The 112,183-nt window shown below is 74.9% G+C and carries 103 protein-coding genes and 2 pseudogenes; 49 read left to right on the top strand and 56 right to left on the bottom strand.

Annotated features, from left to right (window positions below; genetic code table 11):
* Positions 1-24: 24 nt before the first annotated feature.
* The 7 genes from EDD39_RS38060 to EDD39_RS38030 all read right to left on the bottom strand — a co-directional run bounded on the left by EDD39_RS38060 (position 25) and on the right by EDD39_RS38030 (position 10,188).
* Entirely contained in the window at positions 25-1,884 is a 1,860-nt protein-coding gene (locus tag EDD39_RS38060; protein WP_162870358.1) for an amino acid adenylation domain-containing protein, read from the bottom strand.
* Positions 1,878-2,630 (bottom strand): thioesterase II family protein, encoded by a 753-nt coding sequence (locus tag EDD39_RS38055; RefSeq protein WP_123564193.1) that lies wholly within the window; start codon positions 2,628-2,630, stop codon positions 1,878-1,880. Before EDD39_RS38055 ends, EDD39_RS38060 begins: the two co-directional genes overlap by 7 nt.
* Positions 2,623-3,897: an ATP-grasp domain-containing protein gene (locus EDD39_RS38050; RefSeq protein ID WP_148089609.1), complete on the bottom strand. Its 1,275-nt coding sequence runs from the start codon at positions 3,895-3,897 to the stop codon at positions 2,623-2,625. Before EDD39_RS38050 ends, EDD39_RS38055 begins: the two co-directional genes overlap by 8 nt.
* Before the next feature lie 29 nt (positions 3,898-3,926).
* Entirely contained in the window at positions 3,927-8,552 is a 4,626-nt protein-coding gene (locus tag EDD39_RS38045; protein WP_162870357.1) for a non-ribosomal peptide synthetase, read from the bottom strand.
* 112 nt (positions 8,553-8,664) lie between these two features.
* A complete protein-coding gene (locus EDD39_RS38040) occupies positions 8,665-8,949 on the bottom strand; it encodes an acyl carrier protein (RefSeq protein WP_123564190.1) in 285 nt (94 codons plus the stop codon).
* The gene (locus tag EDD39_RS38035; RefSeq protein ID WP_162870356.1) at positions 8,942-9,964 is read right to left on the bottom strand and encodes a ketopantoate reductase family protein; all 1,023 of its coding nucleotides are present in this window, start codon (positions 9,962-9,964) and stop codon (positions 8,942-8,944) included. Before EDD39_RS38035 ends, EDD39_RS38040 begins: the two co-directional genes overlap by 8 nt.
* Positions 9,961-10,188: an MbtH family NRPS accessory protein gene (locus EDD39_RS38030; RefSeq protein WP_123564188.1), complete on the bottom strand. Its 228-nt coding sequence runs from the start codon at positions 10,186-10,188 to the stop codon at positions 9,961-9,963. The genes EDD39_RS38035 and EDD39_RS38030 overlap by 4 nt, the downstream gene beginning before the upstream one ends.
* A gap of 232 nt (positions 10,189-10,420) precedes the next feature.
* On the opposite strand from EDD39_RS38030, the gene EDD39_RS38025 reads away from it, so the two are divergent.
* The 10 genes from EDD39_RS38025 to EDD39_RS37980 all read left to right on the top strand — a co-directional run bounded on the left by EDD39_RS38025 (position 10,421) and on the right by EDD39_RS37980 (position 21,785).
* The gene (locus tag EDD39_RS38025) at positions 10,421-11,284 is read left to right on the top strand and encodes a hypothetical protein (protein WP_123564187.1); all 864 of its coding nucleotides are present in this window, start codon (positions 10,421-10,423) and stop codon (positions 11,282-11,284) included.
* Complete coding sequence (locus tag EDD39_RS38020; protein WP_123564186.1) at positions 11,281-12,606, top strand: MFS transporter; 1,326 nt, start codon at positions 11,281-11,283, stop codon at positions 12,604-12,606. The genes EDD39_RS38025 and EDD39_RS38020 overlap by 4 nt, the downstream gene beginning before the upstream one ends.
* Before the next feature lie 60 nt (positions 12,607-12,666).
* Positions 12,667-13,920 (top strand): beta-ketoacyl [acyl carrier protein] synthase domain-containing protein, encoded by a 1,254-nt coding sequence (locus EDD39_RS38015; RefSeq protein ID WP_123564185.1) that lies wholly within the window; start codon positions 12,667-12,669, stop codon positions 13,918-13,920.
* A gap of 56 nt (positions 13,921-13,976) precedes the next feature.
* Positions 13,977-15,356, top strand: a complete 1,380-nt coding sequence (locus EDD39_RS38010; protein WP_162870355.1) for a beta-ketoacyl synthase N-terminal-like domain-containing protein — start codon at positions 13,977-13,979, stop codon at positions 15,354-15,356.
* Positions 15,353-15,931 carry a hypothetical protein gene (locus tag EDD39_RS38005; protein ID WP_123821710.1) on the top strand — a complete coding sequence of 193 codons (579 nt, stop codon included), beginning with the start codon at positions 15,353-15,355 and terminating at the stop codon, positions 15,929-15,931. The genes EDD39_RS38010 and EDD39_RS38005 overlap by 4 nt, the downstream gene beginning before the upstream one ends.
* Positions 15,928-17,382 (top strand): class I adenylate-forming enzyme family protein, encoded by a 1,455-nt coding sequence (locus EDD39_RS38000; RefSeq protein ID WP_244257531.1) that lies wholly within the window; start codon positions 15,928-15,930, stop codon positions 17,380-17,382. Before EDD39_RS38005 ends, EDD39_RS38000 begins: the two co-directional genes overlap by 4 nt.
* 169 nt (positions 17,383-17,551) lie before the next feature.
* Entirely contained in the window at positions 17,552-18,256 is a 705-nt protein-coding gene (locus EDD39_RS37995; RefSeq protein ID WP_030459996.1) for a 2OG-Fe(II) oxygenase, read from the top strand.
* Positions 18,257-18,275: 19 nt separating this feature from the next.
* On the top strand, positions 18,276-19,265 hold the full coding sequence (locus EDD39_RS37990) for an ornithine cyclodeaminase family protein (protein ID WP_123564182.1): 990 nt from the start codon (positions 18,276-18,278) through the stop codon (positions 19,263-19,265).
* A 54-nt stretch (positions 19,266-19,319) separates the two neighbouring features.
* A complete protein-coding gene (locus EDD39_RS37985; RefSeq protein WP_123564181.1) occupies positions 19,320-20,204 on the top strand; it encodes a GNAT family N-acetyltransferase in 885 nt (294 codons plus the stop codon).
* A 120-nt stretch (positions 20,205-20,324) separates the two neighbouring features.
* Entirely contained in the window at positions 20,325-21,785 is a 1,461-nt protein-coding gene (locus tag EDD39_RS37980) for a multicopper oxidase family protein (RefSeq protein WP_162870354.1), read from the top strand.
* Positions 21,786-21,834: 49 nt separating this feature from the next.
* Here the strand turns inward: EDD39_RS37980 and EDD39_RS37975 are convergent, their stop codons facing one another.
* Positions 21,835-22,710: a sigma-70 family RNA polymerase sigma factor gene (locus EDD39_RS37975; protein WP_123564180.1), complete on the bottom strand. Its 876-nt coding sequence runs from the start codon at positions 22,708-22,710 to the stop codon at positions 21,835-21,837.
* Positions 22,711-22,988: 278 nt separating this feature from the next.
* Here EDD39_RS37975 and EDD39_RS37970 point away from each other — a divergent pair, with 278 nt between their 5' ends.
* The 21 genes from EDD39_RS37970 (at position 22,989) to EDD39_RS37870 (ending at position 46,980) form a co-directional block, all read left to right on the top strand.
* Entirely contained in the window at positions 22,989-23,792 is an 804-nt protein-coding gene (locus tag EDD39_RS37970; protein ID WP_123564179.1) for a sigma-70 family RNA polymerase sigma factor family protein, read from the top strand.
* 141 nt (positions 23,793-23,933) lie between these two features.
* Positions 23,934-25,004 carry a ScyD/ScyE family protein gene (locus tag EDD39_RS37965; RefSeq protein ID WP_162870353.1) on the top strand — a complete coding sequence of 357 codons (1,071 nt, stop codon included), beginning with the start codon at positions 23,934-23,936 and terminating at the stop codon, positions 25,002-25,004.
* 182 nt (positions 25,005-25,186) lie between these two features.
* A complete protein-coding gene (locus EDD39_RS37960) occupies positions 25,187-26,323 on the top strand; it encodes an inositol-3-phosphate synthase (RefSeq protein WP_123564177.1) in 1,137 nt (378 codons plus the stop codon).
* On the top strand, positions 26,320-27,210 hold the full coding sequence (locus EDD39_RS37955; protein ID WP_123564176.1) for an SCO3242 family prenyltransferase: 891 nt from the start codon (positions 26,320-26,322) through the stop codon (positions 27,208-27,210). The genes EDD39_RS37960 and EDD39_RS37955 overlap by 4 nt, the downstream gene beginning before the upstream one ends.
* Positions 27,207-28,049 (top strand): sugar phosphate isomerase/epimerase family protein, encoded by an 843-nt coding sequence (locus EDD39_RS37950; RefSeq protein WP_123564175.1) that lies wholly within the window; start codon positions 27,207-27,209, stop codon positions 28,047-28,049. The genes EDD39_RS37955 and EDD39_RS37950 overlap by 4 nt, the downstream gene beginning before the upstream one ends.
* Positions 28,046-28,642: an EboA domain-containing protein gene (locus EDD39_RS37945; protein ID WP_208765784.1), complete on the top strand. Its 597-nt coding sequence runs from the start codon at positions 28,046-28,048 to the stop codon at positions 28,640-28,642. Before EDD39_RS37950 ends, EDD39_RS37945 begins: the two co-directional genes overlap by 4 nt.
* A gap of 11 nt (positions 28,643-28,653) precedes the next feature.
* On the top strand, positions 28,654-29,505 hold the full coding sequence (locus tag EDD39_RS37940; protein ID WP_123564174.1) for a TatD family hydrolase: 852 nt from the start codon (positions 28,654-28,656) through the stop codon (positions 29,503-29,505).
* 3 nt (positions 29,506-29,508) lie between these two features.
* The gene (gene eboE, locus EDD39_RS37935) at positions 29,509-30,675 is read left to right on the top strand and encodes a metabolite traffic protein EboE (RefSeq protein WP_123564173.1); all 1,167 of its coding nucleotides are present in this window, start codon (positions 29,509-29,511) and stop codon (positions 30,673-30,675) included.
* Entirely contained in the window at positions 30,672-32,051 is a 1,380-nt protein-coding gene (locus EDD39_RS37930; protein ID WP_123564172.1) for an alkaline phosphatase family protein, read from the top strand. Before eboE ends, EDD39_RS37930 begins: the two co-directional genes overlap by 4 nt.
* A gap of 62 nt (positions 32,052-32,113) precedes the next feature.
* Entirely contained in the window at positions 32,114-33,292 is a 1,179-nt protein-coding gene (locus EDD39_RS37925) for an FAD-dependent monooxygenase (RefSeq protein ID WP_123564171.1), read from the top strand.
* Between the two features lie 189 nt (positions 33,293-33,481).
* A complete protein-coding gene (locus EDD39_RS37920) occupies positions 33,482-33,811 on the top strand; it encodes a 4Fe-4S dicluster domain-containing protein (RefSeq protein ID WP_244257529.1) in 330 nt (109 codons plus the stop codon).
* Positions 33,808-35,742, top strand: a complete 1,935-nt coding sequence (locus EDD39_RS37915) for a hypothetical protein (RefSeq protein ID WP_123564169.1) — start codon at positions 33,808-33,810, stop codon at positions 35,740-35,742. The genes EDD39_RS37920 and EDD39_RS37915 overlap by 4 nt, the downstream gene beginning before the upstream one ends.
* A 46-nt stretch (positions 35,743-35,788) precedes the next feature.
* Positions 35,789-37,297, top strand: a complete 1,509-nt coding sequence (locus EDD39_RS37910; protein ID WP_123564168.1) for a type I glutamate--ammonia ligase — start codon at positions 35,789-35,791, stop codon at positions 37,295-37,297.
* 36 nt (positions 37,298-37,333) lie between these two features.
* Complete coding sequence (gene purB, locus EDD39_RS37905; RefSeq protein WP_035955144.1) at positions 37,334-38,620, top strand: adenylosuccinate lyase; 1,287 nt, start codon at positions 37,334-37,336, stop codon at positions 38,618-38,620.
* A gap of 72 nt (positions 38,621-38,692) precedes the next feature.
* On the top strand, positions 38,693-39,298 hold the full coding sequence (locus EDD39_RS37900) for a GNAT family N-acetyltransferase (RefSeq protein ID WP_030460015.1): 606 nt from the start codon (positions 38,693-38,695) through the stop codon (positions 39,296-39,298).
* The gene (locus EDD39_RS37895) at positions 39,295-40,338 is read left to right on the top strand and encodes a C45 family autoproteolytic acyltransferase/hydrolase (RefSeq protein WP_123564167.1); all 1,044 of its coding nucleotides are present in this window, start codon (positions 39,295-39,297) and stop codon (positions 40,336-40,338) included. The genes EDD39_RS37900 and EDD39_RS37895 overlap by 4 nt, the downstream gene beginning before the upstream one ends.
* 88 nt (positions 40,339-40,426) lie before the next feature.
* Positions 40,427-41,179 carry a response regulator transcription factor gene (locus tag EDD39_RS37890; protein ID WP_123564166.1) on the top strand — a complete coding sequence of 251 codons (753 nt, stop codon included), beginning with the start codon at positions 40,427-40,429 and terminating at the stop codon, positions 41,177-41,179.
* A gap of 188 nt (positions 41,180-41,367) precedes the next feature.
* Complete coding sequence (locus EDD39_RS37885) at positions 41,368-43,341, top strand: FAD/NAD(P)-binding protein (RefSeq protein WP_123564165.1); 1,974 nt, start codon at positions 41,368-41,370, stop codon at positions 43,339-43,341.
* Positions 43,338-44,774, top strand: a complete 1,437-nt coding sequence (locus EDD39_RS37880) for a nitrosuccinate lyase (protein ID WP_123564164.1) — start codon at positions 43,338-43,340, stop codon at positions 44,772-44,774. Before EDD39_RS37885 ends, EDD39_RS37880 begins: the two co-directional genes overlap by 4 nt.
* Positions 44,771-46,234: an MFS transporter gene (locus EDD39_RS37875; protein ID WP_123564163.1), complete on the top strand. Its 1,464-nt coding sequence runs from the start codon at positions 44,771-44,773 to the stop codon at positions 46,232-46,234. The genes EDD39_RS37880 and EDD39_RS37875 overlap by 4 nt, the downstream gene beginning before the upstream one ends.
* A 35-nt stretch (positions 46,235-46,269) precedes the next feature.
* Entirely contained in the window at positions 46,270-46,980 is a 711-nt protein-coding gene (locus EDD39_RS37870) for a gamma-glutamyl-gamma-aminobutyrate hydrolase family protein (protein ID WP_162870352.1), read from the top strand.
* A gap of 78 nt (positions 46,981-47,058) precedes the next feature.
* On the opposite strand, the gene EDD39_RS37865 is transcribed toward EDD39_RS37870, so the two are convergent.
* The 5 genes from EDD39_RS37865 to EDD39_RS37845 all read right to left on the bottom strand — a co-directional run bounded on the left by EDD39_RS37865 (position 47,059) and on the right by EDD39_RS37845 (position 52,717).
* Positions 47,059-47,694 (bottom strand): hemerythrin domain-containing protein, encoded by a 636-nt coding sequence (locus tag EDD39_RS37865; RefSeq protein WP_123564162.1) that lies wholly within the window; start codon positions 47,692-47,694, stop codon positions 47,059-47,061.
* A gap of 163 nt (positions 47,695-47,857) precedes the next feature.
* Positions 47,858-49,330, bottom strand: coding sequence for an FAD-dependent monooxygenase (locus EDD39_RS37860; RefSeq protein ID WP_123564161.1), 1,473 nt, complete (start codon positions 49,328-49,330; stop codon positions 47,858-47,860).
* 28 nt (positions 49,331-49,358) lie between these two features.
* Positions 49,359-50,258 carry an alpha/beta fold hydrolase gene (locus tag EDD39_RS37855; protein ID WP_123564160.1) on the bottom strand — a complete coding sequence of 300 codons (900 nt, stop codon included), beginning with the start codon at positions 50,256-50,258 and terminating at the stop codon, positions 49,359-49,361.
* Positions 50,259-50,298: 40 nt separating this feature from the next.
* A complete protein-coding gene (locus EDD39_RS37850) occupies positions 50,299-51,135 on the bottom strand; it encodes an SDR family oxidoreductase (RefSeq protein WP_123564159.1) in 837 nt (278 codons plus the stop codon).
* A 103-nt stretch (positions 51,136-51,238) separates the two neighbouring features.
* Positions 51,239-52,717, bottom strand: coding sequence for an FAD-dependent monooxygenase (locus EDD39_RS37845; RefSeq protein ID WP_123564158.1), 1,479 nt, complete (start codon positions 52,715-52,717; stop codon positions 51,239-51,241).
* Between the two features lie 278 nt (positions 52,718-52,995).
* On the opposite strand from EDD39_RS37845, the gene EDD39_RS37840 reads away from it, so the two are divergent.
* Complete coding sequence (locus tag EDD39_RS37840; protein WP_123564157.1) at positions 52,996-54,081, top strand: methyltransferase; 1,086 nt, start codon at positions 52,996-52,998, stop codon at positions 54,079-54,081.
* A gap of 214 nt (positions 54,082-54,295) precedes the next feature.
* Here the strand turns inward: EDD39_RS37840 and EDD39_RS37835 are convergent, their stop codons facing one another.
* The 11 genes and pseudogenes from EDD39_RS37835 to EDD39_RS37790 all read right to left on the bottom strand — a co-directional run bounded on the left by EDD39_RS37835 (position 54,296) and on the right by EDD39_RS37790 (position 64,817).
* Positions 54,296-55,822: an FAD-dependent monooxygenase gene (locus tag EDD39_RS37835; RefSeq protein ID WP_123564156.1), complete on the bottom strand. Its 1,527-nt coding sequence runs from the start codon at positions 55,820-55,822 to the stop codon at positions 54,296-54,298.
* Positions 55,823-55,974: 152 nt separating this feature from the next.
* Positions 55,975-56,163: an aromatic-ring hydroxylase C-terminal domain-containing protein gene (locus tag EDD39_RS42620; protein ID WP_341869374.1), complete on the bottom strand. Its 189-nt coding sequence runs from the start codon at positions 56,161-56,163 to the stop codon at positions 55,975-55,977.
* 332 nt (positions 56,164-56,495) lie between these two features.
* A pseudogene (locus EDD39_RS42615) lies at positions 56,496-57,377 on the bottom strand (FAD-dependent monooxygenase); the annotation flags it as partial.
* A gap of 63 nt (positions 57,378-57,440) precedes the next feature.
* Positions 57,441-58,385 carry an aromatase/cyclase gene (locus EDD39_RS37825; RefSeq protein WP_030916226.1) on the bottom strand — a complete coding sequence of 315 codons (945 nt, stop codon included), beginning with the start codon at positions 58,383-58,385 and terminating at the stop codon, positions 57,441-57,443.
* Positions 58,386-58,424: 39 nt separating this feature from the next.
* Positions 58,425-59,207, bottom strand: a complete 783-nt coding sequence (fabG, locus tag EDD39_RS37820; RefSeq protein ID WP_123564155.1) for a 3-oxoacyl-ACP reductase FabG — start codon at positions 59,205-59,207, stop codon at positions 58,425-58,427.
* Between the two features lie 12 nt (positions 59,208-59,219).
* A complete protein-coding gene (locus tag EDD39_RS37815) occupies positions 59,220-59,486 on the bottom strand; it encodes an acyl carrier protein (protein WP_030460036.1) in 267 nt (88 codons plus the stop codon).
* Positions 59,487-59,532: 46 nt separating this feature from the next.
* On the bottom strand, positions 59,533-60,747 hold the full coding sequence (locus tag EDD39_RS37810) for a ketosynthase chain-length factor (RefSeq protein ID WP_030460037.1): 1,215 nt from the start codon (positions 60,745-60,747) through the stop codon (positions 59,533-59,535).
* Positions 60,744-62,015 carry a beta-ketoacyl-[acyl-carrier-protein] synthase family protein gene (locus tag EDD39_RS37805; RefSeq protein ID WP_030460038.1) on the bottom strand — a complete coding sequence of 424 codons (1,272 nt, stop codon included), beginning with the start codon at positions 62,013-62,015 and terminating at the stop codon, positions 60,744-60,746. The genes EDD39_RS37810 and EDD39_RS37805 overlap by 4 nt, the downstream gene beginning before the upstream one ends.
* On the bottom strand, positions 62,012-62,341 hold the full coding sequence (locus EDD39_RS37800; protein ID WP_030460039.1) for a TcmI family type II polyketide cyclase: 330 nt from the start codon (positions 62,339-62,341) through the stop codon (positions 62,012-62,014). Before EDD39_RS37800 ends, EDD39_RS37805 begins: the two co-directional genes overlap by 4 nt.
* 248 nt (positions 62,342-62,589) lie before the next feature.
* Positions 62,590-63,288, bottom strand: coding sequence for an antibiotic biosynthesis monooxygenase family protein (locus EDD39_RS37795; RefSeq protein ID WP_123564154.1), 699 nt, complete (start codon positions 63,286-63,288; stop codon positions 62,590-62,592).
* A 56-nt stretch (positions 63,289-63,344) separates the two neighbouring features.
* Positions 63,345-64,817, bottom strand: a complete 1,473-nt coding sequence (locus tag EDD39_RS37790) for an FAD-dependent monooxygenase (protein WP_123564153.1) — start codon at positions 64,815-64,817, stop codon at positions 63,345-63,347.
* A 167-nt stretch (positions 64,818-64,984) separates the two neighbouring features.
* Between EDD39_RS37790 and EDD39_RS37785 the strand changes: the two genes are divergently transcribed.
* Positions 64,985-65,437 carry a nuclear transport factor 2 family protein gene (locus tag EDD39_RS37785; protein WP_123564152.1) on the top strand — a complete coding sequence of 151 codons (453 nt, stop codon included), beginning with the start codon at positions 64,985-64,987 and terminating at the stop codon, positions 65,435-65,437.
* Positions 65,438-65,520: 83 nt separating this feature from the next.
* Here EDD39_RS37785 and EDD39_RS37780 read toward each other — a convergent pair whose 3' ends face one another.
* The 8 genes from EDD39_RS37780 to EDD39_RS37750 form a co-directional block, all read right to left on the bottom strand.
* Complete coding sequence (locus EDD39_RS37780) at positions 65,521-65,943, bottom strand: pyridoxamine 5'-phosphate oxidase family protein (protein ID WP_425269816.1); 423 nt, start codon at positions 65,941-65,943, stop codon at positions 65,521-65,523.
* Between the two features lie 4 nt (positions 65,944-65,947).
* On the bottom strand, positions 65,948-67,468 hold the full coding sequence (locus tag EDD39_RS37775) for an MFS transporter (RefSeq protein WP_244257527.1): 1,521 nt from the start codon (positions 67,466-67,468) through the stop codon (positions 65,948-65,950).
* Between the two features lie 140 nt (positions 67,469-67,608).
* Positions 67,609-67,809, bottom strand: a complete 201-nt coding sequence (locus EDD39_RS37770) for a hypothetical protein (RefSeq protein WP_123564151.1) — start codon at positions 67,807-67,809, stop codon at positions 67,609-67,611.
* Between the two features lie 3 nt (positions 67,810-67,812).
* On the bottom strand, positions 67,813-67,956 hold the full coding sequence (locus EDD39_RS40095; RefSeq protein ID WP_157852322.1) for a hypothetical protein: 144 nt from the start codon (positions 67,954-67,956) through the stop codon (positions 67,813-67,815).
* Between the two features lie 37 nt (positions 67,957-67,993).
* On the bottom strand, positions 67,994-69,448 hold the full coding sequence (locus EDD39_RS37765; RefSeq protein ID WP_123564150.1) for a condensation domain-containing protein: 1,455 nt from the start codon (positions 69,446-69,448) through the stop codon (positions 67,994-67,996).
* Positions 69,449-69,635: 187 nt separating this feature from the next.
* On the bottom strand, positions 69,636-70,448 hold the full coding sequence (locus EDD39_RS37760; protein ID WP_123564149.1) for a 4'-phosphopantetheinyl transferase family protein: 813 nt from the start codon (positions 70,446-70,448) through the stop codon (positions 69,636-69,638).
* A gap of 35 nt (positions 70,449-70,483) precedes the next feature.
* The gene (locus EDD39_RS37755; RefSeq protein WP_208765783.1) at positions 70,484-72,295 is read right to left on the bottom strand and encodes an acyl-CoA dehydrogenase family protein; all 1,812 of its coding nucleotides are present in this window, start codon (positions 72,293-72,295) and stop codon (positions 70,484-70,486) included.
* Positions 72,292-73,248, bottom strand: a complete 957-nt coding sequence (locus EDD39_RS37750; protein ID WP_123564148.1) for an aromatase/cyclase — start codon at positions 73,246-73,248, stop codon at positions 72,292-72,294. The genes EDD39_RS37755 and EDD39_RS37750 overlap by 4 nt, the downstream gene beginning before the upstream one ends.
* A 701-nt stretch (positions 73,249-73,949) precedes the next feature.
* Between EDD39_RS37750 and EDD39_RS37745 the strand changes: the two genes are divergently transcribed.
* Entirely contained in the window at positions 73,950-74,219 is a 270-nt protein-coding gene (locus EDD39_RS37745) for a DUF6059 family protein (RefSeq protein ID WP_123564147.1), read from the top strand.
* Between the two features lie 513 nt (positions 74,220-74,732).
* On the opposite strand, the gene EDD39_RS37740 is transcribed toward EDD39_RS37745, so the two are convergent.
* From EDD39_RS37740 to EDD39_RS37725, 4 genes are all read right to left on the bottom strand, one after another.
* Entirely contained in the window at positions 74,733-75,965 is a 1,233-nt protein-coding gene (locus EDD39_RS37740; protein WP_123564146.1) for a beta-ketoacyl synthase N-terminal-like domain-containing protein, read from the bottom strand.
* A complete protein-coding gene (locus EDD39_RS37735) occupies positions 75,962-77,233 on the bottom strand; it encodes a beta-ketoacyl-[acyl-carrier-protein] synthase family protein (protein ID WP_123564145.1) in 1,272 nt (423 codons plus the stop codon). The genes EDD39_RS37740 and EDD39_RS37735 overlap by 4 nt, the downstream gene beginning before the upstream one ends.
* On the bottom strand, positions 77,230-78,003 hold the full coding sequence (locus EDD39_RS37730) for a thioesterase II family protein (RefSeq protein ID WP_123564144.1): 774 nt from the start codon (positions 78,001-78,003) through the stop codon (positions 77,230-77,232). The genes EDD39_RS37735 and EDD39_RS37730 overlap by 4 nt, the downstream gene beginning before the upstream one ends.
* 155 nt (positions 78,004-78,158) lie before the next feature.
* Positions 78,159-78,980, bottom strand: a complete 822-nt coding sequence (locus EDD39_RS37725; RefSeq protein WP_030461726.1) for an AfsR/SARP family transcriptional regulator — start codon at positions 78,978-78,980, stop codon at positions 78,159-78,161.
* Positions 78,981-79,478: 498 nt separating this feature from the next.
* Here EDD39_RS37725 and EDD39_RS37720 point away from each other — a divergent pair, with 498 nt between their 5' ends.
* On the top strand, positions 79,479-80,468 hold the full coding sequence (locus tag EDD39_RS37720; protein ID WP_123564143.1) for an AfsR/SARP family transcriptional regulator: 990 nt from the start codon (positions 79,479-79,481) through the stop codon (positions 80,466-80,468).
* A 91-nt stretch (positions 80,469-80,559) separates the two neighbouring features.
* Here EDD39_RS37720 and EDD39_RS37715 read toward each other — a convergent pair whose 3' ends face one another.
* The 6 genes from EDD39_RS37715 to EDD39_RS37690 form a co-directional block, all read right to left on the bottom strand.
* Complete coding sequence (locus EDD39_RS37715; protein WP_123564142.1) at positions 80,560-81,192, bottom strand: ScbR family autoregulator-binding transcription factor; 633 nt, start codon at positions 81,190-81,192, stop codon at positions 80,560-80,562.
* An 11-nt stretch (positions 81,193-81,203) separates the two neighbouring features.
* Positions 81,204-82,799 carry an acyl-CoA carboxylase subunit beta gene (locus EDD39_RS37710; protein WP_425269817.1) on the bottom strand — a complete coding sequence of 532 codons (1,596 nt, stop codon included), beginning with the start codon at positions 82,797-82,799 and terminating at the stop codon, positions 81,204-81,206.
* A 130-nt stretch (positions 82,800-82,929) separates the two neighbouring features.
* Positions 82,930-83,136, bottom strand: a complete 207-nt coding sequence (locus tag EDD39_RS37705; RefSeq protein WP_107067300.1) for an acyl-CoA carboxylase subunit epsilon — start codon at positions 83,134-83,136, stop codon at positions 82,930-82,932.
* 249 nt (positions 83,137-83,385) lie between these two features.
* The gene (locus tag EDD39_RS37700) at positions 83,386-83,856 is read right to left on the bottom strand and encodes a carboxymuconolactone decarboxylase family protein (RefSeq protein ID WP_030461731.1); all 471 of its coding nucleotides are present in this window, start codon (positions 83,854-83,856) and stop codon (positions 83,386-83,388) included.
* A 130-nt stretch (positions 83,857-83,986) separates the two neighbouring features.
* Positions 83,987-84,619 carry a ScbR family autoregulator-binding transcription factor gene (locus EDD39_RS37695; protein WP_123564140.1) on the bottom strand — a complete coding sequence of 211 codons (633 nt, stop codon included), beginning with the start codon at positions 84,617-84,619 and terminating at the stop codon, positions 83,987-83,989.
* 104 nt (positions 84,620-84,723) lie between these two features.
* Complete coding sequence (locus tag EDD39_RS37690) at positions 84,724-85,545, bottom strand: AfsR/SARP family transcriptional regulator (protein WP_030461733.1); 822 nt, start codon at positions 85,543-85,545, stop codon at positions 84,724-84,726.
* Between the two features lie 648 nt (positions 85,546-86,193).
* On the opposite strand from EDD39_RS37690, the gene EDD39_RS37685 reads away from it, so the two are divergent.
* The gene (locus EDD39_RS37685; protein ID WP_244257526.1) at positions 86,194-87,144 is read left to right on the top strand and encodes a ScbA/BarX family gamma-butyrolactone biosynthesis protein; all 951 of its coding nucleotides are present in this window, start codon (positions 86,194-86,196) and stop codon (positions 87,142-87,144) included.
* A gap of 238 nt (positions 87,145-87,382) precedes the next feature.
* Positions 87,383-88,033, top strand: a complete 651-nt coding sequence (locus tag EDD39_RS37680; RefSeq protein WP_123564138.1) for a ScbR family autoregulator-binding transcription factor — start codon at positions 87,383-87,385, stop codon at positions 88,031-88,033.
* A gap of 114 nt (positions 88,034-88,147) precedes the next feature.
* Here the strand turns inward: EDD39_RS37680 and EDD39_RS37675 are convergent.
* The 4 genes and pseudogenes from EDD39_RS37675 to EDD39_RS37660 form a co-directional block, all read right to left on the bottom strand.
* Positions 88,148-89,596 (bottom strand): annotated as a pseudogene (locus tag EDD39_RS37675) (FAD-dependent monooxygenase); the annotation flags it as partial.
* Between the two features lie 115 nt (positions 89,597-89,711).
* On the bottom strand, positions 89,712-90,113 hold the full coding sequence (locus tag EDD39_RS37670) for a DUF6009 family protein (RefSeq protein WP_123564137.1): 402 nt from the start codon (positions 90,111-90,113) through the stop codon (positions 89,712-89,714).
* Positions 90,110-91,633 carry a DNA primase family protein gene (locus tag EDD39_RS37665; RefSeq protein ID WP_123564136.1) on the bottom strand — a complete coding sequence of 508 codons (1,524 nt, stop codon included), beginning with the start codon at positions 91,631-91,633 and terminating at the stop codon, positions 90,110-90,112. Before EDD39_RS37665 ends, EDD39_RS37670 begins: the two co-directional genes overlap by 4 nt.
* Entirely contained in the window at positions 91,630-92,760 is a 1,131-nt protein-coding gene (locus EDD39_RS37660; RefSeq protein WP_123564135.1) for a bifunctional DNA primase/polymerase, read from the bottom strand. Before EDD39_RS37660 ends, EDD39_RS37665 begins: the two co-directional genes overlap by 4 nt.
* A gap of 1,266 nt (positions 92,761-94,026) precedes the next feature.
* On the opposite strand from EDD39_RS37660, the gene EDD39_RS37650 reads away from it, so the two are divergent.
* Both EDD39_RS37650 and EDD39_RS37645 read left to right on the top strand, forming a co-directional pair.
* The gene (locus EDD39_RS37650; protein ID WP_123564133.1) at positions 94,027-94,572 is read left to right on the top strand and encodes a MarR family transcriptional regulator; all 546 of its coding nucleotides are present in this window, start codon (positions 94,027-94,029) and stop codon (positions 94,570-94,572) included.
* Positions 94,569-95,009, top strand: a complete 441-nt coding sequence (locus tag EDD39_RS37645; RefSeq protein ID WP_123564132.1) for a helix-turn-helix domain-containing protein — start codon at positions 94,569-94,571, stop codon at positions 95,007-95,009. Before EDD39_RS37650 ends, EDD39_RS37645 begins: the two co-directional genes overlap by 4 nt.
* A gap of 103 nt (positions 95,010-95,112) precedes the next feature.
* Here EDD39_RS37645 and EDD39_RS37640 read toward each other — a convergent pair whose 3' ends face one another.
* Positions 95,113-95,772, bottom strand: coding sequence for a ScbR family autoregulator-binding transcription factor (locus EDD39_RS37640; protein WP_123564131.1), 660 nt, complete (start codon positions 95,770-95,772; stop codon positions 95,113-95,115).
* Between the two features lie 147 nt (positions 95,773-95,919).
* On the opposite strand from EDD39_RS37640, the gene EDD39_RS37635 reads away from it, so the two are divergent.
* Positions 95,920-97,074, top strand: a complete 1,155-nt coding sequence (locus EDD39_RS37635) for a ScbA/BarX family gamma-butyrolactone biosynthesis protein (RefSeq protein WP_279638475.1) — start codon at positions 95,920-95,922, stop codon at positions 97,072-97,074.
* On the opposite strand, the gene EDD39_RS37630 is transcribed toward EDD39_RS37635, so the two are convergent.
* Positions 97,009-97,593, bottom strand: coding sequence for a TetR/AcrR family transcriptional regulator (locus EDD39_RS37630; RefSeq protein ID WP_123564130.1), 585 nt, complete (start codon positions 97,591-97,593; stop codon positions 97,009-97,011). The genes EDD39_RS37635 and EDD39_RS37630 overlap by 66 nt on opposite strands.
* A 70-nt stretch (positions 97,594-97,663) precedes the next feature.
* Between EDD39_RS37630 and EDD39_RS37625 the strand changes: the two genes are divergently transcribed.
* Positions 97,664-98,836, top strand: a complete 1,173-nt coding sequence (locus tag EDD39_RS37625; RefSeq protein ID WP_123564129.1) for an acyl-CoA dehydrogenase family protein — start codon at positions 97,664-97,666, stop codon at positions 98,834-98,836.
* Between the two features lie 115 nt (positions 98,837-98,951).
* Here the strand turns inward: EDD39_RS37625 and EDD39_RS37620 are convergent, their stop codons facing one another.
* From EDD39_RS37620 to EDD39_RS37595, 6 genes are all read right to left on the bottom strand, one after another.
* Complete coding sequence (locus EDD39_RS37620; protein ID WP_123564128.1) at positions 98,952-99,383, bottom strand: MerR family transcriptional regulator; 432 nt, start codon at positions 99,381-99,383, stop codon at positions 98,952-98,954.
* A gap of 118 nt (positions 99,384-99,501) precedes the next feature.
* Positions 99,502-99,690, bottom strand: a complete 189-nt coding sequence (locus EDD39_RS37615) for a hypothetical protein (protein WP_030461745.1) — start codon at positions 99,688-99,690, stop codon at positions 99,502-99,504.
* Positions 99,691-99,898: 208 nt separating this feature from the next.
* On the bottom strand, positions 99,899-101,323 hold the full coding sequence (locus EDD39_RS37610) for an MFS transporter (RefSeq protein WP_123564127.1): 1,425 nt from the start codon (positions 101,321-101,323) through the stop codon (positions 99,899-99,901).
* Between the two features lie 46 nt (positions 101,324-101,369).
* Entirely contained in the window at positions 101,370-101,615 is a 246-nt protein-coding gene (locus tag EDD39_RS37605) for a tautomerase family protein (protein WP_123564126.1), read from the bottom strand.
* Between the two features lie 70 nt (positions 101,616-101,685).
* The gene (locus tag EDD39_RS37600; RefSeq protein ID WP_030461747.1) at positions 101,686-102,489 is read right to left on the bottom strand and encodes an SDR family oxidoreductase; all 804 of its coding nucleotides are present in this window, start codon (positions 102,487-102,489) and stop codon (positions 101,686-101,688) included.
* A 245-nt stretch (positions 102,490-102,734) separates the two neighbouring features.
* A complete protein-coding gene (locus EDD39_RS37595) occupies positions 102,735-103,340 on the bottom strand; it encodes a TetR/AcrR family transcriptional regulator (protein ID WP_030461748.1) in 606 nt (201 codons plus the stop codon).
* 263 nt (positions 103,341-103,603) lie between these two features.
* Between EDD39_RS37595 and EDD39_RS37590 the strand changes: the two genes are divergently transcribed.
* The 4 genes from EDD39_RS37590 (at position 103,604) to EDD39_RS37575 (ending at position 107,265) form a co-directional block, all read left to right on the top strand.
* Positions 103,604-104,377, top strand: coding sequence for an AfsA-related hotdog domain-containing protein (locus tag EDD39_RS37590; protein ID WP_123564125.1), 774 nt, complete (start codon positions 103,604-103,606; stop codon positions 104,375-104,377).
* A gap of 61 nt (positions 104,378-104,438) precedes the next feature.
* The gene (locus EDD39_RS37585; RefSeq protein ID WP_030461750.1) at positions 104,439-105,062 is read left to right on the top strand and encodes a hypothetical protein; all 624 of its coding nucleotides are present in this window, start codon (positions 104,439-104,441) and stop codon (positions 105,060-105,062) included.
* A gap of 134 nt (positions 105,063-105,196) precedes the next feature.
* A complete protein-coding gene (locus EDD39_RS37580; protein ID WP_123564124.1) occupies positions 105,197-106,078 on the top strand; it encodes a hypothetical protein in 882 nt (293 codons plus the stop codon).
* Positions 106,079-106,203: 125 nt separating this feature from the next.
* Positions 106,204-107,265, top strand: coding sequence for a 3-oxoacyl-ACP synthase III family protein (locus EDD39_RS37575; RefSeq protein WP_123564123.1), 1,062 nt, complete (start codon positions 106,204-106,206; stop codon positions 107,263-107,265).
* 164 nt (positions 107,266-107,429) lie between these two features.
* Here EDD39_RS37575 and EDD39_RS37570 read toward each other — a convergent pair whose 3' ends face one another.
* Positions 107,430-108,173 (bottom strand): HAD family hydrolase, encoded by a 744-nt coding sequence (locus tag EDD39_RS37570; RefSeq protein WP_425269815.1) that lies wholly within the window; start codon positions 108,171-108,173, stop codon positions 107,430-107,432.
* Between the two features lie 255 nt (positions 108,174-108,428).
* Between EDD39_RS37570 and EDD39_RS37565 the strand changes: the two genes are divergently transcribed.
* The 3 genes from EDD39_RS37565 to EDD39_RS37555 are packed head-to-tail and all read left to right on the top strand — an operon-like array spanning position 108,429 to position 110,880.
* Positions 108,429-110,045: an acyl-CoA carboxylase subunit beta gene (locus EDD39_RS37565; RefSeq protein WP_123564121.1), complete on the top strand. Its 1,617-nt coding sequence runs from the start codon at positions 108,429-108,431 to the stop codon at positions 110,043-110,045.
* On the top strand, positions 110,042-110,371 hold the full coding sequence (locus EDD39_RS42855; RefSeq protein WP_123564120.1) for an acyl-CoA carboxylase epsilon subunit: 330 nt from the start codon (positions 110,042-110,044) through the stop codon (positions 110,369-110,371). Before EDD39_RS37565 ends, EDD39_RS42855 begins: the two co-directional genes overlap by 4 nt.
* Positions 110,311-110,880: a Uma2 family endonuclease gene (locus EDD39_RS37555; protein ID WP_123564119.1), complete on the top strand. Its 570-nt coding sequence runs from the start codon at positions 110,311-110,313 to the stop codon at positions 110,878-110,880. Before EDD39_RS42855 ends, EDD39_RS37555 begins: the two co-directional genes overlap by 61 nt.
* 228 nt (positions 110,881-111,108) lie before the next feature.
* Here EDD39_RS37555 and EDD39_RS37550 read toward each other — a convergent pair whose 3' ends face one another.
* Positions 111,109-111,603 carry a DUF7373 family lipoprotein gene (locus tag EDD39_RS37550; protein WP_123564118.1) on the bottom strand — a complete coding sequence of 165 codons (495 nt, stop codon included), beginning with the start codon at positions 111,601-111,603 and terminating at the stop codon, positions 111,109-111,111.
* A 361-nt stretch (positions 111,604-111,964) separates the two neighbouring features.
* On the opposite strand from EDD39_RS37550, the gene EDD39_RS37545 reads away from it, so the two are divergent.
* A partial coding sequence (locus EDD39_RS37545; protein WP_208765782.1) for a transposase occupies positions 111,965-112,183 on the top strand: 219 nt, incomplete at its 3' end.

Here is a 112,183-nt window from a genome sequence, read left to right as displayed (position 1 = left end):
TTCCCCGATCGGATCCGGTGGTGTTCAGGCGGTGGTGGGGGTGAGGCGTCTGGTCAGGGCGGCGGGGGTCGGTGCGAGCAGGACGTCCTTGATCCGGGTGTGGGCCAGGCCGGCGGCGCGCAGGTGCGCGGCGAGCCGGGCGGCGAGCAGGGAGTTGCCGCCCGCGTCGAAGAAGTTCACGTCCGGGCCCGCCGGGGCGCCGAGGACCCGGGACCAGCTGTCGTGCACCAGGCGTGCGGTGCCGTCGGTCTCGGGGGCGGTGTTGTCCGCGGACAACACCGGGGGAGCGGCGGGGGTGGTGGCCGGTCGGGGCAGGGCGGTGGTGTCGAGCTTGCCGTTGGCGGTCAGCGGGAGGGCGGGCAGCAGGGTGACCGTGGCGGGGAGCATGTAGTCGGGCAGCAGGTCGGTCAGGCGGGCGCGGACGGTGCGGGCGGTCTCCTCGCGGCCGGGTTCGGCGACGACGTAGGCGTCGAGGCGGTCGAGCGCGCCGTCGCCGGGGACCGGGCGGTGCAGGACGACCGCGGCCGCGGCGATGCTGTCGTCGCCGAGCAGGGCGGAGCGGATGTCGCCGAGTTCGATCCGGAAGCCGCGCAGCTTCACCTGCTCGTCCAGCCGGCCCAGGTGTTCCAGTCGGCCGTCGGGCAGCAGTCGGCCCAGGTCGCCCGAGTAGTACCGGCGGCTGCCGGTCACCGGGCAGGGGGCGAAGCGTTCCGCGGTGAGGTCGGGGCGGTTCCAGTAGCCGGTGGCGAGGCCGGCGCCGCCGACCGCGATCTCGCCGCTCTCGCCCGGGGGCAGCGGGCGGCGGTCGCGGTCCACCACCTGGACGTTCCAGCCCGGCAGCGGGTGGCCGACCGACGGGGAGCCGTCCAGGGCCTCGGCGCGGCCGACCAGTTGCCAGGTGACGTGGACGGTGGTCTCGGTGATGCCGAACATGTTGACCAGTCGGCACGCGGGCGGGGGGAGCAGCTCCAGCCACGGCAGCAGTCCGCGGGTGTCCAGGCGTTCGCCGCCGAACACGACGGTGCGGACCGGCACGGTGTCGGCCGCGGCGAGCAGGGTGCCCATCAGGCCGGCGAACGCGGTCGGGGTCTGGGACAGCACGGTGACGCCCTCGGCGAGGATCAGCGTGGTGAAGTCGGCGGCGCAGGTGCGGGCCTCCTCGCCGACGACGACCAGGCGGCCGCCGGTGGTGAGGCAGCCCCAGATCTCCCAGACGGAGAAGTCGAAGGCCACCGAGTGGAACCAGCTCCAGACCTGGTCCGGGCCGAGGCCGAGGCCGGGGGCGGTGGCGCGCACGAGGGCCAGGACGTTGCGGTGCGGGACGACCACGCCCTTGGGGCGGCCGGTGGAGCCGGAGGTGTAGATGAGGTAGGCGGGGGCGTCGTCCGGGAGCGGGGGGAGGGCGGGAGGGGCGGGGGCGGGAGGGGCGGTGGGGTGGAGGGCGGTGGGGTGGAGGGTTCGGCTGGGTAGCTGTTCGTCGGCGGGGGGCCGGTCGGTGACGGTCAGGGCCGGGGCGCAGTCCTCGATCACCTGGCGGGCCCGGGCGGTGGGGGTGCTGTGGTCGATCGGCACGTAGGCGGCTCCGGCGGCCATGATGCCGAGCAGCAGGGCGATCAGGTCGGCGGAGCGGTGCATCCGGACCGCGACCCGGTCGCCGGGGCGGACTCCGCTGTGCTGCAGGCCGGTGGCGTAGGCGGTCGCGCGGTCGGCGAGCTGCCGGTAGGAGAGGCGTTCGCCGGCGTGGACCACGGCGGTGGCGTCCGGGGACGTCTGGGCCCGGTGGAGGAACGCGCCGTGGATCGTCCCGGCGTCCGGGGGGAGGGCGGGTTCTCCGAGGGGGCCGGCGGGTTCCCAGCCCGAGGGGCGGGGCGAGGAGGTCAGCACGGGTGCTCCACGGAGGCGGCGGTGGCGGGGACGGGGAAGAGGGAGTGCCAGGTGCGGGCGAGGGCGGGCAGCAGGGCGGGGCCGTGTTCGGGCAGGGACATGTGGTCGCCCGGGTACTCGGTCAGGCCGGCGAAGCTGCCCGCGGTCCGCTGCCAGGCGGCGGCCTCGGCCGCGGGCACCAGGCGGTCGGCGCGGGCGCGCCAGGCCAGCACCGGGAACGGGGTGCGGCCCGGCCAGTCGGGCCGGTAGGACTCGGCGGCCTCGACGTCCGCGCGCAGGGCGGGCAGCAGCAGTTCGCGCAGTTCCTCGTCCTGGAAGGCCGGGTGGACGAAGCCGGTGTTGTGCTCGACGGTCCGCAGGAACGCGTCGTCGGGCAGGCCGGTCGCGCGGCGGCCCAGTACGGTGCCGGGCGCGGCCGAGCCGCTGGCGCACAGCAGCAGGCGCGGGGGCTGCGGGGCCCGGGTGAGCAGCCGGGCCAGGTGGTAGGCCACCCAGGCGCCCAGGCAGTGGCCGAGCAGGACGCCCCCGCCGGGGCCGGCCAGGAGCGCGGAGACCTCGGGGTGCAGGTGCTCGGCGGCCGCGGGCACGCTGTGGACGGGGGGTTCGGCGAAGCGGCGTTCGCGGCCGGGCAGGTCGATCGCGGTGAGGGCGAAGCCGGCCCGTTCGGCGGCGTCGCCCCAGGGGGCGAAGAAGCTCGCCCCCGCGCCGGCCGGGGCGAGGCAGACCAGGGGGACGAGGTCAGCCACGGTGGGCCGCCGCGGCCGCCAGGTCGTTCTCGAAGACGTTGCCGCGGTCCGCCCAGGTGCGCAGGCGCCGGTAGGAGGTGAGCAGTCCGTCGGCGTCGGGGGCGGTGGCGAAGACGGTCTGCACCCGGCCGAGCAGTCCGGCCCGGGCGTCCACCGGGGCGCCGACGGTGTGGTGCACGTCGACCCGCCAGACCCCGTCGATCGTGCCGGCGGTGTCCGCGTCCGCGAGGGCGGCGACCCGGCGGGAGCCCGGCGGCATCTGGGTGAAGAAGGCGAAGGAGATGTCCCCGTCGGTGACCGGGTGGCGGTCGGCGCGGCCGGTGGCGGAGTCGAGGGCGAGGCGGACCAGGTCCAGGCCGTTCGCGGTGCGGGTGAGTTGCGGGAGCAGGCCGCCGATGCGGCCGTTGACCTCGATGATCCGGGGGCCGTCGGGGGTCAGTTTGATCTCGGTGTGGCTGACGCCGGTCTGCACGCCGAGGGCGGCCAGGGCGTGCCGGGTCACCTCGCAGACCTGGGCGCGGACGGGTTCGGGCAGCAGGGAGGGGGTGCAGGCGCCGCCCTCCAGCAGGGGCGGGTACATCGGCAGCCGGTCGGTCACCCCCAGGTGCCAGTACTGGTCGTCGCCCAGGGCGAGGGTCTCCACCGACACGTAGTCGGCCAGCCAGTCGGCGCCCGGGTGCCGGGTGCCCTGCATGCGTTCCTCGAGCAGCCAGCCGCTCTCCGCTCCGTGCGCGGTCTCCAGCGCGGTGTCGAGTCCGGCCGGGTCGGCGACGGTGAACACGTTGCGGCTGCCGCTGCCGGCGAGCGGTTTGAGCACGGCGGGGAAGCCCACCGCCCGGGCCGCCGCGGGGGCGTCGGCGGGGTCGGTGAAGGCGGCGAAGCGCGGCTGGGGGAGCCCGGCGCAGGCCAGGGCCTGGCGTTGCAGGTACTTGTCGGTCAGCCGCCGGGCGGTCTCGGGGCTGTGGTACGGCAGGCCCAGGCCCTCGGCGATCCCGGCGGTGCGGACCAGCAGTTCGTCGCGGAAGGCCACCACGCCGGCGACCCCGCGGGCGGCCAGGCCCGCGCGGGTCGCGGCGGCGTCCAGGCCGGCCGCGTCGAAATGCTCGACCAGCCCGTCGAGGGCCGCGACCTCGTGCGGCTCCCAGCGCTGCTCGCCGCCGTTCACGATCAGCAGCCGGTAGTCGGTGCCGGCGGCTTCGACCAGGTCCACCATCAGGTCGAAGGCGCCGCCCAGGCTCATGACCGCGACAACCGTACGCGTGTCCATCGCGCTCGCCATCCTCTTCGCTCCGTCCTTCATCCGGCTCGTTCGAACCGGTACACCGGCAGCCGTAGGCGGCGTCCGGGGGTGCCTTCGGTCAGTGCCACGGGGACGCCGTGGCACCACAGCCGGGCCACGGCCGTCAGGAGCCGGGTCCGTGGTGCGTCGTCGGCGTCGTTGCCGTCGCCGCTGCCGTCGTCGTCGGTGGTGCCTGCGGTCAGGGGGACCACGATGTTGTCCGCGGACAACATCGCGGGCCGGGCGCCGACGCCGGTGTCGACGACGACGGTGCGGGTGCCGGCCGCGGTGGCCGGGACGCGGGGGCGGCCGTCGGCCGACAGCAGGGCCGCGGCCAGCGCGGCCGGGTCGTCGACCGGGGCGGCCAGCGGGGTGCGGGCCGGGCCGGGGGAGAGCTTCCGCAGCAGGGCGGTGAGGCCGGCGGGGGTCGCGTCCGGGGCGGCCAGGGCCTCGGCCAGGCGCAGGCCGGCGGGGAAGTCGAGGGCGCCGGCGACGACCAGGGCCGTGACCAGTCCGGCGCCCGCGCCGGTCACCGCCGCCGAGGTCAGGCCCCGGTCGGTGAGTTCCTCGGCCAGGCCGAGCTGGGCGGCGAACAGTTCCACCGGGCCGGTCCGGCCGGGGGTGCCGGGCAGGCCCGCTTCCTGGGTCCGTCGGCGGGCGGAGGGCGAGTCGGCGAGGGCGCGGGCGGTGGTGGTGTCGGCCGTGGTGCCGCCGAAGGACCAGATCACCCGGGCCGGGGCCTTGGGGTCCGTCCGGCCTTCGACGCCGGGGGTGCCGGGCTGCGGGCTGCGCAGGGCCCGGGCGGCCCGGTCGAGGTCGGTGGCGACCACGGCGTACCGGTGGTCGAGGGCTTCGCGGCCCTGCTGGAGGGTGGTGGCCACGTCCGCGAGGCGCAGGCCCGGGGTCCGCTCCAGGTGGTCCGCGAGGGCGGAGCGGATGGCGGCCAGGGCGGCTTCGTCCCGGGCGGACAGGACGAGGATCCGGGGGGTGGGGCCGGGGTGCGTGGCCGGGGCGGCCTCCGTGTTGTCCGCGGACAACACGGGTGCGGCGGGTCCGGTGTTGTCCGCGGACAACACGGCGGGCGTGGGGGGAATGTTGTCCGCGGACAACATCTGGGTGGGGGAGGGGATGTTGTCCGCGGACAACATCGGGGGTGCGGGCGGGATGTTGTCCGCGGACAACACGGGCGGGGCGGTCGCGGGCGCGGGGGCGGGGGCGGTGGCGCTCAGGAGGGTGGCTTGGGCGCGGACGGTGGTGTGGCGGAGCAGGTCGGCGACGCTGGGGGCGGTGCCGAGGCGTTCGCGCAGGGCCTGGGCGAGGGCGACCAGGAGGAGGGAGTGGCCTCCGGCGTCGAAGAAGTTGTCGTCCGGGCCGAAGTCGTCGTGCTCGACCAGGGAGATCCAGGCGGCCCGGACGGCCTCGACCGTGCTGGGGGCGTCCGCGACGGCCGGGGCGGTGGCGGTGGCGGACGGAATGTTGTCCGCGGACAACACGGCGGGCGTGGGGGGAATGTTGTCCGCGGACAACATCTGGGTGGGGGAGGGGATGTTGTCCGCGGACAACATCGGGGGTGCGGGCGGGATGTTGTCCGCGGACAACACGGGTGGGGTGGTCGGGTCGGGCAGGCGCTTGCGGTCGACCTTGCCGTTCGGGGTGAGCGGCATCTCGTCCAGCGCGACCAGGTAGCGCGGGACCGCGAAGGAGGGGAGCACCGTCCGCAGGTGGGCGCGGACCTCCTCGGTGCGGCCGCCCGGTTCCAGCACCGCGAAGCCGGCCAGTTCCTTCTCGCCCCGGCGGTTGCGGACCACCGAGACCACGGCCGCCTGGACCTGGGGGTGGGCGGCGAGGGCGGAGGTGACCTCGCCCAGTTCGACGCGCTGGGAGCGGATCTTGACCTGGTTGTCGTCGCGGCCGATGAACTCCAGCAGCCCGTCGGGGGTCCAGCGGACCCGGTCGCCGGTGCGGTAGAGCCGCTGTCCGGGCAGGCCGGAGAAGCCGTCGGGGACGTAGCGGCGGGCGGTCGCGGCGGGGTCGCCGAGGTAGCCGCGGGCCAGGCCGGCGCCGCCGAGCCAGAGTTCGCCGGGGACGCCGCGGGGGGCGGCGCGCATGCCGACCGGGTCCATCACGACGACGGCGCGGGTGCCGGGCACCGGGGCGCCGATGGGCACGGTCCGGGCGCAGTCGTCGGTCCCGGTGACGGGCCACCAGGTGGAGGTGAAGGAGTTCTCGGTGGGGCCGTACCCGTGCAGGACGGTGCCGGGGGCGGCCCAGCGCAGCACCTTGGACATGTGCGGGACCGAGATCATCTCGCCGCCGCAGAAGACCCGGCGCAGCGTCTGGAAGACGTCCGGCACGTCCTCGATGAGGCGGTTCATCAGGGGGGTGCTGGCCAGCATCGTGGTGACGCCGTGCTCGAGGAAGACGGTGCGCAGCTCCTCGGGGGAGAGCACCAGTTCCTTGCCGACGACCACGACCTCGGCGCCGGCGGCGAGGGCGCCCCAGACCTCGTAGGTGGCGCCGTCGAAGTTCAGCGGGCACAGGTGCGCGACCACGTCGGTCTCGTCGAGGTCGAGGAAGTCGGGGCGGGACAGCAGCCGGGTGAAGCCCTCGTGGGAGAGGACGACGCCCTTGGGGCGGCCGGTGGAGCCGGAGGTGTAGAGGACGTTGAACACCCCGTCGGGGCCGACCCGGACGGGTGCCGGGGCGGGGGCGGTCGGGGACCGGTCCAGGGCGCCCCAGAGGGCCTCCTCGACGGTGAAGGCGCTCCCGGGCGGCAGGGTGACCCGGCCGAGCAGGCCGTCGGTGCCGATGGTGATCCGGGGCGCGGCGTCGTCGAGGACGGCCTGCAGCTGGGCGTCCGGGTAGACCGGGTCGAGCGGCAGGTAGCCGGCGCCGGCGATCAGGGTGGCCAGCCACAGCACGATCGAGGTGGTGCCGCGGGGGAGCAGCAGGGCGACCAGGTCGCCGTTGCGCACTCCCCGGGTGCGCAGCCAGGTGGACAGGGCCTGGGCGCGGTGGGCGAGTTCGCGGTAGGTGACGGTCTGCGGGCCGTGGCGGAGCGCGATCGCGTCGGGGGTGCGGGCGGCGCGGGCCAGGACCAGTTCGTGGACCGGGGTGCGTTCCAGCGGGAGGGTGTCGTCGACCGCGGAGAACGGGGTGAAGGTGTCGCTGCCGGCGACCAGGGCGCCGCAGGAGGCGGCCGGGTCGGCGGCGGCGGCCGCGGCCAGGGCGGTGAACTGGTCGAGGAAGACCCGGGCGGTGGCGCTGCGGTAGACCGCGGAGTCGAAGTCCACCCGGACCCGGGCGCCGTTCGCCTGCTCCAGCACCACGAGGGAGAAGTCGTACTTCGCGGCGGGGGTGTCGTGCTCGACCAGCCGGATCCGGGCGCCGGGGACCTCCCACTCGCCCTCGGGCTCGGGGAAGTGCATGAACACGCAGGGGTCGATCAGCGAGCGGTGCCCGGCTTCGCGGCGCAGGGTGCGCAGTTGCGCGGAGGGGACGGTGCAGTGGTCGAGGGAGTCCCAGACCTGGTCGCGCAGGGCGACGACCAGGTCGCGGAAGGCGGTGCCGGCGGAGACCTCGGAGACCACCGGCAGGACCCGGGCCTGGAGGTCGACCGAGCGCTCGTCGCCGTGCCGGGCGGCGAAGAGCATGCCGGAGGTGCCGGCCTCGGCGGCGCTCCAGGCGTGCAGCAGGGTCAGCCAGCAGGCGAGCAGGACGGTGGCGGGCGAGGCGAGTTCGGCGCGGGCCAGGTCGCGGATGCCGGTCATCGTCCGGGCGTCGAGCGCGGCGGTCTCCCAGGCGGGGGCGCCGGGGGTGGCGGAGGGGCGGTTGAGGTCGGGGAGCGGGGCCAGCGAGGGGAGTTCGTCCCCGAGCAGGCCCTGCCAGTAGGCGGTCGCGGCGTCGGGCGCGGGGGTGGTTGCGGGGGTGGTGTTGTCCGCGGACAACACCGGAGTGGGGGAGGGGATGTTGTCCGCGGACAACATCGGGGCGGTGGACGGGATGTTGTCCGCGGACAACACGGGGGCCGAGGGGGCGGTGGGCGCCGTGTTGTCCGCGGACAACACGGCAGCGGCAGGGGGAATGTTGTCCGCGGACAACACCGGGGGTGCGGGCGGGATGTTGTCCGCGGACAACACCGGGGGCCCGGGTTCGCCCGGGGTGGGCTGGAGGCGGGTGCGGTAGGCGGCGATCAGGTCGTCGAGGAGGACCTGTTGAGACCAGCCGTCGCACACCAGGTGGTGCACGACGAGCACCAGCAGGGCGCCGTCCGGGTGGTGGAGGACCTCGGCCCGGAGCAGGGGGGCGCGGGTGGTGTCGAAGGGGCGGGCGGAGAGGGCCGCGGCTTCGCGGGCGGCGGTGGCCGGGTCGTAGGGGGTGGTCGAGCGGCGCACCATCAGGGGGACCGGGGCGGTGGGGTGTTCGACGCGGAGGAGGTCGGGGCCTTCGGTGACGAACGCGCTGCGCAGCAGGGGGTGCCGGGACACGAGGTCCTGCAGGGCGCCGCGCAGGGCCGGGAGGTCGACGCCCGGGGTGAACTCGAGGTCGACCGGGATGTTGAAGCGGCCGGACTCGGGCTCACGTTGGACGGCCAGCCACACCTCCACCTGCTCCGGTGTGGCCTTGGACCGGGCTTCGTTCACGTCTCTCGTCATTCCTTCCGGTCGGTTCGGTGGTGCGCCGCGGACCGTGCGGGTGGCGGTGCGCGGGTGCTGCGGTGCGCGGGGTGGGGGCGGCTGGGTCGGGCGGGTGCGGTCAGGCGGCCGGGGCGGGGCGGCGGCCGAGGGAGTGGGCCAGCAGGGCGCTCAGGGTGTCCACCGAGTGGAAGTGCACGGGGTTGAAGTCCGTCTCGGCGATCGGCACGCCGAACCGGTTCTCGCACAGGCCCCGCAGTTCGGAGAGGTCCAGCGAGCCCAGGCCGAGGTCGTCGACCAGGTCGACGTCCGGCCGGATCGCCGCCGGGTCGAGCGGGAGGTAGAGGTCTTCGGTGAGCATCGTGCGGATGGTGGTGCCGATCTCGTCCAGGGACCACTCACGCATTGCCACTGCCCGCCTTCGTCGTCTGCCCGTGGGTCCGGGTCTTCGGGGTGTTCGGGTTGTTCGGGGCGGCCGGGTTCCGCGGCCGCAGCAGGGCCCGGGTCGCCGGGGCCGGTACGCCCGCGCGTTCGGCCGCGCGCAGGACCGAGCCGCCGATGGCGTCCAGTTCGGCGGGGTCGCGGCTGAGCGAGGGGGTGGTCCGGCCGGGCAGGGACTCGAGGGTGCGGATCAGGTGGTCCGGGTCCAGGTCCGGTACGCCGAGGGCGGTGGCCACCGCGCACAGCTCCCGGGCGCAGGCCAGCATCAGGGTGCCGGCCTCGGCCTCGGCCCGGACCTGTTCGAGCGGGCCGGAGACGGCCAGGGTCGCCAGGGCCAGCGGGGCGAGCAGGACGGCCTTGTGCCACAGCACCGTCTGGGCGTCGCGGCCGGGGACCGCGCGGATGCCGGCCGTCCGCAGGGCGGCGACGAGGGGGTCCAGGCCGTCCCGGGAGCCGTTGCGGCGGGCGAGTTCCAGCTGGGTGAACAGCGAGTCGCGGACCACTTCGCCGACCGCGGTGCGGTGGGCCTCGATCCGGATCGCCCCGGCCACCACCCGGTCGCCGAAGTCGCGTTCCAGCAGCGGCAGGTGGTCGATGCCGTTGAGCAGCGGCACCACCAGCGCGGGCGCGGCTGCGGCGGACACCGACTGCAGGGCGGCGGCGAGCCGGGGCTGCTTGACCGCGATCCACAGCACGTCGACGGGTTCGTCCAGCCGGGCCACCGCCGGGACCGGGACCCGGAAGTCGCCCTGTCCGGCGGAGCGCACCCGCACCGCGCCCCGGTAGTCGGCCAGCGAGGACGGGCGCATCACCAGGACGACCCGCTGTCCGGCGCGGGCCAGGTCCGCGGCCAGGGAGAGGCCCACGCCGCCCGCGCCGAGCACGGCGTGGCGCAGCCCGGCGGGCTGCTGCTCCGGCGCGGGTTGCCGGGAGGCGGGCTGCTGCTCCGGCGCGGGTGCCGCGGCCGGGGTGCCGCTCACGTCCGCTCCCCGGCGGTGGCGGGTGCCGGGACGCGGGCCGAGCGCGGGGTGATGTCGGGCCACAGCCGGGTGATGGCCTGCAGGCAGTGCTGCTCGTCGCCGCGGACGCCGGCCTCGTGCCAGCCCGGGGGCAGCGGCAGGGCCGCAGGCCACACCGAGTGCTGGTCCTCGTCGTTGACCACGACCGCGTACGGGGTGCGGCCTTCCGCATCCGAGGGATCCATGCTGTGCCTCCTTCGCACGGAAATCGACCGCCAGTGCCGAATGAATTTTCTACCGCCGGGGAACCCTTCGGACAAGGGCGGTCCAGGCCCGCTCGGCGCATATTCGAGTACGACTCTTAAATGCATCCTCAAGCGTATTTCGAGTGATTTTCCACCGTTGCTGTAGTCATTTCCGCTGTGCTTTTCACTGCGTGATCCCATCCGACCGTTCGACCGGGAGACTGCGGCCCTCGTGAAGACCCTCAACCCCCTGGAGCCCAACCCCCGGCTCCGCTACGACTACGACCGCGGCAGCGGCTACGAGAACGAGATCCGTCTCACCGAAGCCCTGTCCGCGCTGGTCCCGACGGATCTGCTGATCCACCCGGACCACCGGCTGTTCCAGGTGGTCCACCTGATCACCGAGTACGCCTGGGCCGGCATCCACCACACCCTGTGCGACGCGGTCGCGGCCCTGGACGACGGCGACCTGGTCGAGACCGGGCGGCTGCTGCGCCGGGCGACCGAGCTGGGCGCGGTGCCGGTGAGCTGCCTGCGGCTGCTGGTCGACTTCCTCCCGCAGAGCAGTTTCCTGAAGATGCGGGAATTGTTCCCCGACAATTCCACCGGGCTGGACTCCCCCGGCGTCCGCGGAATTCGCAAGGCCGCGCACGCGCTGTGGGAGAGTTTCGAGTCGGCGCTCTCCGCGCACGGAATGCGGGTCGCCGACCTGGGCCCCGCGGCCGAGCCCGGCTGGCGCGGCGAGACCGGGCAGGCGCTGCTGGCCGACGTCGGCCTGGCCCTGCACCGCTTCGACTCGCGCACCACGGAGTGGCGCCAGGTGCACCTGGCGATGGTCTGGCAGCTGCTCGGCGGGCGCCCGCTGGACGAGGAGCACGCGGAGGACCGCGGCCGGCCCACCAGCATGCGCGGCCGCCCGCTGTCCGACCTGGAGCGGCTGGCGGTGCGTCCGCTCTTCCCGAAGCTCTGGCTGGACAGCACCGCCCGCTACCGCGCCTTCACCGACGCGGGCGGCACGACCGGCGAGGCCCGCGGCGCGGAGTCGGCGGGCTGCCCGATGGGCGGCCGGGCCCGGATCGGGGTGCAGGCGGCATGAGCCTGTTGGCGAACTGGGGCCGGATCGGCCGGCTGCCGCGCACCGCGAAGCTGCTGCTCGCCACGAACGGGCTGAGCGCCTTCGGGGCGGGCATGGTGCTGCCGTTCCTGTGGATCTACCTGACCCGGATCCGGCACTTCGACGCCTGGGTCCCCGCCGCGGCGCTGGCCGTGCAGGCCGGCGCGGCGATCGTCGGCGGCCTGGTGTGGGGCGCGCTGCTGGACCGGCTGCCGTACCGCCGGGCCGTCCCGTACGCCAACATCGTGGCGGGCGTCGGCACCCTGGTCTACGGCTTCGCGTCCTCGCCGTGGATCGCCCTGGTCGCGGCGACCGTGTGGGGCTTCGGCATCAACGGGGTGGGCACCGCGGTGCGCGCCGCCTACGCCGCCTGCACCGAACCGGACCAGCGCACCACCGTCTACTCCGCGGACTACGGCCTGCTCAACCTGGGCATGGGCGCCGGCGTGGTGGTCGGCGGCGCGCTGGCCGCGGCCGACTTCGCCACGCCCGCCACCCGCTACGCGCTGCTGTACGGCATCGACGCGCTCACCTACCTGGTGATGGCGGCGGCGACCTGGGGCGCGCTGCCCGGCGGCATCCGCACCCGGCAGCAGAAGGACGGCGCCCGGGCGTCCCGGCCGAACTACCTGTCGGTGCTGCGCCGGCCCGGCATCGCGGTGGTCCTGGTGCTGCTGGCCATGAACGCCATGGTGACCTTCGGCCAGTTCCGGGCCGGACTGCCCGGCTACCTGCAGTCGCACTCGATCTCGCCCGGCGGCCTGTCCACCGTCTTCGCCCTGAACATCATCATGTGCGCGGTGGTGCAGTTCGTCGGCATGCCGCTGCTGGAACGGGTGCCCGCCCGGACGCTGCTGCTCGCGGCCGGCGCGTGCGCCACGGGCTGCTGGGCGCTGGTGCACCTCTCCGCGCTGCGCCACGGCGTGCAGGCGCTGCTGGTGGCCTGCGGCGCGGTGGTGCTGCTGTCGGTCGCCGAGTCGCTGGCCGGGCCGCTGCTGAGCACGCAGCTCAACGAGGCCGCCACCGACGAGGACCGGGGCCGCGCCAACGCCCTGTTCTCCACGACCGTGTCGGCCAGCGGCGTGATCGGCCCGATCCTCGCCGGGGCGCTGCTGCCCTGGCACGGGGGCGTCCTGCTGGTGGTGGTGATGGTCGTGCTGAGCGCGGCCTTCGTCCTGCCGGTGCTGCGGCTGTCCCCGCGCAGGGACGCGGCCGGGGACGGCGTCGCGGCCGGGGGCGGGGCCGGTGCCGGGCAGGTGCAGCAGTCGGAGCCGGCGGCCGGGGCCGTCGCAGCCGCGTCGTAGGACGACCCGTCCGCCGCGGGGCGGCGGACGGCACCGACGGAGGACCGAGGGAGCTTGAAGGTGGGCACGGACACCGCGGACGCGGTAGCGATCGTCGGGATGGGCTGCCGGTTCGCCGGCAGCGACGGACTGGAGGAGTTCTGGGACAACCTGCGCCGGGGCCGCGACTGCGCGACCCGCGGCCCGGCCCCCGACCCCGCCGGGGCCGGCCTGGCCGAGGACGAACAGCCCGTCGCGGCCTGGGGCCTGATGGCCGACCGGTACACCTTCGACGCCGGACGGGCCGGCTACCGGGGCACGCCGAAGGACGACCCGCAGCACGGCGTGCTGTACGAGACGCTGGTCGCCGCCGCCGAGGACGCCTCCGTCCGGCTCTCCGAGATCGGCGGGCGCACCGCCCTCTTCGCGGCCTGCACCCCCTACCAGCCGCTGACCGAGACCAGCTTCAACGGCGTCGCCGACACCGACACCCGCTTCGCCGCCAACCACTTCTCGTACTTCCACGGCCTGCACGGGGCCAGCGTCATGGTCGACGCCTCCTGCGCGACCGGGCTGACCGCCGTCCACCTGGCCTGCCAGAGCCTGCGGCTGGGCAGCTGCGACCACGCCCTGGTCGGCGCGGTCTCGATCATGCCGACCGAGGGCTGGTACCCCTACCGCCCCGGCGGAATCTACGCCGTCGACGGCGTCTGCCGGCCCTTCGACACCGGCTCCACCGGGGTCATCCCCGGCGACGGCGCCGCCGCCGTGCTGCTGCGCCGGCTGGACGACGCGCTGCGCGACGGCGACCCGATCCACGCGGTGATCCGCTCCACGGCGGTCGGCAACGACGGCCACGACAAGGCCGGGTTCGTCATCCCCGGCGTGCCCGGGAAGATCCGGGTGGTCCGGCAGGCACTGGCCGAGGCGGGCGTCGACGGCGCCGAGATCGGCTACGTCGAGGCGCACGGCGTGGGCATCCCGCTCAACGACGAGATCGAGGCCACCGCGCTGACCGAGGCCCTCGGACCGCAGGGCGTGCCGCTGGCGATCGGCTCGGTCAAGGCCGCCATCGGCCACACCAACCAGGCCGCCGGGCTCGCGGCCCTGATCAAGACCGCGCTGCAGCTCGAACACGGCTACCTGGCGGCGACACCGAACACCCGCGAGCCCATCGAGACCCTGGTCAAGGGCGGCGAGCGGTACTCGATCGTGCCGCAGGGCCGGACCTGGGAGGACGCGGGCGTCCCCCGGCTGGCCGGGGTGATGTCGGCGGGCATCGGCGGGACCAACGCCTTCGCGGTCCTCGAGCAGCCTCCGCTGGCGGCGGCATGAGCGGGGCCGGGGCAGGGGTCGGAGCTGTGGCCGGGGCAGGGGTCGGTCGGGCGCCGTTGCACGTCAGTGCCGCCGCCTGGGCGACCGCGCTGGGCACCGGGCTGGACGAGGTCTGGGAGCAGCTGCTGGCCGGACGCACCGGACAGGGCGAGGCGCCCTCGGCCGAGCCGCTGCGCAACCACCGGGTGGCGGCCCTGCCGCCGGGCACCGACGGGGACGAGGACCCGGACGCCGACACCGTCGCCCGCCACCTGGCCGTGGCCACCGCGACCGGAGCCCGGACGCTGGCCGGGGCCGGACTCGGGCCGGACGACGCCGGGGACGTGTTGGTGGTCATCGGCACCAGCCTCGGCCCGCACGCCGACCGGCCGGGCCCCTCGCTCTACGACTGGGTGGCCGAGGCCGCCCGGCGGCTCGGCAGCCGGCGCGAACCGGTGGCGCTCTCCACCGCGTGCAGCTCCGGCAGCGACGCGATCGCCGTCGCCGCCGACCTGCTCACCGCGGGCGTCGCCGAACGCTGCCTGGTCGGCGCGGTCGACCTGCTCACCCCGAACAAGCGGCGCGGCCACAGCCGGCTGCGCACCATGAGCCGCGGCGAACCGCGCAGCTTCGACCGGGACCGCGACGGGATGCTGCTCGGCGAGGCCGGCGGGTTCCTGCTGCTGGAGACCGCCGCCTCGGCCGACGCCCGGCGGGCCCCCTGCCTGGGGCTGCTCACCGGCTGGGGCGCCTCGAACAACGCCCTGGGCCCCACCGAGCCGGACGCCTCCGGCACCGCGGCGGCCCGCGCCGTGCGGGCCGCCCTCGACCTGGCCGGACGGGACCCCGCCGAAGTGGCCGTGATCTCCACGCACGGAACCGGCACCGTCCTCAACGACGCCGCCGAATCGGCGGGCCTGGCCCTGCTCTGGCCCCCGGCGGGGGCCGGGGCGGGCTCGGCGGCCGGGGCTGGGGCCGGTCCGGCGGCCGAGGCGGGAGCGGGTGGCGGAGCCGGTACGGGCTCTGCCGCCGAAGCCGGGTCCGGCCCGGGCGCCGAAGCCGCGCCGGAGCCGGTCGCCGGGGCCGGTCCGCGTTCCGTCGCGGGGGACCTGCCGGGTTCGGCCCACGACACTGCGTCGGGCCGCGCCGACGGGGCCGGGACGGGAGCGGGGCCGGTGGCCTTCGCCACGAAGGGGGCGCTCGGGCACAGCCTGGGGGCGACCGGGGTGGTGGAGGCGATCACGGTGCTGCTGGCGTTGCGGGACCGGCGGGTGCCGCCGGTGCCGCACCTGGAACGGGTGATGGACGGGTTTCCGTTGCGGCTGCCGGTCGGGCGGGCGCTGGGGATCGGGGGTGGGTGCGGGTTGAGCCAGACGTTGGGGTTCGGCGGGTTCAACACCTGTCTGCTGTTGGAGCCCGCGCCCGCGGGGCGCCCTGGTGAAGGGGGCGGGCGGTGACGGCGCCGGCCGGGTGCGTGGTCGCCGCGCGCGGGGCGACGGGGCCGGACGGTCCGGTGCGGGCCCGGACGGTGCGGACCGGGGCGATGGACCCGGCCTGCTGGGCGGTGCTGGACGCGGTCGGTGCCGCGCTGGAGGAACTGGCCGGCGGGGCGGGGCCGGCCGTCGCGGACGGCAGCCGGGTGGGGGTGATCGTGGTGAGCGAGGAGGCGACGGCGCAGACGCTGCACCGCCTGGTCGCCGAGACCGCCTCCGGGGGCTTCTCACCCCGGCAGTTCGTGGCGGCCAGCCCCGGCACCGTGGTGGGCACCAGTTGCAGTGCCTACGGCCTCGGCGGTCCCAGCCTGCTGCTGACCATGCCGCCCGGGCGGGGCCGTCCGGTCGCCGCCGAGCTCGCCCGCCAGTGGCTGGGCGGCCGCCGTCCGCGGGCCTCGGCGGTGGCCCTGGTGCTGTGCCGGCGGGCGCCCGAGGGGCACCACCTGGCCGAGTGCCTGTGGCTGGTGCCCGCCCCGCCGCCGCCCCCGCAGTCCACCCAGGACCCTGACCGGTCCGTCCACGGAGAGGAACGACCGTGAACGTCTCCACCCTCGAACCACCGCGGGTCGCCTGGCCCCCGAGCCTGCTGCCCCACCCCGGGCACCCGGCGGGCGGGACCGACCGGGCGGTGCTGCCCGACCTGGCCCGGGTGGAGGCGTTGCTGGCGCGCACCAGCGATGTCACCGGCGCCCCGGCCGGTCCCGAACTGACCGATGTGATGCGGGAGTTGGACGCGCTGTCGCTGCCGACCGGCTCGGTGGTGATGATCTCGCTGCCGAACGGGGTGCGGGTGCTGCGCTGGCTGTTCGCCGCGCTGCTGACCGGGCACGTGCCGGCGCTGGTGCCGCCGTCCACCGCGGCGGCCCGCTGGGACGAGGTGACCGCCCGGTTCCGGCCGGCCCTGGTGGTCGGCAGCCCGGCCCGGCTCGGCGGGATCACCGGGACGCCGCTGGAGGTCGCCGGGACGTGGGCGGTGCGGCCCGCCGCCGCCGTGCGGCTGCACGGGCCGGGGCAGCTGATCCTGCTGACCTCCGGGACGTCCGGGGCGGCCACCGGCTGCCTGCACGACGCGTCCGCGCTGCTGCACAACGCGGACCTGCACGCCGAGGCGCTGGGCGTCACCGGGGACGACACCCTGCTGGTGAGCCTGCCGGTGCACTACTCGTTCGCGCTGGTGGCGCAGGTGTTCGCGGCGCTGCGCACCGGCGCGGCGCTGGCGCTGTCCCGGCCGCCGTTCAGCGTCCCCGGGTACCTGGAGCAGCTGGCCGCGCACCGGGTCACCGTCTCCTCGCTGACCCCGACCCTGGTGAAGGACCTGGTGGCGGCCGGGGTCGGGACGCCGGACACCCTGCGGGTGCTGTCGGTGGGCGGGCAGGCGCTGGAACCGGCGCTGACCGCCGCGCTGCTGGCGGGCCGGCCGGGCGGCGAGCTGTACCTGACGTACGGGCTGACCGAGGCGGGCCCCCGGGTGGCGACGCTGGCCGCGCACCGGGAGCCGGCGCACCGGTACGCGTCGATCGGCCGCCCGCTGTCGGGGGTCGGCCTGTCGCTGCGCCCGGACCCCTCCGGGGGGCGGGAGCTGCTGGTGTCCTCGCCGACCGTGTACCGGGAGCGGATCGGGGCGGCCGCCCCGGGGTGCCGGCGCGGCGCGCTGGTCGCCCCCGGGGTGCTGGCCACCGGCGACCTGGCCGAGGCGGAGGACGGCTACCTGTTCGTGCGCGGCCGCACCACCGACTTCGCGGTGCTGCGCGGCGAGAAGGTGTCGCTGGCCTCGGTGCGGCGCACCGCGAAGTCGCTGGAGGGCGTGGTGCACGCGGCGACCCGGATCGACCCGGACGGCGACGCCTACCGGATCAGCCTGTTCGTCGACGGCGCCGCGCCGCCGGACGCCGCCGGGCTGCGGCGGCGGCTGAACACGCTGCTGTCCCCGCACGAGCGTCCCGCCGAGGTAGAGGTGCTGCCGGCTCCCGCCGACATGTTGCTCAAGTGAGCGCCGCCCCGAAGTCGTGGTGCGGCTGGCGGCCGCCGACCTGCTGCCCGGACGGGCGGCCCGGCGGCCCCGGCCACCGTCACCCGGCCCTCGCCTCCCCGTTCCCCGGCGGCCCGGCCGCCCGGCCCGCCGCCCCCTCCTCCCCTCAGGAAAGGCACAGGACGACACCGTGACCACGACTCCCGGCGGGTTCGCCGACGGCTGGACGCCGCCCGCGCTGGCCCCCTTCCACTGGCACACCTACGACGTCGGCTCGGTCCTGCCGGCCGGCTGGCGGGAGGAGCTGCTGTCGCTGGCCGCCGCCGAGTCGGTGCGCCACGACTTCCGGCCGACCATGAGCTCGGCCCGGGAGCGCACCGGCACGGTGATCCGGCTGGAGACCGTCAACGGCGAGACGCTGCAGCAGCGCGCGCCCTGGCTGGAGCGGCTGTACCTGGGCTGGTTCCGGGCGCTGGCCGAGCGCACCATCGGCGAGGCCCTGCACCCCACCAGCACCGCGAACCGCTCGCTGAGCCTGAACGTGCTGCGCGGCGACGGCGAGCGCTACCCCTGCCACGTGGACAGCAACCCCGCGCAGGGCCTGCTGTACCTGACCGACTGCACCGAGGAGACCGGCGGCGGCCTGGTGGTGGCCCGCGACCGCACCGCCCGCGACGTCGCGGAGGTGGACCGGGACGCCGGGGTGATCTACCCGCGGGCCGGGCAGCTGTACTTCTTCGACGCCCGCGCGCACGCGCACTACGTGCAGCCGATGCGCGACCCGGACGGCCTGCGGGCCGTGGTGACGATGAACTACTACTCGCAGTCCTGCCCCGAGTCGGTGCGCCCGGCCGGGCTGGACGACCAGCTGTTCGCCGCCGCCGCGGCGCGCTGAGCGGGCGGGGGAGGAGCACGTGTCCATCCGGGTGCTGTCCCACCGGGACGTCCACCGGCTGCTGCCGCCCGCGGAGTGCGCGGCGGCGATGCGGGAGGCGCTGACCGCGCTGGCGGCCGGGCGGATCCACCAGCCCGACCGCCGCCCGGTGCTGGACCCGCCCGGCGCGGCCGGCCTGCTCGGCCTGATGCCCGCCTACCTGGCGGGGGACGAGCCGGCCTACGGGCTGAAGGCGGTCACGCTCTTCCCCGGGAACACCGCCCGCGGCCTGGACAGCCACCAGGGCGCGGTGCTGCTCTTCGACGGCGCCACCGGGCGGGCCCGGGCCCTGCTGGACGCCTCCGCGGTGACCGAGGTGCGCAGCGCCGCGGTGACCGCGGTGGCCACCGACCTGCTGGCGCGCCGGGACGCCCGGGTGCTGGCGGTGGTGGGCACGGGTGTCCAGGGCCGGGCACACGTGCGGGCGCTGGCCGGGGTGCGCGGCTTCGAGCGGATCCGGGTCGCGGCCCGGGACGCGGCGAAGACCCGGCGGGTGTGCGCCGAACTGGCGGCGGAGCTGGGGCGGCCGGTCGAGCCCTGCTCGAGCGTGCGCGAGGCGGTGGCCGGCGCGGACGTGGTGGTGACCGCGACCGACGCGGCCGAGCCGGTGCTGCGCCGGGAGTGGCTCGCGCCGGGCTGCCACGTCAACGCGGTCGGCTCGGCGGTGGCGACCACCCGGGAGCTGGACGGGGCGACGATGGCGGCCTGCGACGTGTTCTGCGATTCCGTCGCCGCGGTGCGCGCCGAGGCCGGAGACTATCTGCTGGCGCTGCGCGAGGGCGCGGTCGGACCGGACCTGCTGCGGGCCTCGCTCGGGGAGGTGCTGACCGGGGCGGCCGCCGGGCGGAGCGGGCCGGAGCGGCTCACGCTCTTCGAGTCGGTCGGCCTGGCCGCCTGGGACCTGGTCGCGGCGCTGCACGCGGTGGCCCGGGCCGAACGGCTGGGCGCCGGGAGCGTCGTGCCGTACTGACCCACGAGGCCGGCGGCACGGACACACGAATCGACAACAGGAGAAAAGTCACCGATGACGGCACGTCAGCAGGACACCCTCGACCACGACGCCGCCTCCCCGCGCGGGTCGGACGGCGCGCGGGCGCTGGTGGAACGGGTGGACCGCTACTGCGACGCCGCGCCCCGACTGGGCGGGCGCGCCGAGGAGTTCGGTCCGTTCACGCTCTTCGTCCGGGAGGACGGCGGCGCCCCCTACTACGCCCGGCCCCGGCCGGGGGCCGGCGGGCAGCCGGCCGCCGCGGACGTGGCCGCGGTGCTGGAGCGGCAGCGCGAACTCGGGGTGCCGCAGGCCTTCGAGTGGATCGGGGAGCTGGCCCCGGGGCTGCGCGGGCTGCTGGAGCAGGCGGGCCTGACCGTCTCCGAGCACCCGCTGCTGGCGCTGTCCCTGACGGACCGTCCGGCGCCCGCCCCGTCCGGCTCCGGGTACCCGGTGCGGCTGGTGGACGCGGACGCGCCGGAGCTGGCCGAGGCGGTCGCGGCGCAGTACCTGGGCTTCGGCGCGCCCGGGACGGCGGTCGGCGACGCCGGGACCGGGGAACTGGCCGCGGAGGCCGGGGCCCGGGAGGCGGACGGCACGGTCGGCCGGGCCCGGGCCCGGCTGCGGTCGGGCGCGACGGTCTTCGCGGCGGCCCTGCACGAGGGGCGGCCGGTCGCGGCCGGCCAGCACAACCCGGTGGACGGCGCGAGCGAGATCGTCGGGGTGGCGACGCTGCCCGCGCACCGGCGCCGCGGGCTGGGCCTGGCGGTGACCGAGGCGCTGCTGGCCGACGCGGCCGCGCGCGGCGCCCGGACGGTGTTCCTGTCGGCGTCGGACGAGGACGTGGCGCGGATCTACGCCTCGGCCGGGTTCCGTCCGGTGGGAACGGCCCTGGTCGCGGAGCGGGAGGACGCGGGCTGAGCGGGGCGGTCCGCCGCCGGGGCCCGGCGGCGGACCGGGTCCGGGCGGACCCGAGCGGGAGTCGACGCGCACTGACCACAGTCGGACACGCATTCGACCACTGCGCATTCGGGGGAATCCGTGATCTCGCGTCGTACCGTCCTCAGAGCCGGCGTGGCAGCCGGCACCACGCTCGGCTCCGCCGGGCTGCTGCTCCCGGCCCTCACCGACGTCGCCCAGGCCGCCGACCTCGACGCGGCGAGCATCCCCCGGTTCACCCGGGCGATGCCCCTGTCGCCGGTGCTCCGGCCGAGCCTGCAGTCGAGCGGCGCGGCCTTCTACCGGATGACGATGCGGGAGACCACCGCGGAGATCGTGCCGGGCCTGCGCACCCGGGTCCGCACCTTCAACGGCAGCTTCCCCGGCCCGGTGGTCCGGGCCGTCTCGGGCCGGCCGGTGGTCATCGTCCAGACCAACGCGCTGGACGTCGACACCGCGATCCACCTGCACGGCGGGCACGTGCCGCCGGAGAGCGACGGCGCGCCGATGGACCTGGTCCCGGCGCGCGGCGGCAGCCGGGCGTACGTCTACCCGAACCAGCAGCCGCACGCGAACCTGTGGTTCCACGACCACGCCCACCACATGGAGTCGGAGAACGTCTTCCGCGGCCTGACCGCCCTCTACCTGATCACCGACGACATCGAGCGGGGCCTGAACCTGCCGTCCGGGGACCAGGACGTCCCGATCGCGCTGCGCGACGCCCGCTTCGACAGCGACGGCCAGTTCGTCTACGTGATGGGCGACTTCCAGCAGCGCAACGTCATCCTGGCCAACGGCAGCGCCTGGCCGTACTTCGAGGTCGAGGCCCGCACGTACCGCCTGCGCCTGTTCAACACCTCCAACCAGCGGTTCTTCAAGATCGGGCTCTCCGACGGCTCGGAGTTCACCCAGATCGGCTCGGACGGCGGGCTGCTGGCCGCGCCCTTCCCGACCACCTCGCTGCCGCTCTCGCCCGGCGAGCGCGCGGACGTCGTCGTCGACTTCTCCCGCTACCCGGTCGGCACCCGGCTGGTGCTGTCCAACGGGCAGGACGGCCCGGACGCGCTGACCGCGCAGCTGCTCCAGTTCCGGGTGGTCGCCGCCAAGGGCCCGGACACCAGCACCGTCCCGGACGTGCTGCGCACGCTGCCCGCGCTGCCGCCGGCCACCGCGTTCCGCGACGTCGCGCTCAGCATGGACGAGGGGCCGGTCGCCCCGGGCACCGAGCCGCAGGGCTACATCAACGGGCGGGTCTACGACCCGGACCGGGTCGACACCGTGATCCCCTACGGCTCGACCGAGGTGTGGACCGTCACCAACACCAACCGCTTCGTCCCGCACAACCTGCACATCCACCTGGTGCAGTTCCGGGTGCTGGAGCGCAACGGCCGGCCGGTGGTCTCGGGCCCGGAGAGCGGCCTGAAGGACACCGTCTCGCTGTTCCCCGGCGAGACGGTGAAGCTGCAGGCCACCTTCACCGGCTACCGCGGCCGGTACCTGTACCACTGCCACCTGATCGACCACGCGGCGATGGGCATGATGGCGACCATGCAGATCGTCTGACCCGCCCCCGGGCCGGGAACCGCGTGCGGCGGCCCCGGCCCGGGCCGGTTCAGTCCTCCAGCGGGACGATCTCCAGGCCGGCCAGCACCGCCGGGTCGGAGACCACCTCGATGGCGGTGATCCGGCCGCCGCCGATGGTGAAGCGCAGCGCGCCGCGGAGTATCCCCTCGGGCGCCCAGACCGCGTGGACGGCGCCGCCGACCAGCGCGGTGCGCGCGCCCTGGGCGCGGCCCAGGAACGCGCCCAGCACGCTCTCCCGGCCGCGCAGCTCCTCGACCGGCCCCAGCAGCGGGACGGCGCGGTCGGCGCGCACCACCACCTCGGGGTCGAGCACCTCCAGCAGGGCGTCGAAGTCGCCGCCGCGGGCGGCGGTCAGGAAGGCGTCGACCACCTCGCGGCGCCGCACCGGGTCGGGGGCCTCGGGGGGCGTGCGGCCCTGCACCCGGCGGCGGGCCCGGCTGGCCAGCTGGCGGGCGGAGGCCGGGGTGCGCTCCAGGATCAGCGCGATGTCGTCGAAGGGCACCGCGAACAGGTCGTGCAGGACGAAGGCCAGCCGCTCGGCGGGCGCCAGGGTGTCCAGCACGACCAGCAGCGCGAGGCCGACCGAGTCGGCGAGCAGGGCCTCGTCCTCGGGCCCGGCGGTGCCGTCGACGGCGGCGTTCCCGTCCCCGGGCCGCAGCTCGAAGGACTCCTCGCGGCGGGAGGTGCGCGAGCGCAGCAGGTCAAGGCAGACCCGGCCGACCACGGTGGTCAGCCAGCCCGCCAGGTTCTCCACCCCGCCGGTGTCGGAGCGCTCCAGCCGCAGCCACGCCTCCTGGACGGCGTCGTCCGCCTCGGCCGACGAGCCGAGCATCCGGTAGGCCACCGCTCTGAGGTGGTCCCGGTGCGTCTCGAAGCGGTCGGCCAGGAACTCTTTCTCGTCCATCCGTGCTCTCTCGTCGCGGGCCTGCCGGTGGCGCGGCGGAACACCTCGGTCCGCCCCGGCCGCCCGGCGGCCGGGGGTGCTCGCGGCGGTCGCCCGGCCCGCTTCCCCCGGCGCCGGGCACCGGTCACGATACGCGGGGCGCGGCGGCTCGGGGGAGGGTCGACCGGTACCCGAGGCGGGGATGCTGCACTGGGCAGCCCCGTCGTCCGCACCGGGCCGTCACACCGGCGCCCTCCCGTCCGTCATCCCCCCGCAGACCCGAGCAAGGATTGAGGCCGATGGACGGACAGGAGTTCCTCGCGGCGCGGTTCGACGGCCACCGCGACCGGCTGGCGGCGCTGGCCCGCCGGATGCTGGGCTCCGAGGAGGGGGCCGAGGCCGCGCTGCGGGAGGCCCGGCGCCGGCTGGCCGGACCGGTCGGCGAACAGCAGCTCGTGCACTGGCTGTCGATGCTGGTGGGGCGGGTGTGCGTGGACGCGCTGCGCGAGCGGCGCGGGGCCGGCGGCCGCCCGCCCCGCAGCGCGGGCGCGGGGGCCGGCGCGGTCGGGCCGGCCCTGCTGGTGGTGCTGGAGTCGCTGGAGCCCGCGCAGCGGCTGGCGCTGGTGCTGCGCGACCTGTACGCGGTGCCGTTCGATGAGATCGCCCGGCTGCTGGGGCACGGCCCGGAGGACGTCTGGCTGATGGTCGAGCTGGCGCACCGGCGGATCCGGGCCGGGGCCCCGCCGCGCGACCTCGACCCGGCGGCCCGGGGCCGGGTGGTCGAGGCGTTCCTGGCCGCGGCCCGGGAGGGCGACCCGGACGCCCTGCACGGGGTGCTGGCCCCGGACGTGGTGGCCCGCTCGGACGACGGCTCGGCGGTGGTGCGCGGCGCGGACGCGGTGGTGCCGGCCGCGGCCTCCTTCGCCCGCACGGCCCGGATCGCCCGGCCGGTGCTGGCCGAGGGCGGCGCGGACGTGGTGGCGGGGGAGGGCCGCCAGCGCCGGGTGATGGCGTTCGGGATCGTCAACGAGATGATCGTCGAGATCGAGGTGGTGACCGACCCCGCCCGGCTGGAGCGGATGGAGCTGGCCCCGCCCGGCTGAGCGCCGCTACCCGGGCCGGACCGCCGCGTCCAGCGGCCGCGACCGGTCGTCCGGCGCTCCTCGAGCAGGTCTGGAGGCGGGGCCTGGACAGTCGTACCGGAACCGGGGCTCCCCCCGGGGAACGACGACGAGGGGATGGACATGTCTGGCTCACGTACGCTCTGGCGGGCGGCCCTGCTGGCCGCGGTGGCCGTGGTCGGGGTGGCCGGCACCTCGATACCGGCGTCGGCCACGCCGAGCCTCCAGGTCATCGCGGACCACCTGAAGAACCCGCGCAAGATCACCGTGCAGTGGAACGGCACCATCCTGGTCGCCGAGGCCGGCGAGGGCCTGCCGGGCTGCGCCGCGGGCCAGACCTGCGCCGCGCCGACCGGCGCGGTCTACCGGGTCCAGGGCACCAGCCAGGGGCGCGTGGTGACCGGCCTGCCGTCGGCGGCCACCATCTCCACCACGCCGGGCTCGCCGGTCCAGGCCATGGGCCCGGTCCAGGTCTTCCCGGACTACTACAACGGCGGCTACACCGTCATCAACGGCTACGACGGCACCACCGGCACCCGGGCGGCGCTCGGTGCGGACGGCGCCAAGCTCGGCACCATCGAGCGGACCTCGGACGGCTCGGTCGTCGCCGACCTGACCGCCTACGAGACCCAGTTCTCGCCGGACGGCCGCGGCCCGGAGAGCAACCCGTACGGCTTCGCGCCCTCCGGCAGCGACTGGCTGGCGATCGACGCGGCCGGCAACGACGTGGTGAAGGTCTCCGGCTCGACCCTGAGCACCCGGGCCCTGCTGCCGGACAACCAGACCGCCAACGGCCCGGTCCAGTCCGTGCCGACCGCGATCGTCCCGGGCCAGAACGGCACCTACTACATCGCCGACATGGGCGGCATGCAGCCGGGCGCCTCGCGGATCTGGAAGCTCACCCCCGGCCAGCAGCCGCAGGTCCTCGCCAGCGGGCTGACCAACCTGATCGACCTGACCACCGACAACAGCGGCAACCTGGTCGCGCTGTCGCTGACCACCGGCTTCGGCGCCAACGGCCCGCTGCCCGGCGCGCTGTTCCGGGTCGACCCGTGCTCCGGCGCGGTCAACGAGATCCCCAGCGGCGGCCTGCTGAACATGCCCACCGGCGTGGCGGTCGGCCCGCAGGGCCAGATCTACATCTCCAACAACGGCAGCACCACCGACGGCCAGCTGGTGCGCCTGCGCTCCTGACCGGGGCGCGGCGGCGGCCGTGACCGCGCGAACGGAGAGCGGGGCCCCGTCCGGCCCCGCTCTCCGTTCGAGTGCCGTTCGAGCGCGACCCAGGCGGTGCTGCCGGAACCGGGGCTACGTTCCGGGAAGCGGTGGCCGGGAACGAGTCCGGCCCGCGTGCCGACCGTCCCGGGGAGAGCGCCATGACCGATCACGCCGCCACGTCCGTGTCCGAGCCCCGGACGGGGGTGTGGTTCATCGGCGCCCGGGGGTCCGTCGCCACCACGGCGGTCGCGGGCTGCGCGGCGGTGGCCGCCGGCCTCGAACCGCCGACCGGGCTGCTCACCCAGGCCCCGGAGTTCGCCGCGGCCGAGCTGCCCGCGCTGTCCTCGCTGGTCTTCGGCGGCCACGACCTGGACGGCTCCCCGCTGTTCAAGCGCGCCGAGGAACTGGCCGAGCAGGGCGTGCTGCCGCACCGGCTGCCCGCCGCGGTGGCGGGCGAGCTGGCCGCCGCCGACGCCCGGATCCGGCCCGGCGGCCCGCTGCCCGGCGACCCGCGCGGCGACGAGGAGCTGATCGAGGCGTTCCGCGCCGACCTCGCCGACTTCGTCCGCACCGAGCGGCTGGCCCGCGCGGTGGTGGTCAACGTCGCCTCCACCGAACCGGTGCCCGATCCCGACGCCCCCCGGCTGCCGGCCAGTTCGCTGTACGCGGCGGCGGCGCTGCGGGCCGGCTGCGGCTACCTCAACTTCACCCCGTCCGCGGGCCTGCACCACCCGGCGCTGCGGGCGGACGCCGAACGCTCCGGCCTGCCGCACGCCGGGCGGGACGGCAAGACCGGGCAGACGCTGCTGCGCGCCGCCCTGGCGCCGATGTTCCGCCAGCGGGCGCTGGACGTGCGGGCCTGGTCGGGCGCCAACCTGCTCGGCGGCGGCGACGGCGCCGCGCTCGCCGACCCGGCCGCCGCGGCGGCCAAGAACACCGGCAAGGCCCGGGTGCTGCGGGAGAACCTCGGCACCGTCCCGCAGGGGCAGGTCCGGATCGACGACGTGCCCGCCCTCGGCGACTGGAAGACCGCCTGGGACCACATCGCCTTCGACGGCTTCCTCGGCACCCGGATGGTGCTGCAGACCATCTGGCAGGGCTGCGACTCGGCGCTCGCCGCCCCGCTGGTGCTCGACCTGGCCCGGCTGGTGGCCCGCGCCCACCAGGCCGGCATCTCCGGCCCGCTGCCGCAGCTCGGCTTCTACTTCAAGGACCCCGACGGCGGCCCGGCGGCGCTGGCCGAGCAGTACGCGGCCCTGCTCGACTTCGCCGCCGCGCTCGGGGCGGCCCGGTGAGCCGGGCCCGCGCCTGGGCGGAACTGCTGCGGGTCTCGGCCCTGTGCACCGTCCCCGGCGACGCGCTGGCCGGCGCCGCCGCCGCCGGGGCCCGCCCCGGCCGGGGCACCGCGCTGGCGGTCGGCTCCTCGCTCTGCCTCTACCAGGCCGGCATGGCCCTCAACGACTGGGCGGACCGCGCCGAGGACGCCGCCGAGCGCCCCGCCCGGCCGATCCCCTCCGGCCGGATCGCCCCCGGCGCGGCGCTGGCCGCCGCCGCCGGGCTGACCGCGGCCGGCGTCGCCCTGGCCGGCTGCGCGGGCCGCGCCGCCGGGGCCACCGCCGCCGCGCTGGCCGCCACCGTCTGGGCGTACGACCTCGGGCTCAAGCACACCCCGGCCGGCCCGGCCGCGATGGCCGCGGCCCGCTCGCTGGACCTGCTGCTGGGCGCCGCGGCCACCCGCCCGGCCGGCCTGCGGGCCGCGCTCGGCCCGGCGGCCGTGCTCGGCGGGCACACCCTGGCGGTCACCGCGGTCTCCCGGCGGGAGACCACCGGCGGCTCGACGGCCGCGCCGCTGGCGGCGCTCGCCGCGACCGCCGTGGCCGGGGCGCTGGCCGGCCGGCCGGAGCGCCGGGCCGCAGCCGCGACCGGGGCCCGCCGGGCCCTGGCCCTGGTGCCGACCGGGTTCGCCGCCTCCTACGCGGCCACCGCGGCCCGGCCGCTGCTGCACGCCGCGCTCAACCCGTCGCCGCAGCTCACCCAGCGGGCGGTGGGCGGCGGCATCCGGGCGATGATCCCGCTGCAGGCCGCGCTCGCCGCCCGGGCCGGGGCCGCGGGCAGCGCGGCGGCGCTGGCCGCCGTGGTGCCGCTGGCCCGCGCCCTGGCCCGGAAGGTCAGCCCGACATGAGCCTGCTGCTGGGCTACGGCACCAACGGGCTGACCGACCTGCGCCTGGACGACGCGCTGGCGCTGCTCGCCGACCTGGGCTACGACGGCGTCGGACTGACCCTCGACCACATGCACCTCGACCCGCTGGCCCCCGACCTGGCCGCCCGCACCGGGCGGCTGGCCCGGCAGCTGGAGCGGCTCGGCCTGCGGGCCGCGGTGGAGACCGGCGCCCGCTACGTGCTCGACCCGCGGCGCAAGCACGGCCCGACCCTGCTGGACGCCGACCCGGCCGCCCGGGCCGCCCGCACCGCTCTGCTGGTCACCGCCGTGCGGGTGGCCGCCGAGCTCGGCGCGTCCGCCGTGCACTGCTTCAGCGGCGTCCTGCCGCCCGGCACCGACCCGGACACCGGGCGGCAGCGGCTGGCCGCGGCCCTCGAACCGGTGCTGGCGGCGGCCGGGCGGGCCGGCGTCCCGCTCGCCCTCGAACCGGAGCCGGGCCAGCTGGTGGAGACCCTCGCCGACTTCCACCGGCTGCGCACCGCGCTCGGCGACCCGCCGGAGCTCGGGCTGACCCTCGACGTCGGGCACTGCCAGTGCCTGGAGGAGGACTCCCCGGCCGACTGCGTCCGGGCGGCCGCCCCGTGGCTGCGGCACGTCCAGATCGAGGACATGCGCCGCGGGGTGCACGAGCACCTGCCGTTCGGGGAGGGCGAGATCGACTTCCCGCCGGTGCTGGCGGCGCTGGACGCCGTCGGCTACCGCGGGCTGACGGTCGTCGAACTGCCCCGGCACTCCCACGCCGGCCCGGACCTGGCGGCGCGCTCCCTGAGGTTCCTGCGAGACGGAGGCATCCGATGACCACCACCGCGACCGCACCGGACGGCCTGCGCGACACGCTGCCGCCGTCCGCGCTGGCCTGGTTCGACGAGGCGCTGGCCCGGGCGGCGTCCGCCGGGGCGGGCGGGCCCGCCGCCTGGGAGCCGCGCTTCGCCGAGGCCGGCCGCCGGTGCGGCCCGGCCGCCGCGGACGCCGTCCGGACCGCCCTGCTGCGCGCCGCCCGGCCCGGCCCGGCGGACACCGCCCGGCTCTACCGGCACGGGTCGGCGGCCGAGCGGCGGGCCGTCCTGCTCGCCCTGCCGGACCTGGGCCTCGCCCCGGCCGAGGGGCTCGCGCTGGTCGAGGACGCGCTGCGGGCCAACGACACCTCGCTGGTGGCCGCCGCCGTCGGCCCGTTCGCGGCCGCCCACCTGCCCGCGCACGCCTGGCGGCACGCCGTCCTGAAGTGCCTGTTCACCGGCGTCCCGGTGGCCGCCGTCGCGGGCCTCGCCGACCGCTCCCGGGGCGACGGCGAACTGGCCCGGATGCTCACCGACTACGCGGCCGAGCGGAGCGCCGCCGGACGGCCGGTGCCCGACGACGTCCGCCGCGTCCTGGCCCTGACCGAGGTGTGAGGAGAACACCCATGCGCATCTTCGACCCCCACATCCACATGACCTCCCGGACCACCGACGACTACGAGGCGATGCGCGCCGCCGGCGTGCTGGCCGTCGTCGAGCCCGCGTTCTGGCTGGGCCAGCCGCGGACCTCGCCCGCCAGCTTCTACGACTACTTCGACGCCCTGCTGGGCTGGGAGCCGTTCCGGGCCGCCCAGTTCGGCGTCGCGCACCACTGCGCGCTGGCGCTCAACCCGAAGGAGGCCAACGACCCGCGCTGCACGGAGGTCCTCGAGGAGCTGCCCCGCTACCTGGTGAAGGACTCCGTGGTCGCGGTCGGCGAGATCGGCTACGACTCGATGACGCCCGCCGAGGACCACGCGCTGGCCGCCCAGCTGCAGCTCGCCGCCGACCACGGCCTGCCCGCGCTGGTGCACACCCCGCACCGGGACAAGCTCACCGGCCTGCGCCGCACCGTCGACGTGGTCCGCGAGTCGGCCCTCGACCCCGAGCGGGTACTGCTCGACCACCTCAACGAGACCACCGTCGAGGCGGCCAAGGACGCCGGCTGCTGGCTCGGCTTCTCCGTCTACCCGGACACCAAGATGGACGAGCAGCGCATGGTGGCGATCCTCGCCGAGTACGGGCCCGAGCGGGTGCTGGTCAACTCGGCCGCCGACTGGGGCCGCAGCGACCCGCTGAAGACCGTGCGCACCGGCGAGGCGATGCTGCGCGCCGGGTTCTCCGACGACGACGTCGACCGGGTGCTGTGGCGCAACCCGGTGGAGTTCTACGGCCTCGGCGGCCGCCTGGACCTCGGCCCGGCCGCCGCCGCGGGCGCCCTGCACGAGGGCAACTCGGTGCTGCGCGGGGGCGAGTAGCCGATGCGCTTCGCCCACCCGGACGGCTCCACCGTCCACCTCGCCTACTGCACCAACGTGCACCGCGCCGAGACCTACGAGGGCGTGCTCGCCCAGCTGGGCGAGCACTGCGAACCGGTGCGGCGGCGGCTGGGCGCGGACCGGCTGGGCGTCGGGCTCTGGCTGGCCGCGGACGCCGCCCGCGCGCTCACCGCCGACCGGCGGCTGGTGGACGCGCTGCGCGCCGAACTCGACCGGCGCGGCCTGGAGGTCGTCACCCTCAACGGCTTCCCGTACCGCGGCTTCGGCGCCGAGGTGGTCAAGTACCGCGTCTACCGGCCCGACTGGACCCACCCGCAGCGCCTGGCCTACACCCTGGACCTGGCCCGGCTGCTGGCCGCGCTGCTGCCCGAGGACGTCACCGAGGGCACCGTCTCCACCCTGCCGCTGGCCTGGCGCGCGCCCTTCGGCGCCGTCGACGCCGAGACCGCCCGGGCCGCGCTGGCCGAGCTCGGCGACCGGCTGGACGAGCTCGCCGAGCGCACCGGCCGCTCGATCCGGGTCGGCCTCGAACCGGAACCGGGCTGCGCCGTCGAGACCACCGCGGACGCGGTCGGCCCGCTGCAGGCGGTCGGCTCGCCCCGGGTCGGGATCTGCGTGGACACCTGCCACCTCGCCACCTCCTTCGAGGACCCGGCCGCCGCCCTCGGCCGGCTGGCCGCGGCCGGCGTGCCGGTGGTCAAGGCGCAGCTGTCCGCCGCGCTGCACGCCGAGCACCCCGACCGGCCGGAGGTCCGCGCCGCGCTCGCCGAGTTCGCCGAGCCGCGCTTCCTGCACCAGACCCGCACCCGCGGGCCCGGCGGGCTGCTCGGCACCGACGACCTCGGCCAGGCCCTGGCCGGGCGGCTGCCGGGCGGCGCCCCGTGGCGGGTGCACGTGCACGTCCCGCTGCACGCCGAGCCGGACGGGCCGCTGGCCTCCACCCTGCCGGTGCTGCGCGGCGCGCTGGCCGGCCTGGTCGGCGGCGAGCGGGCGCTCACCCGGCACCTGGAGGTGGAGACCTACACCTGGCAGGCGCTGCCGCCCGGCCTGCGCCCGCGCACCGACGCCGAACTCGCCGACGGCATCGCCGCCGAACTCGCCCTCGCCCGCGACCTGCTGGTCGACCTGGGACTCAAGGAGTCGCCGTGACCGCCGCCCCGAACCCGCTGCTGGTGCTGGACGTGGTCGGCCTCACCCCGGGCCTGCTCGCGCACATGCCCGCCCTGAGCGCCTTCGCCCGCGCCGGCTCCACCGCCCCGCTGGACCCGGTGCTGCCCGCCGTGACCTGCACCGCCCAGGCCACCTTCCTGACCGGCGCCACCCCGGCCGGGCACGGCGTCGTCGGCAACGGCTGGTACTTCCGCGACCTCGGCGAGGTGCTGCTGTGGCGGCAGCACAACGCCCTGGTGCAGGGCGAGAAGCTGTGGGACGAGGCCCGGCGCGCCCACCCCGGCTACACCGTCGCCAACATCTGCTGGTGGTACGCGATGGGCGCCGACACCGACTTCACCGTCACCCCCCGGCCGGTCTACTACGCGGACGGCCGCAAGGAGCCCGACTGCTACACCCGGCCCGCCGAGCTGCACGACGAACTGGTCGGCCTGTTCGGCCCGTTCCCGCTGTTCCAGTACTGGGGGCCGGGCGCGGGCCTGGCCTCCAGCCGCTGGATCGCCGAGGCCACCGGGCACGTGCTGCGCACCCGCCGCCCCGACCTGACGCTCTGCTACCTGCCGCACCTCGACTACGACCTGCAGCGCTTCGGCCCCGACGACCCCCGCTCGCACCGGGCCGCCGCCGAGCTCGACGAGGTGGTGGCGCCGCTGCTGGAGGAGGCCCGCGCCCTGGGCCGCGGCGTGGTGGTGCTGTCCGAGTACGGCATCACCCGGGCCACCCGCCCGGTCGACGTCAACCGGGCGCTGCGCCGCGCCGGGCTGCTGGAGGTGCACACCCAGGACGGCATGGAGTACCTGGACCCGGCGGCCTCCCGGGCGTTCGCGGTGGCCGACCACCAGGTCGCGCACGTCTACGTCCGCCGCCCCGAGGACCTGGAGGCGGCCCGGGCCGCGCTCGCCGGCCTGCCCGGCGTCGACCTGCTGCTCGACGAGCGGGGCAAGAAGGAGCACGGCCTGGACCACCCGCGGGCGGGCGAGCTGGTGGCGGTCGCCGAACCGGACGCCTGGTTCACCTACTACTACTGGCTGGACGACGCCCGGGCCCCCGACTTCGCGCGGCTGGTCGAGATCCACCGCAAGCCCGGCTACGACCCGGCCGAGCTGTTCATGGACCCCGAGGACCCGTACGTGCGGGTGCGGGCCGCCGCGGCGCTGGCCCGCAAGAAGGCCGGCCTGCGCTACCGGATGGCGGTCGTCCCTCTCGACCCCGCCCCGGTGCGGGGCAGCCACGGGCGCCTGCCGGAGCGGGACGAGGACGGCCCGGTGGTGCTGTGCTCCGAACCCGGGGCGCTCGACGGGCGGGTGCACGCCACCGAGGTGAAGCGGCTGCTGCTGCGACTGGCCGGACTGTGAGCCGGGGGCCGCGGCCCCCGGTCCGGACGACACGACACACACGACGCACGAGGAGCGGACAGATGGACGGATCCACCCTGCGGGTGGCGGTGGCGGGGGCCGGCATCGGCGGCCTGGCGGCGGCGGCGGCGCTGCGGCGGGCCGGGTTCGACCCCCAGGTGTACGAGCAGGCGCCGGTGCTCTCCGAGGTCGGGGCGGGCCTGCACCTGGCCCCCAACGGGAGCCGGCTGCTGCACCGCCTCGGCCTGGCCGGGCGGCTGCGGGAGGTCGCGGTGCGGCCGCAGACCCTGCAGGTGCGGCTGTGGGACAGCGGCCGGACGGTGGCGGCCCAGCCGATGGGCGCGGCCTGGGAGGCGGAGTTCGGCGCCCCGCACTACACCCTGCACCGGGCCGACCTGCACCGGATCCTGGCCGACCAGGTGCCGGCCGGATCGGTGCACCTGGGCCTGCGCTGCACCGGCTTCGCGGAGGACGCGGACGGGGTGCGGATCGACTTCGCCGACGGCACCAGCCGCCGGGCCGACGTGCTGGTCGGCGCGGACGGCGTGCACTCGGTGGTGCGCCGGGCGCTGGCCGGGGACGAGCGCCCGGTGTTCGCGGGCACCGCGGCCGTCCGCGGCGTGGTGCCCGCCGAGCTGGTGCCGGACCTCTCCGCGGAGCACATGTACATCTGGACCGGCCCGGACGCCCGGGTGCTGGCCTGCCCGGTGCGGGCGGGCCGGGAGATGTCCTTCGTCGCGGTGGTGCCGGACACCGGCACCGCCGGGGACTCCTGGAGCCGGCGGGCCGACCCGGCGGACCTGGCGGCGGCCTTCGCCGACTGGGACCCGGCGGTCCGCCGCCTGCTGGCCGCGGCCACCGGGGCCGGCCACTGGTCGCTGTTCGACCGCGAGCCGCTGGCGCGCTGGAGCACCGCCCGCACCACCCTGCTCGGGGACGCGGCGCACCCGATGCTGCCGCACTACGGGCAGGGCGCCAGCCAGGCGTTCGAGGACGCGGTCGTGCTGGCCTCCTGCCTGGCCGGCCGCGGCGAGGGCCCGGAGGGCGTCGCCGGGGCGCTGGCCCGCTACCAGGAGCTGCGCCTGGAGCACACCTCGCGGGTGCGCGCGGAGTCGCTGGGCGGCGGCTCGCAGCGCCTGGGCGGGCGCCGGGAGGGCGAGGTGTCCTCGATGGTGCAGGACATCGCCTGGGTGCAGCGCCACGACGTGGAGCGGGAGCCGGCGCAGGCCGCGGCGAGGTAGCGGGACCCACCCCCGACGGGGCGGCAGCGGCGCACCGGGCGCCGCCGCCGCCCCGTTTCCGCGTGTTCGGCGCGGGCCGTTCTCCAGCAACCTCCGATCGGAATTCCGGAGACGGTCGAGAGAACTCCGTGAGTCTGAAGATGTCCGTTCGAGCAGTGGTCGACACGATGTCGAAAGGTTCTCATGCCCGTGGAAAACAGCGATTCCCCGGCCTCGGCGCCCGGGCGGAACCTGCGGATCGCCACGCGCAGCCGCGCCGACAACTGGAAGAAACCCCCGCGCCGCATCGAGATCTCCGAGTGCATCACCTGCGACACGTGCCTGCGCAGCTGCCCGGAGGAGTTCGGCGCCATCTTCGACCGCGGCCTCGACGTCGTGATCATTCCCGAGCTGTGCTCGGGCTGCCCCTCCTGCGTACTGGAATGCCCCGTCGACTGCATCTACGTCGACGAGGACTGGAAGCCCACCGACGACGCGATGTGGAACCACATCGAACTCACCGCAGAAGGTGCCGCATGACCGAGTCCGCGCCGCGCGACCTCTCGCGTCGCAGTGCCAACGCCCGCAAGCGCCTCAGCCGCCGCCCCAGCCGGCTGGGCACCGTGGCCGGTGCCGCCGTCAAGCCGGACCGGGTGCGCGAGGAGGACGCCGGCTTCCCCGGCCTGCTCGCCGAGGTCTGGCGCAAGGCCGGCCGGGCCGCCGACACCCGGGCGGCCCTCGACGTCCTGCTCACCCTCGACGGCCGGGTCCCGGCCGAGGTCCAGCTGGGCGGCCTGCGCTCGGCGGACGCCGCCGCGCTGCGGATCGTGGCCGGCCTGGGCCGGGCCGAGCAGCACACCGGGGCCGACGAGGACGCGGACGCCGCCGCGGACGGGCGCGGCGCGTTCCTCGGCGAGCTGGGCCTGACCACCAGCGGCCGGGTCGTGGTGCGGGTCCCCTCCCGCCCGCCGCTGGCCAAGCAGCACAAGCTGGTCTCCGGCGTCCTGCGGCTGTCCTGGACCGAGCAGCACCTGGCCGACTTCCAGCGCGAGCTGGCCGCGGCCGAGCAGCGCTTCGCCGACGCCGCCGCGGACAGCCGCCGCTGGCTGGAGCGCCAGGGCCCGGAGGGCCGCGACGCGCTGCTCGCCCAGCTGACCGAGGCCGCCCAGCGCACCGCCCCGTTCATGCTGTACATCGAGGACAACCAGTACACGAACTTCCGGGACACCAACAACGTCACCGGCAAGACCCTGTGGCCCGGCCACCCGGACTGCGCCCTCAGCAGCCTGGTCGGCATGCCGCTGCAGCTGTGGTCCGACCACGACGCGATCATGATCGTCGGCATCGCGCTGCTGATCCGCTCGGCCGGCTACGGCCGGATCGAGGAGGCCAACGGCTCCCAGCTGACCCTGGACAACGTCGGCCAGCTGCTGGAGCGCACCCGCCGCACCTACAACGGCGCGCTCGGCGCCGAGCGGATCCCCGCCGCCCCCTCCGAGGGCGTCGAGGACCTGATGGCGCTGGCCGAGGCGCTCGGCGCGCACCGGCCCGAGGTGGCCGGCAGCGTCCAGCTCTACCGGGAGATCCACGGCGCCCTGATCCACAAGGTGGAGAAGGCCGCCGCCCCGTACGGCGAGCGGGCCACCGCCCTGGACCGGCAGGTCACCGAGCGGCTGCTGGGCGCGCTGCCGCTGACCGGCGGCTCGCTGGACGAGCTGCGCCCCGCGCCGGGCACCGACCCGCTCTGGCTGGCCCGCCCGCACGGCGCGTTCGACACCGGGCTGGAGGCGGTCGTCCACGAGGCCGTCGCCGCGACCACCGACGCCCTGGACGCGGACTTCACCATGAGCCGCGGCCTGCGCTCGCTGCCCGCCCTGGTCCGCGCGCTGCGCGCGGAGGACTGGGACGGCATCACCAAATGGGGCATCACCGACTTCTTCTGCTGCGTGGTGCCCTCCGCGGACGCCGCCCGGCACTTCGGCGGCTCGATCTCCTCGGTCGCCGACACCGCCTGGGCGATGTCCTCGCGGATGCAGTACAACTCCTGGCACTTCATCGCGGGCAACCTGCCGCGGACCGACGCGGTGCTGGGACGCGACCACTTCGTGCCGCCCGTCATCCCCGACATCGCGCACTTCTCCGACCAGCACCACCACGGCCACGTCAACAACATGGTCCGGTTCACCATCCGCAGCCCGCACGCGGTCGAGGTGCTCGGCCGGCGGTTCAACGGGTTCATGGACATGCGGGTGCTGCGCTGCGCCGGCACGCCGTTCACCGAGCAGGAGATGCTCGCCGTGCACAAGGTCTCCGGGTTCATCGCCCGGTCGACCTCGCAGGCGGCGGCCCTCGCCGAGCAGGGCGAGCAGGCCGAGGTCACCTCCTTCGACTCCGAGTGGCACTGGCGGAGCGTCACCGGCACCCCGGTCGAGGCGGCCGGCGCCGGACGGCCGCGGCTGCGGGTCGCCTGAGCCGCCGGCCGCGCCCGCCCCCACCCTCCCGCCGAAAGGACGCCACGTGTTCTCCAGGTCATGGTCGACGCCCGCCGCCGAGGGCAGCGTCGGGACCGCCTCGTTCGTCGCCGGCCACGGCCTGTGGAACGCGGCGCAGACCGCCGCGGCCGAGCGGATCGAGGCCGCCCTCGACGGGGTCGACTTCGTCCGCCTCGCCTTCGGCGACCCGCACGGCCTCGCCCGCTCCAAGACGCTGACCGCCCGGACCTTCCGCGGCGTGCTGCGCAACGGGATGAACTACAGCCCCGGCCCGTTCCTCAAGGACACCGCCTGCACCACCGCGGTGGACTACCGCGGCGAGCACGGCACGGGCGTCGAGGAGCTCGCGGGCCTGGGCAACTTCGTCCTGGTGCCCGACCCGCTGACCTTCCAGGTGCTGCCCGGCGGCGGCGGGCCGGTCACCGCCTGGGTGGTCGGCGACGAGTACCTGCGCGACGGCACCCCGCACCCGCTGTCCTCGCGCGGCGTGCTGCACCGGGTGCTGGCCCGGTACGCGGAGCGGGGCCTGAGCCCGGTGCTCGGCCTGGAGGTCGAGTGGTACCTCAGCCGGCGGCTCGACGACGACCCGGGCAACGCGGGCAACGGCTTCGGCCGGCAGGGCCCGGCGCCCCGGGTGGCGGCGATGAACTCCGGCTACCAGTTCAACCTGGACAGCGCCTACGACACGGTCGCCCCGCTGACCGACCCGCTGGCCCTGGACCTGCTCGCGCTCGGCCTGCCGCTGCGCTCGATGGAGCACGAGATGGGCCCCGGGCAGGTGGAGACCACCTTCGACCCGATGTCCGCGCTGGACACCGCCGACGCGATGCTGCTGTTCCGCACCTTCACCAAGCAGTGGTGCGCCCGCCGCGGCCACCACGCCTCGTTCATGTCGCTGCCCGGCATCGAGGGCGCCGACCCCAGCGGCTGGCACCTCAACCAGTCCGTGCTGGAGGACGCCACCGGCCGCAACCTGTTCGGCGCCGAGGGCCTGTCGGCGGGCCTGTCGCCGGAGGGCAAGGCGTACGCCCAGGGCCTGCAGTCCTGGCTGCGCGAGCTGTTCCTGCTCTCCGTCCCCACCGTCAACGGCTACCACCGGCTCTCCGCGCAGCACGCCCTGTCGCCCACCCGGGTCGGGCTCAGCCTGGAGGACCGCACCGCGATGCTCCGGATGGTCGGCAGCGGCGCCGGAGCGCACCTGGAGAACCGGATCGGCGAACCCGCGGCCAACCCGTACCTGGCCGTCGCGGCCCAGCTGTTCGCCGGCCTCGAGGGGCTCGACGGCGCCCCCGAGCCGGCCGGCGGCGCGCAGCCCGGCGGCGGGTCGGACATCGTCCCGCAGTCGCTGCGCGAGGCGCTGGACGCCTTCGCCGCCGGCCGGGCCGAGCGGCTGCTGGGCGCGCCGCTGGCCGCCTGCCTGGCCAAGCTCAAGGCGAGCGAGGCCGGCCGCTACGAGGCGTGGGCCCGGCAGGCCGCCCCCGCGCCCGGGCAGGTCACCGAGTGGGAGCAGCGCGAGTACTTCGCCGCCTTCTGAGCGTCCGTCACTCCACCACAGAGGTAAGGCTGTCTCATGATTCCTCGTTTCACGCTCCCCGAGATGGCGGAGCTCTTCTCGGACGAGGCCCGGTACGAGACCTACGTCCGGGTCGAGATCCTGGCCACCGAGGCGCAGGTGCAGCTGGGCCGGGTGCCCGCGGCGGTGCTCGACGACATGCGGGCGGCCGCGGTGCCGCGGCCGGAGCGGGTCGCCGAGATCCAGCAGGACCGCGACCACGAGGTGCTCTCCTTCCTCACCGCGTACTGCGAGCAGATGCCGGAGTCCTCGGCCCGCTGGGTGCACCTCGGGATGACCAGCTACGACCTGGTGGACACCGCGCTGGGCCACACCCTGGGCCGGGCCGTCGACGTGCTGTCCGGCACCGCGCAGCGGCTGCGGACCGTCCTGGTCGACCGGTCCTTCGAGCACTGGGACACCGTGATGGTGGGCCGCACCCACGGCATCCACGCCGAGCCCACCACGCTGGGCCACAAGCTGGGCGGCTTCGCCTTCGCCGTCGACCGCTCGCTGCAGCGGCTGGCCGCGGCCCGCGAGGCGGTCGCGGTGGGCACCGTCTCCGGCTCGGTCGGCACGTACGCGCTGATCGACCCGGCGGTCGAGGAGTACGTGTGCGAGCGGCTCGGGCTGGGCATCGAGCTGTCCCCGACCCAGGTGGTCGCCCGCGACCGGCACGCCCAGCTGCTGCAGGCGGTGGCGGCGCTCGGCTCCTGCATCGAGCAGATCGCGCTGGAGCTGCGGCTGCTGCAGCGCACCGAGGTCCGCGAGGTCGAGGAGCGGCGCACGGCCGGCTACCAGGGCTCCAGCGCGATGCCGCACAAGGCCAACCCGACCGGCAGCGAGCTGCTGTGCGGCCTGGCCCGGCTGCTGCGCGGGTACGCGACCACCGCGCTGGAGAACGTCGCGCTGTGGCACGAGCGGGACCTGGCGCACCAGGCGGTGGAGAAGGTGCTGCTGCCCGACGCGCTGACCGTCGCCCACTACCAGGCCGCCAAGGCCGTCCAGCTGCTGGAGAACCTGGCCGTCGACGCGGGCCGGATGCGGGCCAACATCGCCGAGACCCACGGCCTGGTGTGCAGCTCCTCGGTGCTGGTGGAGCTGCTGGAGGCCGGGGTGGAGCGCGACCGGGCGTACCGGGCGGTGCAGGCCGCGGCCAAGCGGACCTCCGAGTACGGGCAGAACTTCGGCGAGGCCCTGCGCGAGGAGGGCATCGAGGCCGCCCCGCGCGAGCCGGAGGCCTTCCTGGTCAACCACCACGTGATCCACAAGCGCTTGGAGATGCTTCGTGACCGGGTCGAATGACCTTGGAAGCCCCTCCGGGCCGCCGCACACTGGCCATCGTCCCCCCGCCGAACCCACCACCGGAGCCCGAACATGAGCTGGTCCGATCACCTCTCCGCCGTCCTCGAGGACGAGCACGTGCGGCTCACCCCGATCAGCGAGGCGGACCGGGCCGGCATCCGGGCCGTGGCCCTCGACCCGGAGATCTGGCGGTACTTCACCGTGGTCGTCGGCGACTCCGACTTCGACGGGTTCTTCGACTCCAACCTCGCCGAGCACACCGCCGGGCGCCGCGCCGTCTACGTCATCACCGACCTGCGCAGCGGCCGGGTCGCGGGCAGCATGAGCCTGCTCGGCTTCGCCGAGAAGGACCGCCGGCTGGAGATCGGGGCGTCCTGGCTGGGCCACGACTTCCGCGGCAAGGGCATCAACCACTGGGCGAAGCTGCTGCTGCTGCGGCACGCCTTCGAGGTGCTGGAGGCCGAGCGGGTCGAGTTCAAGACCGACGAGCTGAACGTCCAGGCCCGCAAGGGGCTGCGCAACATCGGCGCCACCGAGGAGGGCGTGCTGCGCAGCTTCAACTACATGCCGGGCGGGCGCCGCCGGGACGCGGTCTTCTACAGCATCCTGCGCGCCGAGTGGCCGGGCGTGCGCGAGGCGCTGGCCGCCGGACCGAAGAAGGCGGCCGCCGCGGTATGAGCGTCACCCACGTCCGGGCCGCCGGCTCCCCCCGGGAGCTGGGGCGGGCCCACGGCGAAGCGGTCGCGGCCGGGCTGCGCGCCTTCCTCGACGACGGGCTGGCCCGGCTGGGCCGGCTGGTCGACGAGCCGGTGACGCTGGCCGGGCTGCGGCCCACCATCGCCGACTACCGGGCCGAGATCACCGCCGCGCTGCCCGACCTCGCCGAGGAGGTCGCGGGCCTGGCCGAGGGCGCCGGGATCTCCGAGGAGGAGGCCTGGCTGCTGCAGCTGCGCCGCGAGGTGATGAGCCACCACCGGGTGCCCACCGGGGGGGACTGCACCACCTACGCGCGCACCGGCCCGGGCACCCGGCCGGTGCTGGCGCAGACCGTGGACCTGAACGCGGACCTGGACTCCCACCTCGAGGTGGTGCACCTGGCCCGGGCCGGCTCGCCGCGCCGGGTGCTGGTGATCGGCTTCGCCGGCCTGCTCGGCTACCTGGGCCTCAACAGCGACGGGCTGGCGATCGGCATCAACCTGGTCACCGACGGCCGGTGGCGCCCGGGCGTCACCCCGTACCTGGCGATCCGCCACCTGCTGGACGAGGCCGCCGACGTGGACGGGGCGCTGAAGCTGCTGTCCGGCCTGACCCTCTCCAGCTCCCGCAACCTCGTCCTGGCCGACCGGGAGCGGGCGGTCAGCGTCGAACTGCAGGGCACCGGGCTGCGGTTGAACGAGCACCCCTCGCGGGAGGCCGTGCACACCAACCACTACCTGCACCCGGATTTCGTTCCGGCCGACCGGCAGAGCGCCTTCGACCGGATCTCCTCCGACGGGCGGCTGGCCGCGGCGGCCGACGGGCTGGCCGGGCTGGACCCGCGGGCCGGCGCCGAGGAGCACTTCGCGGTGCTCTCCCGCCCGCCGGTGTGCATCGCCGACCACGGCGACTTCCGGATCGAGCGGACGGTGGCGAGCGTGGTGATGTTCCCCGCGGAGGGCGAGCTGCACCTGCGCCCCGGCGACCCGAACCGCTCCGCGACCCGGGTGTACACGGTCTGAGCCGGCGCTGTACCGGGGCTCGACCGCGCGTCGGTAGCGTCGGCGCGACCGCCACGACACGGGCCGTGCAGGACCTTTCGGGGGAGGCATGAGTCAGCTCCAGGCACCAGCCCTGCTGGAACCGTACGCACCCGTCCCGGCCGGCCCCGGCCGGGACGCGGTCCGCCCGCTGCCCGGGGTGATCGGGCGGCGGATCCTGGTGGTGGACGGCGGCGGCGACGACGCGCTGGCCGACCAGCTGCGCCGGCACGGCCACGACCCGGTGGGCGTGCGGCAGGGCGGGGCGGCCCTGCAGGCGTACGGGAGCGCCGACCTGGTGCTGCTCGACCTCGACCTGCCCGACCTGGACGGCCTGGAGGTCTGCCGGGCGATCCGGGCGACCAGCCGCGTCCCGGTGATCATCCTGACCGCCCGGCAGTCCGAGATCGACTGCGTGCTGGGCCTGCAGGCGGGCGCGGACGACTACGTCACCAAGCCCTACCGGTTCCGCGAGCTGGCGGCCCGGATCGAGGCGGCGATGCGCCGCACCCGGTGGCAGCCGCTGGCCGCGGGGGCCCAGGAGATCCGGCACGGCCGGCTGCGGATCGACGTCGGCTCGCGCGAGGTGAGCGTGGGCGGGGCGCGGGTCCCGCTCACCCGCAAGGAGTTCGACCTGCTGTGCCTGCTGGCCCAGCACCCGGACACCGTGGTGCCCCGCAAGCAGCTGCTCCAGCAGGTGTGGGGCGGCTCCTGGTCGCGGCGCACCGTCGACACCCACGTCAGCAGCCTGCGCGGCAAGCTGGGCGGCAGCGGCTGGATCGTGACCGTCCGGGGCGTCGGCTTCATGCTGGGCGAGGGGTAGGCCCGCACCCTCCGGTGCCCGTCCCTCCCCGCCCCCCGCACCCCCCGGGCCCCGCCGGCCCGGGGGGTGCTCCGCGTTCCGGGTCCCCGAGCATTCCTTCACGGCGTTTCCACCGGAATCCGAGCACTGATTGAGCGCCGCCGTCGACCGTGGCGGGACCAGCCCGACTCGCGGAGCGGAGTGCCCCTGTGTCCAGCGGACGTATCGAAGTGTGCCTCGTCGGCGCCGGCCCGCGCGGACTGTCCGTACTCGAACGGATCTGCGCGCAGGAACGCCGCACCCCCCGGTGGGACCGGCTCACCGTGCACGTCGTCGACCCGGACCCGCCGGGCGCCGGCCGGGTCTGGCGGCCCTCGCAGTCCCGGCACCTGCTGATGAACACCGTCGCCTCGCAGGTCACCGTCTACACCGACGCCAGCGTCGCCATCGCCGGGCCGCTGGAGGAGGGGCCGAGCCTGTACCAGTGGGCCAAGGCCCTGGGGCCGAGCGCCCTCACCCCCGGCACGGGCGAGCCCTACGACGACGAGACCCTCGCCGAGGCCCGCGACCTCGGCCCGGACACCTACCCCACCCGCGCGCTCTACGGCCAGTACCTGTCCTGGGTGTTCCGGCAGGTCACGGCGGGCGCCGCCGCGCACACCGAGGTGCGGGTGCACACCGCGCGCGCCGTGGCCCTGCAGGACGGGGGACCGGACGGCGCCCAGAGCGTGCAGCTCGCCGACGGCACCCGGCTGACCGGCCTGGACGCCGTGGTGCTGGCCCAGGGCCACGTCGACCTGGTCGCCTCCGACACCGAGCGGAGCCTGGCGGACTTCGCCGCCCGGCACGGCCTGACCTACCTCGCCCCGGCCAACCCGGCCGACGCCGACCTGTCCGGGGTGCGGCCGGGCCAGACCGTGCTGCTGCGCGGCCTGGGACTGAACTTCTTCGACTACCTGGCACTGTTCACGCACGCCCGCGGCGGCGTGTTCGAACGGGTCGGCGGCCGGCTGGTCTACCGGCCCTCCGGCAACGAGCCCCGGCTGTACGCCGGCTCCCGCCGCGGCGTGCCGCACCAGGCGCGCGGCGACAACGAGAAGGGCCCGCACGGCCGCTACCGCCCCCGGCTGCTCACCGTCGAGCACGTCACCGGGCTGCGCGAGCGGGTCCGCCGCGGGCAGCCGGTCCGGTTCGCCGCCGAGCTGTGGCCGCTGGTCTCCAAGGAGGTGCGCACCGTCTACTACGAGACCCTGCTGGCCGGCCGCGCCCCGGCCGGGGCCGCCGCCGCGTTCGCCGGGGACTTCCTGCGGGCCGGCTCCGACGCCGAGGAGGAGCGGCTGCTGGACGCGGCCGGGATCGCCCCCGCCGAGCGCTGGGACTGGGACCTGGTCGCCCGCCCGCACGCCGGCCGGACCTTCGCCGGCCTCGCCGAGTTCCGCGCCTGGCTGCGCGACTACCTCGACGAGGACGTCCGCCGGGCCCGCCAGGGCAACCTCAGCGGCCCGTTCAAGGCCGCCCTGGACGTCCTGCGGGACCTGCGCAACGAACTGCGGATCGCCGTCGACCACGCCGGACTGGACGCCGACTCGCACCGCGACGAACTGGACCGCTGGTACACCCCGCTCAACGCCTACCTGTCGATCGGCCCGCCGGCCTCCCGGATCGAGGAACTGGCCGCCCTGATCGACGCCGGCGTCCTGGACGTCGTCGGCCCCGCCCCGCGGATCACCGCCGACGAGCGCACCGGCCGCTTCACCGCCACCTCCACCGCCGTCCCCGACCTGGACGTCCGGGCCGAGGTGCTGATCGAGGCCCGGCTGCCCGAGACCGACCTGCGCCGCACCGCCGACCCGCTGATGCGCCACCTGCTGCTCACCGGCCGGGCCGCCCCGCACCGGGTGCCCGGCACCGGCGGCGCGTCCTACGAGACCGGCGGCCTGGCCGTCTCCGAGCGGCCCTACCACCTGCTGGACGCCCGGGGCGTGCCGCACCCGCGGCGCTTCGCCTACGGCGTCCCCACCGAGGCCGTGCACTGGGTGACGGCCGCCGGCATCCGCCCCGGGGTCGGCTCCGTCACCCTCGAGGACTCCGACGCCATCGCCGCCGCGGTCCTCGCCCTGCCCGCCCGGCCGGCCGCCCGGGCGGCCGCCGCGGCCGCGACCGGGACGGGGGCCGGCGCGTGAGCGCGGACCGGCCGGCCGACGGCTTCCAGGACGCGGGCCTGCTCTCCCCGGTCCGGGCCGGCACCCCCGTCGAGGCGGCCGTCGGCGACCCGGCCTGGCTGCAGGCGATGCTCGACGCCGAGGCCGCCCTGGCCCGCGCCCAGGCCCGCTGCGGGACCGTCCCGGCCGCGGCCGCCGCCGCGATCGGCGCGGCCGCCCGGGCCGAGCACCTGGACGTGCGCGCGCTGGCGCTGGCCGCCCGGGAGACCGCCAACCCGGTGGTCGGCCTGGTCAAGGCGCTGACCGCGGTGGTGGCGGCCCGCTCGCCCGAGGCCGCCGAGTACGTGCACCGGGGCTCCACCAGCCAGGACGTCCTCGACACCGGCGCGATGCTGGTCGCGGCCCGCGCCCTGCGCCTGATCACCGCCGACCTGCGGGCCGCGGCCGACGCCCTGGGCGAGCTGGCCGCCGAGCACCGGGACACCCCGATGGCCGGCCGCACCCTCGCCCTGCACGCCGTGCCCACCACCTTCGGACTGAAGGCGGCCGGCTGGCGCCTGCTGGTCCTGGACTCCGCCGACCGCCTGGAGCGCCTCGCCGCGACCGGGCTGCCGGTCTCGCTGGGCGGCGCGGCCGGCACCCTGGCCGGCTACCTCCAGTACGCCGGGCCGGACGCCGACCCGGCCGACCTGCTGGAACGCCTGGTCGCCGCGTTCGCCGCGGAGACCGGGCTGGCCGTCCCGGTGCTGCCCTGGCACGCGCTGCGCACCCCGGTCGCCGACCTCGGCGCGGCGCTCGCGCACACCGCCGGCGCGCTGGGCAAGATCGCCGCCGACGTGCTGGTGCTGGCCCGCACCGAGATCGGCGAGGTGGCCGAACCCGGCGGCGCGGGCCGCGGCGCCTCCTCGGCGATGCCGCACAAGCGCAACCCCGTGCTGGCCACCCTGATCCGCTCGGCCGCGCTCCAGGTGCCCGCGCTCGCCTCGGTGCTGGTCCAGTGCCTGCCGCACGAGGACGAGCGCTCGGCCGGGGTGTGGCACGCCGAGTGGCAGCCGCTGCGCGAGTGCCTGCGACTGACCGGCGGCGCGGCGCACACCGCGGTGGAACTGGTCCGCGGCCTGGCCGTCCACCCCGACCGGATGCGGACCAACCTGGCAGCGACCGGCGGCCTGCTGGTCTCCGAACGCGTCTCGGCCGCGCTGGCCCCCCGGCTGGGCAAGGCCGCCGCCCGGGACCTGCTGACCGCGGCCTCGGCCCGGGCGGCCGGCACCGGCCGCCCGCTGGCCGACGTCCTCGCCGAGACCCCCGAGGCCGCCGGCGCGCTCACCCCCGCCGAACTGGCCGCCCTGCTCGACCCGGCCGGGTACACCGGCCTGGCCGGCCCGCTGGTCGACCGGGCGCTGGCCGCCGGCCGCACCCGGCCGGGCCCCCCGACCGGGAAGGACACCTCGTGAGCGCCCCCGTCGCCGCCCCGCCGGGCCCCGTCCGGCCGGGCCCGCCCGCCCCCGACCCGCTGCGCTGGTGGGCACTGGCCGTGATCGCCGCCGCCCAGCTGACCGTGCTGCTGGACGGCACCATCGTCAACATCGCGCTGCCCTCGGCCCAGCGGGACCTGGGCCTGGGCGACGGCAGCCGGCAGTGGGTCGTCACCGCCTACACCCTGGCGCTGGGCGGCCTGCTGCTGCTCGGCGGCCGGGTGGTCGACGTCGTCGGCCGCAAGCGCGCCTTCGTCACCGGGCTGCTCGGCTTCGCCGCGGCCTCGGCGCTGGGCGGCGCGGCCACCGTCCCCGCCGCCCTGCTGGCCGCCCGGGCCGCGCAGGGCGCCTTCGCGGCGCTGCTGACCCCCTCGGCGATCTCGCTGGTGGTGGCGACCTTCACCGAGCCCGGCGAGCGCGGCCGGGCCTTCGGGGTGCTGGGCGCGATCTCCGGGGCCGGCTCGGCCGGCGGGCTGATCGCGGGCGGCCTGCTCACCGAGTACCTGGACTGGCGCTGGTGCATGTACGTGAACGTGCCGATCGCGCTGGCCGCCGTCGCGGCCGGGCTGCGGGTGCTGCGCGACCCCGGCGGCCGGGGGCCGGTCCGGCTGGACGTGCCCGGGGCGCTGCTGGGCTGCGGCGGGCTGACCGTGCTGGTGCTCGGCTTCGCCCGGTCCGAGGGCTCCGGCTGGACCAGCCCGCCGGTGGGCGCCGCGTTCGCGGCCGGCGCCGTCCTGCTGGCCCTGTTCGCGCTCCGGCAGACCCGGGCGGCGCACCCGCTGGTCCCGCCCCGGCTGGTCCGGGACCGGGCCCGGGCGGGCGCCCTGGCGGTGGCCGCGCTCGGCATGGTCGGCGTCTTCGGCCTGCTGCTGTTCCTGACCTACTACCTGCAGGTGGTGCGCGGCGACTCGGCGGTGGCCGCCGGGGTGTCGATCCTGCCGCTGACGGTGGGGATGACCGCCGGGGTGATGCTGGGGGCGCGGCTGGCCGGGCGGCTGGCCCCGTGCCGGACGGTGGTGCCGGGCCTGCTGGTGGCCGCGGCGGGCGTCGCCCTGCTGGCCCTGGTCGACACCGGCTCCTCGTACCCGGCGCAGGTGCTGCCCGCGCTGCTGCTGGCCGGCCTCGGGATGGGCAGCACCTCGATGACCTGCATGGTGGTGGCCACCGCGATGGTGGCGCCCGCGGACTCCGGCGCGGCCTCGGCGCTCTACACCACCGCCCAGCAGATCGGCGGCTCGGTCGGCACGGCGGTGCTCAACACCGTCGCCGCCGAAGCCGCCGCCCGCCACCTCGCGGCCGGCGCGGACCGGGCCCAGAGCACGGTGTACGGGTTCACCACCGCGCTGTGGGGGGTGGCCGTCCTGCTGGTGCTCACCGCGCTGGGCACCGGCCTCCTGGTCGGGGGCCCGCTCCGGCGCGCCGCCGCCCGCACTCCCTGACCCCCGTTCCGAAGGCTCGAAAGGACGTATGCCCGATGACCCGACCCGTGGTGGCGATCACGGCCGACACGGCCCTGCTCACCTACACCATCTGGAAGGACGTGCCGATCGCCGCGCTGCCGCTGGCCTACATCGAGAAGGTGGTGGCGGCCGGCGGCGTCCCGCTGCTGACCCTGCCGGAGCCCGGGGCGGTCGCGGAGGTGGTGGAGCGGGCCGACGCGCTGCTGCTGACCGGCGGCCAGGACATCGAGCCGGTCCGGTACGGGGCCGAGCCGCACCCGCGCACCCTGCCGCCGTTCCCGGCCCGCGACGAGGCCGAGCTGGCCGCCCTGGCGGTGGCCGAGCGCCGCGGCATCCCGGTGCTGGGGATCTGCCGGGGCCTGCAGCTGATCTCCACCGTCCGGGGCGGCACGCTGCACCAGCACCTGCCCGAGCACTCGCCGGCCGTCCCCGGGCAGTACGACGCCCGCCGGATCCGCATCGCCCCCGACTCCCGGCTCGGCGCGGCCGTCGGTACCTCGGCGACCGTGCACTGCCACCACCACCAGGGCATCGACCGGCTGGGGGCGGGCCTGATCGCCACCGCCTGGTCCGCGGACGGGGTGGTCGAGGCGGCCGAGGACCCGACGGCGCGCTTCGTGGTGGGCGTGCAGGCGCACTCCGAGATGGGCGAGGACACCGACCCGCTGTTCGCGGCCTTCGTCGAGGCGGCCCGGGCCGGGGCCCGCGAGCGGGCCGGGGTCTGAGCCCGGGCCCGGACGTGCGGGAGGGGTGGTGGCGACCGGGTCGCAACCACCCCTCCGTGCAAGGGAACTGACGGAGCGTCAGGCCGAGGGCCAGCGCTCCAGCTTGCCGTAGGCCGGCACCCAGACGTCGTTGTAGAGGCCGCGGACCGGCGGCGGCAGGATCCCGAGGATCGCCTCGGTGTTCTGCCGGCTGGTGCCGTCGAGCAGCCACGGCAGGTAGCGCGGGGTGCCCTCGCCGATCCGCGCGGTGTGCGCCTGGCCGAAGCCCTGCAGCAGCTGCGGGGTGGCCACCGAGTCGATCAGCGGCAGGGCCGCCTCCTCCTCGTGCTTGAAGTGGCCGGTCAGGCCGGTGACCAGGGCGTCGACCAGGTCGCCGAGCTCGGCCGCGCGGGCCGGGTCGGCCAGCACGGCGTCCACCCCGTCGAGCAGCGGGTCGATGGTGGCGTGCTCGGCCTCCATCGCCTCGACGACCGCCAGGTCCGCGGGGCGCTCGGCGAGGGCCTCGCGGACCTGCGGCCACAGCGCGTCGTCCTCGGCGCCGTGGTGCACGTGCAGGTACTGCTTGAACATCTCCCAGCCGGCCGCGGAGGCCACCAGGCGGCGCGGATCGTCGGTGGTGCGGGCCGTGGTCCTGGCGAGGAGCTCGAGCTCGCGGCGCAGCGCGTCGTGGATCACGAACATCATCGTGAAGTCGTGCTTGAACGTCGTGGTCATGGGCCTTTTCTCCCTCGATCCGGAGGCCAGGGGCCTGCCGGGGCCGACCGGCGTCGGACCCCGACCGAAGTTCCTTGCCCCGGTGGCGAGTTGACGCACACACCGGGACGCCCCTCCACGATAGGCGGACCGGCCTGGGGCCCAGACCGGATTCGAGCCGTCCTCAAGCGGCCCCGAACCAGCGCTCGAGCGCGGCTCGAAGCGGGGCGTCGTCCGGCTGCACCCAGGCGACGTACCCGTCCGGGCGGACCAGCAGCGCGGCGGGGGCGTCCGGGCGGTCGGCCCCGCCCTCGGCCCAGTCCGCGGCGGTGACGTCGACCCGGTCCGCCCAGGGCGCGGCGGTGGCCCGCAGCCCGTCGGCGTCCGCGGCGGCGGAGGTGACCAGCAGCACGCCGCGGGCCGGCTTCAGCAGGTTGCGCACGGTGGCCGGGCTGCCGTCGGCGAGCTTGAGCCGGATGTCCGGCCGCAGCCGCAGGCCCAGCTGCGGGTGGCTGCCCGCGCCCATGTCGTAGCGCACGTCGAGGCCGCTGACCTGGCCGGCCAGGTGGCGGGCGACCGCCGGGTCCTGGACCAGTTCCTGCAGGACGGCGCGCAGCGGCTCCATCTCCTCGCCGCTGAGGTAGAGCTTGGTCTGCGCCCGGGTGTTGCGCATGAGCAGCTCGCCCACCGGGTGCCGCTCGGACTGGAAGGTGTCCAGCAGCCCCTCGGGCGCCCGGCCGTTGATCGCGGCGGCCAGCTTCCAGCCGAGGTTGGCGGCGTCCTGGACGCCCACGCTCATGCCCTGCGCGCCGGCCGGCATGTGGATGTGGGTGGCGTCGCCGGCCAGGAAGACCCGGCCGCGGCGGTACTCGGCGGCCTGCCGGGTGGTGTCGGTGAAGGAGCTGACCCAGCGCACCTCCGCGTGGTGCAGGGACTCGCCGGTCATCTCCTGCCAGGCGTCGGCGATGGTGGCGAAGGTCAGGCCGCTCTTGTCCTCCGGCGGGCGCAGCGCCTCGTTGTGGATGACGATCCGGTCGACGCCGTTCTCCAGGTTGAACGCCATCACCATGCCGCCGGGCACCCGCTCGCCGATCGGCCGCTGGCGGACGTTCGCGCCGACCACGTCGGCCATGTACATCCCGCGGGTGGGCTCCCAGCCGGGGAAGTCGATGCCGGCCAGGCGGCGCACGATGCTGCGCGCCCCGTCGCAGCCCACCAGGTACTGCGCGCTCTCCTCGCCGAGGCCGTCCGGCCCCCGGTACTCGACGGTGACGCCGTCGCCGGTCTCCCGGAAGCCGAGCACCTCGTGCTCGCGGCGGACCTCGACGCCCAGCTCCTTCAGCCAGGACTCGAGGATCTCCTCGGTCCGGAACTGCGGGATGCCGCGCACGCTGAAGTGGTTGTCGTCGAGCTTGGAGAAGTCGATCCGCACGCCGCCGAAGTGGCCCTGCGCCCACTCGACGTCGCCGAAGCGCTCCAGCAGGCCGCGCTGGTCGAACACCTCGGCTGCGCGCCGGGTGAAGCCGACCCCGCGGGACTCCCCGCTGGGGGCGGGCAGCTTCTCGAACACGACGACGTCCGCGCCGCCCAGTCGCAGTTCGCCGGCGAGCATCAGACCGACCGGTCCGGCGCCGACGATGATCGCGCCCTTTGCCATCAGGTAACTCCTCGAGCAGCAGTGGAAGTCAGGCGAAGAATTCGAGCAGGTACCGGGCGATCAGCTCCGGCTCCTCCTCGGGGAAGTAGTGCACCGAGTCGGCAGCCCGCTCCACCCGCACGTCCTCGGCGAGGGTGGGCAGCAGGTGCTGGAAGTACTCGTAGGTGTGCCGGGAGCCGATGCCCAGCAGCGGGGCGGTGATCGTCCCGTAGGTCTTGCGGTCCTCGATGTCCTGCGGGTAGGCGCGGTACCAGCCGCAGGCCGCGCGGATCCGGTCCGGGGTGTCGTAGGCGGCGGCGTACACCGCCCGGTCGAGGTCGCCGACCAGCGACTGGTCGGCGAGGGCGTGGCCGAACAGCCAGTCGATGACCTGGCGCATGTGCCCGGCGTAGAGCACCTCGGGCAGGTCGAGGGCCTGGTTGAACGACCACCACCAGCGGGAGATGCCGGTGCCGGGGCGGGCCAGCAGCTTCAGGCCGTAGTAGCTCTCGTCCGGGTGCGGGGTGTCCATCATGGCGACCTTGCGGGTCAGCTTCGGGTGGTTGGCCGCGAAGCTGAAGGCCACCATCGAGCCCATGTCGTGCCCGGCGATGTTGACGTCCTCGTAGCCGAGGTGCCCGACCAGGGCGGCGATGTCGGCGGCCATCGTCCTCTTGTCGTAGCCGCCCTCGGGGCGGTCCGAGCCGCCCATGCCGCGCAGGTCGACGGCGAACACCCGGAACCGCTCGGCGAGCGCCGGCAGCACCTTGTGCCAGGCCCACCAGGTCTGCGGGTAGCCGGGCAGCAGGACCAGCGGCTCGCCGCTGCCGCCCTCCACGTAGTGCAGCCGGGTGCCGTTGACCTCGGCGTGCCGGCTGGTGAAGCCGCCGGGCAGGGACCGCGCCAGTTCCTCGTCGGTGGGGACGGCCTGGCCGTGCTCCGCTGTCATCTCCAAGTTCCCTTTCTCGGGGGTCCGCGGTGCGGCGGACTCAGGCGGCGAAGGCCGCCGCGTGGTCCTCGGCCCAGGCGCTGAAGGGGCGGGCGGGGTGGCCGGTGAGGGTCTCGACGTCGCCGCTCAGCGGGACCGGCCCGTCGCTGGCGGTCCACAGCTCGATCAGCGCGTCGGCGATGTCGTCCGGCATGAAGCCCGGCTTGTTGGCCCGCCACACCGCGGCCGGGATCTGTTGCACCGGGATCTCGCGGCCGACCACCGCGCCGATCACCGCGACCTGCTGGCGGAAGCTCAGCGACTCCGGGCCGGTCAGGTGGTAGGCGCGGCCGCGCAGTTCGGGGCGGGCCAGCACGGCGGCGGCGGACTCCGCGATGTCCTGCTCGTAGATCGGGTCGGCGTAGCTGTCCGGGAAGGGCAGCGTGACGGCGCCGCGGGCCCGCAGCACGTACTGCCAGGAACCGGCGTTGCTGGCCAGGGCGCCGCAGTTGAGCGTGGTGACGGTCAGCGCGGAGGCGCGCAGCGCCCGCTCGACGGCCAGGTGCGGGGCGGCGATCGGGTTGCTCGCGGCGTCGGCGCGCAGCACCGCGTCGGCGGACATCACCACGACGTGCTCGACCCCGGCGGCCTCGGCCGCCGCGGTGAATGTCCCGATGTGCGCGGGCTCGCAGTACAGGAAGACCGCGTCGACGCCGGCCAGCGCGGGCGCGAAGGTCTCCGGGTCGGTCAGGTCGAGGCGGACGGCGTCGACGCCCGCGGGGAGGGTGAGCTTCTCCGGGTCGCTGGAGCCGGCCCGGACGGCGGTGCCCCGGGCGGCGAGGATCTCGACCAGCAGGGAGCCGACCCTGCCGCGGCTGCCGGTGACGAGGACGGTCATGTCGTGGTGCCCTTTCTCGGGTTCCTGGTGGGGGCCGGGCGGTGCTCCGGCCGGGGCGGGCCCGCCGCCGTCGGGCGGCGGGCCCGCCCCGCGGGAAGGGCGGTCAGGCCGCGGCGGGTGCCCCGAACCAGCGGGTGAGCGCCGCCTCGAGGTCGCCGCCGTCCGGCGCCGCCCAGGCGATGTGGCCGTCGGGGCGCACCAGCAGGGCGGCGGGCGCGTCCGCGTGGTCGGCCTCCTGGTCGGCCCAGCTGCCGGTGACGGTGTCGACCCGGTCGGCCCAGCGGGCGGCGGTGGCGGCGGCCGCCGGGTCCGCGCCGGTGGTGATCAGCACGCCGCGCGCGGCGTGCAGCAGTTCGGCGACCCGCACCCGGGTGCCGTCCGCCCGCTCCACGGCGCGGTGCGGGGCCAACCGCAGGCCCAGGAAGGGGTGCGCGCCGTCGCCGACGTCGTAGCGGATGTGCAGGCCGCTGACCCGGCCGGCCAGCCGGCGGGCCGCGTCGGGCAGCTGGACCAGCTCGCGCACGACGGCGCGCAGCGGCTCCATCTCCTCGCCGCTGAGGTAGAGCAGCGACATCGAGTGGACGTCGCGCATCAGCTGCTCGCCGACCGGGTGCCGCTCGGAGTGGTAGGTGTCCAGCAGGCTCTCGGGGGCGCGGCCGCCGAGCACCGCGGCCAGCTTCCAGCCCAGGTTGGCGGCGTCCTGCAGGCCGACGCTGACGCCCTGGGCGCCGAGCGGGGCGTGGTCGTGCGCGGCGTCGCCGGCCAGCAGCACCCGGCCCTTGCGGTACTGCTCGGCCAGGCCGGTGGCGTTGGTCAGGGCGCACATCCAGGAGGCGCTCGCGTGGTGGATGTCCTCGCCGGTCAGGCGCTGCCAGGCGTCGGCGACCTCGGAGAACGCCAGCTCGCCCTCGCCGTGCTGCGGGCGCAGGCCCGGCTCGTGGATGACGATGCGGTCCACGCCCGGCTCCAGCGTCACCGACAGCACCATGCCGCCGCCGGGGATCCGCTCGCCGATCGGGCGCATCCGCAGGTCGGCGCCGACCACGTCGGCCAGGTACAGGCCGCGGGTGGCCTCGTCGCCGGGGAACGCGATGCCGGCCAGGGTGCGCACGGTGCTGCGGCCGCCGTCGCAGCCCACCACGTACGCGGCGGTGTCCTCGGTGTACCCGTCCGGGCCCTGGAAGCCGAGCACGACGCCCTCGGCGGTCTCCCGCAGGGCGGCCAGCTCGTGGCCGCGGCGGACCTCCACGCCGAGCTCGGCGACCCAGTCGCCGAGCATCTGCTCGGTCGCCGACTGGGCCAGGCCCATGACGCCGAAGTGGCTCTCCTCGAGCAGGGAGAAGTCGATCCGGACACCGCCGTAGTGGCCCTGCTTGCCCCAGCGGATGTCGCCGAGCCGCTCGAGCAGGCCGCGCTGGTCGAACACCTCCGCAGTCCTGCTGGTGAAGCCCAGGCCGCGCGACTCCCCGCTGGGCGCGGGCAGCCTGTCGTAGACGACGACGTCGGCGCCGCCGAGCCGGAGCTCTCCGGCGAGCAGCAGACCGACCGGGCCGGCGCCCACGATGATCGCGCCCTTTGCCATTTCGCTTCCTCCATGCAGACGGTTGGTCACCAGGGAAGACCAAGCAAACCGATCGCCGGTGCAGCCGGACCGCAGGATGGCTCAAGCGAGACTCCGGGTGCCGCGCGGAGCCCCGGCGGGCGTCCGGGGGCGGGGTCCGGGCGCCCGGCGCGCGAGGCGGACTCGACCGGTCCGCCAACCGCCGTCCAGGGCAGGTCCACCGTGCTGCCGGACCGTGGTGGAACCGGGTGTCTTCGGCGGTAGGCCGGAATCCCACGCTTCTGCCATGGAGGAATCGCATGCCCGCTTTGCCGCCCCCCGAAGTCGTCCGCGCCGCGGAGCGGGCCCGGGCCGACCTGCAGAAGCAGGTCCGGGAGCTGGCGCCCCCGCCGTTCGCCCTGCTGGAGCTCGCCATGAGCTCGATGGTCACCCAGGCCCTGTACGCCGCCGCCGAACTGCGGGTGGCCGAGGCGCTGGTGGACGGCCCGCGGCCGATCGAGGAGGTCGCGGCCGAGGTCGGCGCGCACCCCGAGGCGCTGGGCCGGGTGCTGCGGCTGCTCGCCGCGAACGGCGTCTTCGAACGGCAGCAGGACGGCCGCTGGGCGCTGACCCCGATGGCCGACGCGCTGCGCGCCGACCACCCGGTGACGATGCGCGACCTCGCCGTGCTGATGGGCCACCCCACGCACTGGGAGGACTGGAACGGCTTCCTGGACTCCGTGGTCACCGGTGAGCCGAGCCTGCTCAAGCGCCGCGGCGCGACCGCGTTCGAGTACCTGACGCAGAACCCGGAGTACGGCGCGGTGTTCATCGGCGGCATGGGCAACATGTCCGCCACCGAGACCGACCCGGTGGTCGCCGCCTACGACTTCTCGCAGTTCGGCACGGTGCTGGACTTCTGCGGCGGCAACGGCGGCCTGCTGGCCGGCATCCTGAAGAGCGCGCCCGGCACCCGGGGCATCCTCTCCGACCCGCGGGTGGCCGCCAACGGCGCCGCCGAGCACCTCGCCGCGCAGGGCGTCGCCGACCGGGTCGACATCGCCGACGCCGACCTGTTCGACGCCGTCCCGACCGGCGCCGACGCGTACGTCCTCAAGCACATCGTGCACGACTGGCCGGAGGAGCAGGCGCTGCAGATCCTGCGCAACATCCGCGCGGCCGTGCAGCCCGGCGGCAAGCTGCTGCTGGTCGAGATGGTCGTCCCCGAGGAGGGCAACGAGCCGCACTCCGGCAAGCTGGTCGACCTGTGGCTGCTGCTGCTGGTGGGCGGCAAGGAGCGCACCGCCTCGCAGTACGCCGACCTGGTCGCCCGGGCCGGCTTCAAGCTGGAGCGCGTCGTGGAGACCGCCGGCGCCGTCTCGATCGTCGAGGCCGTCGCGGTCTGACCCCGTCCGATCCCGCCCGGACCCCGCCCCGGCCCCACCCGGAACGGTCCGGTCCCGTCCGGCCCCCACCCGGACGCCGGAGGACCCCGGCCCACCGCCCACCCCACGGGCGACGGACCGGGGTCCTGCGGCGTCCGGGCCCGGGGGCGGAAAGCGGCCCGCCCGGGCCCTCGGCGTGCGGCGAGGGCCCGGGCGGGCGGGGGCGGGGCGGGGTTCAGCAGCGGCGGCGGGCCGGGCCGAACCAGCGCTCCAGGACGGCGGCCGGGACGGGCTCGCCGACCGGGCCGACCCAGGCGACGTAGCCGTCGGGGCGGATCAGCACGGCGCCGGTGCCCTCGAGCGGGTCGGGGCCGTCGGCGGGCTTGGCGGCGACGGTCGCCACGTCGACCCGGTCCGCCCAGCCGGCCGCGGCCTCGCGCAGCGCGGCGTCGTCGGCGAGGTCGAGCAGCACGCCGCGGCCGGTGCGCAGCAGTTCGGCCGGGCGGGTCTCGCCGGCCGCGCCGACCAGGGCCCGGGGCGGCATCCGGCGGCCCGTCAGCGGGTGGGCGGCGTCCTCGGGGCCGCCGCCGAGGTCGTAGCGGACGTCGAGGTGGCTGACGACGCCGGCCAGGTGGCGCTTGACCTCGTCGTACTGGACGAGTTCGCGGAACAGTTCGCGCAGCGGGTCGGCCTCGGGGCCGCCGAGGAAGACCGCGCCCTGGGCGCGGGTGTTCATCAGCAGCCGGGCGCCGGCCGGGTGCCGCTCGTCGTGGTAGCTGTCGAGCAGGTCGTCGCCGGCGTCGCCGCGCACCGCGGCGGCGAGCTTCCAGCCGAGGTTGGAGGCGTCCTGGACGCCGGTGCTCAGGCCCTGGCCGCCGGCCGGGAGGTGGATGTGGGCGGCGTCGCCGACCAGGAAGACCCGGCCGCGCCGGTACCGGTCGGCCTGGCGGGTGGCGTCGGTGAAGGAGCTGACCCAGCTGGCGCCGCCGTGCGAGATGTCCTCGCCGGTGATGGACTGCCAGGCCCCGGCGACCTCCTCGAAGGTGACGGTCCGTTCGCGGTCGTGGGCGGGCGTGCCGTCGGGGCAGACGATGATGCGGTCCACGCCCTCGGCGAGCGGGGCGGCCATCACCATGCCGTTGTTGAGGCGCTCGCCGAGGAAGCGCGGGCGCAGCCGGCAGCCGGTGACGTCGGCGAGGTACATGCCCCGGGTGGCGTCGGTGCCGGGGAAGCCGAACCCGGCGGCCTTGCGGACCCGGCTGGCGCCGCCGTCGCAGCCCACCAGGTAGGCGGCGCGCAGGGTGTGCTCGGCGCCCTCGGGGTCGCGGACGGTGATCTCGGCGGTCTCGCCGTCGAGGAAGCCGTCGGCGAGGGCGAGGAACTCCCAGCCGCGCCGGATGTCGGCGCCGAGCTCACCCGCCCACCCCTCGAGCACGGCCTCGGTCTGCCCCTGCGGGATGCCGCGGGCGCCGAAGTGGGCGTCGGGCAGCGCGGTGAAGTCGAACTGGGCGCCGCCGAAGTGCCCGACCGGGCTGGTGACCAGGGTCTCGCCCTGGCCGAAGCGGGGCAGCAGCCCGCGTTCGTCGAACACCTCCATGGCGCGGGCGGTGAAGCCCAGGCCGCGGGACTGGCCGGTGGGGGCGGCCAGTTTCTCGATCACGACGACCCGGGCTCCGCCCAGGCGCAGCTCACCGGCGAGCATCAGGCCGGTGGGGCCGGCACCGATGACGATGACATCGGTGTCGACCGCTGTCCCTTCCATGGTTGTCCTTCCGAGGCAGTGAGGGAGTGGTGGCGGTGGCGGGGCTCCCGCGGGCGTGGGGGGTGCGGAGCCCTGCCGTGGTGCCCGGCCGCGGGGGTGGACGGCGGGGGTGCGGCGGGGGTGCGGCGGTACCGGGTGTGCGGCCCGGGGCCTCAGCGGGCCGGGCCGAACCAGCGGTGCAGGGCGGCGCGCAGGCCGTCGTCCTCGGGGCCGACCCAGGCGACGTGGCCGTCGGGCCGGACCAGGACGGTGCCGGCGCCGTCCAGGGCGCTGCCGGGCTCGGGTTCGCCGGAGACCGTGGTGACCCGGTCCGCCCAGCCGGCGGCGGGTGCGCCGGCCAGGCCGGCCGGGCGCAGCAGCAGGCCGCCGGGGCGGCCCGGAGCAGTTCGGCGGTGGCGGCCCGGCCGACGCCGGTGCGCACGAGGACGTGCGGGAGCCGGGCGCCGAGCAGCGGGTGCTCGGGGCCGTCGACCGGGTAGCGCACGTCGAGGCCGCTGATCATGCCGGCCAGGTGGCCGCGGACCTCCTCCCGGGTGATCAGTTCGCCGAGCAGGGTGCGCACCGGTTCGACCTCGGGGCCGCCGAGCAGCATCGTCGCCTGGGACCTGATGTTGGCCAGCACCCGGCGGCCGACCGCGTGCCGCTCGTCGTGGTAGGTGTCGAGCAGGTCGTCGCCGGCGTCGCCGCGCACGACGGCGGCCAGCTTCCAGCCGAGGTTGAAGGCGTCCTGGAGGCCGAGGTTGAGGGCCTGTCCGCCGATCGGCATCTGCCGGTGGGCGGCGTCGCCGGCGAACAGGATCCGGCCGTGCCGGTACCGGGCGAGCTGGCGGGAGGCGTCGCCGAAGGAGTTGACCCACAGCGGGGTGCCGCCGGTGATGTCCTCCCCGGTGACCCGCTGCCAGACGGCGGCGACCTCCGCGAAGGACGGCTCGCCGGTGCGCCGGCCGGCGGTGGAGCCGAACTCGTGCACCATCACCCGGGTGACGCCCTGGGGGTTGCGGGCGGCGATGGCCAGGCCGCGCTCCAGCCGCTGGAAGCGGCGGGCCGGGACGTCGATGCCGGCCACGTCGGCGCGGATCAGCTCCCGGCCGGCGTCCGTCCCGGGGAACTCGGCGCCGATCAGCCCCCGCACGGTGCTGTCCTCGCCGTCGCAGGCCACCAGGTAGCGGGCGCGCAGCCGCAGCACCCCGTCCGCCCCGAGGGCCTCGGCCTCGACCTGCCCGCCGACCTCGCCGACGGCGGCCAGGGTGTGGCCGCAGCGGACGTCGACGCCCAGCGGGAGCGCCCACTCCTCCAGCACGGCCTCGGTCCTGGTCTGCGGCACCTTCCACTGGCCCGGGTGCGGGCCGGGGAGGGTGAGGTCCATCGGGATGCCGCCGAAGTGGCCGCGCGGCTCGTTCGGCGGGTCGCCGAGGTCCGGCAGCAGGCCCCGGCTGTCGAGGATCTCCATCGTGCGGGCGTGCAGGGTGGAGGCCCGCGACTCGGTGGTGCGGCCGTGCCGCTTCTCCAGCACGACCACCCGCGCGCCGCCGCGGGCGAGTTCACCGGCGAGCATCAGCCCGACGGGACCCGCCCCGACGACGACGACATCGGTCTGCGACCGGTCCGCTGCCACGGCTCAGGCGGCCTTCTGCTCGGCGTAGGCCTTCGCGTGGGCCAGGGTCGCGCTGCTGTTGGTGGACAGCGCGGTGTGCACGTACGCGCGGGCGTCGGCCACGGTGGCCTGCTCGCCGAGGATCCGGGCGATGTTGGCGGTGTTGATGGTCACCGTGTGCTGCGAGGAGGCGGCGGTGCCCTCCGCGTTCTCCACGAAGGTCCACTCGCCGGTGTGCAGGGTCATCAGCGCGGGCAGGGTGACCTGCTTGTACGCGATCTTCCAGGACGGGAAGACCACCCGGTAGGACTTGGTGGTGTGCACCGAGCCGTCCTTGGCCCGGGTGTCCATCTCCAGCTCCTGCAGGCCGGGGGTGTCCTCGGCCAGGCGGACCACGGCGACGTGCGGGAGGCGGTCGGCCCACTTGCCGGCCTCGTTGACGAAGTCGAAGAGGTCCTTGGCCCGGCCGGCGACCTGCACGGTGTCGACGAACGAGAAGGTCAGCTCCTCGCGGTCGGCGGCGTGCACCAGTTCGACGTTCTCCTTGAGCGCCTGCAGCTCGGAGGTGCTGTTCTTGTCGACGGCCCGCTCGATCCACAGCAGGTCGTGCGGGTCGTCGCCGATCGCCCGGTAGTCGTGCAGCAGCCGCACCCGGGTGGTGTCGGCGTCCAGCGGCTCCAGGATCCAGGTGCCGCCCATCGCGGCGACCGGCGGGGCCGGGATCTCCTGGCGGAAGGTGATCCGCAGCGCCTCGGGGTCCAGGGTGCGGCGCGAGGTCCAGTCCTTGGGCTGGCCGTTGGCGGTCGCCCAGATCCGGATGCGCTCCTCGTTGCCCTCGGCCTCCACCCGGTCGACGTGGATGGTGGGCGGGAAGATCCGCGGCCAGTTGGTCACGTCCGCGAGCAGCTGGTAGACGGCCGCGGCCGGCGCGCCGATCGTGATCTCGTGCTCGACCTCACGCGTCGTCATGGGGGGACTCTCCTCTCGTGTTTCGGTCCGGTGGGCGGATCAGAAGTTGCCGAGGCCGCCGCAGACGTTGAGCGCCTGCGCGGTGATCGAGGCGGCCGGGTCGGAGGCCAGGTAGGCGACCAGGCCGGCGACCTCCTCCGGGGTGGAGTAGCGGCCGAGCGGGATCTTGGAGGTGAACTTCTCCTTGATCGCCTCCTCGGAGGTGCTGTAGGCGCTCGCGTAGCCCTGGCGCACCCGCTGGGCCATCGGGGTCTCGACGTAGCCGGGGCAGACCGCGTTGACGGTGATGCCGGTCGGGGCGAGCTCGTTGCCCAGGGCCTTGGTGAAGCCGACCACGCCGTGCTTGGAGGCCGAGTACGGGGCGCCCAGCACGACGCCCTGCTTGCCCGCGGTGGAGGCGATGCTGATGATCCGGCCGCGGTCCTTGTGGCGCATGCCGCCGGTGTTGAGCACCGCGTGGGTGACCCGGAAGACGCTGTTGAGGTTGGTCTCGATGACGTCGTTCCAGAGGTCCTCCTCGATGTCGGCGGTGACGCCGCCACCGGACCGGCCGGCGTTGTTGACCAGCACGTCCACCGGTCCGAACCGGTCGACGGCGGCCTGCACGAAGGCCGTGACGGAGGCGGTGTCGCGCACGTCGAGGACGGAGCCGTCCGCGTCCAGGCCCTCGGCCTGGAGCTCCTTGACGGTCTCGGCGACGTTGTCGGCGTTGCGGGCGCCGATGAAGACGCGGTGGCCGGAGGCCGCCAGCGCGCGGGCCGAGGCGAGGCCGATGCCGCTGGTGGCGCCGGTGATGACGGCGACCTTGGTGTTCTCGCTCATGTCCGGACCCCTTCAGGCAGCGGCGGGCGCGAGCTGCGCGTTGACGACCTCGATGAAGGCGCGCGGGGTGCGCGCGTCGCCGATGGCCTCCTCGTCGAGCGAGATGCCGTACTCGCGCTCGATCACGCTGCCGGTCTCCAGCAGCGCCAGCGACTCGTAGCCGAGGACGTCGAACTCGGTGTCGAGGATGTCGCCGTCCAGGTCGACGCCCTCGGCCACGCCGGCGGCTTCCAGGAGGATGGTCTTGAGCTCGTCGAGGGTGAACGCCTTGGCGGTCATGGTGGTCCTGCCTTTCGGAACGGAGGAGGGGTGGGGCGGGGTGCGGCTACCGGGCGGCGCGCACGACCATCGCGGAGTTGAAGCCGCCGGCGCCGCGGGCCACGACCAGCGCGGTGCGCACCGGCGTCTCGCGCGGCCGGCCGACGACCAGGTCGAGCGGGTAGTCCGGGCACGGCTCGACCGAGGTGGTGGGCGGGATGACGCCGTCGCGGATCGCCAGCAGGGCGGCCGCCAGGTCCAGCGGGGCCCCGCCGGAGTACAGCCGGCCGGTCATCGTCTTGGGCACCGTCACCGGCACCGCGCGGTCGCCGAAGACGGCGCTGATCGCCTCGGCCTCGGCCCGGTCGGCGGTCCGCTCGCCGGCGCCGTCGGCGAAGACCACGTCGACGTCGCCGGGCTCGGCGCCCGCGTCGGCGAGGGCGATCCGGATCGCCTTGCGCAGGCCCGGCTCGCGGCCGCTGCCCGGCTTCGGGTCCATGGTGGAGCCGTAGCCGGCGATCTCGCCGTAGATCCGGGCGCCGCGGGCGCGGGCCGCGTCGGCGTCCTCGGCGATCAGGATCGCGCCGCCCTCGCCGGGCACGTAGCCGGACGCGTCGCGGTCGAAGGGCAGGTAGGCGCGGGCCGGCTCGTCGCTGGTGCTCATCCGGCCGGTGGACAGCTGCGCGACCCAGCCCCAGGGGCAGATCGAGGCGTCCACGGCGCCGGTGACGACCAGCGAGGTGCCCTTGCGGATCTGCCGGCGGGCGTGGGCGACGGCGTCCAGGCCGCCGGCGCCCTCGCTGACGACCACGCCGGCCGGGCCCTTCATGCCGTTGCGGATCGAGATCTGGCCGCTGTTGACGGCGTAGAACCAGGCGAAGGACTGGTACGCCGAGACGTACTGGCTGCCGCGGCTCCACAGGCTCTGCAGCTCGCCCTGGCCGAACTCGAAGCCGCCCGCGGCGGAGGCCGTGATGACGCCCATGTCGAACTCGGACATCTCGCCCGGGGTGACCCCGGCGTCGGCCAGCGCCCAGTCGGTCGCCACCAGCGCGAGCCGGGTGACCCGGTCGGTCTGCGGCAGCAGGCGGCTGGGCAGGTACTCCTCCTCGCGGAAGCCGGGCACCTCGCCGGCCAGCCGGGCCGGGTAGCCGCTCGGGTCGAACCGGGTGATCCGGCCGATGGCGTTCTTCCCGCCGAGCGTCGCGGCCCAGTAGTCCTCGACGCCCAGGCCGGTCGGAGCGGCGACGCCCAGTCCGGTGATGACCACCGACGCGGTCATACGAGGCTCCTCTCGGGGTTGGCGAGCACCATGGCGCTCTGGAATCCGCCGAAGCCGCTGCCGACCGTCAGGACGGCGTCGACCACCTGGTCGCGCGCGGTGACCGGGACGTAGTCGAGGTCGCACTCCGGGTCCGGGGTGTGCAGGTTGGCCGTGGGGGGCACCACGTCGTACTCCATGGCCAGCGCGGACGCGGCGATCTCGATCGAGCCGATCGCGCCCAGCGAGTGGCCCACCATCGACTTGATGGAGCTGACCGGCGTGCGGTACGCGTGGTCGCCCAGGCTGCGCTTGAAGGCGGCCGTCTCGTGCCGGTCGTTCTGCTTGGTGCCCGAGCCGTGCGCGTTGATGTAGTCGATGGCGTCGCCGTTGAGCCGGGCCTCCTCGAGGGCCAGCCGGATCGCCTCGGACATCTCCAGGCCGTCGGGGCGCAGGCCCGTCATGTGGTAGGCGTTGCTGCGGGTCGCGTAGCCGGCGATCTCCGCGTAGATGTGCGCGCCGCGCTTCTTCGCGCTCTCCAGCTCCTCCAGCACGAAGAACGCGGTGCCCTCGCCGAGGACGAAGCCGTTGCGGGTCGCGTCGAACGGCCGGGAGGCGTGCTCCGGGTCGTCGAAGCGGGGCGTGGTGGCCTTGATCGCGTCGAAGCAGGCCATGGTGATCGGCGAGATCGGGGCGTCCGAGGAGCCCGCGATCACGACGTCGGCCGAGCCCTCGCGGACCAGCTCGACGGCGTAGCCGACCGAGTCGATGCCCGAGGTGCAGCCGGTGGAGACCACCGTGCTGGGGCCCTCGGCGCCGACCGCCCAGGCCACCTCGGTGGCGAAGGAGCTGGGCACCATGTGGTTGTACAGGTGCGGCACCGCGTAGGTGTGGTCGACGGTGTCGAGGCGGCCGCCGTCGCTGACGACCCGGTACTCCTCGTCCAGGCTCATGGTGGCGCCGACCGCGCTGCCGACGGTGACCCCGATCCGGTGCGGGTCGTACCCGGCCAGGTCGATGCCGCTGTCCGCGACGGCGCCGCGCGAGGCGACGACCGCGAACTGCGCGGCCCGGTCCAGCCGGCGGACCTGCTGCGGGGCCAGGCCGTGCGCGTACGGGTCGAAGTCGACCTCGGCGGCCACCCGGGAGCGGAAGGGCGCGGGGTCGAAGAAGGTGATGCCGCGGGTGGCCGTGCGGCCCTCGCTCAGCAGGTTCCAGAAGTTCTCCTTGCCGACACCGCCGGGCGCGATGACCTCGATCCCGGTGATGACGACGCGACGCCGACTCACGCGGACGCCTCCCAGTTGTAGAAGCGGGTCGCCATGGCATCGGCCGGCGAGCGCCAGGTCTGCGGGTCGTAGGCCTCGATGAAGGGCTTCAGGTCGTTGCTGATGCCGACGAAGCGGGGGTCGGTCTTGGCGCGCTCGATGAGCTCGCCGCCGTTGTCGCCGTCGAAGTCCTGCAGGTGGAAGTAGAGACCCCGGTAGGAGAACAGCTGGCGACGCCGTGTTCCCATGCGGTGAGGCATCTCCGTCGCGTCGAACTCGGCGAACAGCCGGGCCACGTCCGGGCCGGAGACATCTGCCATCCGGGCGACGATCAGGGTGCTGTGCATGCGGTTCAGCTCCTCGGCGGTTACGTGGGGTGCGCGGTGCGGGCCGGGCCGCATGGCGTCCGCGGGATCACCGGTCTTGACGTTCCCGCCTCGCGGTAGTGCCCCGGCCGGGGAATTCTCGGGTCCCGCCGGAGTCCTGCCCGGGGGCCGCCGCACCGCCTTCCCGGTCCCCGGGCACGCCGGACGCCCGGCCCCCTGGAGGGGGACCGGGCGTCCGGACGGGGGCGCGCCGTCGCCGGCGCGCCGGGTCACTCGCCGGCGGCGCGGGTGTGCACCACGGTGTAGGTGTTGATGATCGGCACGCCCGCGACCACGGCGCGGGTGCGGTTCTGGGCCGACTGGCGGGCCTCGGACTGCTCCTCCGGCGCCTGGCCGCGGTAGGCGTCGTAGGCCTCCTTGCTGTCCCACTGCGAGTAGGAGACGACGAACGAGCCGTCCAGGCCGCGGGCGCGCAGGCCCCGCAGGACGACGTGGGCGCGGAAGCCCGGCACCTCGGTGAAGAACTCCTGGCCGCGGCCGAGCGCGTCGACGGCCTCCTCCAGGCCGTCCTCGCGGACCGGGAAGACCGCGATGACGGTGTAGTCGTCGCGGTGCGGGCCGATCTCGATCTTGCCGCCGAGGGCGGGGGAGGTCAGCGTGTAGGCGACCTCGTTCTGCAGCAGCCGGATCGAGGTGGTGATCTCGCTGAAGACCGGCATGGTGCGGTGGGTGAACTCCTCGCCCGCGTAGCGCTTCTCGAGGTCCTCGCCGCTGCGCCACTGGATGAAGTTCGCGGTGCCGGGGCTGTCCACGCCCGCGTGCACGGTGCTGGACATCCAGCCCTCGTAGGCCGCCGCGTTGACGATCTTCGTCATCTCCTGGATCAGGCTGTCCTGCTTCTCAGGGGCGTCGGTGGTGAAGAGGTTGAGGACGGTGAGGTGGTTGTCCTCGACGGAGATGAAAGGCATGACTTCCTTCGCTTCCTGTTCGGAAAGGGCGGGACGGGACCGGAGCGGAACAGCGCCTAGCCGGCGGGACCGAACCAGCGGTTGAGGGACTCGTTGAGACCGGCGGCGCCGGCGCCCGAGGGTGCGACCCAGGCGACGTAGCCGTCGGGGCGGACCAGGACGCCGTCCACCGGGGAGCCGAGGTCGGCGTCGTCGACCGCCACCACGTCGACGCGGTCGGCCCGGCCGGCCGCGGCGGCGCGGAGCGCGCCGTCGCCGGTGAGGTCGAGCAGCACCGCGCGGCCGGCGCGCAGCAGCGCGAAGGCGGTGGTCTTCTCGCCGTCGACCACCAGCTCCCGGTCCGGCAGGCGCCGGCCGAGCAGCGGGTGGTCGCCGGGGCCGACCTCGTGGCGGATGTCCAGGCCGGTGACCATGCCGACCAGGAGCCGGCGGACCGACTCGTGGTGGTCGACCAGTTCGGCGAACACCTCGCGCATCGGGGTGATGTCGTCACCGCCGAGGTAGAGGATGCGCTGGGCGAGGGTGTTGGTGAGGATGCGGGCCCCGACGGGGTGCCGCTCGCTGTGGTAGGTGTCGAGCAGGCCCTCGGGGGCCTGCCCCTTGAGGTCGAGGGCGAGCTTCCAGCCGAGGTTGACGGCGTCCTGCACGCCGGCGCTCATGCCCTGGGCGCCGATCGGCAGGTGGATGTGGGCGGCGTCGCCGGCCAGGAAGACCCGGCCGCGCCGGTACTCGGCGGCCTGCCGGCTGCGGTCGGTGGTGGAGCTGACCCACAGCGGGGTGGCGCCGCCGATGTCCTCGCCGGTCAGCCGCCGCCAGGCGTCGACCACCTCGGGGAAGTCGATCGGGCCGTCGCCGGTGCGCAGCGGCTCGGACCGGTCGTAGTAGATCACCCGGGCCCGGTCGGGGCCGATCGGGATGACCATGACCATGCCGCCGGGCACCCGCTCGCCGGAGAAGCGGGGCCGCAGCCTGACGCCCTCCACGTCCGCGAAGCGCAGCTCGATCGCCGGCTCGGTGCCGGGGAAGTCGATGCCGGAGAGCTTGCGCACGGCGCTGCGGGCGCCGTCGGCGCCCACCGCGTAGCGGGCGCGCAGGGTGACCGGGCCCTCGGGGCCGGTGGCGGTCAGGGTGACGCCGTCGGCGTCCTGCTCGAGGCCGGTGACCTCGGTGCCGCGGCGGACCTCGGCGCCCAGGGCGGCCGCCCGCCCGCCGAGGATGCCCTCGGTGCGGGCCTGCGGGATGCCGCGGGCCCCGTAGGAGCCGCCCTCCAGCACCTGGTAGTCGAGCGACACGCCGCCGAAGTGGCCGACCGGGATGACCCCGACCTCGCCGAAGGCGTCGATCAGGCCGCGCTGCGCGAACTCCTCGATCGTCCGGGCCGAGAAACCCAGGGCGCGGGATTCCCGGATCGGTTCGGAAAGCCTGTCGAGAACGATGACGGAGACTCCGTTGAGCCTCAGTTCCCCCGCAAGCATGAGTCCAGTGGGACCGGCTCCCACCACAATGACATCTGCATCAAAGGTGCTCATCTGTCCTCTTCCCCACTGGTGTCCGGCCAGTTTTCCAAGCCCCGGGCGGCACGGTAAATACCGGCCGGTACAGGTCTTCTACAAACAACTGCAGAAGAACGTCGGCAATGTCAGATCTTTGTCAGGAGGACTTGTCCGGACACCCGCGGACGGGCGCATTCTCAGGCATGACTTCCACTGGTCTTTCCACCGACCGGGCGGCGGTGGCGGATCTCCTGAGCCGCTACCTGCTCTCCCTGGACGACGAGAAGCTCGACGACGCCTGGGCCGCGCAGCTGTTCACCCCCGACGCCGAGGTCGCCTTCCCCCCGATGAGCCGGCACCGGGGCGCCGAGGGCATGGCGGACTTCCACGCCGCGTCGCTGTCGGCCTTCGCCGCCACCCAGCACCTGGGCTCCCCGGCCCTGGTGGTGCTCGACGGCGACCGGGCCGCGCTGCGGGCCAACCTGCTCTCCACCCACGTCCACCACCCGCGCCCGGACGGTCCGGCCGGGCTGTTCACCACCGGCACCTTCGTCGACGGCGAGGCCCGGCGCACCCCGGCGGGCTGGCGGCTGGAGCGGCTGTCCTTCCGGCTGCTGTGGACGGACGGCAGCCCGCCGCCGAAGGACCGCGGCTGAGGCCGGGCAGCACGAAGCCGCGCGGCGGCGCCGGGTGCTCCCCGGCGCCGCCGCGCGGCGTGCTGTGCGTGCTGTGCGCGAGGTCAGGTGTTGAGGGACAGCACCCGGTCGACCTCGATCTCGACGACCACCCGGTCGGGCGGGGACGGCGGCGCCGACCAGTACCGCTCGGCGTACCGCCGGGCCCCGTCCGAGACCCGGGCCGGCTCGGTCACCACGGTGGCGGTGCCCTCCAGGCTGACCCAGGCGAAGCCGTCGACCTGGCAGAGCACCACCCGGCTGCCGGGGGCGGCCAGCAGGTTCCTGGCCTTGCGGGAGGAGGCCACCGTCATCACCCGGGCGAGGCCGGCGGCCGCGTCCCAGGTGAACCGGACGGGCGCCGAGTGCAGCGTCCCGTCCGGCCGCACGGTGGTGAACACGCCCACGTGCCGGGGGTTCGCGAGGAACGCCTCGACCGAGGCCGTGACCGCCACCGGCGTGCCGGGCCGCCGCTGCGGGACCGCCACCGGGCTACTTCCCGGCCGCGGTGGCCGCCAGGTCGGCGTCCTCCGCCCCGGCGGTGTTGCCGGACTGCGCGACGGAGCTCATCGACTGCGCGCCCTTCGGCATCAGGAAGGCGACCACCAGCAGGGCGAGCACGCCCAGCGCCGCGGCCGACAGGAACGCGGTGTGGTTGGCGGAGGCGTGCGCCCGGGCGACCAGGTCGGCCTTGCCGCCGGCGTCGGCGAGCTTTGTGGCGAAGCCGCTGTAGGCGATGGTGGCGATGACCGCGAGGCCGAGCGCGCCGCCCGCCTCCTGGCTGGTGTTGATCAGGCCGGCGCCCAGGCCCGCCTCCTCGTCGGAGACGCCCACGAACGCGGCGACCTGCAGGGTGACGAACACGATGCCGCAGCCCAGGCCGAGCAGGATGAACGCGGGCAGCAGGCTGGTCGGGTAGCTGCCGCCGGCCGGGGCGTTCCACATCAGCAGCAGGCCCGCGACGGTGACGGTCAGGCCGACCATCACCAGCGGCTTGGCCGCCACCTTGGCGATCATGCCGGAGGCGATGCCGGCGCCGACCGCGACCGAGACCGCCAGCGGCACGTAGGCGAAGCCGGCCTTCAGCGGCGAGTACCCGTACACGTTCTGCATGAACAGGCTGGCGAAGAAGAACAGCGCGCTGAAGGTGCCGAAGGTCAGCACGGCGGAGAGGTTGGCGGTGCGCATGGTCTTCAGGCGGAAGATGCGCAGCGGCATCATCGGCGAGGAGACCTTGGACTCGATGGTCAGGAACAGCGCCAGCAGGACGGCCACGCCGACCAGCGAGCCGATGGTGCGGGCGGAGCCCCAGCCGACGTGGGTGGATTCGCCGAGGGTGAAGATCAGCAGCAGCAGCGCGCCGGTGAGGGTGGCCGCGCCCCAGGTGTCGAAGCGGCCGCGCTCCTCGGCCCGGGACTCGGGCAGCACCTTCACGGCCAGCAGGGCCGCGCCCAGGCCGATCGGCACGTTGATCCAGAAGATCCAGGACCAGCCGATGGTGTCGGAGAAGACGCCGCCGACGATCACGCCGAGGATCGAGGCGATGCCGGACAGCGAACCCCACAGGCCCAGCGCCTTGTTGCGCTCCGGGCCCTCGGGGAAGGTGTTGGTCAGGATGGCCAGCGCGGCCGGGGTGATCATCGCGGCGCCGCCGCCCTGGAAGGCGCGGGACACGATCAGGGTGGTGCCGCTGTCGGCGAGGCCCGAGGTGAGCGACGCCAGGGCGAAGACCGTGAAGCCGATCTGCAGGACCCGGCGGCGCCCGTACCGGTCGGAGAGCCGGCCGCCGAGCAGCAGGAAGCCGCCCAGCACGGTCGCGTAGGCGGTGACGATGTAGTTCAGGCTGACGTCCGACATGCCGAGACCGGCCTGGATGGACGGAAGTGCGAGGTTCACGATCGACACGTCGGTGAAGACCATGAACTGACCCATGCAGACGAACGCCAGGATGGCGCCGGGGCTGAAGCCCGCCCCGGGTCCTGACCGGCCCGCGGTTGAGTCCGTGGCAGCCATTGAAGAGCTCCTCAACTGGTGGTGGATCGAATGTCGGGCCGCTGGTGGACCTGATGACAGATCGCACGGCAGGCATGACTGTCCGCAACCGGGCCCTCACACGGCAGCGTGCCCAGAGATGCTCGAGCGCCGCTGGAGGATCACTGGGAAGGGGCCCGGGTGCCGCGGACCGCGCACCACGCGGCCCGGCGCACCCGGGCGGCCCGCAGCCGGCCCGCGGCGCGCGCCGACCGGACCAGCCGGAGCAGCGGGCGCGGTTCGGCGCAGGTGCGGGAATCCGGCAGGGGGCGGCGGCCGGACGGACCCGGGAAGGTCTCGGCCTGCAAGGTCGCGTACGACACGGGCTAGTCGATCCCCCGCAGGATGGTGGCGAGTTCGTCCTCGTCCTCGTCCACCCCGGACAGCCGCCGCGGCGGGGTGATCAGCACCGGGACCATTCCGAACACGGCCATCTCGATCTCGCGGAAATCTTCCCTGACGTCACTCACGGGTGAAACTCCTTCCGGTCGTCCCGAACCGAAGGTGTCAAGATCCGCTCGTGATCCGCTCGACGTCGGCTCGCTCCCCGATCGAGTGCAGCCGGGAGCGGGCCGCGTGCTCGGCCGCCCCGCCCCGCCGCTCGGCGATCCGCGGCGGCGGGTCCCCGGCGAGCCGGGCCAGCAGATCGGCGACGGTCGTCGTCTCGTCGGCGCCGGACAGCCCGCGCAGCAGCCGCAGGCAGTGGCCGACCAGCCGGCCCGCGTCGGCCGCCGAGATCCGGGCCCGGTCGTGGACGGCGGTCAGCGCCAGCGAGCCGTCCGGGTCGCGGTGCGCCAGCAGCGCCACCGGGAAGGCGGTGTGCGCGCCGCTCGCCCGCGGCTCGGTGACCTCGACGCCGTCGGCGGCCAGCTCGGCCCGCAGCTCCTCCGGCCGGTGCGGCACGCCCTCGACCGCCACCAGGCTCTCCAGCAGCCGCCCGCCGCCCGGCGCGCGCCCGGTCCACTCGTGGATCTGCCCGACCGGCACCCACTCGTACGCGGCCATGTCCAGGGCCCGGTCGCGCAGCTCCGCCAGCAGCCGGCCCAGCCGGTGCGCCGGGTCGACCTGGACGGACATCGGCAGGCAGTTGCGCAGCGGCCCGGGCAACCGCTCCACCGACTCCAGCGCGATGCCCCGGCCCGACACGGTGACGCCGAACCCCACCTGGGCCGGCCCGCGGGCCCGCGAGGCCCGGTACAGCAGCAGCGCCCACACCGCCTGCAGCGCGCTGGACTCGGGCACCGCCCGCCGGGCCGCCCAGCGGTGCAGCCGGTCGGCCTCGGCCGCGCTCAGCCGCGCCTCGACGCGCCCGCAGCCGCTCTCCGCGGTGGCCGGGCCGGGGGTGGCGGGCAGCACGGCGGGCGCCCCGGCGGGCACCGCGCCGGTCCAGAAGTCCCGGGCGGGGGAGGGGTCCTGGCGGTCCAGCCAGCGGGCCAGGTCGCGGATGTCGGGACGGCGCTCGCCGCCGGGCAGCTCGCCGCCGGCCAGGTAGGCCCGGAAGAACTCGTCCAGCAGCACCGACACGCTCCAGGCGTCGAGCAGCGCGTGGTGGAAGGTGAGCAGCACCCGGGTGTCGGCCGGCGCCTCGTCGAGCAGGGTGATCCGCAGCGGCCCGGGGCGGCGCAGGTCGAAGCCGCGCAGCCGGTCGCGCTCGATCAGCTCCTCCCACCGCACGCTGCCGGCCCGGTGGTGCACCACCTCGGCGGCGGCCCGCTCGTGCAGCACGACCCGGGGCTCCGGGTCCCAGCCGAAGGAGGCCCGCAGCACCGTCTCCCGGTCGGTGACGGACTGCCAGGCCGCGGCGAACCGCTCGGCGTCCAGCGGGCCGCGCCAGCGCCAGGAGAGCTGCTCGACGTGCCGGCCGGTGCCCCGGTGGTCCAGCGAGTCGAGCACGACGTCGTGCTGCTGCCAGGTCAGCGGGAGCCAGGACCCGGCAGGACGGGCGGGGGTGCGCCGCACCATGTCCGCCTCCTTCGGGTCCGGGCGCCGGGGACGGGCCCGGATGCGCCGCGGGCCCGGGCAGCCGTACGCGCGAGGCGCACTGCTCCCGGGCCCACCGTGCAGGAAGGCGCTGTCGCGCCGCTGACGCGGCGCTGACACGGCTGGGGCCGCGCTGGAGGAACGCTGGGGCCCGGCTGCCGCGGCGCGGTCAGTGCCCTCCCTGGTGCATCGCGGACAGGAACCCGCGGTCGAGCATCGACCCGGCGGAGGTGTCGTCCGTGGTGGACAGCCCCGTGTCGTGGCAGGCGATGCTCAGCAGGTACCGGCCCATCACCGAGTGGGTGACGAAGCCCCACCCGGCCACCGGGGCGGTGCTGCCGTCCGGGGCCCGCAGCGAGAGGTCCGGGCCGAAGCCGAACTCCTTGAAGGCCAGCCGCAGCCCCTGCCCGATGGCCTTGCTGTAGGCCTCCTTGAGCGTCCACAGCCGCAGCGCGTGCGGCACCCGCTCCTCCTCCGGCATCCCGGCGATCTCCTCGGCCTCCGCGGGCGTCAGGATCTGCTTGCGCAGCAGGTCCAGCCGCACCGTCCGCTCGGCGGGCTCGACGTCCACCCCGATCCGGCCGATCCGGCTCAGCCCGACCGCCATCAGGTCGCCGGTGTGCGACAGGCTCAGCTCGATCTGGTCGAAGCCGCGCAGGTAGGGCCGCCCCTTGAGCTGGTAGGCCAGGTCGAGGTGCTCGGGCGGGACGCCGAGCGCCGCCCCGGCCGTGAACTTGATCAGCAGCCGGGCCGCCGCGAAGCGGTACCGGACCGCCGGGTCCGGGGTGCGCCGGTAGCGGGCCCAGTCCGCCTCCCCGAGCAGCTCGTGCAGCCGCGGGCTGGTCAGGACGGTCGGCAGCCACTCGCTCCAGGTCGTGTGGACCACCGCGTTGCCGAGGTCCGCCAGGTTCTCCCGGACGCCCTCCCACGGCCCGTCCGGCCGCGGCACGTGGAGGGGTGCCGCGCATACCACCCGGTTCATCGTCGTCTCCCTGCTCTCGTGCCGTGCCCCGTCCCTCAACCCGCCAGCGCCGTTCCGTAGAGGTCGAGGCTGCGCCCCGTCCGGTACCGCTCCAGGACCTCGCCCAGCAGCGCGGAGGTGACCTGCGCGGGCAGCTCGGGCACCTGGGCGCCCAGCCGGCACGCGATCCGGTGCAGGGCGGCCACCGCCCAGGCCGGGTCCTCGAGGAAGTCGCCGGTCCCGGCCCGGCCCTCCCACACCCCGAGCACCGCGGCGGCCGCCAGCACCAGGGCGTAGCGGTCGACCAGGGTGACGGCCTGCGGCTCGAAGGCGGTGCTGGGGCCGAGCGCCGCGCAGCGCTCCCGCAGCCGGTGCAGCTCGGCCACGAAGGAGTCCGCGAGTGAGGCCAGCGCGTTCTCCAGCGGCCCGCGCCCGCCGCGGGCCCGCAGCCGCCCGGCGGCGCCGACCAGCACCGCGGTGAGCAGGTCGTCGGCCCCGGAGTGGGCCAGGCGGCGGTGGTCCAGCGGCGGCAGCGGCGCGCCGGGCCGGAACAGGTCGGCGGGCGGCTCGGCGGTGCGGAACCACGCGGTGCGGGCCAGCACCGGCAGCTGCGGCACCAGCACCGCCTGGCACACGGCCGTCCCGGCGTGCCCGAGCCCGGCCACCGGCAGGTCCCGGACCAGCTTCTGGAAGCTGCCGTACAGCGGGCCGCCGTCGAAGCCGCGGCCGCCCAGCACGGTGGCCAGCTCCTCGAGGTCCTCGCGCAGCAGGCCCGGCATCGTGTACTTGACCGCGGCGCCCAGCAGGTACGACTGCTCCGGCAGCAGGCTCATCGCCCGCATCCCGGTGACGGCCATCGCGTCGCAGGCCAGCAGGTCGGCGAAGACCCCGGCCAGCACGCTGTGCCAGCGGCGGACCGGCTGCCCGTCGGCCCGGTCCTCGGTGGCGGCCCGCACGGCCAGCCGCAGGACGCCCTCCACCCCAGCGAGCACGGTGCCCGGGATCAGGCAGTGGCTGAGCTGGAAGCTGCGCAGCGCCAGCGACACCCCGTCGCCGACCGCGCCGACCAGCGCGCCCCCGGGCAGCGCGGCGTCCGCCAGCTGCAGCCCGGAGAAGTGCGCGCCGCGCATGCCGGGCATCTCCACCCGGCCCAGCCGGCGCACCTCGCCGGAGCCCGGCTGCCCGGGGCCGAGCAGGAACACCGAGTGGCTGCGCGAGCCGTACCCCTCGGAGGTGCGCCCGTACAGCACGAAGGCGTCCGCCCGGTGGGCGTTGAGCACCACGTCCTTGCGGCCGCTGAGCAGCCAGCCGCCGTCGGGGCGGGGGCGGGCGGAGACCTCGTCGCGCAGGACGGCGTTGGCGTGCGCGAGTTCGCGGTGCACGATCGCGGCCCGGCCGCCGCCGAGCAGGACGCCGGCCAGTTCGCGCTGCTGCCGCCGGTCGCCGCCGGTCCACACCGCGGAGGCGGCGAACAGCGAGGTGATGCCGAAGCCGTAGCCGAGCGCGAGGTCGCGCCGGAACACCGGGCGCAGCACCCGGGCGAGCTCCTCCAGCCCGGTGAGCCGGCCGCCGAGTCCGTGCGGCACGAACTCGGCGGACAGCCCGGCCGCGGTCAGCAGCTCCTCGGTGGCCTCGGGCGCCTGCCGGGCCAGGTCGGCCCGCAGCAGCGCCGGGTGCCCGTGCGGGTTGCCCGGGTCGAAGGGATCGCCGAGGGCGGCCTCCAGCCGGGCGGCCCGCTCCGGTTCGGCGTGCACCGGCACCTGGTCGGGGGCGTCCGGTACGGGGGAGTCCGGCCCGGTGGCGTCCGCGGCGGGGCCGGGGCCGGGGGCGTTGCGGGCGGGGGTCGCGGCGGTGCCTGCCGGGGTCACAGGACCCGGACCGAGTCGAGGGCGTACTGGGTGGCGTGGCGCAGCACGGTCAGACTGGCCTGCCCGAGGGCCTCGCCCAGGTGGCGGCCCGCGTCGAGGGCGTCCGCGCCGCGGCCCAGCACCTGCTCGACGGCCTCCTCGCGGAGCAGCACGTCGTGCCGGGAGATCAGGTTGACGCCGGTCTCGTCGGGCTCGATCGACCACTCGCCGGAGTGCGCGGCCATCAGCGGGGAGGTGTGGGTCTGCTTGTAGACGATGCGCTGGGCGCCCGGGAAGCAGATCCGCACCGACTCGGTGGAGTGCGCCCCGCCGTCCAGCGACAGGCTGCCCATCGAGACCCGCTGCACGCCCGGCGCGTCCTCGGCCAGGTCGATCCGGTTGACGTGCGGCAGCCCGGCGGGCCAGTTCTCCACCCGGTAGAGGAAGTCGAAGACCAGCTCCGCCGGGGCGTTGACGTGCACGACGTCCTCGAAGGACCACACCAGGTCGTCCAGGCGGGCCCAGCGCTCGGCGATGTCGGCGAGCCGGTCCAGCTGGGACGAGCTGTTGGCCACCGTGGCGGCCTCGACCCAGGCCGCGGCCCCGGGGTCGTCGTCGGCGACGGTGAAGGCGTGCTCCAGCGTCACCCGGCAGCTGCTGTCGCCGAGCGGCTCGACCGCCCAGATGCCGACCATCGACTCGGCGGGGGCGGCGGGCAGGTCCATGGTGAACTCGACCTGGAGCCGTTCCACGTCCAGGTACCTGCTGGACACCCAGGACTTGATCTCGTCGCCCGCCGTGACCCACATCCGCAGCCGCTCCCGCGTCCCGTCGAAGTCGAGCTGCTCGACGTGCACGCAGGGCGGGAAGAACAGCGGCCACCGGGTGGCATCCGCGATCAGCCCGTACACCACCCCGGCCGGGGCCGCGGCGACCACCTCGTGGATCATGTGGTGCACTCGCGCATCCGCCATCTCCCACACCCTCCTCGTCTGGATACTCCGCCGGAGCCGGCCGCCTCGCCGTTCCGGCCGGCGGGCGCCCGGCCGGCACTGCCGGACCCGGGCGGGCCGTCCGAGGCAGACGGCGCCCGCCACGGGGGAAGTCCGGGCCGCCGCCGGCCCTCGACCGGAGCCCGCCCCAAGGAGCCTGTCCGGAACCCCTCGGGATCTCCTCGACGCGCGCTCGAGCGCGCCTCGGAAAGCGTCACCCCCGCTCTCCGGGACTGACCCTTACCGCCCGGGACCGCCGCCACCGCGCCCCGGCCGGGATCCCGCCCTCCCCGCCACCCCCGTCCGCCCCACCACCCTCCCGCCACCACCGCAGCGACCACTCGCCCGCCCCCGCCCGCATCCCGCCGGAGCCGGCTCCGCGGCCTGCGCCCGGCGGCTCCGCACCGCCCCGCCGCTCCAGCGCCGCTCCGGAACGGCCCGGCCGATCCACCGCCGGGCCCCGAGCCGTCCACCCGCCGGGCTCGAGAGGACGTCCAGCCCCGGGGCCGACACTCGGTCACACGGGCAGCCCCCGGCGGTGCCCTCCCCGGTGGACACCGTGCCGCGGCACCCGGAGCGGCCTCCTCACCGAGGCCGCCCGCGCCGCGGGGCCGTCCACCGGTCTCCCCCGTACCGGTGGACGGCCCCGCGCGTGCCGCCCCGGCCCCCTCCCGGAGGCGTTCATGCGTGTCCTGCTGCTGCCCTGGCGTTTCGTCCGCTCCTTCTGGGACGGGCTGGTGACCCTCGGCCTCCTGCACACCGGCGAGAGCAACGACCCCCACGACCTCGCCCTGCGCCACCCCGACAGCACCCTCCCCCTCACCGCGGCCCCGGTCTTCGGCCCCCCGCCCGGCCACCCCGAACAGCTCCGCCCCGACCTCCCGCTGACCGCCCTCGAACGCCGGCTCCGCCGCGAACTCCAGCAGCCCACCCGGGCGGGCGACTTCGCCTAGGTCTGCCCGGTCGATCCTGTCGGATCAGCGCGCGGCTCCCCCAGCCCCCAGGGGGCTGGGGGGTATCCCTTGGCGCCCGGCAAGATCGGCCGGACAGAACATTTAGCGCCCGACGGCTGCTGCCGCCGCCCGCGCGGGCCCCGACACCCGGCCCACGCGGGCGGATTCGCCTGCTGAGACCTCAACTCCGGCTCCGCGCGGTCGACTTCACCGGGCTCTCGTGACCACCGCCGGTGCAGCCATCAATGCCCCAACCGAAGAAGTGGCTTCACGACCAGCGCTCGCCATCTCCACCTAAGCTGCCCTCAACTCTCCATCTGAGCATGGGACTTCACTCCGGCTCCGAAACACCGCACCCGGCCGCGGACGGACGGCGCCGCGACCCGATGACGGCGGGTCGCGGCACCGTCCGCCCGCGGCCGGGTACGCGTGCGCGTGGACCGCATGCCCCGGGCCGGGGGCCTCAGCGGCTCGAACCCTCCACGGCGCGGGCGCCCGAGCCGCTCGTCCCGTTCACGCCGCGGCCGCCCGGACCACCAGCGCCGAGTTGAACCCGCCCCGGCCGCGGGCCAGCACCAGGACGTGGCGCAGCCCCGGCAACTCCCGGGGCTCCCCGACGACCAGGTCGAGCGGGCAGTCGGCCGCGGTCCGCACCGTGCCGGTGGTCGGCGGCAGCAGCCCGTCGCGCAGCGCGAGCAGCGCGGCGGCCACGTCGAGCGCGGAGCCGCCCGCGCCGAGCCGGCCGGTCATCGACTTGGGCGCGGTGACCGGCACTCCGTGCGGCCCGAACAGGTCGGCCAGCGCGGCCGCCTCGGCCCGGTCCTCGGCCCGGTTGCCGGCCCCGTCGGCGAAGACCGCGCCGATCTGCTGCGGGGTCACTCCGGCGTCGGCCAGGGCCAGTTCGGCGGCCTCCTTGAGCCGGGGGCGGCCGGGTACGCCGTCGAAGGTGGCGGCGCAGCCGGCCACCGCGCCGTAGCGGGCGGCGCCGCGTTCGGCGGCCGCCCGGGCGTCCTCGAGGACGAGCAGCGCGCCGCCCTCGCCCGCGACGTGGCCGCTCGCGGCGGGGTCGAAGGGCAGGTAGGCGCGCTGCGGGTCGGTGGCGGTGCTGAGCCGGCCGTCGGCCAGCAGGGCGGCCCAGCCCCAGGGGCACAGCGCGGAGTCGACGCCGCCGGCCACCATGAGGGCGGCGCCCCGGCGGATCTCGCGGCGGGCCCGGGCGATCGCGTCGAGGCCGCCGGCCTGTTCGCTGACCACGGCGGTGGCGGGGCCGCGGAGCCGGTGCTGGATGGCGATCTGGCCGGTGTGCGCGGCGTGGAACCAGGCGGAGGACTGGTAGGCGCTGACGTACTTGGCGCCCCGGCCCCAGAGCGCCTCGAGGCCGCGCTGGCCGAACTCGGTGCCGCCGGTGGCGCTGCCGGTGACGACTCCGGCGAGGTGGCCGTGCCGGTCGGTCGGGGTGGCGCCGGAGTCGGCCATCGCTTCGCGGGCGGCGGCCAGTCCGAGCCGGGTGGCCCGGTCGGTGCTGGGCAGCAGCCGGCTGGAGACGTGCTCCTCGTCCACGAAGTCGCGGACCTCGCCGGCGATCCGCACGGGGTAGCCGGAGGCGTCGAAGCGGGTGATCGGGGCGATGCCGCCGCGGCCGGCCAGCAGGCTCTTCCACCAGGTGTCGGTGCCGAGCCCGTTGGGCGCGGCGACGCCGATGCCGGTGACGACCACCTCGGCGTCCTCGGTCCGTCCCCCGTTCACGCCGCCTCCTGCAGCCGGGGCCGGGTCAGCACGGCGGCGGTGTGGAAGCCGCCGAAGCCGCTGGCGACGCTGAGCACGGTGCTGGTGCGCTGCTCGCGGGCGATCAGCGGGGTGTAGTCGAGGTCGCAGATCGGGTCGGGCCGGTGCAGGTTCGCGGTGGGCGGCACGGTGCTGCGGGCGATGGCCAGCACGCCGGCCACCACGTCCAGGGCGCCGGCGGCGCCGAGCGCGTGCCCGATCATCGACTTGATGGAGCTGATCGGGACGCGCCGGGCGTGATCGCCGAGGCCGAGCTTGAGCGCGTGCGTCTCGTGCCGGTCGTTGTGCCGGGTGCCGGCGCCGTGCGCGTTGATGTAGTCGACGTCCACCGGGTTCAGCCGGGCCTCGTCGAGCGCGGCCCGGATCGCGCCGGCCATCTCCTGCCCGTCGGGGCGCAGCCCGGTCATGTGGTGCGCGCTGGTGTACGTGGCGAAGCCGGACAGCTCGGCGTAGGCGTGGGCGCCGCGGCGGCGGGCGTGCGAGAGCTCCTCGAGGATGACGACGGCGGAGCCCTCGCCGAGCACGAAGCCGTCGCGGGTGCGGTCGAAGGGGCGGGAGGCCGTCCCGGGTTCCTCGTTGCGCGGGCTGGTGAGCTGGATCCGGTCGAAGCAGGCCATGGCGATCGGGGAGATCGGCGCCTCGGCGCCGCCGGCGATCATCACGTCGGTGCTGCCGTCGCGGATCAGTTCGGCGGCGTGGCCGATCGCGTCCAGGCCCGAGGTGCAGCCGCTGGAGACCAGGCCGACCGGCCCCTGCGCCCAGCTGTCCCGGGCCACGGCGGCGGCGACCGAGCTGGGCACGAGGTAGTCGTAGAGGACGTCGGTGGCCTGGGTGTGGTCCACCGTCCAGGCGGCGCCGTAGTCGCTGAGCAGCGCGTACTGGGTGGCCAGGCCGGTGACGCAGCCGACGGCGCTGCCCAGGGTGACGCCGCAGCGCAGCGGGTCGGCGGCGATGCTGTCGGCGATGCCGCTGTCGGCGATCGCCTCGCGGGCGCTGACCAGCGCGAACTGGGCGGTCCGGTCGAGCCGTTCGGTGTCGGCGAGGGTGAAGCCGTGCGCGGTGGGGTCGAAGTCGACCTCGGCGGCGATCCGCGAGCGGTAGGCGGAGGCGTCGAAGATGGTGATGCCCCGGGTCGCGGTGCGGCCGGAGGTCAGCAGGTTCCAGAAGTTCCCGGCGCCGATCCCGCCGGGGGCGACGACGCCGATGCCGGTGATGACGACGCGCCTCACCGCCGGCCTCCGGGGGCCAGGGCGGCGGCCCGGTCTCGGCAGGCCTGGCCGACCAGGCGCGGCAGTTCGGGGGTGCCGACGAAGAAGTGGTCGCCGTCGACGGTGCGCGCCTCGACCCGCCCGGTGGCCCAGCCCCGCCACTCCTCGAGCAGCGCGGGCACGGCCAGCGGGTCGTCGCGGCCGGCGAAGACCAGCACGGGGGTGTCCACCTGGCCGCCGGTGACGGAGTCCAGCGCGGCCTGGCGCAGCGAGCCGGCCAGCCGCAGGTCGTCGCGGAGCACGGGCAGCACGGCGCGGTGCCACAGCCCGCCGGGCCGGGCCATCTCGCCCGCGGGCAGCGAGCCGAGCCGGTCCAGGATCGGCAGCAGGTGCTCGTCGGGCAGGTCGGCGGCGCTGACCAGGGCGGTGGCCACGTGCGGCGGCAGGCAGGCGCCGACCGCGAGGAACAGCGGGGGCGGCGCGCCGGTGTCGGTGAGCGCCCGGGTGAGGGTGTACGCGACCAGGGCGCCCATGCTGTGGCCGTACACCGCGTACGGCCCGGTGCCGGCCCGTTCGGTGAGGATCGGCATCAGGTCGGCGAGCAGGGCGGCCCGGTCGGTGACCCGGGGTTCGCGGCGGCGGCCGTCGCGGCCGGGCAGCAGGAGGGGCACCACGTCGACGTCGGGGCCGACCAGGGACGGCCAGCGGCGGTAGCCCGCCACTCCGCCGCCCGCGTGGCCGAGGCAGTAGAGCGTGGTCCGCTCCCCGCCGGCATCCGTCAGAGCAGTCATCCGTGGTCCTCCTCCTGCGATGCCGGTGCCTCACCCGGGAAGCCGCGGGGCCGGCCGTGGGATGCGGCGGCCTGCGCCGGCACCGCGGGGGCGCGGCCGTCCGCGGACCGAGCCTGTCCTGTCCGCCTCGAGCCCTGCTCGGCCCGGGTTCGGGCTCAGGCCGCGTACAGGTCGAAGGTGGAGGTGCGCCGGGGCCCGGCGGCGGTGTCCAGCAGCGGGTCGACGACGAGCATCGCCTGGTGCATCCGCTGGAGCTGGGGGGAGGGTTCGACGCCGAGCTCCTCGATGAGCCGGTGGCGCAGCCGGCGGTAGACGTCGAGCGCGGCGGCCTGCCGGCCGGAGCGGTAGAGCGCGACCATCGCCTGCGAGTGCAGCCCCTCGTGCTGGGGGTGGCGGGCGATCAGGTCGGTGAGTTCGGCGAGCAGTTCGGAGTGCCGGCCCAGCCGCAGGTCGGCGTCGATCCGGCGCTCCCGGGCGACCAGCCGGCTCTCCTCCAGGCGCATGACCTCGATCTCGAGGACGGGGCCGACCCGCACGTCGACCAGGGCGGAGCCCTCCCAGAGGTCGAGCGCCTCGCGCAGCCGGGAGGCCGCGGTCTCGTCCTCGCCGTCCTCGAAGGCCTGTCTGCCCTCGAGCAGCAGGCGTTCGTAGGTGTAGACGTCGACGGCCTCGCTGGGGACCTGCAGCAGGTACCCGCCGTAGCGGGTGGCCAGCACCTCCTTGGCGGAGCCCGGCGCGTCCGGGCCCATGGCGGTGCCCAGCAGGCGGCGCAGCTGGAGGATGTAGGTCTGGAGCGTGGTCAGGGAACTCTGCGGCAGCTCGGTGCCCCAGATCTCCTCCATGAGTGTCGGGACCGGGACGACCCGGCCCGGGTACAGGGCCAACAAGGCCAGGATCTGGCGGGGCTTCCCCGCCGTCGGGACGACAGAGATCCCGTTGACTTCGGCACTCAGAGCGCCCAGTACTTTAATCTTCATGGCTTCCCCTCCCCTTCGCCTCGGGGCATTCTCCGCCATATCCTCCAGCGGATGGCAAGGGATCCGAGGGTGCGTACCATCCGTTCGCCAGCCATTCTCTAGTGAATGTCGAGAGAAACTCCAAGAAGGGCGCCGAAACTCTCCTGACACCGCCCTGACGCCACGCTGACAAATCCGCCCGACAAGCCTTCCACCTGCGAAGACGTGCGTTCTTCCGCACACTTCCCGGCGCCCTTTCCCGCGCACCCGAACCTTCACGCTCCCCTCACCCGGACGCCCCTCCGGGCGGCATTTCCGGGGCTCGAGAACGGGTCGGGCGCGGCCCGTCCTCGAGAAATCCTCCACGACCCCCTGAAAGCCGCTGGCGGACGGCGGACCGCGGACCCGGTCGGGCGATAGCGTCCTGTCTCCGGGGAATTCCCCTCCCGGCCCTCGGGAAGCCGCCTTCGCCCGGCGCCCCCGCCCCCCGGTCCGCCGGTCCCCCCGTGCGAGGAAGCGATGGAGTTCGGAATCCTGGGCCCCGTCCAGGTGTACGACGAGAGCACCGGCCGGGGCGTGGTGCCCCCCGGTGCCAAGCAGCGCGCCCTGCTGGGCGCGCTGGTGGTCAAGGCCGGCCAGGTCGTGCCGGTGGAACGCCTCGTCGACGAACTGTGGGACGAGCACCCCCCGGCCAACGCCGCCAACGCCCTGCAGGCCCACGTGGCCCGGCTGCGCCGCCTGCTGCCCCCGCCCGCCCCCGGCGAACCGCCGCACGAGTGGCTGGTCACCCGCCCGCTCGGGTACGCGCTGCGGCCCGGTCGGATCGACACCGACGCCCGGCGCTTCCACCGGATGGTCGCCGAGGGCCGGGCCCTGGCCGGCGCCGACCCCGGCCTGGCCGCCGACGCCCTGCGCGAGGCCATGGCCCTGTGGCGCGGCCCCGCCCTGGAGGGCAGCGGACGCGGCGCGATCTGCTCGGCCGAGGCCTCGCTGCTGGAGGAGAGCCGCCTGGTCGCCCTGGAGGCGCTGTACGACGCCTGCCTGCGGGCCGACCGCTGCGACGGCATCACCGGCGAACTCGAGGAACTGACCACCGCCCACCCGCTGCGGGAGCGCTTCTACGACCTGCTGATGGCCGCGCTGCACCGGTGCGGCCGCCGGGCCGAGGCGATCGGGGTGTACGACCGGGCGCGCCGCCGCCTGCTGCGCGACCTGGGCGTCGAACCGGGCCCGATCCTGCGCGAGCGGGTGGAGGCGGTCCTGGACCACCGGGAGCCCGTCCCCGGCCCGTGGCCGCCCGGCCGCGCCGCGGCGGCGTACCCGGCCGCGGCGGTGGCCGCGGGGGGCCGGACCGGGCCGGACGGCGAGGCCGGCGCGGCCGCCGAGGTCGGCGCGCTGCGCGAGGAGGTGGTCCGGCTCAACAGCCGCCTCGAACAGCTCTCCCGGGACCAGCGGGAACTGCTCGGCCGCCTCGAGCGGCTCAGCGCCCGGCGGACGGCGCTGCGCTGAGGCCGTCCGCGCCGCCCGGGCCGCGCCGACGGCCCCGGACCGGCCGCCCGGACCGACCCGCCCGGGCCGCGGCCGCCCCGCCCGTGGCGGGCTACTCCTCCGGCGCCTCGGTGTCCACGCCGTCGGCCGACAGGGTGGCGAGCAGGCCGGTGGGGGCCAGGGTGGGCAGCAGCAGGCGCCAGAACCGGCCGACCGTCCGCGGATCGAGCCACTCCGGCTGCCGGGTGCCCAGCACCTCCATGCCGACGGTGCCGGCCACCACCGCGGTCGCGGCCTCCTCCGGCACCACCTCCGGGCGCAGTTCGCCGCGCTCGCCCGCCTGCCGGAGCGTCTCCCGCACCCAGTGCTGCCAGTACCCGCGCAGGTCGACGCCGGGCGGGCGGGCCGGGTCGCCGCCGAGCTCGAAGCCGGCCCGCAGCACCACGTCGTCGCTCAGCTCCCGGGCGAGCCGGTAGGTGGCGTCGACCAGCCGCTGCAGGCAGCAGTCGGCCGCCTTCGGGCCGTCGGCGGTGACGGCCCGAAGGCGGGCCAGCGCGGACTCCTCGACCGCGTCCGCCACCGCGGCCTTGTTGGCGAAGTGGAAGTGCAGCGCACCGTTGCTCACCCCGGCCCGTCTGCTGATCGTGGCGAGCGAGGCGACCGTGAACCCCTCCTGGTGGAACATCTCCGCCGCGGAGCGGACCAGGGTCTCCCTGGTGCGCAGTGCACGTTCCTGTTTGACCATCAGCGCTCCATTTACTGCGGGGGGTTGCCGTGCTTCCGGGCGGGAGCGTCGACATGCTTGTTGCGGAGCATGTCGAGCGAGCGGATGAGCACCTCGCGGGTCTCGGCCGGGTCGATGACGTCGTCCACGAGGCCGCGCTCGGCCGCGTAGTACGGGTGCATCAGCTCGCTCTTGTACTCCTTGATCTTCTGCGCACGCATCGCCTCGGGATCCTCGGCGGCGGCGATGTCACGGCGGAAGATGACATTGGCGGCGCCCTCGGCGCCCATCACGGCGATCTCGTTGGTCGGCCAGGCGAACGACAGGTCCGCGCCGATGGACTGCGAGTCCATCACGATGTAGGCGCCGCCGTACGCCTTGCGCAGGATCACCGAGATCCGCGGCACCGTGGCGTTGCAGTAGGCGTAGAGCAGCTTCGCGCCGCGCCGGATGATGCCGCCGTGCTCCTGGCCGACGCCGGGCAGGAAGCCGGGGACGTCCTCCAGCGTGACGATCGGGATGTTGAAGGCGTCGCACATCTGCACGAAGCGCGCGCCCTTCTCGCTGGCCTCGATGTCCAGCACGCCGGCCAGGGTGGACGGCTGGTTGGCGACGATGCCGACGACCATGCCGTTGAGCCGGGCCAGCGCGCAGATGAGGTTGCGCGCCCAGCGCTCGTGCACCTCGAGGTACTCGCCGTCGTCGACGATCTCCTCGATCACCTCGGCCATGTCGTAGGGGCGGCTGCCGTCCGCCGGGACGAGGTCCAGCAGCACCTCGGAGCGCCGGGTCTGCGGGTCGGTGCACGGCACGCACGGCGGGTACTCGCGGTTGTTCTGCGGCAGCATCGACAGCAGGTAGCGCACCTCGGCGATGCAGGTCTCCTCGTCGTCGTACGCGAAGTGCGCCACGCCCGAGGTGCCGGAGTGGACGTCGGCGCCGCCGAGCCCGTTCTGGGTGATCTCCTCGCCGGTGACGGCCTTGACCACGTCCGGGCCGGTGATGAACATCTGGCTGGTCTCGCGGACCATGAACACGAAGTCGGTGAGCGCGGGGGAGTAGGCCGCGCCGCCGGCGCACGGGCCGAGCATGACGGAGATCTGCGGGATGACGCCGGAGGCCTTGGTGTTGCGCTGGAAGATGCCGCCGTAGCCGGCCAGCGCCGAGACGCCCTCCTGGATGCGCGCGCCGGCCCCGTCGTTGAGGGAGACGAGGGGGGCGCCCGCGGCCAGGGCCATGTCCATGATCTTGTGGATCTTCTGGGCGTGGGCCTCGCCCAGCGCGCCGCCGAAGATCCGGAAGTCGTGCGCGTAGACGAAGACCGTGCGGCCCTCGACCTTGCCCCAGCCGGTGATCACGCCGTCGGTGTAGGGCTTCTTGGACTCGAGGCCGAAGCCCTGGGCGCGGTGCCGGCGCAGCGGCTCCACCTCGCGGAAGGAGTCCTCGTCGAGCAGCAGGGCGATCCGCTCCCGGGCGGTCAGCTTGCCCTTGGCGTGCTGCGCCTCGGTGGCCTTCTCGCTCGGCCCGGCGAGCACCTGCGCGCGGATCGCGTGCAGTTCGGCCACCTGGCCGTGCGAGTCCGCCGCCTCGGTCACTTCGATCGAGGCGTGGACAAGGTCATTTACCACAGTCACGACACAACCTCCCCATGGTGCGGCCCGATCGAGCGCCCTCACCATAACAAACCATCTGAGCGGTTTCTATGTGGGGAAGCGCGGCGCGCACGCAAATCTGCCATAGACAAAAGACTGCTCGGTCCTATCGCCAGTTGTGCGGCGGGCGGTGCGCGACGACGGGGCGCTCGGGCCGCCACAGCGGAACGTTCGGGGTCTCCGCACCGTCGGACGGAGCACTCCGTCCGGCCACTGCCGACCACAACACCGCCATGACGACGGCGAGTTCCTCGTCACTGGCCCGGCCGCGCTCGACCCGCAGCGCAAGCATCCCGGTCTCCGAACCGCCCATTCCGCCTCCTCCGGCTTTCGAACACCGTCCGCCACCCGGCTATAGAGGCACCGCAGAAGCGCTTGAGGAACCGTTCAGAACGCACGGAGGACGACTGAAGGAAACCGGTCAGTCCTTTTGTTTTTTCGGGCGGCGCGGGACGGCACCGAGCGCCGGCGGGGCGGGCCGCACCGAGTTGCGGCCCGCCCCGCCGGCGCTCCCGCGGGCGGAGGGGGAGGTCCCGTCCGCGGGAGGTGCCGTGCCGACGACTCACCACTGACCGGGCTGGTAGCTCCCCGCGGGCGTCCGGCAGATCACGTTCATCCGGTTGTAGGCGTTGATCAGGGCGATCGCCGAGACCAGCGCGGCGAGCTGCTCCTGGTCGTAGTGCGCGGCGGCGTTCGCCCACACCGCGTCGCTGACCCCGCCGGCCGCGTCGGCGATCCGGGTGGCCTCCTCGGTGAGCTCCAGCGCGGCGCGCTCGGCCTCGGTGAACACGGTGGCCTCGCGCCAGGCCGCGACCAGGTTGAGCCGCTCCGGCTGGTCCCCGGCGTGCACGGCGTCCTTGTAGTGCATGTCGGTGCACATCCCGCAGCCGTTGATCTGGCTGGCCCGCAGCAGCACCATGTGCTGGGTGGCGGCGGGGAGGCCCGACTCGGTGATCACCCGGCCCGCGGAGTTGATGGCCTTGGTGAACTTCCCGCCGGTGGCGGTGCTGTAGTAGGCGAAACGGGCTTCCATCCCGGGCTCCTTCGGCTCTGCGCTCACTTGCACTGCGCTGACGGACGGCGCGGCGGCGATGTGACAGCCCGCCCCCGGAATCCCGCGTGACCCGCGTCACACCCGTCACGGCCGCACCCCGGCCCCGGCCTCACACCGCCACGGCGACGCCCGCCTCCCGGATCCGGTAGCGGGCCGGACGGCCGGCCGGCACCAGCGCGGGCAGCAGCCAGTCCCACAGCTCGCCGGTGCGGCGCAGCAGCTCCGGCAGCGGCAGCCCGCTGCCGGCCAGCACCTCGAGCCCGCACACCACGACGGTCAGCAGCGTCCGCGGGCTGGGCCCGCCCGGGTCCCGGCGCAGCGCCCCGTCCTGCTGGGCCCGCTCCAGCAGCCGCACCGTCTCGGCCGTCCAGGTCCGGCGCACGTCGCCGTCGGACGCCGCCCGGTCGGCGCGCTCGCTGCCGAGGCGGCAGCCGGCCCGGACCACCGCCTCCTGGTGCAGGGAGCGGGCCAGCCAGTACGTCAGGTCGATGAGCCGCTGCAGCGGCTCCCCGCCAGCGGCCTCCTGGCCGGCCAGGAAGCCCTCCAGCAGTTCCAGGGCCTGCTCCTGCACCGCGTCGGCCAGTTCGCCCTTGGAGCCGAAGTGGAAGTACAGCGCCCCCTTGGTGACACCGGCCTGCCGGGCGATCCGGTCCAGGGTCGCGCTGGCGTAGCCGCTGCGGTCGAAGGTCTCGGCACCGGCCCGCACCAGTTTGCGGCGGGTGCGCTCGGATCTGGCCTGCATCGCGTGCCTCCTTCTCTCGTTCCCGGGCGGCGGCCCGGCCTGCGGTCCGCGCCCGCCCGGTCCGCGGCGCACCCGCGGACCGGCCCGGCGCGGGCCCGGCGGCGTCAGCTCAGGCGGCTGAACCGCTCCCCGGTCCCGGCCGGGACCGGGTGGAGCGCGGGTTCGGGGCTGGCGGTCAGGATCGAGCGCTGCAGCCGCCGCAGGGCCGAGGACGGCTCCAGGCCCAGCTCCCGCACCAGGGCGTTGCGCAGCCGCTGGTAGGCCTCGAGGGCTTCGGAGCGCCGGCCCGAGCGGTGCAGCGCCAGCATGAACTGGCCGTGCAGGTTCTCGTGGGTGCGGTGCCGGTTGACCAGCACGGTCAGCTCGGCGAGCAGCTCGCGGTGCCGGCCCAGCCGCAGGTCGGCCTCGATCCGCTGGTCGAGCGCGCACAGCCGGGTCTCCTCCAGCCGCTGACGCTGTATCTCCAGCTGCGGGCCGGTCTGCACGTCGGCGAGGGCGGAGCCGGTCCACAGGGCGAGCGCGTCGCGCAGTTCGCGGGCGGCCCCGGCGAAGTCGCCGGCGTCCATGGCCCGGTAGCCCAGGCCGGCCTGCCGCTCGAACTCGCGCACGTCACTGGCGCCGCCCGCGGTGTTGAGCAGGTAGCCGCCGGGCGAGGTGCTCAGCACGTCCTTGGCGGTGCGCGGGTCGTCGTCGGGCAGGGCCGCGTCGATCAGCTCGCGCAGCTGCAGGATGTACGTCTGCAGCGTGGTGCGGGCGCTGCGCGGAGGGGTCCGCCCCCACAGTTCCTCGACCAGCGACGCCACCGGTACCACCCGGTCGGCGTGCAGGGCCAGCAGGGCCAGGACCTGTCGTGGCTTGGGCGCGGTGGGCGTCACCGACGTCCCGCGTTCCCTGACGTCCAACGCGCCCAGAACAGCGATGTCCATGTCGCCTCCTGTACGTACGTGAGTGATGGTCCGTCAGGTCCCTCAAGATCCGTTCACACGTACCGCCCTGACACTCGATCAGTAGAAAACGGGACGGCCGGTTTGTCAATACCAAACCGTCCATGCCGTTTTGTTCATCTTGAGGCTGCAGAAGAACCCGCAGGTCACAGCCTTGAGCCTCATTCAAGGGCAGCGGCCCCCCGGAATCCGGCCATCCTCGAGGCCCCCGCCCTTGCCATTGATCCACCTTTTCAGAACGAACGGTCTGTTTCGAGGCGCTCCGTGCCCGCCAACGCCCCCGTCCGGCCTGCGGAACGCGGCCGGACAGCCGCTTCGACCGCCCCGGAGCCGGCGGCGCGCCCCCCTCGGGGGAGGTGGCCGGACACCTGCCGCACCCTCGGGGCGACACCCCCAGCCTGCCCCGATGGCCGTGCGCTGCAAGGCCATTGGCCTAGAGTCGGGCTAGGGAACCGCTCAAGGGAGAGGCGCCCGCTCGAGGTCCGGCCCGAAGATGACCGAGTCTTGGTCGCGTATCGCTGGAAATAAAACCGGATGGTATATATCTTCACTCTCAGCGATCTGACCGTAACGCCATTCGACACGCCAGGGGGCAGCATGTCCGTGCGCACAGACCACCAGGATCGGACCGTGATCAGCACCGGACACCGGGTGACGATCCCCCAACCCCGACGGGTGGGGGAGCTTTCTCCCGTCTCGCTGACCACTACCGTCCCGAAGGAGTTCGTCCACCGGGCCGCTGTCGCCGAGGTGCTGCTCACCGAGTGGAGCCGCACCGACGACACCCGCTTCACCGCCCGGGCCCAGTGGCCTCGCGGCCACAGCTTCTTCACCCCCGTCCGGGGCGAGTACCACGACCCGCTGATCGCCATCGAGACGATCCGCCAGATCGGCACCCTGCTGGCCCACACCGAGTTCGGCGTCCCGCTGGACCACCAGTTCCTCATGTGGGACTGCGCCTTCACCGTCGAGCCCGAGCAGCTGCGGATCGGGGACGCGCCGGCCTCGATCGACCTCGAGGTCTGCTTCGAGGAGGTCCGGCTGCGCGGCCGCAGACTCGCCGGCGGCCGCTACCGGGTCGTGCTGCGCCGTGACGGGCGGGTGGCGGTGACCGGCGGCGCCTCCTTCACCTGCGCCGCGCCCGAGGTGTACCGGCGGCTGCGGGGCGAGCGGGCCCTCGGCCGCGCCGGCCAGCTGCCGCTGACCGCCCCGACCGCGCCGCAGACCGTGGGGCGGATGTCCCCCACCGACGTGGTGCTCTCCCCGGTCGGCGAGCCCGGCCGCTGGCAGCTGCGGGTGGACACCCGGCACCCGGTGATCTTCGACCACCCGCTCGACCACGCCCCCGGGATGCTGCTCGTCGAGGCCGCCCGGCAGGCCGCCGCGGCCACCCTGGACTGCCAGGACTTCCTGCCGGTCGCGCTCGGCGCCGAGTTCAAGCGCTACGTCGAACTGGACGCGCCCTGCACGATCGAGGCCGTCCGGCTCCCGGGCGACGCCCCGGCCGTGCTGGTGACGGGCCACCAGTTCGGCGAGCCGGCCTTCACCGCGACCGTGACCGGAGCACCCCCCGCCCGCTGACCGGCCCCCGCGGCCGCTCCCCGTGCCGGCCGTCGCAGGCCCCGTCCGCTCCGCCCCCGCCCGTCGGCGTCCTCCGCCGACGGGCGTCGTGCGTCCCTTTACCCACCAATTGCCGGACGTTTTCCGAACGATCGGTACGGACGGCCTTGCTCACAGCGTCGTGTCGCGCCTTAAGATACAAACTACGCGGTTTTTTTGGACGACAATCGGCCTTGCCCCACCAGGTCGAGGAGGCACAGTGGCAACACAAGACCGGGCCACCCGCACGCGCGGGGCCATCCTGAAAGCTGCGGCGCAGGTCTTCGAGGAGCGCGGCTACCAGGCGGCGACGATCGCCGAGATCCTCGCCGCCGCCGGAGTGACCAAGGGCGCGCTGTACTTCCACTTCCAGTCGAAGGAGGAGTTGGCGCACGGCGTACTGGCCGAGCAGGACATGAAGCTCGTCATCCCCGAACGCCCCTGCCGGACGCAGGAGTTCGTCGACATGTGCTTCACCCACGCGCACCGGCTGCAGACCGAGCCGATGGTCCGGGCCGGCGTGCGCCTCTCACTGGACATGGAGGCCACCGGGCTCGACCGCACCGCGCCGTTCCGCGGCTGGCAGACGGCGGTCAGGGACGTGTTCGAACGGGCCCAGGCCCAGGGCGAGCTGCTGCCGCACGTCGTGCCCGAGGAGACCTCCTCGGTGGCGGTGGGCGCCTTCGCCGGAATCCAGCAGATGTCCCAGGTGCTGACCGACTATCAGGACCTGCCCGAGCGGATCGCCAGCCTGCTGCGGCACCTGCTGCCCAGCGTGATGCTGTCCTCCGTCCTGACCTCCCTGGACATCGCCCCCGACCGGGGTGCGCGGGTGTTCGCCGAGCTGACGGCCGTCCCGGCCGCGGGCTGAGCGCCGGTACCCGTGCGGCGGCGGTAACGGCCCGCCCGGCCCGGCACCGCGGGCCCCGGCGCGGACCCCGCCCCGGCGGGCGGCGGACGCCTGCGGGCGGCCGCCGAAGTGCGCCTCCAGCGCCTGCCCCAGCCCGCCGCCGCCGGCCGCCCAGGCCAGGTAGCCGTCGGGCCGCACCAGCAGCGCCGGCTCCGGCAGCGCGTCCGCCCGGGCGGTCCGCACCACCGACAGCAGGCCCGCCCAGGGCCCGGCCTCGGCCAGGTACCGGCCGCCCCGCTCGCCCGCGAGCAGCAGCACCGGCCGGCCCGGCCCGAGCAGCCGCACCACGTCGGTCTCCCCGTCCGTGGTCGCCAGCCGGGTGTTGGGCAGGAACCGGCCCTCCCAGGCCGAGGCCCCGTCGGTGCGGGCCGGCAGCACGGTGTCCTGGGCGCTGATCAGGCCGCCGAGGTAGCCGCCGGCCGGCCCGGCCGCCTCCACCAGGTCGCCGAGCAGCCCGCGCAGCGGGTCCAGGAACGGGTCCGGGTTCATCAGGACGAGCTGCGCCCGGGTGTTGTCGATGACCCGCCGGGCGGCGGGCCGGCGCTCGGGGTCGTAGCTGTCCAGCAGCCGGGGCCCGGCCAGGCCGCGCACGGTGAGCGCGAGCTTCCAGCCGAGGTTGACGGCGTCCAGCAGGCCCGTCCCCAGGCCCTGGCCGCCGATCGGGAAGTGCACGTGCGCGCTGTCCCCGGCCAGCAGGACCCGCCCGGAGCGGAAGGTGTCGGCCAGCCGGGAGAAGTCGCTGAACCGGCTGGGCCAGCGGATGTCGGTCATCGGGACGTCGCGGCCCGCGATCCGGGCGGTCTGGCGTCTGAGCTCCTCCGGGGCGGGCGGCCGGCGGTCCGGGGCGGCCCCCGTGCAGTCCAGGACCCGCAGGTAGGTGCGGCCGCCGGGCAGTGCGGTGCAGACGATCCAGCCGCGCGGGGTGCGGTGCCAGCCGGGGGCCAGCGCGGCCGGGTCGGCGAGGGTGACCTCGCCGGCCAGGGCCGCGACCGTCGCGGGCGCGGTCGAGGAGCCGATGCCGGCCCGCTCCCGCACCAGGCTGTGCGCGCCGTCGGCGCCCACCAGGTAGTCGGCGCCGATCCGGACCGGGCCGTGCGGGCCCTCGGCCGTCACCTGCGCCCCGTCCGGGCCGGTGCGCACCTCGACCGCCCGGTACCCGCGCATGATCCGGGCGCCCGAGGCCCGGGCCCGGGCCTCGAACAGCCGCTCCAGGTCGGCCTGGGGGCGCTTGAGGATCGGCGCGGGCTCCTCGGCCGGGGCCGCCACCGACAGGCCCGGTATCCCGGCGAAGTGGAAGGAGCGGCTGACCGCGCCGTCGGCCGCGGGCGGCTCCAGGTAGCCGCGCCGCACCAGGCTCTGCACCACCCGGGCGTGCAGGGTGGTGGCCTTCGGCTGCTCCGACACCGCCCCGGCCGCCTCCAGCACCACCGTCCGGACCCCCTGCCCGGCCAGCTCCGCCGCGGTCAGCAGGCCCACCGGCCCGCCCCCGACCACCAGTACTTGCGCGCGCACCTGTCCCGTCATGCCGGCTCCCCCACCTGGCCACCGTTCGCGCCGCGCCGCGGACGGCACGCGCGACCAACGGCCAGAAAATATACCGGGCGCTCGGTTTTTTGCAACGCTCCGCAGCTGCCCGCTCTCAGCCCGGCAGGGCGGCCCCCGGCTGCGGCCGGCCCGCCGGCCGCAGGCCGCCCTCCGAGCGCCCGGTCTTCAGGCCCTTGCTGCCCGGCGCCACCGTGCTCGGGTCCACCGCCTCGGCCGGCGCCCCGGTCGCGTACAGCCCCGCGGGGTCGGTGTCCCGGTCGTGCGGCAGCAGCCAGAACACCCGCCGCCGGAAGGTCCCCGAGGACCGCGACGGCTTCGCCCCCGGACCCAGCTGCGCGTAGCCCACCATCCGGCCGTCGCGGTGGTACGCCGGCCGGCCCCGGCGGGTCGGCAGCCGGTCCAGGCTCTGCCGCACGTAGTCCAGGCTGCCGATGTCCTCCAGCCAGACCAGCGCGGCCTCGTGGACGATCTCGTCCTCTGCGATGAGAGCGCTCATACCGTCTCCTCGTCGGCAAGCAGGCCGATGCCTGGGTAGTACTTGCGCTGGTTCGACAGGACCATCGCCTTCGGCGACACCAGCCCCACCGCCTCCCGGATCCTGGCCGCGAACCCCCGCGACGACAGCGGCGGAACGCCCTCGCCCAGGCACCAGGAACGGTAGGCCGCGTAGAGCTGGGCCTGCTCGGCCCGCAGCTCCGGGGCGACCCGGCAGGCCTCCGCGACGAACCGCCCGGTGTGGTCCTCGGTCTCGGCGTAGGCGTCGGTGGCGATCCGCACCCGCTCCGGACCGGCCAGGTCCTTGTCCCCCGCCAGGTAGCAGCGGGCGCCCTCGATCAGCCAGTTGAGGATGCCCGGCCCCTCCTCGGTGACCAGGACGTCCGCCAGGTTGTCGATCTTCCGGTCGTCGGAGACCACCCGCTCGAACGGGACCAGCCGCATCCGCCGCCAGAACGCGAAACCGCCGGTGCCCACCTCGGGCCGGTGGTTGCCCAGCAGCCACAGCTTGTGGGTCGGCTGGAAGCTGAAGAAGTCCTGCCGCATCCGCCGCGCCTTGATCCGGTCCCCGCCGGTCAGCAGCTTCACCCGGGCCTCGTCGAACCGGTCGCCGGGCCGGACCTCGCTGCAGACCACCACCCGGCGCCCGTGCAGCTCCGCCAGGTCGGTCGGGTGCCCCTCGTACGGGCGGGCCATCAGGAACCCGGGCGGCGCCGCGTCCGCGTAGTCGCCCAGCAGCCGCATCAGCACGTCCAGCAGCACCGACTTGCCGTTCTTGCCGTAGCCGAACAGGAACGGCATCACCTGCCCGCCCACGTCGCCGGTCACTGAGTAGCCCAGCAGCAGGTGCAGGAAGGCGATCATCTCCGCACCCTCCGCGTCCTCGCCGAAGGTGTCGGTCAGGAAGCGCTGCCAGCGCGGCGCGGGCACCGGCAGCGGCGTCACCGTGGTCGACCGGGAGTGGAAGTCCTTGTTCGGGTCCGGCGCGTGCATCCGACCCGTCCGCAGGTCCACCACCCCGCCGGGGGTGCACAGCGCGTACGGGTCGGCGTCCAGCTTGGCCGCGTTGAGCACCATGCCGGGGGCCGTGCGGGCCTGTAACAGCATGGCGTGCATCCCGCTGGTGCTCAGCGCCCGGCGCCGGTGCTGCTGCAGCGCGGAGGCGGTGAACACCCCGCGCGGGTCGTCCGCCGCGATGCTCTCCGCCAGGTCGCCGGCCGCCCACAGCACGGTGTCGTCCTCGTCGTCCAGCCACCGGGTGCCGTCCCAGCGGTACCAGCCCAGCCCCGGCACGTGCCGGTAGTCGTCCGCGTACAGCTTGACGAACAGCTTGGCGTTGCCCCGGTCGGTCAGGGTGTCCGGGAGCAGGCCCTGGGCGGTCGCGCCGCCCCCGGCCGGGCCGGCGGGCACCTGGGCCTCGCCCGGCGCGGCCGGCTGCACCGCGCTGGCCAGGATCTCCCGCGCCACCGCCCGGGCGTCGAACTGGGCGTCGAGCAGCGTGCTCCTCTCCGGAAGGCTCATCCGGGGGTCCCCCGCATCAGCGGGCGGCGCGCGCCCGCCCGCAGGCCGCTGCGGATGATCGCCGCGGCCCGCCGCTCCTGCCCCGGCCGGGCCAGCCCGGCCGCCTCGGTCAGCGCCCGCACCGCCTCCGCCTCGGTCAGGTACCCGGCCGCGGCCAGCCCCCCGGCGGTGTACGCGGCCCGGTTCAGCCGCTCGGAGAAACCCGCCCCCTGCGCCAGCGCCCCGCAGGCCGCCACCTCCGCCAGCGGACCGGCCAGCAGCCCCGCCACCGTCCGACGGCCCCCACCGGCCCGCAGGACGGCCGCCAGCGCCCGCTGGGGCACCGCGGCCCGCCCCGGCTCCGCGCCCGGCTGAGGGGCCGTCAGGTGCCCGGTGCGGCGCAGCTCGTGCGCCAGCCACCCCGGCAGCGGCGCGGGCTCCCGGACGGAGTCCACCGGTGTGTAGTCCCCCGCCGCGGTCCTGGTCCCCGGCGCCACGATGTAGCCCCCGTACGCCCGCACGTCCACCTGCCAGGCCAGCGCCCGCCCCGAGGACGAACCCGTCGAGCACAGCCACCGCTGCCCGGGCAGCGCCCGGTACCAGACGTGCAGGCCCCCCGAGGGCGTGCGCACCCGCAGCGTCCCGGTGTCCTCGGCCGGACTGGCCTCGCCGTGCAGCGCGGCCAGCACCGCCAGCGTGTGGAAACCGTTCTCCAGCCCGGTCAGGTCCGCGCCCTCCGGGATGACGATCCCGGGCAGCAGCCGGTCCCGCCCCGGCAGCGCGACCCGGTGCGCGTCCACGTCGACGACCACCAGCCCGGCCGGCCCGCAGGAGATCCCGACCCCGAAGCCCTCCCGCCCGCTCCACCACCGGTCCACCAGCGCCTGGTCCACCGTTGCCGCGTGGAACCCGTGGCACCAGCGCCCGCTGCGCAGGCACGCGCACCCCTGGTGGTGGTGCCCCGGCACCCGGCACGGCGCGCAGTTGCCCGCCGGAGTCTTGCGCCCCGACGCCAGCGGCAGCACCGGCCACCCCCGGGCGGCACACCACCGGGCCGTGGCCCACGGCCCCGACCCCGCCGGGATCTCGGCCCCCGCCGGACGGGGACGCGCCGATCCACTGCCCCGAGCCCACAGCTCCGCAGTCATGGCTCCCCCGTCAGCGACTCAAGCGACTCAACGAGGAAAACACACTAGCGATCCCCGATCACTCACTGTGCACCAAAAAACACCCGCTCCACCCCACCCGCCCGCGCCCGGGCTGGTCCCCGGCCGAAAAACCCCCGGCGAACGGCAGCGACCGAGCGACTGAGGGCAGCGACCGAGCGACTCTTCGGTCGCTGCTCAGTCGCTGGACAAAACCCCAGGTCAGAGCAGGTCCAGCCGAAAAAACAGCGACTGAAGCGACTCAAGGTCCCTATATATCTCCGTCTCACGTACGCGGGGGCACATACGCACACACACGTGAAATGGCTTCATATACCCGGACCTTCAGTCGCTTCGGTCGCTGTTTTCTCCCACTCACTCCCCCTGACCTGCACTTTTCCCAGCGACCGAAGCAGCGACCGAAGGGTCGCTCGGTCGCTGTCCTTCGGTCGCTCGGTCGCTGCCGGGCCCACTCGCCCCGCCCGACCCCCCATCCGGGCTCCACTCCGGCCCGAGCCACCGTCCACCGGATCTCCTCGCCCACCGCCCCGATCCGGCCGCCCCGGACCTTCGGTCGCTTCGGTCGCTGTTCCCCTGCGACCCGCCACCCTCCGGCGGTCTGCCCGTACGAACCACGTTCCCCACGGGGCGGCCCCTCCGCCCGGGCTGACGCGGCCGAACCGCGGACCGTACCCCGCCAGGAGCGCCCCGACGCCGGAACGGGGGCCTCCCTCCACCGGGGCCGGCCTCACCGCCCAGGACGCAGTGGCCCCCGGGTCGCCACCTGGAGGCCGGTGGCGAGCAGAGTGCCCCCGTCGGGCCCGGCCGCAGTGCTGTGCCGGGGCTGATGCCAGTCCGGGTCGAGGAAGAGCAGCACCCCACCCCCGACCGGGCTCCCGCCCCCCGTGATCCGCCCCGCGAATAGCCCCCGGAACCCCTCCCGCAGGCCGAACACCCGCGGGTGTTGGGGCCAGCCGCCCGCGCGCCTCTTACTTAAGAAGGGGGAATATGCCCTGACCTGCGGAAACGTTGGAGCTAAGGTCTGGTTTTCCAGACCTTAAGGTCTGGAAAACCAGACCTTAGCTCCGGTCGAAGGGCAGCAGATCGCCGCCCTTGCCGTGGAAGCGGCAGTCTTCTCCACGGTTTCCTGTAGATTCAGTCGTCTAAGGCCGGGTTTTCTGGAACTAACGTCCGAAAAACCGGCCCTTGTGGACACCGCGTCAACGCCTCCGAGCGAGGACGGCCACCCTCCCGTGACAAGGAGCAACGATGGCCCGCAGGGGCAACATCGCCTTGGTGAACCTGGACACCGGTGCGGTACTGCCGGTGCCGAAGAGCAGGACACCGCACACCATGGACGGTCCCTACACGCTCAACGCCTGTACCGACGACGCGCCGCTGTACGCCCTGGCGCTGTCCGGGGCGGAGTGGGCGGCGATCGACTGGGTCCGTTCCAGGGGCGGCGCGGGTGCTGCGGTCAGAGTCTCCCCGGCCGTCGTCGCTGCGGACATCCACACCACCGTGACGACGGCCAAGAACGCCCTCGCCCGCCTGGTGAGGCTCAACGTCCTGCTGAAGACCAGCCCGCGCAGCCAGGTCTACCAGCTCAACCCCCGCCGGTTCTGGGAAGGCAGCGGCGACGCCCAGGTCCGGGCCTGCCGCCGGCTCGACCCGCCTGCGATCGTTCCCGACGCCAAGGCTGTTGCCGCGGCGCGGAAGGCGGCGGCGAAGTTCGCCGGCAGCGCGGCCGCCGAGCAGGAGCCGCCGGGCCCGCCCGGAGCAGGCAGCACCCCGACGATCGGAGCAGGGCGATGAGCGCCGCCACCCACGACCAGCACCACGGCTTCGACCCGGACGATCTCGGCATGCCGCCCGTCTACACCCTCAACCTCTCCGCGGGCCAGCGCAGCACCCTGGAATGGCTGGTCAGCCGGGGCGCCGTCTTCGACCTGGTCTCCGTCGACGTCGAGGAGACCGCCTTCGACTGCGGCACTTCCGTCTCCACCGTCTACGACGCGCTCGGCCGCCTCGAATCCCTGCACCTGGTCGAGCACCCCGACCCGACGCGCTACCGGGTCAACCCGCGCTACTTCTTCGCGTCGAACCCGGAGATCCGGCGCCTGGTTGGCGAGGCCCTGGAAGCGCCCCGGATCACCCCCGACGCCCGGGCGGCCGGTCCCCGCAAACTCGGCAACGCCGAGGCCCGCCGCCGCCGCACCGTCAAGGCCGTTCCCGACCGGGAACCGGAGTAGAACGGCCTCCCGCCGACGGGAGCACGGCCGGCGGACCGGCCCTCGGACCTCGCGGCGGGCGAGTCGGCCCGGCCTTCCCGCCCGGCCGGATCCATCCGCTCCGTCAGGCCGCGGACCTCCCGGTCGGCAGGACGGTGGTGAGGATCTCCTGGACCCGTTCGGCGATGTCGGACCGGTTGTCCAGGACCCAGGAGATGTGCTGGGCGCCGAAGAAGGCGGAGATGAGCACCCGGGCGATCGCCTCGGGCCTGGCGGTGGCGGGCAGTTCGCCGATCTCCGCTGCCTGGGCGAGCCAGGTGGTGACCAGTTCGGTGTAGCCGACGTAGGGCCGGGGCAGGTCGGTGGCGATCAGGGTGCTCTCGATCTGCAGGCGGGCCCCGGCCTGGACGACGAGGTCGTCGCGGAAGGCGACCGCGGTGCGGGTCATCAGCTCGGTGACCGCGTCGAGCGGGGAGAGTTCGAGCCCGAGGACCTCGTCGCCGAGCCGGGCGATCCGGTGGTAGAACTCCTCGGTCACCGCGAGGGCGAGGGCTTCCTTGTTGGGGTAGTGGAAGTAGACCGCGCCCTTGGTCATCCCGGTGAGTTCGGCGACGTCGAGCATGGTGACGGCCGGGAAGCCCTTGTCCGCGAAGGCCTGGGCGGCAGCGCCGAGGACCTGGGCCCGGGTGCGCAGGGCGCGCTCCTGCTTGAGGCCGCCCCGGCCCCGGCCGCGCTCGGTGGCGGGGTTGACTGCGCGGGCTCGTTCACCGATCGCGGATGCCATGGCGTTCCTCTGTTCTCGTCCGGCCCGTGGGGGGCGCCGGGGGGTGCGTTCCCTTGAAATATACCTTCTCGTAGGTATATTTGTTCTGCGTCGGCCGCGTGCTGCCGACTGCCAGACATACCAGTGGTCTGTCGAGGGGGAATGTACATGCACCAGTCTGCCGCGCTCACCATCCCTGAACCTCACCGGACCGCCGACAGAACGGCGCTGCCGCGGCCCGCCGCTCCCGCGCCGTCCCTCAGCTTCCGGCAGCCGATCCCCCGGGAGATGGTGCACCGGGCCGCCGTGGCCGAGGTGTTCCTCACCGACGCGGTCCAGGTCGGCGAGGACCGCTTCCTGGTCGCCGCCCAGTGGCCCCGCGACCACGCGCTGTACCACCCGGACCGGTCCGGGGTGAGCGACCCGATGCTGTTCGCCGAGACGATCCGCCAGACGCTGGTCTACCTGGCGCACGAGTTCCACGGCGTTCCGCTGTCGCACCGCTTCATCGGCGGCGACATGGACTTCGAGATCACCGACCCGGAGGCCCTGCGGGTCGGCGCCGCCCCGGTGCCCGTCGTGCTGGAGACCCGCTGGGCCTCCGAGGGCACCCGGACGCCCAAGCGGTACGGCATGCGGATCGAGGCGGTGCTGACCGTCGACGGGCGGCCGTGCGGCCGCGGCAGCCTGCGGGTGGTCGCCGTGGACGAGCGCCGCTACGGCCTGCTGCGCGGGCGCAGCGACGCGATGGGCGCCGCCCTGAGCCGTGCGCTGCTGCCCCCGGACGGGTACGGGGCGCACCGGATGCCGCCCGCCGCGGTGGGCCGCCTGCGCGCCAAGGACAGCGTGCTCGCCCGCGGCGCGGGCGCGGGGGAGTGGGGGCTGGAGCTCGACCTGGACCACGCCATCCTCTTCGACCACCCCAGCGACCACGCGCCGCTGATGGCCCTGCTCGAGGGCTTCCGCCAGCTGGGCCACCACCTGGCGCTGGACGCTTCCGGCCGGGGCCGCGCGGCGTGGGAGGCGGTCGCCGACCTCGCCGCCGGGGCGGACGCCGCCGCGCCGCCCCGGCTGCTCTCGCTCACCACCGCCTGCCTCGCGTTCGGCGAACTCGACCGCCCGATCCGGCTGGTGGTCCGGGAGGACCGCCCGGACCCGGCCCGGTCCGGGGTCCGCCGCTTCGGGATCGACGCGGTCCAGGGCGACTGCACCCTGGCCACGTCCACCACCCACTGGTCGCTGCCCGCGGCGCCGGGCCTATCCGTCCACCGGGAGCTGCGGGGCGGGCGCCAGCAGGTCCCACATGTCCTGAACGCGTGCTGACATCCCGGCCCGTTCGGGGGCGGGCGCGGTGTAGTAGGCGCCGACCAGCACGACGATGAGCAGGTCGGCCAGCACCCGGGTGCGCTCGTCCGGTTCCTCCGAGGCGCTCAGCAGCTCCAGCGCGTGCCGGCGCAGCGAGGTGAGGAACTCGGGCGTGTCCTCGCTGCGCTGCGCCCCGTCGAAGGCCAGCCGCAGCGCCGCGCTGATCCGCACGTCCGACTCGATCGCGTCCGCCACCGACCCGCTGAGCAGGCGCAGTTCCCGGACGCCGCCGGCCGGGGCCGACCGGGCGGCCAGGTTCTCCAGGACGCCGTCCAGCAGGGCCACCAGTGACGAGGCGATCTCCTCCTTGGACCGGAAGTGGCCGTAGAGCGCGCCCTTGGTGAGGTTCATCCGGTCGGCCATCCGCAGCAGGCTGGCGTCCGCGAAGCCGTAGCGGGCGAATTCGACGGCGGCCGACTCCAGCGCCAGCTGGTAGGTCCGCTGCGATCGCGCCTGCTTCTTGTTCGTCCCGTTCATCCCGGATTCTCCTGGTTCGACGTCGTGGTGGAAGCCTCCACTAAAGATACCTTCGTGAAGGAATTATAGAATGCCCCGTGCACTGCTCGACGACACTGCCGCGACCGCCGCATTCGACGGCGCCGCCACGCTGGGCGACACCGCCACGCTGGGCGACGCCGCCGCGCGCGCCGCGACGATCGCCGCCCGGGACGCCGACCGCGCCGACCAGGAGCGCCGCCTGGCCGGGCACACCTTCGACGCCCTGGTCGCCGCCGGGTTCGCCCGGCACTTCGTGCCCCGGCGCTGGGGCGGCACCGAAGGAGGCTTCGCCGACCTGGTCCACCGGGCCGCCGCCCTGGCCGAGGACGGCTGCCCCTCCGCGGCCTGGTGCGCGGCCCTGCTGGCCGCCCACGGCCGGTTCGCGGCCTTCCTCCCCGCCCGGGGGCAGCAGGAGCTGTGGGGCGCGACGCCCGACGTCCGGATCGCCGCGGCGATCTCGCCCCCGGCCGGCACCGCCGAACCGCTCCCGGCCGGGGGCTGGCGGCTGAGCGGGCAGTGGCGCTACGCCAGCGGCGTGGACTTCGCCGACTGGGTCCTGCTGGCCGCCTGGGAACCGTCCGGCTCCGGCCCGCGGGCCCGGGTCCTCGCACTCCCGGCCGGCGACTTCGCCACCCGGCAGACCTGGGACGCCGACGGGCTGCGCGGCACCGGGAGCAACAGCGTCCTGGCCGACTCCGTCCTGGTCCCACCGCACCGCTCCTTCCTGCTCGCGGACATGCTGGCCGGACGGCGCGACGCCGCCGCCCGCTGCCACGCGGCCCCCGCCCAGCTGGCCGGCGGCCTGCTGCTCGCCGCCCCCGCGCTCGGCGCGGCCCGCCGCGCCCTGCGGCTGTGGTCGCAGTGGGCCGGGGCCGCACCGCACCGCGAGGCCGGCGCCGTGCACCTGACCCTGGCCCGCTCCTCGGCCGAGGCCGACGCGGCCCGCCTGCTGCTGGCCGACGCCGCCCGCCGGGCCGACACCGACCCGGTCACCGAGCACCTGGTCGCCCGCAACCGGCGCGACGCCGTCGCCACGGTCGACCTGCTGGTCACCGCGGTGGGACGGCTGGTGCGCACCGGCGGCCCGGACACCGGCCCGGAGGCCGGCGAACTGCAGCGGCTGTGGCGCGACGTGCGCACCGTGGCCTCGCACGGAGCGCTGCGCCCGCAGCCGGCCGCCGACGCCTACGCGGCCGCGGTGCTGGGCCCCGAGGCCGGCTAGCGGGCCGGCCAAGGCGCCCGGGGGCCGTCCCCCGGTGCGGTCGGACCCCCGGGGTGCGCCCGGGCCCGACCGCACCGGAGGGCGGCCCTTCGGCGCGCCGCCCTCCGGCGCCGGGTCAGGCCGACCCGGGCGAGCCGCCGCTCAGCGCGGTCCTCTTCTTGTCGTAGAAGTCGATCTGCCAGTCCAGGTAGTGGACGGTGGCGGTGAGCTCCTCCACGTGGGCGGCCACCCGGCGGCGGTGGACGGCCAGCAGGTCACGGCGCTCGGCGACCGTGTGCTCCCCCTCCTGGGCCAGTTCGACGTAGCGGCCCATCTCCTCCACCGGCATGCCGGTGGAGCGCAGCCGGTTGAGGAACTCCAGCCAGCGGAGGTTGGAGGCGGAGTAGATGCGCTGCCCGCCCGGTTCGCGCGAGACGGAGTCGATCAGGCCCAGCTCCTCGTACCAGAGCAGGTCGTCGGTCGACAGTCCGCTGATGCGCTCGACCTCGGTGACGGAGAAGGTCTCGGCGCGGGGCGGGGAGGCGGAGGCGGATACGGACGCAGACAAGGTGGTGGCCCTTCGAAGCGGACGGCATGGGCGTGGTCGGTGCGGGGGCGGCCGCGGCGTCCGCCGTGGGGGGCGGACTGCCGGGCCTGCCGCGGGTGTCCCGCCGTGGGGGGCGGGGCTACCGGGTGTGCGGCGGTGCAGGGAGCTTCGGACCGGGCTGCTCGCCCCGGTCGGCGGGCCGGCCCCCCGAGTGGGGCGGGGGTGCCTCGTCCGGGCCGGTCTCCCGGGCCGGACGGGGCCGGCTCCGGGCGAGTTCGGCGCGCCGGTTGTAGGCGCGGACCTTCTCCCGCAGGGCGAGCGCGGTCATCTGCTGATCCTCCATCGCTTCACGAAGCAATAATACCTTCACGAAGGTATTATTGTGCTGTGACCGGCGTCACATCGAAGGGGGTCGGGGGAAGCCCCAGGGGGGCCGGGGACAGCCCCCGGCGCCCCGCATCGCGGATGCGGGGCGCCGGGCGGGGAAGAGGCCCTCGAGCGGCCCTCGGCCGGCCCCGGGGGGCCGGGAGGGAGCCTCAGCCGCCGTTCTTGTGGGCGAGCTTCGGCAGCAGCAGCAGGGTCGCGGTGGCCGTCGCCGCGAGCATCGCGCCGGAGGCGATCAGGCTGACCGTCAGACCGTGCTGGAAGGAGGCCCGCTCGGCGATCAGCGCGCCGAAGACCGCGATCGCCAGGCAGCCGCCGACCTGCCGGCAGGTGTTGAGGACGGCGGCGGCCGTGCCCGCCCACTCCGCGGCGACGCTCTCCAGCAGGACGGCGGTCAGCGAGGGCACCGCCAGGCCGCCGCCGATGCCCACCGGGACCAGCAGCAGGACCGGGACGAGCATCGGGGTGTGCGGGCCGACGGCCAGCAGCACCAGCGCGCCGGCCCCCATGATCAGCTGGCCGAGCACCATCGGCACCCGGGGCCCGGTGCGGGCCGAGAGCTTCACGCTGGCCATGTTCACCACGGCGATCAGGCCGCACATCGGCACGAACATCGCCCCGGCGCCGACCGCGGACGCGCCCCGCACCTGCTGGAAGTACAGGCCGAACAGGAAGATCACGCCGTAGAACACCGCGTTGAGCGCGAACCCGGCCGCGATGCACACCACCACCGTCCGGGAGCGGAAGAGCCCCAGCGGGACCATCGGCTGCGACCGGCGGGCCTGGACGACCAGGAACAGCGCCAGGGCCGCGGCGGCCACGACCAGGGTGCCCACGATCTCGGTCGAGCCGAACCCGCGGCGGCCGCCCTCGATCACGGCGTAGGTCAGGCTCGCCAGGCCGACCACCACGGACAGCTGCCCGAACAGGTCGAGCGGTGCGGCCCGGCGCGGGGAGCGCGGGATGCGGGCGAGCAGGGCCAGGCCGACCGCGCCCACCGGGAGGTTGAGGAAGAAGATCGACTGCCAGTTCAGCGCCGTGGTCAGCGCGCCGCCGACCACCGGGCCGATCGCCACCGCGACCGCGCCCGCCGCCGTCCAGATGGCCACCGCCCGGGCCCGCTTGCCCGGGTCGGTGTACGTCTGGCGGATCAGTGCCAGCGAGGTCGGGACCATGATGGCCGCCGCCGCGCCCTGCACCATCCGGGCGCCGATCAGGGCGCCGAGGCCGGGGGCGAGCCCGCAGGCCGCCGAGGCCAGGGTGAAGGCGCCGAGCCCGACCGCGTAGGCCCGGTTGGCGCCGATCCGGTCCGACAGGGCGCCGGCCGACAGCATCAGGGCCGCGAACATCAGGGTGTAGCCGTCCACCACCCACTGCAGGGAGGTCATGCCGCCGCGCAGGCTGTGCGCGATGGCCGGCAGGGCGACGTTGACGACCGAGCCGTCCAGCGAGATGACGAAGAAGCTCAGCAGGGCGGCCGCCAGCACGATGTTCGGTGAGGTGCGGCGTTCGTTCTCCGGCGGGGCGGACTCGGCGCGGGCGGAGGCCGGCGCATTCCGCGAGATGGTCAGGGCCATCGGAACACTCCTTGGGGCGGGGCGGAAGAAGGGGGGAGGCGCGGTGCTACGCGCGGGCGCCGGCCGGGGCGGCCGGACCGGTGCGGCGGCGGCTGAGCTCGGCGAACTGCGGGTCGGTGCCCAGCACCCCGCCCTCGCCCCAGCGGTTCTGCGCGATCTCCTGGATGTAGACGGTGATCTTGTCGAACGGGGCGCCGGTGACCCGGTTGACCGTGGCGGTCAGTTCCTCGATCAGCTCGAGGCACTTCTCGTCGGTCTGGTTGGGCCAGGTGGTCACGGTCAGGATCGGCATGGCGGGGCTCCTTCGGGCGGGTTCGGACGGGTTGACGGGCAGAGGCGGAGGCGGCGGCGGGTCGCGCGGGTCACAGGGCGCGGCAGGCGCCGCCGTCGACGGTGACCGCGGTGCCGGTGATGCGGGAGGCCGCGGGGGAGAGCAGGAAGGCCACCAGCTGGGCGACGTCCCCGGGGCGGGTCAGTGCGCCGAGCGGGGTCTGGGCGACCACCTGGCCGGTGACCTGCTCGGGGGTGGTGCCCAGCCGGGTGGCCAGGTCCTCGGCGGTCTGGGCCCACAGCTCGGTGTCGACCGCGCCCGGGTCCACCACGTTGACCCGGATGCCGCGGCGGCCCAGGTCGGCGGAGACGGCCTTGGCGAAGGCGGCGAGGCCGGCGTTGACGGTGCTGTTGACCGGGAAGAGCGGGTCGGGGGTGCTGCGGAAGGCGCCGCCGACCAGGACGATCCGGCCGTGGCCCCGGGCCGCCATGGGGGAGGCGACCGCCCGGGTGAGGCGGACGGCGCCCATCAGCTTGCTGTTGAAGGTGGTCTGCCACAGCTCGTCGGTGGCCTCGGCCAGCGGGGCGACCGGGCCGTCGCCGGCGGCGTGCACCAGGGCGTCGATCCGGCCCAGCTCGGCGGCGAGCTCGCCCACCGCCCGGTCGACCGAGTCGGCGCGGTTGATGTCCACCACCCGCGTGACCAGCCGGTAGGGGCCGGGGATCCGCGCGGTGACGGCCTTGCGGGCGAGCTCCAGGCGCTCCGCGTCCCGGCCGAGCAGGACCACGGTGGCCCCGGTCCGGGCGAGCTCCTGGACCACGGCGCCGCCGATGCCGCCGGTCGCACCGCTGACCAGGACGACCGGGGAGTTCTCTGCGGGGCGGTCAGACGTCATCGCTGCATCCTTGGGGAGAGTTTCGGACAGGCCGCAACTCGCCCTGTGGCAAAGGGGGTTCGTCCCGATCGGGACGTGAGCGGCTCGATGACGACGACGCTATCCGAGATCCGCACCGGGTGCAACCATCTAGTTGGTTTTCAGCGGGCGGGGCAGCCCCGCACGAAGAAGCCGCCCGGCGCGCGCATCGGGGATGCGCGTGCGCCGGGCGGCTTCGGGTGCGGCGTGGGCGGGTTGACGGGCCGTCAGGCCATCCCGCGCAGGGCGAGGTCGATGACGGTGTGGCCGCTGGCGGTGACGTTGGCGCGCAGCAGCGCCCAGCTCGCCTCCGAGTCGTGGTCCGGGCCGAGCATCAGCCGGCGCTGCTGCGGCACGATGAACACCCAGGACGCCAGGCCGATCAGGGCGATCAGCACCCGGGCGGCGGCCGTCGGGTCGTCGATCCCCAGCGCGACCGAGAGGGCGGCGGTCTTGTAGGTGTAGTACTCCTCGCGCTCCTTCTCGTTCGGGATGGGCTTGTCGCGGTAGAGCAGGCCCTCCCAGGCGAGCAGCCGGACCAGGTCGCCGGAGCGGCGGTGGTAGTCGAACACCTCGCCGACGTAGTTGCGCAGCCCCTCCTCGGTGGTGGGGATCGGGACCTCCTTCCCCATGTGCTCGTACACCCGCCCCAGGACGGCGCCGAACAGCGCCTCCTTGTTGCCGAAGTGGGCGTAGATCCGCTGCTTGTTGACCCCGGACCGCTCGGCGATCCGGTCCACCCGGGCCCCGGCGAGGCCGAACTCGGAGAACTCCTCCTGGGCGGCCTCCAGCAGCCGGTCGCGGGTGTCTTGGACTTTGGCGCTCACTGTCATGGGGGAAGGCTAGCCGATGGGAAAACCAACTGGATGGTTCAAGAAAAACCAACTAGATGGTTGCGCCGGGTGGGGGATCCGTCCTAACGTTCTTCCAGCAGGACGGCGCAGCCCGGACGGAACGCACCAACTCCGCGCTCCCCACTGCCGGTTGACCCCCTTCCCGCCCCACGTACCGGCGGGATCGGCACCGCGCCGGCCCGGCCCGCCACCCCGTACCGATCCCCTGCCCAGCCCGAGCCCGCCATCCCAAAGGAGAGACCATGTCGGCCCAGTCCCGCACCGTCCTGCTCGTCGGCGACCGCTTCGCCGGATTCGCCGTCCACGAGGGGGTGTTCACCGTCTCCCAGTTCCGCGAGCAGCTCCCCCTGCTCGGCGCGGTCCGGGCCGGCGGCGAGCACACGCTGGTCCGGGCCGGCCAGGGCGTCACCGCCCCCGAGTGGGCGGCGCTGCGGGAGACGGCGGCCCGCCACGGCCTGCAGGAGTCGCTGGAGTTCCACTTCCCGCACCCGGCGCTGTCCCCCCGGCAGGAGGTGCACAAGCACCAGAGCCAGAACACCCTGATAGCCGACCTGCGCCAGGAGCAGGCGGGCCGGTTCGTCGCCGACCTGCGGCTGCACGCCGACAACGAGCTGCTGCTGGACCACCAGACCGGCCAGCACGTCCAGGGCATGGTCGCCGTCGAGGCCGCCCGCCAGATGTTCCTGGCGGTCAGCGAGCGGTACTACGCCAACCGCTACCCGGACCGCTCCTACTACTACGTCATCGACTCGATGAACACGGCCTTCGAGAACTTCCTCTTCCCGCTCGACGCCACCGTCGAGTTCCTCACCCTCCGGGCCGAGACCGACGACCCCGAGCGGCTCTCCTTCGCCGCCGACATCAGCGTCCACCAGGCCGGCCGACGCGCCGCGCTGACCACCGTCACCTACACCGCCTTCGAACCCGCCCTGATCGAGTCCAAGGAGACCAAGCGCGCCCGCTTCGCCGTGGACCACACGGTGTCCGCACCCGCCCGCGTGCTCGTCGCCGCCTAGGCACCGCCCCGCACCACCCCCTTCCGGCACCACCCCCACCGAAACCCCTGAGGAGACCACCATGTCCAGCGCCCTGATCACCGTCACCGAGCTCTCCGTCAAGCCCGACCAGGTCGACGCCGCCGTCACCGCCTGGCTCGCCCACCACGCCGCCTCCGGCATCGAGGGCCGCATCCTCTACCGCGGCCTGGAGGACTCCACCCTGCTCGAACTGGCCCCGCTCGCCGACTACGACCGGATCGAGGAGCTGCGCAAGGACTGGCGCGTGCTGTGGGACGCGGTCGGCCCGATGGCCGAGAGCGACTTCAGCCGCCAGCTGCTGCACTTCGTCGAGGCCCCCAAGCCCAGCGCCGACCCGCTCCCGAACACCCCCTACGTCCAGATGCGCCACGTCGAGGTCCCGCCGACCGCCTACCGCGCCTACCGGGCCTGGCGCGAGGAGACCATCTTCGACGTCGTGCGCAACGCCCCCGAGGTCGACTACTTCGAGGCGTACCACTCGGTGCTGAGCAGCGAGCCCGGCGTCATGTTCGTCTCCGGCTTCTCCTGCGCCCCGGAGGACTACACCGCCGTCTTCACCTCCCCGCGCTACCAGGAGATCGTCCGCCAGGCCGGCGACTCCTACATCACCGGCGGCGACCGCGGCCTCTACACCCGCCTGTACGCCCGCGTCACCCCCGCCTGAGCACCGCCCCTCCCGCACCCCCTCCCACGGGACGCGGACGAGGCCGGCCCTCTCCCTCCTCCCCCCAACCCCGCACCGTCCGCGTCCCGTGGCCGCCAAGACCCGGTGAAGGACCCTTCCGAAGGACCACCGCCATGACCATCACGACCGCCGAGCCGATCCGCACGGCAGAGACCACCAACCGCACCTACGACCTCAGCGTCACCACCCAGGGCCCGCTCTACCCGCCCAGCGAGATCATGGACGAGAACGGCGACTTCGTCGTCATCGGCCGGATCAACCGGCCCGCCCCGGACGGCGGCACCGTCTCCGCCTGGGGGAGCGCCGTGGTCTCCGCCGACAGCCCGCTGCCGGAGTTCGGCCGGCACCTGCCCTACACGATCGTCCGCGAGCTGCCGGACGCGCTCCCCCCGCAGGAGGCGGCGACGCCGCTGTACACCCTGCCGCTGCCGCTGCCCTGCAACAACTACAACATGCTGTTCGCCCCCGAGCAGCGCCCCGACGCCCACTCCGTGGAGCGCCCGAGCTACCCCCTGCACCAGGCCCCCATCCCCGACGCCCGGTTCGAGGACGGCCTGCGGGTGCGCGAGCCGATCCGGCTCGCCCAGTGGGTCAAGGCCCGCGGGCAGCTGGAGGTGGACCTCTCCGCGGACCGGCGCAGCGCGACCTTCTCGTTCGGCTTCACCGGCCTGATCCCCGACAGCCTCTACACCGTGATGTCGCTGCGCGAGCACGACCTGGACCCGGACGGTCCCACCCGCCCCGGCCCGCTGGGCGTCCCCAACGCCTTCATGACCGACCAGCACGGCATGGCGCACTACCGGGCCACCCTGCCCAACCCCTTCCCGGCGGCCGGCACGCCCGGCGCCAACCGCGTCATCAACGTGATCGTCCTGTGGATGAGCTACCAGCAGAACTACGGCGGCGCGATCGGGCACTTCGGCCTCGGCGGGGACATCCACGCCCAACTCAAGCTCCAGGGGCCCAGCTTCGCGGAGTTCACCACGGTCGACTGACCCCGCAGCCCGCCACCCGCCCCCGCACGAAAACGGTCGACACCGCCTGCCGAGAACCCCCCCGACCCCCCGGAACCCCATCAGCCACGCCGGCCCCCGGCCGGCCCACACCAACGGAGCACCGCATGTCCGGCCAGCAAGCCATCGGCATCATCAGCACCGGTTCCTACCTCCCCGCCGAGGTCATCGGCAACGAGGAGATCGCCCGGGGCGCCGGAGTGACCGCCGAGTGGATCGAACGCAAGACCGGGATCCGGCAGCGCCGACGAGCCGCCCCGCACGAGGCCACCTCCGACCTGGCGGCGGCCGCCGCGCGCAGCGCCCTCGCCGAGGCGGGCCTGGACCCCGAGCGGATCTCGCTCGTCGTGGTCGCCACCTCGACCCCCGACCACCCGCAGCCGGCCACGGCCAGCATCGTCCAGTCCCTGATCGGCGCCACCAACGCCGCCGCCTTCGACGTCAACGCGGTCTGCAGCGGCTTCGTCTTCGCGCTGACCGCGGCCGAGCGGATGCTGCGCGGCGAGCCCGAGGGCTCCTACGCCCTGGTGATCGGCGCCGACGTCTACTCGCGGATCCTGGACTACTCCGACCGCAAGACCGCGATCCTTTTCGGCGACGGCGCCGGCGCGGCCGTGCTCGGCCGGGTCCCGGCCGGCCAGGGCACGCTGTCGACCAGCCTGCTGACCCGGGGCGACCAGCACGAACTGATCAGCGTCCCGGCGGGCGGCAGCCGGCGCCCGGCGTCGGCGAGCACCCTGGCCGACGGCGGCCACTTCTTCCACATGGACGGGCGCGGGGTGCGCGGCTTCGTGCAGGACAACCTGCCCGCGGCGATCAAGGGGCTGCTGGCCAAGGCCGGGACGGCCGGCCGCACGGTGGACCACTTCGTCCCGCACCAGGCCAACAGCGTCATGCTGGCCGAGGTCTGGCCCGAGCTCGGCCTGGAGTCGGCCACCTGCCACCTGGCCATGGAGCGGCTGGGCAACACCGGGGCGGCGTCGATACCCGTCACCCTCGACCTGATCCACCGCCAGGGCGCGCTGGCCGAGGACGAACTGGTCCTGCTGTCGGGGTTCGGCGGCGGCATGTCGGTGGGCTCGGTGCTCGTGCGCTGGGCCGCCACCCCCTTCGCCCGCCGGCCGCAGTCGGTGCGCGAGTCGGTGCCGGAACTGGCACTGGCGGGCTGAGGACATGGTCACCGACACCGCCAGGACCGCCGCCCCCGCCCCCCGGCCGAACGGAGAGGATCACGACGACGAACCGAACATCATCCGCAGCGTCAACTGACCGTGCAGCGGGGCCGGAACGGAGATCCGTTCCGGCCCCGCCGCACGGTCGGCCGGTGCCGCGGTCACAGGCACTCGTGGTCGCAGGCCTCCGCACCCATCGACCAGCAGGCCACCGCGCAGCCCGGGACGGTCGCGGGCCGCCGGTCCAGCTGCCTGATCAGCTCCGGGTCGCCGCCCACCACCCGCGGGTGGCCGACGCACTCCAGCATCGGCAGGTCGGAGAGGTGGTCGCCGAACGCGAAGCAGTCCGCGGCCTCGATCCCGCGGTGCGCGGCGATCAGGTCCAGCACCGCCGCCCGCTTCGCGGCCCCGATCATCGGCCGCCGGACCTCCCCGGTGTACCGGCCGGCCTCCACCAGCGCCTCGGTGCCCAGGGTGTACGCTGCGCCGACCCGGCGGGCGATCGGAGCCAGGCAAGGGGCGAACGACCCGGAGACCAGCGCCAGTTCGGCCCCGGCGGCCCGGTGCCGGAGCAGCGCCGAGACCGTGGACGGGATGAAGAAGTCCGGTTCGGCGGACCGCTCGGCGAACCACTGCTCCCCGAGCGCGGACATCTCGGCGACGTCCTCGCCGGCGTACAGCCGGTAGTACGCCCGGTTGACGTCCTCCCGCGGACTGCCCGCGGCGGCCTGGGCCCGCAGGCGCTCCAGGACCAGCCGGTAGCGGGCCTCGCCCTCGTCCCCGTAGCGCCTGGTCAGCTGGAACTGGAGGAAGTCGAACATGCTCTTGCGGGTGATGAGGGTCTCGTCCACGTCGGTGAAGACCAGGTAGGCGGGCCGCTGCAGGGTGTGATCCGGATAGGCCACCAGGCTCATGGTGCTCGTCCTCTCGTGTGGGTAAATATTCCTTCGTGAAGGAATATTTACGGGTCATCATGGCGCACCCGGCCCGTCGCAGTCCAGACCGCCGGGGAGGGCCCCGCCGCCCGGGCGCGGAGGGCGGCCGTCGACCATGGAAAAAATAATACCTTCACGCAGGTATGTAAATCTGGCAGGATGGCTGCCGCCGGGCCACCCCACACCGAGCCCGGAGGCGACTGCTGTCCAGGAGAGGGAAGCCAGATGACCGTGCTTCAGGAGAGGCCCGTCTGCACCGTTGCGATCGACCCCGGCACCCCGCCGGCCGCGAACGACGTCCAGACCCGGCTCGCCCGACTGGCAGCGCTGCGCCGACAGGCCCACGACGGCCCCACCCCCGCCGCCACCGAAGCCCAACGCGCCAAGGGCAAACTCACCGCCCGCGAACGCATCGCCCTGCTCCTGGACGAAGACTCCTTCACCGAAGTGGAAGCCCTGCGCCGCCACCGCGCCCAGGGCTTCGGCCTCGAGTCCAAGAAGCCCTACACCGACGGCGTCATCACCGGCTGGGGCACCGTCCACGGCCGCACCGTCTTCGTCTACGCCCACGACTTCCGGATCTTCGGCGGCGCCCTCGGCGAAGCCCACGCCCAGAAGATCCACAAGATCATGGACATGGCCCTCGCCGCCGGAGCCCCCCTCGTCTCCCTCAACGACGGCGCCGGCGCCCGCATCCAAGAAGGCGTCACCGCCCTGGCCGGCTACGGCGGCATCTTCCAGCGCAACACCAAGGCCTCCGGCGTCATCCCCCAGATCTCCGTCATGCTCGGCCCCTGCGCCGGCGGCGCCGCCTACTCCCCGGCCCTCACCGACTTCGTCTTCATGGTCCGCGACATCGCCCAGATGTTCATCACCGGCCCCGACGTCGTCCAGGCCGTCACCGGCGAGAAGATCACCCAGAACGGCCTCGGCGGCGCCGACGTCCACTCCGCCGTCTCCGGCGTCTCCCACTTCGCCTACGACGACGAGCAGACCTGCCTCGAGGACGTCCGCTACCTGCTCTCCTTCCTGCCCGCCAACAACCGCGAACTGCCGCCCCCCACCCCCGGCGACGACCCCGCGGACCGCCGCAACGACCCGCTGCGCCACCTGGTGCCCGCCGACGGCAACCACCCCTACGACATGCGCGAGGTGATCGAGGAGATCGTCGACGACGGCGAGTACCTCGAGGTCCAACCGGGCTGGGCCGGCAACCTCCTCTGCCTCCTCGCCCGCCTCGACGGCCACGTCGTCGGCATCGTCGCCAACCAGCCGCAGTACCTGGCCGGCGTCCTGGACATCAACGCCAGCGAGAAGGGCGCCCGCTTCGTCCAGATGTGCGACGCCTTCAACATCCCGCTCGTCACCCTGGTCGACGTCCCCGGCTTCCTCCCCGGCGTCGACCAGGAACACGAGGGCATCATCCGCCACGGCGCCAAGCTGCTCTACGCCTACTGCAACGCCACCGTCCCCCGCATCCAGCTGATCCTGCGCAAGGCCTACGGCGGCGCCTACATCGTGATGGACTCCCGCTCCATCGGCGCCGACCTCTCCTACGCCTGGCCCACCAACGAGATCGCCGTGATGGGCGCCGAGGGCGCCGCCAACGTCATCTTCCGCCGCGACATCAACGCCGCCGAGAACCCCGACGCCGTGCGCGCCCAGAAGATCAAGGAGTACAAGAACGAACTCATGCACCCCTACTACGCCGCCGAACGCGGCCTCGTCGACGACGTCATCGACCCCGCCGAGACCCGCCCCGTCCTGATCCGCGCCCTCGCCATGCTCCGCGACAAGCACGCCGACCTCCCCACCCGCAAGCACGGGAACCAGCCGGCATGACCACCCCCGACACCCCCGCCCTGCACATCCTCCACGGCTCCCCGACCCCCGACGAACTCGCCGTCCTCACCGCCGTCCTCCTCACCACCCTGACCCCCCACCCGACCCCGTCGCCCCCACCGCCCCCCGCCCCAGAGCCGCCTGGTCCCCCCGCACCCCCACCCCCGCCCCTCCTGGAAGACCCCGGCCTGACCCCCACCCCTCCCCTCCCGCCCTTCCCACCAGGTACCGACGCCCCTGGTGGGAAGGGTGGGAGGATGACGGCATGGCTGAGTTCCGCATCCCCGAACGCCACGCGCAACTGCTGGAGTACGCGCAGAGCCTGACGCCGCCCGCAGGCTGGAAGATCGAGGTGTCGGGCGACGAGATCATCATGATGGCGGGCCCGTCGGTGATCCACCAACGCAACCTGCTCATCGTCCGCGAGCAGTTCGACGCCCACCGCCCCAAGGGCCTGATGCCCAGCGAGAACACCGACCTCGCCTCACCGAACGTCGGGAAACTGCGCAACCCGGACCTGACGTACATCCCAGTGTCGGTCGTGGACCTCGGCGGGAACGAGGTCCCGGCCGACCTCGCGGAGATCGCAGTCGAGATCGTCTCCGTCTCGAACCCCGAGAACGACCTGGTCGGCAAGGTCCGCGACTACCCGCTCATGAAGATCCCGCTCTACCTGGTGGTCGACCCCCGCGAAGGAACGGTCGTCCTCTTCTCGGAGCCCTCCGAAGGCTCGTACCGACAGCAGTGGAGCGGCAAGTTCGGCGACACCGTCCCGATCCCGGAACCGTTCGGCTTCGGCCTCCACACCACAGACCTGGTCCGCTACACACCCTGAACAAGCCCCCGCCCCCCCGGCAAGTACCCCCCACAGCCCCAGCCAGGGGCCACCGACACCGATGCCGACACCCCCGGCCGATAACAAGACCCACGTCCGACGCCGTCCAGCACCTCCACCGACGAGACAACCCGACAGCTTCTGATGCCTGACGGGAGTCCGTTGCTGCGTCGTGCACGGTCTCTTCGGAGGCGACTCCTTGTAGCCGACGTGGTGTCCGAAGTGGGCCTACCAGGGCAGTCCGGGGGTGGGCAGGCCCTGGAGCTGACGGTGCAGCAGAGATACGGCCGCCGCCTTGTCGGGGGTGGGGGCGAAGTAGCTCACGAGGACGACGGCGTCGCCATGAGGGGCGACCAGGACGACGCACGCGTTGCCATGCTCGTCAGGGGTGCCGCTGACAGCACCAGTGGACAGATCGCCTGGATCGGTGAAGACCGTGTCAGGATGGGCGTTGCGCAAGTCTCCGGCCAGGCGGTCCGCGGTGTTCCCGGCTCCCGTCTCGGCGGAAAAGCGCATCAGCAGGGTGCTGCTCCGGCTCCCGTCAGCAGCGGTCCACGAGAGGCCGGCTCCCACGACGAATCCCTGCTGGCTGAGCTGGTCCCTCAGCTCCGCCTCCGCAGCCGGCGTTCCCTTGCCGAGTACGGCGTTCACCGCACCATCCAGGTCCAGGACCCCGCTGGCCGGATGCTGGGCGCCGACCGGCCCGGCCAGGAGACGATGCATCAGCTGCTCACCGGCCTCTGCAACAGAGATGGCCGGAGTCAAGGAAGCGGCAGGCACGGAAGGCGCCGCGGACAGGGAAAGTGCTGCAGGCGGGGAGGGCTCCGTGGACGGGGCGTTGCTGGTGCAACCCACCAGGGGCGCAAGGAACAGCGTGGCGGTCAGGACACAGACAATGCGTCTCGGTGTGAACACCGGAGGATCATGTCGGACGGGAGAGCCAGCGTCCACCGGATAGGGAGACCGGCCAGACACCAACTTCGAAACGTCGACGGGAACGAGTACCGCCTCAGAAAGTGTTGGGTAACTGATCAGCTGCTTGGTGTGATGGGTTGGCGGTGATCGTTGTGGTCGGGTGTCCGCGATGATCGCCGCCATGTGCGTCTGTGCCTGTAAGCCTTCGTACGACTCGTCGTTGACGGATGCCCAGTGGGCGGTGATCGAGCCGCTGCTGCCGGTGCGGGACCCGAGCCGGGGCGGCCGCCCGTTGAAGTTCCCGCGTCGGCTGGTCGTGGACACGGTGTTGTACGTCCTGGTCAGCGGGTGCGCGTGGAGGCTGGTCCCGCACGATCTCGTGCCGTGG

It is taken from the genome of Kitasatospora cineracea, assembly GCF_003751605.1.
GTDB classification, from domain to species: Bacteria; Actinomycetota; Actinomycetes; order Streptomycetales; family Streptomycetaceae; genus Kitasatospora; species Kitasatospora cineracea.
Note: the sequence above shows the minus strand (reverse complement) of the source record. Positions and strands in the feature narration are given on the sequence as shown.

Bases quoted from the DNA above. Each gene is read 5' to 3' on its own strand.
- EDD39_RS37825 (WP_030916226.1), bottom strand. From the start codon at position 58,385: ATGACGACGCGTGAGGTCGAGCACGAGATCACGATCGGCGCGCCGGCC.
- EDD39_RS37665 (WP_123564136.1), bottom strand. From the start codon at position 91,633: ATGAGCCTTCCGGAGAGGAGCACGCTGCTCGACGCCCAGTTCGACGCC.
- EDD39_RS37605 (WP_123564126.1), bottom strand. From the start codon at position 101,615: ATGCCGATCCTGACCGTGACCACCTGGCCCAACCAGACCGACGAGAAG.
- fabG (WP_123564155.1), bottom strand. From the start codon at position 59,207: ATGAGCGAGAACACCAAGGTCGCCGTCATCACCGGCGCCACCAGCGGC.
- EDD39_RS37965 (WP_162870353.1), top strand. From the start codon at position 23,934: ATGTCTGGCTCACGTACGCTCTGGCGGGCGGCCCTGCTGGCCGCGGTG.
- EDD39_RS37940 (WP_123564174.1), top strand. From the start codon at position 28,654: ATGCGCATCTTCGACCCCCACATCCACATGACCTCCCGGACCACCGAC.
- EDD39_RS37860 (WP_123564161.1), bottom strand. From the start codon at position 49,330: ATGGCAAAGGGCGCGATCATCGTCGGCGCCGGACCGGTCGGTCTGATG.
- EDD39_RS37555 (WP_123564119.1), top strand. From the start codon at position 110,311: ATGGCTGAGTTCCGCATCCCCGAACGCCACGCGCAACTGCTGGAGTAC.
- EDD39_RS37640 (WP_123564131.1), bottom strand. From the start codon at position 95,772: ATGGCATCCGCGATCGGTGAACGAGCCCGCGCAGTCAACCCCGCCACC.
- EDD39_RS37645 (WP_123564132.1), top strand. From the start codon at position 94,569: ATGAGCGCCGCCACCCACGACCAGCACCACGGCTTCGACCCGGACGAT.
- EDD39_RS37725 (WP_030461726.1), bottom strand. From the start codon at position 78,980: ATGAAGATTAAAGTACTGGGCGCTCTGAGTGCCGAAGTCAACGGGATC.
- EDD39_RS37715 (WP_123564142.1), bottom strand. From the start codon at position 81,192: ATGGTCAAACAGGAACGTGCACTGCGCACCAGGGAGACCCTGGTCCGC.
- EDD39_RS42855 (WP_123564120.1), top strand. From the start codon at position 110,042: ATGACCACCCCCGACACCCCCGCCCTGCACATCCTCCACGGCTCCCCG.
- EDD39_RS37815 (WP_030460036.1), bottom strand. From the start codon at position 59,486: ATGACCGCCAAGGCGTTCACCCTCGACGAGCTCAAGACCATCCTCCTG.
- EDD39_RS37630 (WP_123564130.1), bottom strand. From the start codon at position 97,593: ATGAACGGGACGAACAAGAAGCAGGCGCGATCGCAGCGGACCTACCAG.
- EDD39_RS37800 (WP_030460039.1), bottom strand. From the start codon at position 62,341: ATGCACAGCACCCTGATCGTCGCCCGGATGGCAGATGTCTCCGGCCCG.
- EDD39_RS37915 (WP_123564169.1), top strand. From the start codon at position 33,808: ATGACCGAGTCCGCGCCGCGCGACCTCTCGCGTCGCAGTGCCAACGCC.
- EDD39_RS37790 (WP_123564153.1), bottom strand. From the start codon at position 64,817: ATGAGCACCTTTGATGCAGATGTCATTGTGGTGGGAGCCGGTCCCACT.
- EDD39_RS37705 (WP_107067300.1), bottom strand. From the start codon at position 83,136: ATGGGCGGTTCGGAGACCGGGATGCTTGCGCTGCGGGTCGAGCGCGGC.
- EDD39_RS37700 (WP_030461731.1), bottom strand. From the start codon at position 83,856: ATGGAAGCCCGTTTCGCCTACTACAGCACCGCCACCGGCGGGAAGTTC.
- EDD39_RS37765 (WP_123564150.1), bottom strand. From the start codon at position 69,448: ATGGTGCGGCGCACCCCCGCCCGTCCTGCCGGGTCCTGGCTCCCGCTG.
- EDD39_RS37590 (WP_123564125.1), top strand. From the start codon at position 103,604: ATGTCGGCCCAGTCCCGCACCGTCCTGCTCGTCGGCGACCGCTTCGCC.
- EDD39_RS37845 (WP_123564158.1), bottom strand. From the start codon at position 52,717: ATGGCAAAGGGCGCGATCATCGTGGGCGCCGGCCCGGTCGGTCTGCTG.
- EDD39_RS37670 (WP_123564137.1), bottom strand. From the start codon at position 90,113: ATGAGCGCTCTCATCGCAGAGGACGAGATCGTCCACGAGGCCGCGCTG.
- EDD39_RS37565 (WP_123564121.1), top strand. From the start codon at position 108,429: ATGACCGTGCTTCAGGAGAGGCCCGTCTGCACCGTTGCGATCGACCCC.
- EDD39_RS37745 (WP_123564147.1), top strand. From the start codon at position 73,950: ATGCGTGTCCTGCTGCTGCCCTGGCGTTTCGTCCGCTCCTTCTGGGAC.
- EDD39_RS37775 (WP_244257527.1), bottom strand. From the start codon at position 67,468: ATGGCTGCCACGGACTCAACCGCGGGCCGGTCAGGACCCGGGGCGGGC.
- EDD39_RS37600 (WP_030461747.1), bottom strand. From the start codon at position 102,489: ATGACGTCTGACCGCCCCGCAGAGAACTCCCCGGTCGTCCTGGTCAGC.
- EDD39_RS38050 (WP_148089609.1), bottom strand. From the start codon at position 3,897: ATGGACACGCGTACGGTTGTCGCGGTCATGAGCCTGGGCGGCGCCTTC.
- EDD39_RS37985 (WP_123564181.1), top strand. From the start codon at position 19,320: ATGACGGCACGTCAGCAGGACACCCTCGACCACGACGCCGCCTCCCCG.
- EDD39_RS37970 (WP_123564179.1), top strand. From the start codon at position 22,989: ATGGACGGACAGGAGTTCCTCGCGGCGCGGTTCGACGGCCACCGCGAC.
- EDD39_RS37925 (WP_123564171.1), top strand. From the start codon at position 32,114: ATGGACGGATCCACCCTGCGGGTGGCGGTGGCGGGGGCCGGCATCGGC.
- EDD39_RS37720 (WP_123564143.1), top strand. From the start codon at position 79,479: ATGGAGTTCGGAATCCTGGGCCCCGTCCAGGTGTACGACGAGAGCACC.
- EDD39_RS37635 (WP_279638475.1), top strand. From the start codon at position 95,920: ATGCACCAGTCTGCCGCGCTCACCATCCCTGAACCTCACCGGACCGCC.
- EDD39_RS37795 (WP_123564154.1), bottom strand. From the start codon at position 63,288: ATGCCTTTCATCTCCGTCGAGGACAACCACCTCACCGTCCTCAACCTC.
- EDD39_RS37840 (WP_123564157.1), top strand. From the start codon at position 52,996: ATGCCCGCTTTGCCGCCCCCCGAAGTCGTCCGCGCCGCGGAGCGGGCC.
- EDD39_RS37950 (WP_123564175.1), top strand. From the start codon at position 27,207: ATGAGCCTGCTGCTGGGCTACGGCACCAACGGGCTGACCGACCTGCGC.
- EDD39_RS38040 (WP_123564190.1), bottom strand. From the start codon at position 8,949: ATGCGTGAGTGGTCCCTGGACGAGATCGGCACCACCATCCGCACGATG.
- EDD39_RS37855 (WP_123564160.1), bottom strand. From the start codon at position 50,258: ATGACAGCGGAGCACGGCCAGGCCGTCCCCACCGACGAGGAACTGGCG.
- EDD39_RS37760 (WP_123564149.1), bottom strand. From the start codon at position 70,448: ATGAACCGGGTGGTATGCGCGGCACCCCTCCACGTGCCGCGGCCGGAC.
- EDD39_RS37810 (WP_030460037.1), bottom strand. From the start codon at position 60,747: ATGACCGCGTCGGTGGTCATCACCGGACTGGGCGTCGCCGCTCCGACC.
- EDD39_RS37580 (WP_123564124.1), top strand. From the start codon at position 105,197: ATGACCATCACGACCGCCGAGCCGATCCGCACGGCAGAGACCACCAAC.
- EDD39_RS37900 (WP_030460015.1), top strand. From the start codon at position 38,693: ATGAGCTGGTCCGATCACCTCTCCGCCGTCCTCGAGGACGAGCACGTG.
- EDD39_RS37585 (WP_030461750.1), top strand. From the start codon at position 104,439: ATGTCCAGCGCCCTGATCACCGTCACCGAGCTCTCCGTCAAGCCCGAC.
- purB (WP_035955144.1), top strand. From the start codon at position 37,334: ATGATTCCTCGTTTCACGCTCCCCGAGATGGCGGAGCTCTTCTCGGAC.
- EDD39_RS37690 (WP_030461733.1), bottom strand. From the start codon at position 85,545: ATGGACATCGCTGTTCTGGGCGCGTTGGACGTCAGGGAACGCGGGACG.
- EDD39_RS38020 (WP_123564186.1), top strand. From the start codon at position 11,281: ATGAGCCTGTTGGCGAACTGGGGCCGGATCGGCCGGCTGCCGCGCACC.
- EDD39_RS37750 (WP_123564148.1), bottom strand. From the start codon at position 73,248: ATGGCGGATGCGCGAGTGCACCACATGATCCACGAGGTGGTCGCCGCG.
- EDD39_RS37610 (WP_123564127.1), bottom strand. From the start codon at position 101,323: ATGGCCCTGACCATCTCGCGGAATGCGCCGGCCTCCGCCCGCGCCGAG.
- EDD39_RS37695 (WP_123564140.1), bottom strand. From the start codon at position 84,619: ATGCAGGCCAGATCCGAGCGCACCCGCCGCAAACTGGTGCGGGCCGGT.
- EDD39_RS37870 (WP_162870352.1), top strand. From the start codon at position 46,270: ATGACCCGACCCGTGGTGGCGATCACGGCCGACACGGCCCTGCTCACC.
- EDD39_RS37595 (WP_030461748.1), bottom strand. From the start codon at position 103,340: ATGACAGTGAGCGCCAAAGTCCAAGACACCCGCGACCGGCTGCTGGAG.
- eboE (WP_123564173.1), top strand. From the start codon at position 29,509: ATGCGCTTCGCCCACCCGGACGGCTCCACCGTCCACCTCGCCTACTGC.
- EDD39_RS37615 (WP_030461745.1), bottom strand. From the start codon at position 99,690: ATGACCGCGCTCGCCCTGCGGGAGAAGGTCCGCGCCTACAACCGGCGC.
- EDD39_RS37730 (WP_123564144.1), bottom strand. From the start codon at position 78,003: ATGACTGCTCTGACGGATGCCGGCGGGGAGCGGACCACGCTCTACTGC.
- EDD39_RS37865 (WP_123564162.1), bottom strand. From the start codon at position 47,694: ATGACCACGACGTTCAAGCACGACTTCACGATGATGTTCGTGATCCAC.
- EDD39_RS37785 (WP_123564152.1), top strand. From the start codon at position 64,985: ATGACTTCCACTGGTCTTTCCACCGACCGGGCGGCGGTGGCGGATCTC.
- EDD39_RS37575 (WP_123564123.1), top strand. From the start codon at position 106,204: ATGTCCGGCCAGCAAGCCATCGGCATCATCAGCACCGGTTCCTACCTC.
- EDD39_RS38030 (WP_123564188.1), bottom strand. From the start codon at position 10,188: ATGGATCCCTCGGATGCGGAAGGCCGCACCCCGTACGCGGTCGTGGTC.
- EDD39_RS37550 (WP_123564118.1), bottom strand. From the start codon at position 111,603: ATGCATCGTCTCCTGGCCGGGCCGGTCGGCGCCCAGCATCCGGCCAGC.
- EDD39_RS37960 (WP_123564177.1), top strand. From the start codon at position 25,187: ATGACCGATCACGCCGCCACGTCCGTGTCCGAGCCCCGGACGGGGGTG.
- EDD39_RS37975 (WP_123564180.1), bottom strand. From the start codon at position 22,710: ATGGACGAGAAAGAGTTCCTGGCCGACCGCTTCGAGACGCACCGGGAC.
- EDD39_RS37890 (WP_123564166.1), top strand. From the start codon at position 40,427: ATGAGTCAGCTCCAGGCACCAGCCCTGCTGGAACCGTACGCACCCGTC.
- EDD39_RS37835 (WP_123564156.1), bottom strand. From the start codon at position 55,822: ATGGAAGGGACAGCGGTCGACACCGATGTCATCGTCATCGGTGCCGGC.
- EDD39_RS37895 (WP_123564167.1), top strand. From the start codon at position 39,295: ATGAGCGTCACCCACGTCCGGGCCGCCGGCTCCCCCCGGGAGCTGGGG.
- EDD39_RS37945 (WP_208765784.1), top strand. From the start codon at position 28,046: ATGACCACCACCGCGACCGCACCGGACGGCCTGCGCGACACGCTGCCG.
- EDD39_RS37625 (WP_123564129.1), top strand. From the start codon at position 97,664: ATGCCCCGTGCACTGCTCGACGACACTGCCGCGACCGCCGCATTCGAC.
- EDD39_RS37850 (WP_123564159.1), bottom strand. From the start codon at position 51,135: ATGACCGTCCTCGTCACCGGCAGCCGCGGCAGGGTCGGCTCCCTGCTG.
- EDD39_RS37660 (WP_123564135.1), bottom strand. From the start codon at position 92,760: ATGACTGCGGAGCTGTGGGCTCGGGGCAGTGGATCGGCGCGTCCCCGT.
- EDD39_RS37650 (WP_123564133.1), top strand. From the start codon at position 94,027: ATGGCCCGCAGGGGCAACATCGCCTTGGTGAACCTGGACACCGGTGCG.